Origin of the sequence: Sporolactobacillus caesalpiniae (genome assembly GCF_040513385.1) — a bacterium.
Lineage (GTDB): Bacteria > Bacillota > Bacilli > Bacillales > Sporolactobacillaceae > Sporolactobacillus.
Window position 1 is genome coordinate 230,686 of record NZ_JBEVCB010000004.1, and the last position, 113,803, is coordinate 344,488.

Consider the following 113,803-nt stretch of genomic DNA (forward strand, 5'->3'; position numbering starts at 1 on the left):
ACGCTCCAGGAATTTTCTTTCCCTGTTTGGCGTACACCTCGATCTTTCCAAGTGATGCGACCGTCGTTGCCGCATCATAGAGAAAATCGTGCGGATCGGCAGGCATGGCAAAGGCAAGTGGATTGCTGCCGAGAAACGGCTGTATCGCATGAGTCGGGATTAAAAAAGGGTTGGAATTGGTCGCAGAGATCCCCAACATCCCTTTATCGCTCGCCATTTTAGCATAGTAACCAGCCATCCCGTAATGATTCGAATTGCGAACTGAGATGATACCGATACCGCTCTGTTCCGCTTTTTCAATCGCAAGTGCCATTGCCTCATAGGCGACAAGCTGCCCCATGCTCTTGTGTCCGTCAAGTACTGCACTTACCGGTGTTTCCCGAACAATTTCCGGAACTGCGCCGACTTTAATGTCACCGTCAGAAATCTTTCGGTCATACATTGCCAGTCGCTGCACGCCATGTGATTCAATACCATATAGATCGGTCACCACGATGGATCGTGCAATAATCGCACTGTTATGTTCTGAGAAGCCGTATGCCTCGTAGATACGTTTCACCCATTGTTTAATTGCTTGATAGTCATACCGTTTTCCCATGCTCGGTTCCCTCACAGATCACGATCAAGATACACAATATCGGGTCTGAAATTCCAGCCCTTATTTCTCCAAAATTGTTTTCCTTCCTCATTATCAAGCACGACGTACAAGCCGATCTTCGTGATCTTTTCCTCTTTAAAAATAGCACAAACACGGTCAATTAACTGTGTGCCGATTCCTTTTCCCTGCTGCGCAGGGTCAACTGCCGTATGGTATAGAAAGCCTTTGCGTCCATCAGTGCCTCCGAGTAGTGTTCCGATGATCCTCTCGTTATCGACAGCGACCAAACAGGTCTCCGGATTCCTGCGAATAATACGATCAATTCCCGCGTAACTATTGTCCAAAGAATTCAGATTCATTCCCGGCACCCGTGTCCATAGCTCATAAGCGCCTTCATAATCCTCAGGGACCATTTTGCGAATTTCCATGCTGTCTCCACTCCAAACTATCTTTTCGCTTTTTCTAATGCGCGCGCCAAATCGTCCAGCAGATCATCCGCATTCTCAATACCGATCGCCAAACGGAGCAGGCCTTTTGTGATGCCGATTTTCTCCTGAAGTTTTTCATCAAAGGATTCATGCGTCATCGTTGCCGGCTGGCAAATCAAACTCTCAACACCGCCAAGACTTACAGCCAGATCAAACAGCGAAAGTGCCGCAACAAACTGATCCTGATCATAATCTGACGCGAGTTGAATGGAAATGACTGAACCATGTCCCGAAGATTGACGCTCCTGAATTTCCTTTTCCTCTTGTGAATAAGAGCCCGGATAGTATAAGTGATCAATGCCAGGATGACTGCGGAAGAACGTGATGATCTTGTTTGTATTCTCTTCCTGACGATCAAGTCGAACACTCAATGTTTTGATACCACGAATCAATGCGTATGAATCTGTAGGGCTTAAGATTCCTCCCAATGTATTTTGCAGGAACTTAAGCTTTTGCGCAATTTCTTCACGATTGGTTGCCACGAGACCGGCAATCACATCTGCATGACCGCTCAAGTATTTTGTAGCGGAATAAAGGACGATATCCGCACCTAGCGCGAGCGGATTCTGATAATAAGCCGTTAAAAATGTATTGTCGACGATCAGCAATTTGCCTCGCTCATGCGCGATCGCCGCAAGCTGCCGTATATCGGCAACACGCAGCAGCGGATTAGACGGCGTCTCCAAATAGAGTGCGGCCACATCGTCATCCAGATCCTCTGCTTTCAAGTCATTAAAATCGTGCACCAATTCATAAGCAATGCCTCTGTCCTTAAAAAGATTGCTGGCATAGCGATAGGTTCCACCATACACATTGTTGTTCAGCAAAATTTTGTCACCGGACTGAAACAGGCTGAAAACAGCTGACACTGCCGCCATCCCTGATGCAAACGCATAGGAATAGTTCGCCTGTTCGATTTTTGAAAACAAGTTTTCCAAATTAGTTCGCGTTGGATTCCCGCCCCTGGCATAGGCAAAGGACTGAAACCCATGCAGATCATCCTGAACATAAGTTGTTGCCAGAAAAATCGGCGGAACAACCGCATGATTCGGATTGTCTTTCGCATCAATCCCTTTTACAATCAATGAATCTATTTTCACACTGTTAATCCTCCTTGTTGCTGCGCGTCCTGCTGCCTGAAAACTGAAGATATTCCGATGTTCTCTTGGTGATCGTCGCAGGTGCAACCGCGTTGCGAAATGCTTCTGACTCCCAGGGCAGATAGACCGGATCCCAAAAAAGCGACTGAATGAGTTGATAAAACTGTTTTCCAATGGTGTTCATTGATGATCACCTCTTTGTTATCAGTAACGCCCGCCAACTTCTCCTAACACTGAAACAAGCAATAAAAAAATGCTTTCTTATTTGGGAATAAGAAAACATTGGGCGTGTATGTTCTCTTATCTCTCAGTTTAAAACTGATGGAATTAACACCATACACATATGTGCTGGTTGTCGGGCTTCATTGGGCCAGTCCCTCCGCCGCTCTTGATAAGAATGATTGCTATTTAATTTTCAAAGAAAACGCGTAGGGCACTTTCCTGAGCATGCTCCGGTTTTAAATCTATTAATCCATAGATAACCAATAGGTTACATGTGTTATAACGTAATATAATTCAATAAGCACCATGTGTCAATGCTTTTTTCAGAATCTTTCACCCAATCTTCATACAACAAATAGATCCGGATTCTGCGATGTTTATTGTTCTGTGATCCGTTTCTCAACAAGTGTTACTATCCTAAAAAATTGCATCACGAAGAGCATAAAAATCTGATCTTTTAAAAAAAGTTCTGATAAAAAAACAAGCCTAACGACGATGCGAAAGGTTTGCTGCGTTGGTTCTTTCTCATCTTCAAACACCATTCAGTGTTTCTGGAATGGACACCATGCATGCAATCATGTTGGTTGTCGGGGTTCATTGGGCCAGTCCCTCCCCCACTCTGGATAAGAATTCATAGTCAATTCTCAACAAACACAGCACCCCACCAAACTAGTCATCATTTTACCGAGTTTTACTTTGCGGCTTGCTGTTTTCCAATTTTGCCACACGCCTTCGGTCCAGTTTCGCCTCTAATGCTTGCATCACCGATTCTGTACTTAGCATTTCAGATATATTTTGCTGTACCAACTTATTAAAAGACAAGAAACGCCTACGCACCATGATCTTCCTCCTCTCATTGTTATTCCTAGTATTATTATATGTTTTTGGTGTTTTTCACATTGTAATACAAATAGGAATCCGTATCAATAGTGATTTCTCAATATATGCCAATGCCTGCGAGAGCTATCCCCCTTTGCTCCAGATCAACAGAGACGCCCCGCAGGCATCCGAACACTTACTTTCACAGGATGCAGTGGCTTTCGCGTTTACGCCGCTTATCCCCGTTCAGCAAATCCAAGATCGTGAACTACATCGGGATTAAATCCCGAGCTTCTAGGAATATCTCATACTTGCTTGGAAAATCCAAATAGCGGTTAAGACTCTTTTACAAGTTAAGAAAGTCTAGCGTTTTGCCTTGTCGGTACGACGATAAGGTATAAGATTCGGTTGGGCTGGGCGATCAGGTAAGCGCCCAATCCGAGAAATAAACGGAAAAATTCCGCTTAATTAGAAAATGAATGAAAAAATTGCTTAAATAGACGGAGAAATTCCGCTTATCGAATCGAAAAACGTGAAAATGGAGGGTTTTTCTGTGCATAAGCGGAAAAATTACCCTTATGTATCTGTGAAACAAGCGCCAGGATGCATATAACCGGAAAATCTCCGCTTATTTTATTCTGGCCGCGTTACTTAATTAAGGACCCCAATGATTCATAAAAATGGAGACCAAAGACGCTGATTCATCTCGGCAATGAATGGCCGAGTTTTCTCAGGCTGGTCTCCTTAATAAACTCTCTTAATCTTGGTACGAAAAAAAGATGTCTCATAGTCGCAGACCTTTGAGACACCTTCATTTTTTTGTTTACATTTTAAAAGGATCAATTCGTAAACTTATTTATTCGCTCACTGATGACTCTGTGCTTCTTTTAAACTTCGGCGGAGAATCAAAGAGTGAAATCATCGCCGGGACAAAGATCGGAAGCATAATGAAGCAGAGTACGATCAGACCGGTAATTACAGCCGTTGCCAGTTCAATCAGCAGCACAATTCCCGACGGCATCAGTGTCGCGAAGGTTCCTCCAAGAATCACGAAGGCTGACAAAATTATGGTACCCACTCGTTTTGCGGCTTCGACAATCGCTTCCTTGCCCGACATCAGTGGATATTCCTTATAACGTGCCAGCAGGAAGATGCTGTAGTCTACGCCCAGAGCAACGATTACGATAAAGGCGAAGAATGGAACGAATGAAGAAATACCTTCCAGACCAATCAGATTGATGAACAGAGCGTTCAAAACAAACATGGCCGCATAGTATGCTCCCATGAGCGACACCGTGATAAACACTGGGATCCAGAAGGAACGCATCACAACGATCAGTACGAGCAGAACACCAATGAGTACAATAACCGTTAAGCGATTCAAATCCTTTGTCAGAACATTGTTTGTGTCATAGGTTGTCGAACTTGGCCCGGAAACAGCTACCTTTGCATCAGCCAAAGTCGTTCCCTTCACTCCGTTATGCACCGTTGTATTCATGTGCTTGATTGTATTTAAAGCTTGCTTTGAATATGGGTCATTGTTAAGAATCACTGTTATTTTGGTAATGGTCCGGTCTTTAGACATGAACGCATCCAAAGCCTGCTGATACTGTTTATCGTTTAGTGCTTCATCCGGTATTGAGAAGCTTCGATTTGTATTAAGCTGCGTGAGAAAATCGTTGGTCTTTCCCAGGCCACCGGATAGTTGATCCAATCCTTTCGTAACATCCGCCAACTTGTCGCCGAATGTATGGAACCCGTTAAGACCATCTGCCAGCTTCTGTTGACCGGATTTCATTTGTCCCAGTCCGTCCGTTACCTGATCCATATTAGTGACAATCGTTCCGATGCCTGAGGAGGCACTGTCAAGACCACTTTTCGTTTTTTCAAGTCCTTCAGCCATTTTGGACAGGCCATCACTCATCTCAGACAGATGGCTGTTCGCCGTTTTGAATCCGGTCGTCAGTGTAGTGTAGTTCTTATTCAATGCGTCGATGCCTTCCGGTGTGATCTTGGCCAACGATGCAGACAACTGATCGAAGCTCGCTTTTAGTCGAAGATAATTTTGATCACCGGCAACGCCCGGACTGCTGTCACCGAGCGCCGATGTCAGCATTTGCATCTGCGCGAGTGCATTCTTGACGCCGAGCAGCGCCTTTGCAGTGCCTTGATAACTAGTGCCCATTTTCGCATAGCCGGACTGCATCTGACCATAGTTATCGGCAAGTGTAGTCACAGCGCCGCTCATTTTTTCAAGATTCGTTTCAATTTGTCCGATCCCGTCACTGATCGTCTGTGATTGACCGGTACCTCCGATCCCATTTTGGATTTGCTTAAGTCCGCTGGTCAAGGCAGTCATGCCGTTCTCGAGCTTGGCAGTTCCGTCGACCATCTTATTGACTTGAGAGAAATCAGCAGAGCCAAGTTTTTTCTGAGCCGTTTTCAGACCACCACCGATTTGATCGACGCCCTTCCGTGTCGCGGACAATCCGTCTGTGACCGACTTTGTCTGATCACCAATGTAAAAACCATTCACTTCTTGCCCCTGTGGCCTTGTTATGGAAGAAACTTGTTTTACGCCTTTAATTTTTTTCAGCTGTCCGGTTAGTCGATCGATCGCCGCCAAAGATTCGTTATTATCTAAAGCTTTTTTATTCTCAATGACAACAGTGGCCGGCATTGCATTGCCTTTGCCAAAATGATCTGCCACAATATTCATGGCTTTAGAGGAAGGATAGCTGTTGCCAAGTTCGCCGATCGTATCAAAGTTTAATTTCTCCTGATAGAAAAACACGGCCGGAACAATAAGTACAGCCACCACGATTACGGAAACAATCGGATGCCTAGTGGCGAGCGTTGCTGTTCTCGCCCACATCCTGTTCTCTCCATGTCCTTTAGTACTTTTGGATGGCCAGAACAGCTTTTGACCGAGTAGCTTCATCGCAAACGGCGTTAACGTGAGCATCTCGAGCAACAGGAACGCAACGCCAATGACCACGACAATTCCAGACTGATAGATTGGCGATTGAGAGAATATAAGTGCAGCAAAAGCGATAAAGACAGTCAGGATACTGTAGACAATCGTTTTCCCGGCCGTTTGGTAGGTCGAGACAATGGCATCGTCAATGGACAATCCTTTTGACAGTTCTTCCTTAAAGCGGTTAAACAGCAATATATTATAATCGGTCCCAATGCCGAACAGGATCAGAATAAGCAGCATCTGCGTCAGACTTGTAAGCGGAAAGCCTGCTTTGTCAATCAGCTGCGCGGCAATCCCCATCGAGCAAAGGTAGGAGAACATAACCGCAAGTAACGAAATGATCGGCGTCACAATGGATCGGAACATGATAACAAGAACAATTAAGATGAACAGAACGGTCAGTGCCGCACTTTTCTCAACCCCGCCTTGAGACGCCTTTAAGTAGTCATTATTAATGAAATCCTCGCCGGTCAGGTAATGGGTGACCGTTACCTTGTCCAGCCGCTGATCGATGGCTTTCTTAATATCATCGATTTCTCGAGACTTTTTGTCTAACTTGAAGCTTACCATTACCGTTGTTTTGTCCTTCGAAATCAGCGAACTTTTCGCTTCAGGTATACTAAAAGGATCCATGATCTCGGCAACTCCGAGTTTGTCCGCGTCATCATGAAATCGTTCTACCCCCTGCTTGATCTGATTCAGCTCGTTATTGGAAATTTTATTTTTGTCATAAAAAACGACAAGATTATTGGTTCCCTTCGATTTTTCCATTTTACTTAATATGGCATCGGCTTGTACCGATGGGCTGTCTTCGTTTAATGCCTTCTGTCCTCGATCTCTAAGAATGGCATTGATATCCGGTTGCATAGCAACAAGCACGATCGTCGCGACAAGCCATACGGATAAAATGATCCAACGCGCTTTAATGATTCCTCTCACTTCTGATCCTCCCCGTAAAAATTAAATGAATTTCATCTGCTCGCGAGCATTACGCCTAAACAGAATCATCTTTTCTCTATAATTGTGTATGCAGACAGTTTGTTCATTTTATGGAAAGACAATGACCGTCAAATCCCCTATGGGTCATCGTTTAAATACGTTCCTGACTTCTAAACAACGCATGGATTCTCCCTCCTGGCATTTATTGAACACAGTGTTGATTTAACATCATGTTGATAGTATAGTAAACGTAAAAGTTAAGTTCAATATGTAATTTTTCATTTTCTGTTATTGAATAAACAAGTACGCCCCGCATTGTTTAATAAATGAAGAAAAAGGTGAATCTGATGGCAGGTACAAAAAACAACAGACGAACTCACTATACGATCCAAGTGATTAAAGACGCTTTTTTACGCCTTCTAAGCACGACTGAGCTCTCCAAAATAACGGTTACTCAAATTTGCAGAGAAGCGGATGTCAATCGAGGAACGTTTTATTTGCACTTTGACGACCCGATTGATTTATTCCATAAAATTGAAACAGAACTCGTCGATCAAATCAGGCCGATCTTAGCGATGCGTCCGCAAGAACAGCTTCATGACTGGTTAAAGAGGCTGATTATTATATTAAATGATAACGAAGCTGTAAGCCGAATGATTCTGGCAAATTACCGTGACGGAATCATGGTTAATGAGCTGTTTTCTGAAGTACAAGAACAAGCAATTGAGGAATTTAAAGAAGATTTTAATGAACAGGACCCTCACATTCTAAAATATTATTTTTCCTATTTTGTCGATGGTTCGATTAGCGCTATTTTAAGTTGGTTCGAAGATGAGGAAGATCACTCGATTGAGGGCATTACCAAAGTTCTAGCGAACGTCTTATCACGATCAAAAGAATAATTTGAATAAACTATTTTCATAGTAGATATCGATTAATATTAGAAAACTTGGCTTCGCCAAACCTCTCTGACGAAGGCGAAGACTTAGTTGCACTTATACTATGATCCTTAAAATTAAATACTTTCTTATAGTAGAACAAAGATGAATTCATATCATCATGAACATAATGAATTCAGATGAAAAGTGGTGAAAATCATATGGACATGAACATTCAAAAATATATGGCCTTTGTCAAAACGGTTGAACTCGGCAGCTTTACCAAGGCAGCAGAACTATTGAACTATTCCCAATCCGGTATCAGCCGCATGATCAATGATTTGGAAAAAGAATGGAGCGTATCACTTCTCGAGCGTGGACGCGCCGGTGTACGCCTGACTTCCGACGGATTAAAGCTATTGCCGTTTGCTCAAAATGTATGTAACGACTATCAGAAGTTGCAGACGCAGGTGGATGAACTGAACGGCTTGCAGTCAGGGCTCATTCGGATTGGCACAATCTCAAGCATAGCGACCCATTGGCTTCCGAATATCATTAAAGCGTTTCAAAAGGACTACCCCAATATTGATTACGAGCTTTTGCTAGGCAACTATACGGAAATTGAAAGCTGGATTTCAGAAGGGCGCGTGGATTGCGGTTTCCTCCGTCTTCCTACACATCCTGAGTTTGAAACACTGTTTTTGGCGCAGGATAAGCTGCTTGTTGTTTTACCAGAAGATCATCCGATGGCTGACTGTGACTGCTTTCCTGTGAAAGCACTATGTGATTACCCATTCATGCTTCTCGAAAAAGGCGCTAAAGCCGAAATATCAGAAATATTCGAAGCGTTTAGCCTTAAACCAAACGTACATTTTACGACATGGGATGATTATGCCATCATGTCAATGGTCGAAAGCGGGTTGGGGATCAGCATTTTGCCGGAGCTCATTTTGCAGCGTATTCCCTACCGAATTATTATAAAAGAACTGGATATACCGGCATACCGTAAGCTTGGTCTTGCAATGAGAGATAAAAAATCTGCACCGCTTGCGGTTAAGCGTTTTTTAGACTATCTGCAATTTAGGCACAACACTGGGAATGAACAGTAATGAAATTCTAGTTTACCTGTTCCTTGATGTTTTGTATCCATGCACTTTTACAGGACGCACTTTCACAGGATGTGATGACTTTCGCGTTGCATACAGGACGTATGCGTGCTTAGCGAAAGATCCTTACATGCGAAAGCTCCTTTGCTCCAAATGCGGTTTTGAATCATCAACCTTGTCTTGAACAGACATTTCTGTTTCACACTGATAGGAAAGTATAAGAAAACATTTAAAGGAAACGAGTGTATGCGGTCCGAAAAAACGCCGCGTCCTGCGGCTCACCGGACACTAGGCCGTCCATGGCCGTCGCAACTAAGTTTTCTAACAAATCATTTGGGTCCTTAAGTAAGTAACAAGGCCGGAATAAAATAAGCGGAGATTTTCCGGTTATATGCATCATGGCGCTTGTTTCACCGGTAAATAAGGGTAATTTTTCCGCTTATTCACAGAAAAAGGCTCCATTTTCACGTTTCTCGATTCGATAAGCGGAATTTCTCCGTCTATTTAAGCAATTTTTTCATTCATTTTCCAATTAAGCGGAATTTTTCCGTTTATTTCTCAGATTGGCGCGCTTACCTGATCGCCCCTCCGATAGGCTTGAACGACCTTCAGCTGCTCGCTTGCCGCGGGCGATCCGGAAGCCCTTCTCGGACACGCATTTATCCTGCGGGGTCTTCCCTGGCTCGCTGTCCCGCAGGCGTCTCGCGCTAACTTGTCTCGAACCAACTTATTGATAAAATGCCGCTTATCGTCGTACCACAAAGCAAATTCATGAACTTTCTTTATCTGCAAAAAAGGTGTTTTACTAGTCTATTGACTAGTGAAACACCCGCATCATTGGCATAAACAATCCATTGATTTAGTTAGATAAATAGATTCACATTTGATTTTGCTGCTTCGCCTAGATAGCTGGCAACCCCACCGAATTCAACACCATCGATGATTTCTTCACGTGCAACGCCCATTAACTCCATACTCATCGTACAGGCAACCATTTTAACACCAAGCTGTTTTGCACGCTCGATCATAACAGCAAGACTGTCAACATTCTTGTCAGCCATGACTTTTTTTATCATTTTCGGCCCCATGCCAGCCATATTCATGCGTGACAGCGGCAGATGATCCGCGCTCTTCGGCAACATCATACTGAACAGTTTGTCGGTACCCGACTTGCTGATCTTCGCATGAGCCTGCCGCTTAATGATATTAAGCCCCCAGAAGGTGAAGAAAAGTGTGACCGGCTTACCCATCGCAGCCGCCCCGGTCGCAATGATAAACGTTGCAATTGCTTTATCCAAATCCCCATCAAAAACCACCATTGTAGTCGCTCCGCTAGCATTTGAAGCCGTTTGCAATGTTTGCTGAGTATCGTCACGGCTGTCCTTTACTCCCTTCATCAGCGTCGCGACAACCTTATTGCCGACAATGTCGTTCTTCAGCAATTGATTGCCCGTCGCATCGGCCCAGGCAACAATATCCTTGTGAAAGCCAAAGTCCGAAGCTTGCACCTGCAGGACATCGCCCTCATTCAACTTTTCCATAGATTGTTTAACTTTAAGAATCGGGCCTGGGCACTGCAGCCCGCAGGCATCTACTACAATTTTTGCAGCTTGCGTTCCGTGCTGTACCATTGTTGAAAACGATTCACCTTGATCCGCAGTACGAGGCTGCACTTTCATGTGACCCGTCTCATACTTGGCTTGTTCATATGTTTTCAAACCGCCGTCGAGATTATAGACATCAAAACCATTCAGCGCCAATATGCGTGCCGCATTATAACCGCGGAGTCCAACAGAGCAATATACGTAAATCGGCTGATCCCTAGGAAGCTCCTCAATCCGCTCTCTTAGTTCGCCTCGCGGAATATGATAGCTGCTGGAAATTTTTCCGGCGGCCAGTTCAAATGATTCACGCACATCCAAGAAATAGGCCTGTTTCTCAATCAGTGCATCGCATTCATACCATTCAATCATCTTGACTAACCCCTGCCGCTGGTCTGCAGCAAGATAACCGGCATAGTTTACAGGATCTTTTGCCGATGCATACGGCGGCGCATACGCTACTTCAATCAACTGCAGATCCTCAACCGATCCGTTTAAACGCATGACTGCTGAAATCATGTCGATCCGTTTATCCGCGCCTTCCGTTCCAATCGCCTGTGCACCTAGAATTTTTCCCTGATCGTCATAGATCACCTTCAACTCAATCGGTGCCGCGCCAGGATAATAGCCGGCATGGGAATTTGGGTGCAAATGAACCACCCGATAGGCGATACCCGCCAGTTTCAAAAGACGTTCATTTTTTCCCGTTGTCGCCACGGTGAGCGCGAAAACCTTAGCCACGGCTGTTCCCTGCACAGGGGGATTCTTTGCCTCTAAGCCATTTAGATAGTCTGCGAGAAACCGTCCCTGCCGATTAGCCGGACCTGCCAGTGGAATTAATGTGGGCATGCCGGTGACGAAATCTGTCACTTCAATCACATCGCCAATCGCAAAAATATCGGCGACACTCGTTTCAAAATGTTCGTTAACGACAATCGCACCCTTAATGCCCGTCTTCACACCCGCCTTTTGCGCCAGTGCACTGTCGGGTAAGACACCAATTGCCATCACAGTCAGGTCGGTATCTATTTCTTCACCGCTGCTGAGTACGAGCGTACGCCCGTTGTTGGAAAATCGCGCAACGCCGTCGTTCAAGATGAGCGTGACACCGTGCATTTCAATCTGTTCATGGACAAATTGTGCCATTTCAAAATCAAGCGGCGCCATTACTTGCGGGCTCGCTTCAACTAACGTAACCGCCAACCCGAGTTCAACAAGATTTTCAGTCATTTCCAGTCCGATGAAACCGCCGCCAATCACTACGGCCTTGCGCACGTTATCGGAATCGATATAATTTTTTATACGCGCAACATCCGGTATATTTCGTACGGAGAAGACATGATCCGCCTCATCGAGTCCCGGGATCTTGGGCACAATCGGTTTTGCCCCAGTAGAAAGAATCAGCCGATCATAATGATCTGTCGATATTTCTCCGTTCAGCACATCTTTTACCGTAATGATGTGTTTTCCAGGATCTATATCAATCACTTCTGTATTATTGTGAACATCAACATTGAATTCCTTAACCATGTTCTCAACGGATTCAACAAGCAACGCGTCCTTTTCACGGATCGTACCGCCGACATAATAAGGCAGTCCGCAATTAGCAAAAGAAATATAAGCACCTTTTTCATACATGACAATTTCATTTTCTTCATTTAATCGCCTGAGCCGCGTTGCTACACTTGCACCCCCGGCGACGCCGCCGACAATAATGATTCTTTGTTTCACAATGGGTCCTCCTGATTCTTGTATTTGACTCGTTGCATTCGCCATAGTCTTGATTAACTTCCTTGGCTTGTTGTCGGTAAAGAAAGATTATTCATGAATCAGACTCATAATCCGACTTGGATCAAATCCGAGTACCCATTGTCCATTCACATTGGTTTGGGGTACACCCATTTGTCCGGTTGTTTCCACAAGACGTTGACCGGCAGCCTGGTCTTGCTGGACATTGACTTCTTTAAATGGCAGCCCTTTTTCACTCAGAAAGTTCTTCACCATATGACAATAGGGACAAGTATTGGTCGTATACACGGTAATTTCATTCATCGTTAATAACTCCTTTAAAAGTTTTTTCACTCTTAATCAGTCAAACGTTTAAGTGTTAATCGTCTCTCGGCTCATTTATTTGTTGCACCTTTGTAACTTTTGCCCACAAAGTTTTTTTGCTTCAATTCGAGCGAACAAATTGTTAATCTTTCCCATCATTCCTTTACTTTTTCCGGATAAATACTTTTATACAGCTTATATCCTCCATCTAAATTCTTAACCTTATAACCTTTCTGAGCAAGAATACGAGATGCGAGATAGCCGCGCAGACCCACCTGACAAGTCACAATCAAGTTACGGTTTTTTGGAATCTCCCGTAATCGTTCACGAAGATTGTCCAAAGGAATATTCACTGCCCCCTGGATGGTTCCGTTCTCGTATTCCTGTTCTGTTCGAACATCAATCAGCATTGCTCCTTGTTTTACTAGCTGGTCGACTTCATTCCACTGAACATGCTGCACTTTGTCATCCAGCAGATTTTCTGATGCATAACCGATTAAATTAACCGGGGCCTTCGCCGAATTAAACGGCGGCGCGTAGGCGAGTTCAAGCTCAGTTAAATCATTGACCGTCATCTGCCCATGGATTGCCGTGGCAAGCACATCGATGGTCTTATCAATCCCCTTCTTGCCAACCGCTTGAGCTCCCAGTAACTTTCCCGATTCCGGGTCAAAGAGCAGCTTAAGTGTCATCTGCGAACTGCCCGGATAATAAGACGCGTGATCCGGAGGACTGATGTGCAACGCCTCATAAGGGATCTGATATCTCTGTAGCATTTTTTCGCTTAATCCTGTCACAGCGGCAGATGTCTCAAAAATTTTCACAATGGATGTGCCTAGCGTTCCCTTATAGTGACGATTCAGCCCGCTAAGAATGTCAGCAACCATTCGTCCTTGGCGATTGGCCGGTGAAGCGAGTGGAATAACTGCTGCTTTCCCGCTGATGGTCTGCGCAACTTCGATTGCATCACCGATCGCGTAGATATTTGGATCACTGGTCTGCAACTGATCATTAACCGATATACTGCGGCGGATACCCAGCGCTAAGCCGGCTTGCTCAGCTAAGGATGATTCAGGAACGATGCCTACCGATAAAAGAGTCAAATCGCTCTCTTTTCGCCGCCCATCATCCATCACAAGAACGGCACCTTTTTCTTCAAAACCCGTAACGGTTGTTCCTTTGAACACCTCAATCCCGTGCTCTTTCAGTTCAGCTTCTGCACTAGCCGCCATTTCCGGGTCAAGCGGAGGAAGAACTTGATGCTCGCGTTCAATAATCGTCACTTTAAGTCCGCGTTCTGCAAGGTTCTCTGCCATTTCCATGCCGATAAAACCGGCACCAATGATCACTGCACGATCCACTTGATGCTGCTGCAGGTATTGAACAATATGTTCAGCATCGGGAACATCGCGTAGCGTGAACAAATGGTCCGCTTGGTCAATTCCTTTGATTGGCGGACGCATTGGGTGCGCGCCAGTCGAGAGAATCAGAGCGTCATAGGTTTCTTCATAAGTTTTTCCATGATGAGTAATGGTCACTTTCTTTTGTTCCCGGTCAATATGTGTTGCTTCACTTTCCGTCCGCACATCCAGACGAAAACGCTGATACAGCTTTTCTGCCGTCTGTACAAGCAGCTTTGACCGTTCTTGAATCACGCCGCCAATAAAATAAGGAAGTCCGCAATTGGCAAAAGAAACATAGGGACCACGTTCCACGACAATAATTTCTGCTTCTTCATTTAATCGGCGAAGCCGCGTGGCTGCCGACATCCCACCGGCCACCCCGCCAATAATGACGTATTTCATTGAATTTACCTCCTTAGCATTCAATCGGTCCGTGCCAGTTCATCATCCCGCCGGCCATATTTTTCACCTTATATCCACTTGCAGATAGGATGGCACAAGCCACTCCGCTTCTGCTTCCGGAATGACAAACCATGATGTGTTCTTGATCGTTGTTGATTTCGCCGATCCGATTCTGAATCTCATTAACCGAAAGATTAACGGCTCCCGGAATATGGCCGTCGGCAAATTCAAACGGTTCACGAACATCGATAATACTTACTGGTATATGGTTGCGCAACAAGCGTTCAACTTCTTCAGGTGTCCGTTCTTCATACATGCTGTTTTCCTCCTTGGATCAACTTTTTTCTTATCAAAACCTATACATTTTATACCCCTATAGGTATATTTCACTGCATAAAAAAACTAAACCCAGTGATTCATCCCGCCGCGTACATTGGTCACTTTTTCATAGCCCGCTTTTTTCAAAAGCTTACAAGCGACTGAGCTTCTCATACCGCTTTGACAGATGACAACGACTTCTTTTTCTTTCGGGATCTTGTTGAGATGATTCGTCAAAGTTTGCAGCGGACTATTGATAAAGCCCGGAATGGATCGACTGTTGAACTCCGGCTTTGTGCGTACGTCAAGAAAGTATTTCCCCTTTTTATTAGGCAGATAAGCCTCTTTAAGTTCCGAAGTGCTTATCTTTGTAATTTTAGGTTTGCAAAAGAATAGGCATTTCATATCTACTTTTCCTCTTTTCGCCATTTGATTCACCGCGTCTTGATCCCTCAGCGACTTTTCACCAGCATTTGAACTGCTTCATTTATGATGGATTCAGCGGATCCGCCGCCGCTTTCAATCTGCTCCCGCAGACAGGCTTCCAAATTCTTTCCAATGACTAAACCAAGTGCACGATCCATTGCCGTCCGAGCAGCAGTCATCTGGGTCACTACACTGCGGCAGTCTTCGCCCTGTTCCATCATGTTAAGAATCCCGCGGATCTGACCATCAATTCGTTTTAATCGATTTTTCATTTGCGCTGTATACTCCATGAACACCCTCCTCAATATACCCCTATAGGTATAATAATTGATGCATTTTTCTCTGTCAAATGAAAGGACCGTTTAGCTGAAAGACCTAGGTGAAGTGAGTATGTTATAAAACAAACGTGAATTTCTATCAATCGATGGTTTCCACGACATTGGATAATTTTCAAAAGAATGAAATGGCATAGAAACGCCTCCCTTGTCACGCGATGATATTCTCGTGTGGTTCATGAAGTGATTTTATCTCACTAGTGAATGTAGAACCTAAAAGCAAAATTCCGCCTAGTACTTGAACCACAGTCATTCGTTCGTGCAAAACTACTCCGGAAATTAAAATCGCTACAAGCGGATCTACATAACTTAACACAGCGATACTTTGCCCTGAAAGTTTCTGCATTCCGGAGAAAAAAAGCCAAAAGCCAATACCTGTGTTGACAATGCCTAGTAAAGCAATAAAAGGCAGTGCAGACTTTGAAACACTCAAGAAAGCCAATCCCTCTGTAAAAAACACATAGAAGAAAAGAAGTACCGCAGCAGTGCCCAGTTGAATCATCGTTAGCTCTAGTTTATCCATATCGTGAATAAATTTGTTTACTAACATCAGCGAAGCATAAAACACGGCCGCAATTAAGCCTAAAAAGATCCCCAATAAATCCTGCTTTCCGAACGCACTAAACCCCGTTCCCACAATCATAACCATTCCAATGACTGCAGTAAAAATGCACAGTATTTTTTTGACAGATAAGTGTTCATGCAGCATGATTGGCGAACAAATCATCACAATTACAGGTGCAAAATAATAAGCCAATGTAGCATTAGTTACCGTTGTATACTGATAAGAGCCGTATAAAAAGATCCAATTACCAGCCAATGCTACACCCGAACAAATCAAACCTATAAAATTAGACTTCACTAAGTTCCAAGGAATTTTTTTCTTGGTCACCAAGACTACACACATCAAGAATCCCCCACCAATGGAACTACTTAACAAAGCGGCTGCACTTGAAGATAAATCGATATGTTTGACAACTAACCCAATCGTTCCAAAGATAGCCATCGATACGATAAATTGAATCCTAGATTTCATAAGGTTTACTCCTCGGCAAATAGATGTGCAGTATAAACCAACATAATTTGGATTTTATAAAGCAAAAAAACATGCACTAAGTGCTTGCTTATAACATAGCACGTCAATTTCCATCACAAAAGCGACTATTTGTCATAATTAGAATGATAAATATAGATGCAAATGGCCTGGAGGATGTAAGAAAAACCGGGCAAAAAGCGCCCGGTACTTACTTCCGCAGGATGTGATGACTTCCGCTAAATGCGGTTTTGAATCATCAAGCTTGTCTTGAACAAACAGTTCTAATTCACACTGGTAGGAAAGTATAAGAAAACATTTAAAGGAAACGAGTGTAAGCGGTCCGAAAAAACGCCGCGTCCTGCGGCTCACCGGACACTAGGCCGTCCATGGCCGTCGCAACTAAGGCTTCGCCTTCGCCAGGGGCTTGGCGAAGCCAAGTTTTCTAATAAATCATTTTGATCCTTGATTGAGTAACGTGGCCAGAATAAAATAAGCGGAGATTTTCCGGCTATTTGCATCATGGTGCTTGTTTTACAGGTAAATAAGGGTAATTTTTCCGCTTATGCACGGAAAAACCCTCTATTTTCACGTTTTTCGATGCGATAAGCGGAATTTTTCCGTTTATTTCTTAGATTGGGCGGCTTACCTAATCGTCCATCCGAATCTTATGACCATATCGTCGTACCGGCAAGGCAAAACGATAAACTTTCTTTTCTTATAAAAAACAGCTCATTTCTTGAGCATCCTTTAGACTATAAATAACTTTTTATCTACTGTGAAAAAGAGCATGATCTTTCCTGCAAGCTGATGTATGATAGTCTTACTGCTTAGATTGGGTCGTGTTCTTCATGTGGGATTTAACAAAAGGAAGTCCGATTAAAAAAATAATTTTGTTCACGATTCCGCTTCTGATCGGGAATCTTTTTCAGCAATTCTATAACGTTGCGGATACAATCGTTGTCGGTCGTACGATCAGTATCCATGCTTTAGCTGCTGTAGGCGCTACCGATAGTTTGTTTGCGCTGATTATTGGTTTCGCGCAAGGGATGACGGCAGGTCTGACCATTCTGACGGCGCGCCGCTACGGTGCCGGGGACATTCAGGGCGTCAAGTGCAGTTTTGCCGTTAATATTTTAATCAGTATTGCCGTTTCTCTGATTCTGACGTGCATCGGCGTTCTCTTTGCACGCCCGCTGCTCGAGCTGATGCAAACGCCTCCTGACATCATCAATGATGCGCAAAAGTTTATTGTTGCCTGCTTCTGGGGGACCAGCGTTACCGTTCTATACAATCTTTTTAATAATACGTTACGTGCTTTAGGGAACAGCCGGGCGCCGCTTATTTTTCTGGCACTTGCCTGCGTGGTCAACGTTGTTTTTGACTTCATTTTCATTCTGTTCTTTCATATGGGCGTCGCTGGTGCCGGATTCGCCTCGGTCGCGGCGCAGGGGTTATCCGCCATCTGGTGCCTGCAATTCATCAATAAATTTGTACCTGAGCTCAAATTGTCCCGTGACCATTTCTTGCATATTCTTCGTGAAATCAAGCCACATCTCCAACTTGGTCTGCCAATGGGATTTCAGGCATCGATCATTTCAATTGGCGCAATCATTGTTCAAGTCATGCTCAACACATTGGGCTCGAACGCCGTTGCTGCCTATACGACGGCAGGCCGTATCGATTTTCTGGCAACACAGGTCTCACTGTCTTTCGGCATTACCATGGCCACCTTTGCGGCACAAAACTTGGGTGCCAAACATTATGCACGCATTCGCCATGGCGTTCAACAGACAATGGTACTTTCCTGCGCGCTAAGCATTGCCATGGGGGCACTGATCATTGCCTATGCCGTTCCGCTCTGCCACCTATTTGTCGGAAATCAGCAGCCTGTTGTCATTCATTTGGCACAAACTTACTTTCTTTACAACAGCACGATGTACGCACTGCTTTCCTTACTGTTGATCATACGCTACACGCTGCAGGGACTCGGTTACAGCGTTTTGCCTACGCTTTCCGGAATCGTCGAACTGCTCATGCGTTCTTTTGCTGTTATTTTTCTAATTAAGCTTTTGGGATTCACGGGAGCGAGCCTTGCCAATCCGCTTGCGTGGGGCGGTGCGCTGCTCCTGCTCATTGGCTCCTACATTTCTGTGAGTCGCAAACTCAACACATTGGAAACAAGCCATGCAACCGATGCCGTGCTGCGGCCACACAGGGTAGTGAATAACGTGAAAAGTTCAATATAATCCATTTTTCCGAAGCCTTCATCCCAATGAAAGGTTCACTTGCATTGCATTCCGTGAATTAGAACGCAGGCAACGATAGTCCTTAATAACCTTTTCACCCATTGATCACGAAACGTTGACCTTCCGATTAATCCTTAATCAACGTCACACGGGATTTATCAATCGTTTTGCTGGTTTGTTTGGAGGATCGGAAAGCAATCTTAACTTTATCATTTTCGGTTACATGTTCTGCGGCCTTAAGAATTAAAGGAGAATAGTGAGTATACAGCCAATCCTTTGAAAAGTCGTTTGCACAATCAATAAAGAAAGTCTCGCCATCGTACTTTGCCTTCGTGTCTTTGAACCATGTCTCATACTGTGCGCGTTTAATTGTCCCAGCAATTAAGTTAAGCGCTTGTTCCCACAGTTCCATCTGTCGATGCTCGTCCGTATTCTTCGCAAAACTAGAGTAGTACCGTATTCTTTTGCCATTCTTTTCAGCATACTCAATTTCTTTTCTGGTCTGACTTCCTATATAGCCGTCAACGTCGATAACGAACAGTTCATCAGACATATCAATTTTCTTTAAATGCAAATCGCCAAGAAGTTCAACTTGTTCTTGTGTCAATTTAAAACCATCACTTTGTTCGAAGAAAGCCAAGCTAATGACGATGTTTCCTTGAAGTGTCAGAAATGCATTTACCCGTTCAAATTGATGCTTAAATTTTTTAGAGCCGCTTAAGGTGATTACATGCATATTTATGCCCCTCTCAGACTATTTTTTTGACTGACTATAAGTCCAATTATTATCTGTTTCTAGGAACAAATCAATTAAAAACGGGTAAGGCGCCTTTTCTCGTTCCAGGATTGACTTCACGTTTTCCCAATAACTTGCATAATCATGTGTGAAGAGAAGTGTCGTAGAAAGGGAGAATATCGATGTTCAATAAGCCTTGCCAGCTACCGTCCTGTACAATGCCATTATACCAATCCCTTCGGGGCAACTACTTCGCCGGATTGAGCCGCGAGCAATTTGGCGAAAATAACTATGCATGGGCTGGGCTGTTCAACCCTCCCAATTCCGGAGTTTTACTCTTTGTAAATGTTTTTACCGTCGGCAACGTTACCGAAATTCCCTTTTCTTTTCAAGTCTGGCTGAATACAGCGGTATCGGGAACGGCGAAGCTGACGGATATGCAAAGCCCGGCAAACACGGCAATACATCCTTTGCCCAAGCCAAGAGTTCAGTTTTTATATGCGGAAAACGTCGATACGGAGCCTACAGGCGGAACGCTCATATTCGGACGCCGTTGTCCTGCCGAAACAACCATCGTGTCGGAGGAAGATGGGAAATTCATCTGCCCTCCAGGCGGTAATTTTCTAATAAACTGTCTTCCCCCGGAAACAAGTAACGAAAAGATTCTGGGGCGAATTGCATTCGGCTGGTGGGAAGAACCGTGTGTATAAGTTACGGACGAATGTGCAGGGGTCATTGCGGCAATGATCAAATGATTCTCTGTGATTCAGGAGGTTCCTTTTCAAACGTGACTAGGGAAGGAGCGTCATCATCGGTGAAGCTTCATGAGTCCTTTAATGGAGCAAGATGCAAAGTGTGCGATTCTGAATTTTTTTCAAAAGCATTAAAAGCTCCAGGATCTCGGCAAAGGGATCCTGGAGCAGTTTATTTATATCAGGCTTGATCCGTCGGCCGAATGACCACTTCGTTGATCGCCATTCGCCGAGGACTCGTCACGATGAAATGAACCGTATTCGCAATATCATTGGCTTGCAGTTCCTCAACCTTGCCAAACATCTTTTCGAATGCCTCATTTTCGCCAACTCGATGGTCAAAAAGTTCGGTTGCTGTTTTTCCTGGTTCAATAACCGTAAAGCGTATATGTTGATGCGTATATTCTTGTCGCCAAGCTTCTGTAGCAGCAGTTACAGCAAATTTAGTTGCCGAATAAATCGCAACCTGAGAAGCCGCAAAACGCCCGGCAACTGAAGAAATATTGACAACATCACTAACTTTCCTGTCACTCTTTTGAGCACTCTCTTTTAGGTGCGGCAAAGCAGCTTTAGTCAGATACATTAGACCGCGAAGATTAATATTGACCATCGCATCCCAATCCTTCACCGGCGTTTCAATTGAATCTCCGTTAAGCATAACACCTGCGGCATTAACCAGAATATCCAGCGTGCCAAGTTTATCAATCGTTTCGTTAACGACCCGGATTGCTTCATCATTAGACGTGAGATCCGCTTCGATGGGCAACGCTTGCCCATTTGCTTTCTCAATTTCAGTCGCTAAGTCATTTAATCTTTGCTTACGACGAGCGACCAGAACAACTTTACTTCCTGTCGCAGCTAAATTCTTAGCAATTGCTCGCCCGATTCCACTGGATGCTCCTGTAACGATTGCAACTGTCTTTTGTACGTTTTCCACCATACTAAAATCCTCTTTTCTTTTGTGAACTTAGTTCTTGATTGAATTCAACGTACACCTTAAAGTAAGGTTTAATGCAAGAGAAAAGTTTACTAGAGCGGAGGAACATGATGAACATCAATGAAGCGAGCCAAAAGACGGGATTGCCTAAATCAACGATACGTTACTATGAAAAACTTAATATCGTTCCACCGATTAAGCGCGATAAAAACGAAGTAAGAATATTCGAGGAAACAGATATCGAGTGGCTATTCTTTGCGAAACAAATGAGAGGAGCCAACGTCTCAATCAAAACCTTAGTGCACTATATCTCATTGTTCAAAGAAGGAGAGGGTTCCATTGAAAGCAGAATTGAACTACTCACTAACGAATTGCTGAAACTTCAAGAACATATTTCCGGCTTACAAGCAGCCGAGCGCAGTTTAAGCGAAAAAATAGAAAAATACCGCACTCATGTGATTCCTGTTGAAAAAAAGTTAATTTAATGCGGCTAATCATTCTTTGAAGAATCCGAGATGCTAAATTTATTCAGATTCATAACGACTTATTTTCCAGAATCATTTTGGACAGCTTCTCCCCCCATCCTTTTTCCTATTATGAGAAAGCATGATCGAGTTGACAAAGCAGCTATTGCGTATTACTATATAGCAGTAGTAAGTGATACTTCATACCAGTCATACTAAATAGCGAAGGTGATTATACTGGAAAACCTAACGGAAATGCTCAAAGGCGTGCTTGAAGGCTGTGTTCTTGAACTTATAAACCGCGGAGAAACCTACGGGTACGAAATCACACGGCGGCTGAACGCGCTCGGCTTCACCGATGTTGTGGAAGGCACTGTCTACACCATTTTGGTGCGGCTTGAGAAAAATAAACTCGTGAACACAGAAAAAAAACGATCTGATATGGGACCGCCGCGCAAGTTTTTCGTGCTCAATGACGCGGGGCGCGAGAAACTGCGGAGGTTCTGGGAAAGATGGGCGTTCGTATCATCAAAAATGAATGAGTTGAAGGAGAGAAAGCAATGAATTTTTGGGAAAAGGTCACCGGCAGCGACATGACTAAAGAAATGAAAGCTTTTGAAGCGCGAGCCAAAAAACTGCCGGCTGATTACCAAGCGGCATGGGAACAAATTAAGACCAATCTTTGGTCGCACTCCGATTTCACCGGTCGCAACCTAATGCCAATTCTTGATGGTGTGCTTGGTCTTCTCGAGGAGACGGCGGTGGACGGTCAAAGCGTTCAAGGGGTTTTGGGTGATGATATCAAAGGGTTCTGTTCAGCACTAGCCGGTGAAGAAGGCGCAAGGTCTTTTCGCGACAAGTGGCGCCGGCAACTCAATAATAATATCGCCAAAAAGTTAAGTAAATAGGAGGATAAAATGAGTATACAGGATATCATTCAAGGCAAAAAAGAGTGGCGGGCTCACATGGCGCGTGTCAAAGCACTCCCGAAAGATTATCAGATTGTTTATAAAGAAATTCAAAAATACCTCTTTAAAGTCGGCCCGGTTGAACTTACCGACAGTACGGGCTTACTCTCGGGAATTGTCGATCTTTTTGAAGAGGGAGCGTCATTGGAAAAAGACGTGCTCAAAGTGACGGGCAGTGATGTGGCGGCTTTTTGCGATGATCTGATCAAAGGTTCAAAAACGAGCGCTGACATCTATCAAGAAGCCGTTAATCAAGAAGTCAGCAAGGCGATGAAAAAAGTTACGGACAAAAAAAGTAAAAGTGGGCGATCAGGATGGAAAAGGCAATCCAAGTAAAAGAGCTGCAAAAGTCCTATAAGAAACTCCAAGTCCTAAAGTGCGTAGATTTTGAGGTAGAAAAAGGCAGCATTTTCGCCCTGCTTGGTTCCAATGGCGCGGGCAAATCAACGATTGTCAAAATACTCGCCACGCTGCTCAAGCCAGATGGAGGAACCGCCACCGTCAACGGCTGTGATGTAACGGCAAAACCCGAAAAGGTGCGGCAGTCGATCAGCCTGACCGGACAATTTGCCGCCGTAGATGAAATTTTGACCGGACGGGAAAATCTGATCATGATCGCCAGACTGCGTCATCTGAAAAATCCGCGTCAGGTGGTAGATGATTTGCTGAAACGCTTCGGTTTGGTCGATGCCGCCGATCGCAGAGCCTCTACTTATTCAGGTGGTATGCGTCGCAGACTCGATATTGCCATGAGCCTTGTCGGGAACCCGCAGCTCATCTTTCTCGACGAACCAACCACCGGGCTTGACCCCGAAGCGCGCATTGAGGTTTGGAACGCGGTCAAAGAACTTGCGAACAGCGGCACAACGGTATTCCTGACCACGCAGTATCTTGAGGAAGCCGAGCAGCTTGCCAATCAAATCGCGATTCTGCACAAGGGGAAAATTATCGTGAGCGGTACGCTCGAAGAACTGAAAAAGCTGTTTCCGCCCGCAAAGGTTGACTATATTGAAAAACAGCCGAGCCTGGAGGAAATCTTCCTCACAATCATCGGCAAGAAGGAGGCAAAATAAATGGAAACTGTAAAGAACCACTTTTTCAGCGACATGGGGGTCATGCTTGGACGTTCGATGCGCCATATCATCCGCAGCATGGACACCATCATCACGGTCACGATCATGCCAATCGCATTTATGCTGCTGTTCGTCTATGTATTCGGCGGCGCCATCAAGACCGGTACGAACAACTATGTGAATTACCTGCTGCCCGGCATCTTGCTGATCGCGATTGCGACTGGGATTTCTTATACGGCTTATCGCCTGTTTATGGATATGCAAAGAGGCATTTTCGAACGGTTCAACTCCATGCCGATTGCGCGTTCGGCCGCACTTTGGGGACATGTCCTGACCTCACTGATATCCAACGCAATTTCGGTTGCCATCATTATTTTCGTTGCGCTCATTATGGGCTTTCGCTCGTCGGCAGGAGTGCTCTCATGGCTTGCCGTAGCCGGTATACTCGCCTTGTTTACACTGGCCCTAACTTGGATCGCAGTGATTGCCGGCCTGTCCGCAAAATCGGTGGATGGTGCAAGCGCCTTCTCCTATCCGATTATTTTCCTGCCGTTCATCAGCTCAGCGTTTGTGCCCACCGAATCGATGCCGCCTGCTGTTCGCGCCTTCGCCGAAAACCAGCCGGTGACCGCAATCGTGGATGCGATCCGTGCGCTATTGTCCAGTCAACCGGTCGGCAATGAGATTTGGGTTGCACTTACATGGTGCTTTGGCATCATTTTTGTAGCCTATATCTTCGCGATACGCACATATAAAAAACGGGTGTAAAAATTGTGAATTGCATCTCTGGACAGAAGTGCAGACCACTACCTTCATCTATAAAAATCAAGCTTAAGACTGCATTTTGAGCTTGATTTTTGCCTTCCTTTTAACTTTCCCCAGTCTCTCAGAAACCTATGGTGAGCATAAGCAGAGAAAAAAAGCACTGTCCCGTTTGCGGGAACAAGTCAGTATATAGCATTGATTTAAGTCCCGTCGTTTTGGGCGGCATAGATACCATTCACCCTCAGCTTCTTAAAATCTTCTCCATTGACTTGCCTTTCGCCAATTCGTCAACCAGTTTGTCAAGCCAACGAATTTTCTGCATGAGTGAGTCTTCGATTTCCTCGACACGATACCCACAAATCACACCCTTGATTTTGGACGCATTGGGGTTGATTTGCGGCGCATCGATGAAGAACGTTTCAAAATCAGCGTTCTTGTCAATTTGCTCCGCAAGACCTGAGTCGTCATAACCCGTCAACCAGCAAATCACAGCATCTACATCGGCTTTGGATCGCCCTTTTCGCTCCGCCTTTTGAATATAGAGCGGATAGACTCTTGAAAATGCCATTTTGTATACACGCTCGTTTTTCATAAAGTGTCACTCCCTTTCGCTTCCTATTACACACTCCACTGTGTGCTGCCGATAACTACCTTATCATCACCCACCGGTGACTGATCAAGAGCAAAGCGACAAGTAATAACGCCGCAATGGTGAAAACCGCGGCAAGTCCATTGATAATCTGATTGGTCCTGTCTTTCAGGACCTTGGACAGCAAGGCATAAACGCCAATCCCGATAATTCCGCCGAGCGTGTTACTAAGCAGGTCAGTGATGTCGGTTCTGCCGATTGCGAAAATAAACTGTATGAGTTCATAGACAAAAGTCAAGCCAACAATTGTAAGCATCTTTTTCACGAAGGGCCACGAGGTTTTAATCATACAAATATAGATTCCCAAAGGTATAAAGGCGAGAATGTTAGCTCTAATTTCGCTGAAACGGAGGGTACCGTTGTCATCAAAAGACCCCAGAAGCGGAACAAGATTAATGACTCGTCCTACATGATCTGGGATCGAAAACTGTAGTTTGAAGAGAATCAACCAAGTTAATGCCAGAAAGTAAATAGTAAATAACAGGAGTGTAAGTATCTTTTGTTTTTCCAATTTCACATCACCACGCGTCTAACTGATTCCTTTTATGGTATCGCAAGCTTCTTGCTGATTTTGAGGCAGGATTATTCATTTATTCAGCCTCTCCATTCAGTGAACCTCCCACGACTAAAGTCGCGGGCTTCTGATCTCTCAATCAAAAGTTCCTGCGAACAATAAGCTTGCCCAACACGACTTATCATTGGGTAGCGGCTCATTTCTTTGAGCAGGCGAACCCCGTCGTTCCGACGGTTCTTAGCTTTTATTCAGCCCCCAATTGAGGGCTTTTTTAGCCCTTCATGCAAGATGTTGAGAGCTGCATTGACATCTCGATCGTGGTGAGCCCCGCATTGCGGGCAGTCCCATTTCCGGATGTGAAGCGCTTTCTTTCCATCCTGGTGCCCGCAAGTGGCACACCTCTGGCTAGAGGGAAAGAAGCGATCTATTTTTATCAGTGTTTTGCCATACCATTGAGCTTTGTACGTGAGTTGACGCACAAATTCTGCCCAACTGACCTCACTAATGGTTTTGGCTAAATGATGGTTTTTTAGTAACCCTTTGACGTTGAGGTCTTCGACCACTAACTGGTCGTGATTTTTGACCAGTTTCGTGGACCATTGATGTAAAAAATCTGTCTTACGGTTACTGATTTTTTCTTTAAGACGAGCAACCTTAATCTTTTGTTTCTGATAGTTGCGCGCATCCATTAAGGTTAGATTCTTTTGTTTTAGGATTCGCTTTTTCGCTCCCTCGTAGCGATGGGCCAGCTTTCGCTGCTCACGGCGAAGCTTTTGTTCCACGGAACGCCCAAACTTGGGATTGGTGATTTTTTCTCCGGTAGACAAAGTCATGAAGTCCAGCAACCCTAAGTCAATGCCGACTGCTTTGCCGGTTTTCGGATGTTCTTTTACTTCCGTTTCCGCAACGAGCGAAATAAAATACTTGCCGCTTGGCACATGCCTGATAAAGGCAGATAAAAGGCGTCCTTTCACCTGACGAGAGCGGGCGTAACGCACCCAGCCCAGTTTAGGAAGTTTGATTGTTTGATCCGTCACCTCAATATTGTGATTGGTGAAGCAGGTCTTATACGCCTGATTCGGATTCTTTTTACTCTTAAAGCGAGGATGCTTGGCTTGTTTTTTAAAGAACCGGTCATAAGCCTTGGAAAGGTTCTTTAAGCTATTCTGTAAGGCAAACTTATCCGGCTCTTTGAGCCAAGGCAGCTCGGCTTTGAGCTGCGTCAGGGCTTTACTGCAGGTGTTATAGGTTAAGCCCTTCCCGGTTTGTTTATAGGTCTTTTCCCAACAGTCTAAAAAATGATTGTAGACAAACCGGCTGCATCCAATGGACTTATTGATTTGAACGGCTTGTTCTTCCGTAGGGAAAAGCCGAAACTTAAACGCCTTTTGGATGAGCACAGCCGTTCCTCCTTTTTTGTAAAAAATGGTTATCTTAAATATAGCACAAATGTTCGTTTTTTACAAAAGAAGGGCGTCCTTACTCATGACTGAAGTCACGAGTGTGCGGACGCAGGAAATCAATGACTACTGGAATAATTCCAGACAGAATGACTTCATTAAAAGTATTCTTTACCGTCCAATAGCTGATTGTTGATTCACCTGGAAGAAACAATTGGACATTGCTTGTTCCCTCATAGTCTGCTTTAAAATGATCCTCATTCGTTATCGTTCTACAAGCTTCAAGCAGCTTAAAGCCCTTCATTGCTGAATATGCATGGTTACTTTTTATACGTTCTTTGGCTACCTGTTTAAATAGGGGCTTAATTTTGTCACTGGTTAATCGATCTTTGTACGCCGTATAGATCATATGAAGATCATAAAGATGCCGAGAATTTCGCATATACTTTCCATCAATAGCATAGTCACATAGTGCAAACAGCTTATCAATGAATGTACGTTCAATGCTTTGAACCTGTATACGAAACACATTCATTTCATATTTTTCGATAAACACACCCTGATGTTTCTCAGTCAAATAGTCAAGAATGTAATTTGTCACCTGCATTTCATTTGTAGGAAAGGATTCTAGCAGAACATAGGTCTCGACGTAAATGACTTTTTGGAGATCAGACTCTGTTACACTGGGATAAACGATTTGATATCGATTGAAATCTCTTCTACTTTTAAGTTCAGCTTCATTCTTGAGACACATACCAATTTCATTTGCGGAACCAATGATTGCTTGTTTCAGCCTGCGTTTCTCTGCTCTCGTTTTTTCGACATCCTGTTGAAAATTAAGATCAATATCTTCGGAAAAACGATTAATTAAGTGATAACACTTACTCAGAGATGTACCACCCTTAAACACAATTTGCGGATAATTCATCTTAATTCGCTCAAGCAATAGGGATACATAATAGTCCTTCTCGATTATAGAGCCTTTTAGTCCGGAGTACTCAGATACTGCGTTAATGACTTCCTTGAAAAGCTCTTTGTTTTGATGCAAGTTCATAGACTAGGTCACTCCTGTATATGGCCAATTGATCACGTTCCGGATAGGCGGATAGATACATCTTAATTTCCTCCCAAGAACTATTCAGATCCTGTAAATAATCTAAGCATTTGCCCATTGAGTCTTCAAGTGATCGCTCACTGTAATTGTCAAAACTGCCAATCAGATCAAAAATTTGCAGCAACTTATAATTCCGAGCAGTAACAACTCGTTTAGGTTTCATCAAAAATACACTGCTTTTGCCATAGATAACTTTTCTTGAACGCATTTTTTCCTTATTAGTAACAATTTCATAAGCGAGCGCATTTTGGGTGGTTAATCCAAGTTCGTTCGCAAACGACAAACCCGTCACATACCCTATTCGATGATTGGTTGAGTCAAATAGGTATTTCTTTTTAATAACCGAGTAAAGACTTAGCGTTGAGCGAAAGACGGCTTCTGGGTTTGGTCTATAGTAAATACCATTTTTTAAGGCATAACGAACAATGTACCCTTCATCTGCCGCCTTTTTCAAGTTCTGCCGAAGCGTATTCGGATTAATCGTTAGTTTATCCCTGAGCTCTTCAGTCAAAATTGGCTCCTCATAAGCGAAATGACGCTCTAGATACTTTTGAAAGTCCATATCGCACAGCTCCTTATGACCAGTATAACCGATTATAACGTTTTTATAAACATTTCGCATAATCTCGTTATGAATTTACACGCATTTCTATTTAGAGTTAAATAATGTAGCTAGTCATGTGAAAATAACGCTCGAAAAGTTCTTTGGAAGCCATGTTTTTTAAAAGGATAGACGCCTTTGCTTGTGCGCTTTTCCGCAAATCCACCCAATTGAGGGTGAAAAGAACAGGAGTTTGAAAGAGAATTTGTTTGGATCGAGAAAACAATTTGATGAGATGTTTGCTGTTATTGAGTTATTTACCGATCTTGTTGCTGATCAAAGTGATCAAGCAGTGCACGCACTTCATCTGTTGACTTTGTGCTCATTAATTGATTTCTTAATTCACTTGCCCCACGAAAACCGCGGACATAGATCTTAAAAAAGCGATGGAGTGCAGTAAACGGACGCAACTCTAATTTTTCCGAATACTGATCATAGAGATCCAGATGCAGCCTCAAGAGATCGAGCAGTTCCTGACTATTATGATCCTTTGGTTCCTTTTCAAAAGCAAATGGATTCGCAAAAATACCGCGCCCAATCATTAGCCCATCTACGCCATAGTGTTCAGCGAGCTTCAAGCCGGTTTGACGGTCAGACACATCGCCATTGATCGTCAAAAGTGTTTCCGGTGCAACCTGATCGCGAAGTTTCATAATCTCCGGAATCAGTTCCCAGTGTGCGTCTACCTTGCTCATTTCCTTTCGTGTACGCAGATGAATGGTCAGATTCGCAATATCCTGTTTCAACACATGTGTCAGCCAGTCCCGCCATTCGTCAACATCTAAGTAACCGAGCCTTGTCTTCACACTGACAGGTAGTCCCCCTGCCTTTGTCGCCTGAATTAAATCGGCTGCGACTTCGGGACGCAAGATAAGGCCGCTTCCCTTTCCATTCGCCGTCACATTAGGCACTGGGCATCCCATATTGATATCCACACCGCGAAACCCTTGCTTCGCCAGACCCATACTCATCTGCCGAAAGTGTTCCGGTTTATCCCCCCATATTTGGGCGACAAGCGGCTGTTCATCCTCCGTAAACGTTAAACGCCCACGCACACTTTGAATCCCCTCTGGATGACAATAACTATCCGTGTTTGTAAACTCTGTAAAAAACACATCAGGCCTAGCTGCCGCACTCACGACATGGCGGAAAACAACATCCGTCACCTCTTCCATCGGTGCCAGTATAAAAAAAGGTCGTGGTAAATCACGCCAAAAATTAGTATTCATCGTTAACTTCAAATCCTCACATTATGGGATACTCGTCCAGAATCTTTATCCCAAAAATTACTTTCTTAACACTTATAGCATGATTAAGTAGTTTAAATCAAATGGCATACATTTTGGCTATTATAATTTTTAGAAGATGCGAAGGGAAAAGCAGAGGAGAAGTGCCAGCAGGGAGATTCGTAAAACAGAGGACATATGCTCATTTCGTACTATGATTGCACATTGCAATACAATTGAATATAATTGTGATAGAGGAGGTGTTTCAGTTGACAAGAACATCAAACGTTTTCGCCCGTATTGAACCTGAACTTAAGGAGCAGGCTGAGCAGGTTCTGAAGCAGCTCGGGATTCCCATGTCCAACGCGATCAGTCTTTTTCTGCGTCAGGTCGTGCTGCAGCGCGGGATCCCCTTCGATATAAAACTGCCCGAAAACAAACCACTCACTTTCGGATCGCTCGATGAAAAGTCATTTAACGATGAAATTGAAAAAGGACTAGCCGATCTGAACACCGGGAGAATTACATCGGCAGAGCGCGTAGCCGAGAAGATGAGGCAGGATTATGGGAAATGAGCAGTGGAAGATTGTATATACCGTGCATGCGGAACGAGATTTAAACAGCATTTACACATATATCGCCATCTGACTGCTGAATCCTGAAATTGCGAGAAAACAAATTCAACGTATCATGAATGCGGCCTCAAAGCTGGATGAGATGCCGTTTCGTTTTTCCCTTTACGATAAGGAGCCATGGCATAGCAAAGGTCTTCGTATCTTACCCGTGGATAACTATCTTGTCTTTTATCTGACCGTGGAACCGCTGAAAACCGTGGCAATCGTCCGTATTATGTATAGCAGACGTGATAATGCGGCGCAGCTGCGATAAGGTTAAAAAACTGTAAAGGATAACTACGATGTGATCAAACGTATGAAGCGCGTGCAAATAAACATATTTCACTGCGAATATCCTTTCTGTATGCGTTTTAAAACTGATTCACGTTTTTTCCATGCAGTGGCGTTCACCTTACTTTCCACAGCATTTCTTATCCTTTGTTCGTTGCCGCAAGGACAAGAATCATTTCGTCTGATTTTGTCACCTTTAATTGGCTGATTACTTGACTTGGTACATGTGCGCTACTCAGGATCTTTTTATCAATGTATAGACCAATACGATCCTGATGCTTTTAAATCAAAAACATCAGCAGGCCACTTTCAATTTTTCGGTTGATCAATAGTTATCAGATATGTACGATAAATACACATTCATTGAGGTGATTGCCCCATATGCGGCCTATCAATCGTCATTATGAAGCAAATAACAGACAACAAGTTTTCTTGAATACCTTTGCTGTGCCCAGCGCTAAAGCAAGGCAGCGTTCGGAGAACTTTAAATGGAGTACAGATACACTTTTCATATTTGTCGATGCATCCGAACTTAATTCCAGTGGCATTTTTGGGCTAGCCTCGTGTTTTGTAGGCCAAGGCGAAGTGATTGTTAAGTCAAGAAAGCATTATGCTCAGCTCTTCAAAAAACAGAATTCCTATGCTGAGTATGCAGCCATTTGGTTTGCAATTCAGACACTATTCGCAGTAATAAAACAAAAGCATCAAAAGCCTGATCACGTCATCCTATTCAGTGATTTTGTCCATCCTGAAGACTTAACGATCGTCTCAGCAGAAAAAAATCGTTTGAATCCTATTATTGAGAAAATTATATTCTCAAAAAATACATTTCTTTCATTGCACCCACAAATAAAGCTGACTTTTGAACTCATGACGAAAGAATTAAAACGCCACAATCCTTATTACCGGGCGGCTCATAATGCATCAAGAAAAATTCTGCACTAAGATTAGATCAATTCAATTAACTCATGTAAAATGTGCCTTATCAGAAGTAGAAATACAATAAGCGATTTCAATTTCCATGTAAAAACATTATCGTTCCTTCTTTAAATCATCTAGCCTCTCTTTTATTGCTTCAATATCCATTGGATCCTTAGCAACGGTTAAGTCCTTTTCGTATCGTTCTCGTGCCTTAGAATAATCCTTCTTCTCTTCAAAGAAAAACAAATCTCCCCAGCCGATATAGCTCCAAGGATTGTCAGGAAAATCATGTACTGACGTATCAAACTCGGATTCCAGCTTTCTCATATTGATCTAAATACTTATAGTATGCTGAAACCAGTTAAATCAAATCATGTAGAGCTCTTCCCTCTCCACCACAGTATCAAAAAAAGGTACTAATCAATGAAAACAGATACATTGATGGTACCCTTCAGAGTGAAAACGGCATATTGTGACACGACAAACAGCGCCTCAACTTCTCAAAATCTTCTTCGATCCGCCGTAACATTGCGTATCATTTTCTGAATCAATCGGATCACCTGTTTGGCGAAGATGACTTTTATTGATTGGATCGTGCTTCATTTTCCAGATTATCCCGTTTGCCAACGCCGGAAACATAATAGCTGGCGACGACGAGACAAAGGAAAATAATCCCGACAATCAGCGACAGACGTGTATCCGGATTGAACCACATCCCGATTAATACAACGATTAAAAAGACAATCGTCAAATAGTTTGAAAACGGCACAAGCGGCATTCTAAACGGATGTTTCTGCGACTCAGTTTCTTTTATTTTTCTGAACCTGAGATGGCTGATCAAGATGACAAACCATGGGACCATCCCCGGAAGGACACTCGCACTGTAGACGTAAACAAAAATTTTCGGCGGTGCGACAAAGTTCAGCACAACACCGATAGTAAGACCGATGAGCACAGCAATCGTGCCAAAAAGCGGCACTCCGTTCCCGGAGACTTTTTTGAAGCATTTGGGTGCCTGTCCGAATTCACCCAGCGTGTAGAGCATCCGTCCGGCACTGTAAATACCGCTGTTGCACCCGGACATCGCTGCCGTAATGATGACAAAGTTAATGATTGCGGCTGCAGCGGTAATGCCGATTTTTGCGAACGTAATGACAAACGGGCTGCCCAGTTCATTAAGCTGACTCCACGGGTAGACGGTGACAATCACAAAGATCGCACCAATATAAAAAATCAGGACACGCCAGATGATGCTCTGAATCGCACGGACGATTGTTTTTTCCGGATGCTTCGCTTCACCGGCTGTGATGCCGATAAGTTCAACCCCCTGAAAAGCCGCAACGACGAGCGACAGCGAAAAGAAAAAGCCTGACCACCCTTTTGTAAAAAAACCGCCGTGTGCCCATAGATTCGACAAGCCAATCGCTCGTCCCCCATTTCCAAATCCGAAAAAGATCAATCCGATTCCGGCAATAATCATCAAAATAATCGTAACCACCTTGATCATTGCAAACCAAAATTCAAATTCACCGAACGAACGGACAGAAATCAGGTTCGCAGTACCGAGAATGATCACAACCAGAACACTGGGAATCCAGGCCGGCAGCCCCGGAAACCAGAACTTCATGTAGGTTCCTACGGCGATCACTTCAGACATGCCGACGATGACCCATTGAAACCAGTTGCTCCACGCGGTCAGATAACCGGCGAGCGGATGAATAAACTCGCGTCCGAATCTCGCAAATGATCCGGTGCTCGGCTCAACGTATAACATCTCCCCCATCGCTCGCATAATGAAGAAAATAAACAATCCGCTGATCGCATAAGCAAGCAGCACGGACGGGCCCGTCCACTGGATTGTACTCGCTGAGCCCATGAATAAACCAACGCCGATCGTTCCGCCCAGCGCGATCATCTGAATATGGCGCGCACTAAGGCCTCTCTGTAACTTCTCTTTCTCCACCTAACTTCACCCTTCTGCTGAATACTTCTTTATTGATTGTGACAACACACAACGACTTCAATTTTAACAATGATTCAAAGAAATGTCTCCCCGATGATCGAGTCAGAGCGGCATTACACGTGTAATGCTGGTCATGAGTAAGCATGAAAGCGAACGAGTCACCTATGAAATTACATCATAGGTGACTCGTTTTTCTAAACGATATATAAAAAACGTTAAAAGCTTTACTTCATGCTTCCTGTGCCGCTCCAATGTATATAGTATCTTTATCAAAAAGGAGTTCTGTTGGCTGATTATATAGCCTGTTGACTCCATTGATATTTTCAACGAAAAGGCGCACGAAGCTGCTCTGCTTTTCTATAAGCTGTTTCATTGCCTGTTCTATTTTTACCGATTCATATTTTCCTAGCTTGTTCCCAGTTTCAATTAGAGCTTCGTCAATTTGTGATTTGCTAATAATTGGAATCTTCGCAATGGCCTTACCTGCAATCTTATTAACACGTGCTAATCCCTTTAACAGGTTAGACTGTATGGAAGAATTGGCATATTCTTAGTGCTCATTATTGATGTCTGCGTCCATGGAAACTTGTCAACGGGTTTTAGCGTTTTCGAGGTTTGTGGTAATATATCAACTTTTTTAAAGGTTCTAGGGAATATATCAATATTCGTATTAGAAACTACATAGTTATACATTGTATTTATAGATCTTTATTTGCAGCTAAACAATTCTTCTATAACTCTGTTCCAAATATTTTCAGGTATCTGATCTAAATCATATTTACCTGATTCTCTAAAATACAAATCCATAACTTTTTGAACAACTGTTACGTGTGAAATTTCACCTGTCATGAGTAAATGCTTTGTTATTTTATACCATCCAGGAGCTTTTATATCCAATTTTTCAAGTTCCATATCTTTAATAACTCTTTCTCGATCATAATGAAGTGAAATGAACTCTGGACTCCAAACTCCTTGATTACCATGCAAAATCATAAATTGAGTTTTCCCTTCACTGTGAAGTGGAACGCCTACCGCCCCTGGATTAATAATTTGTTTTCCTTTTCTCTTATAATTCATCTGTATATGAAAGTGTCCACAAAGCACAAGATCAGTCGGTATCTCATCCATCAGTTCATCAATATAATCACAGTCAGGACGCATGCTCTGATTTACTTTTGAGGGTGAACCATGACAAATTGTAATATCTGGATATCCATCATAGTGCATTATGTCTGATATAGGAAGTTTCTCAAAAAAATTGATATCTGAGTTTGATAACTGACTGTAATTATATGCCAACATACCAGTTGACGACTTTCCACTTTCCCATACCTCATCAGAATTTCTTCTATGGTCTATCCAATAATTCTCCTTGTTGCCACGAATAAATGTACATGGATACTGTTCTTCTATTTGCTTCAACAATTCCAATGTCCTTTGAGGAGATGCCATATCGCCAATATAATCTCCGAGAAAAATAAATTCATCCACATTTCTCTTCCTTGCTTCATGAATACATGTTCTCAAAGCTTCACTGTTACTGTGAATATCCGCCATAACTGCAATTTTTTTCACTTTTTCGCATTCTCCTAACAATAAATGTTGGAAACTATCTTACAGTCAGTACGCATTCTCAACATACTTGCCACATACCGAAAGTCTGGAAACCCTGGATATTACGCCTTCGAATGATAAAATTATTTATTTTTCGACATCAAGCAAACTGTCTCCACATGCATCGTCTGCGGGAACATATCAACTGGCTGCACCTTTTTCACCTGATACCCGCCTGCGGTGAGCATCTTGAGATCGCGGGCGAGTGTGGCCGGATTACAGGAAACATAGACAATCCGCTCCGGCTGCATGGCGATCATCGTGTCGATCAGCGAGGCGTCGCAGCCTTTGCGCGGCGGGTCGACAACGATGACGTCTGGTTCGATGCCTTGATCACGCCATGTTGGAATCACGTCTTCGGATTTTCCGACTTCAAAGGTGGCATTGGTGATCTTGTTGAGCTCGGCATTTTTCTGCGCATCTTCAATCGCTTCGGGAACGATTTCTACGCCGTAGACGTGCTTTGCTTGTTTGGCAAGGAACAGGGAAATCGTGCCAATGCCGCAGTAGGCATCGATCACTGTTTCTTTTCCGGTCAGTCCGGCGTAATCCAATGCTTTGCCGTAGAGCACTTCGGTTTGGGTCGGGTTGACCTGGAAGAAGGAGCGCGCTGAGATGGCGAATGTAACGTCGCCGATTTGGTCATAGATGACATCGCGCCCCCAAAGGGTTTTGGTTTCATTGCCGAAAATCGCGTTGGTACGCCTTGAATTGATGTTATGAGCAATTGATTTAATCTGCGGATAGTGTTCGGTCAGTCCTTTGATCAACGTCTTGCGGTGCGGCAGTTCATCGCCGCGCGTCACAAAAACAACCATGACCTCGCCGGTTTTCTTGCCGACACGGGCCATAATGTGGCGCAAGACACCGCGGTGCTTGGTTTCGTCATAGGGCATGACCTTGTTTTCTTCGGCGATATGGCGTGCAGTCTGTACGATTTCATCAATGAGCGGATCGGTGATCATGCAGTGATCCATGGTGACAATCTCATGGCTGCGTTTCTTGTAAAAACCAAAGGCGAATTTCCCATTTTGCTGGGCGACCGGAACCTGGATTTTATTGCGGTAGTTCCACGGCTCGTCCATACCGAGGGTTGGTTCGACGGCGATGTCGGTCAAACCACCGATCCGCTCCAATGCGTTCTGGACGATCTCTCGCTTGTAAGCGAGCTGCCCTTCCGCGCTAATATGTTGAATGGCGCAGCCGCCGCATTGCGGATAATAGGGACATGGCGGTTCGGCACGACGATCACTGGTCTCGGTCAGTTCAAGCAAACGGCCATAACCATAGCCTTTTTTGGTTTTGGTCACTTGAATTTTTGCTTTTTCTCCGGGCAATCCGCCGGGAATGAATAATGTATAGCCATCAACCTTGGCGACACCGGACCCGTCTTGAGTCAGGTCGGTGAAGGTTACCTCGAGTTGTTGATTTTTCGCTACTGGTACATTGGATTCAGACATTTTTGAACTCCTAATCGTGTCATATGGTTAGCCTGCATACGCTGAATATGGGTACTGCAGGCTTTATCGGTCTGTTTCAACATTTTATCGGTCTCTTTTGGAAAAATATCGGTCTGTTCCGCGAATTTATCGGTCCGTTTCGTAGATTTATCGGTCTCTTTTCACGTTTTATCGGTCCATTCCGGACAATCTGCATGTCCTGCCGGTTCATCTCTTTATAAGATAGCGGTAAACACAGGGTAAAACAAGTGCTTCTCACCTCATACGAAATGCCATGAACCTCAAAAAGTTCATGGCACATTTTTGGTCTGAATGTCGCTTTATGATTGAAGCTGCTTGATCTCCTGCTCGGATTCAAGAAGGTGCGCATCCTCGGTTTCTTTCGGTACCATCAGATGGAGATGGTGATAAAGATTGACGATTTCGCCGGGAAGGTCGCCGCCGTATTCGCCGTCGATATTGAGCTGCATTTTCTCTTCAGCCTCGATTTTGATTCGGCTTGCCTGTGCGTAGATGACTTTCGGATCTTTCATATGCTCGCCGCGTGTCGCCATGGACGCGAGGCGAATAAATTCTGCGAGATTCGCCGCCTTCAAAATGATGAGATCAAATAGGCCGTCATTCATCTTGGCATCCGGCGCTAATTTTTCAAATCCGCCGACCGAATTGCTGTTGGAGACGAGGAAAAGCATGATATCGCCCTCAAAGGTGCGGTCGTCATAATCAATTTTGACTTTGATCGGCCGGATTGATGGGAGCATTTCGATGCCCTTAATAAAATAGGCTAATTGACCGATCATCGTTTTCAGTTTGCTTGGTACGTCGTAGGTCAGCTCCGTCAGCTTACCGCCGCCGGCAATGTTCACGAAATAACGGTCGTTGACTTTCCCAATATCAATTGGCATCTCGTGACCGTCGCACAGTACATTGCAGGCTTTGACGATGTCACGCGGTATACCGATAGCCCGGGCAAAATCGTTGGTTGTACCTAAAGGCAAGATTCCGAGCTTCGGGCGGTAGTCCATCTCAGCAAGTCCGCTAATCACTTCATTAATGGTGCCATCGCCGCCAGCCGCGACAACAAGGTCGAATTTCCGCTTGACCGCTTTGTGGGCGGCTTTGGTCGCGTCCCCTTCCCTTTTGGTCGCGTAGGCGGACGCTTCGTATCCCGCATCTTCAAGCCGGTCAAGGATATAGGCGATGTTTTTTTTCGCAAGCTCCCGTCCTGACGTAGGATTATAAATGATTCTAGCCTTCTTCATGATTATCACCCAATCAATCTCTGTATAAAGATATTCGTGTGTTGAAACACAAAAGGAGCCTACTCATGTCGGCTCAATTCTTATGCCGTATGAACTATTTCACTAGACTAATCTACGATCATTCTCAATTCATTGTGTCCGATTCAGATGATCACTAATCACTATTATCTGATTCAGTATACTATTTGGATGCGTTTACTTAAATAGAAGCTGATGAATTTCGCGGTACTCAGCTTTCTTATTTTATTATATTGTAAACGATTTTTAAAATCAAAATCGATCCTGTGAAAAAATTCATGCACAACCAGCCGCATATATATAATTGGAGGTCATTTGTGGACGGCAACCGCCTAATTTTGATTTATTGAGCGTTTCTACAGATTTATCGAGCACCTTGAAAAGTTTATCGAGCACCTTCACAGATTTATCGAACATTTCTGCGAATTTATCGAGTGCTTTGCCTTTCGCCATAAAAAAAGCGAGACTCCTGATCAACAGGGGTCCCGCTTCCGTAATCTTTATTGCAATACATAAGGTTTACAGCTTATTCACTTCATCAAGAATGATCTTGTTGACCATTTTCGGATTGGCTTTGCCATGCGTCTGTTTCATGACTTGGCCGACAAGGAATCCGAGCGCGCGGTCTTTGCCGTTCTTGTAGTCGATCATTGATTGCTTGTTAGCTTCGAGAATTGGCGCCAGCATATCGCGCAGCGCGCCTTCATCAGAGATCTGAACAAGACCTTTAGCTTTAACGATTTCTTCCGGATCGCCGCCTTTTTCGATCAGATCCTTGAAGACCTTCTTGGCGATCTTGCTGGAAATCGTGCCTTTTTCAATCAGTTTAACCAGCTTGGCCAAATCCTTTGCCTTCATTGGCACTTGGTCAATGGTCATGTACTTGCTGTTCAAGTATGCGGACACGTCGCCCATTAGCCAGTTCGACACGAGCTTGGCGTCGGCACCCTCGGCAACAGCTTCTTGGAAAAAGTCGGACATCGTCTTCGTCTGAGTGAGCACTATCGCATCATATTCCGGTAGACCAAGGTCTTCGACATAGCGCTTCTGGCGCGCATCCGGCAATTCCGGAATTTCGGACTGAATGCGGTCGATCCACTCTTGATCGATTTTCAGTTTAATGATATCCGGTTCCGGGAAGTAGCGGTAATCATCGGAGCCTTCTTTTCCACGCATGACCGTTGTTGTCTTGGTCGCGTCATTGTAGCGGCGTGTTTCCTGAACAACTTCGCCACCTGAGAGAAGCACGCGTTCCTGGCGTCGTTCTTCATAAGCGAGCCCTTTTTCAACAAACGTGAATGAGTTCAGGTTCTTCAGTTCCGTCTTAGTACCAAATGTTGTCTGTCCGTAGGGACGAATCGAGATGTTGGCATCGCAGCGAAGCGAGCCTTCTTCCATCTTAACGTCGGACACATCGATATATTGCATGATCGCTTTCAGCTTTTCCAAATACGCGTACGCTTCTTTAGGGTCGCGCATATCCGCTTCGGAAACGATTTCGATCAGCGGTGTGCCGACACGGTTGAAGTCGACAAGTGAACCGGAACCGTCCTCCAAGTGGTTCAGCTTTCCGGCATCTTCTTCCAAGTGAAGACGGTGGACACCTATCCGTTTCTTTTCGCCGTCGATTTCAATTTCGATGTACCCATTGCGACCGATCGGTTGATCAAACTGAGAAATCTGATAGGCCTTCGGGTTATCCGGATAGAAGTAATTCTTCCGATCGAATTTCGTCTCTCGGGAAATCTCGCAATTTAGAGCAAGAGCGGCTTTAATTGCATAATCAACCGCTTCATGATTCAGAATAGGAAGCACACCCGGGTGTCCGAGACAAATAGGACATGTATTTGTATTCGGTTCTGAGCCGAACTGGTTTGCGCAGCCGCAGAACGCTTTCGTCTTCGTTTTCAATTCAACATGGACTTCAAGCCCGATGACTGTTTCAAAATTACTCATTTGCTCATCGCCCCTTTGGCAGGCGTTAATGTGAATCCGGCCGTTTGTTCATAAGCATGCGCGGCGCGATACAACGTCTCTTCGCCGAACGGTCGGCCGATCATCTGCAGACCGACCGGCAGTCCGTTTGCGAGTCCGCATGGCAGACTGATTGCCGGAATGCCGGCAAGGTTAACCGGAATAGTCAGAAGGTCGTTCGCGTACATCGTCAACGGATCATCGATGTTTTCGCCGATCTTGAAAGCAGTCGTTGGCGTTGTCGGCCCGACAATAATGTCATGATCCTTGAACACTTTCTCAAAGTCCTGCTTGATCAACGTACGCACTTGCTGCGCTTTTTTATAATAAGCATCGTAGTAACCGGAGCTCAAGGCGAAAGTGCCAAGCATAATCCGGCGCTTCACTTCGTCGCCGAAGCCTTCGCTTCTTGATTTCTTGTACATCTCGATCAAATCATTTGTTTCTGCGCGAACGCCATAGCGCACCCCGTCAAAACGAGCGAGGTTGGCTGATGCTTCAGATGAAGCAATAATATAATAGGCAGGAACAGCATATTTAGAATGAGGGAGCGATACTTCGTCAACAACGGCACCTAACGATTCGAGCTGCTTGATCGCAGCGCGGATGTTTGCCTTTACGGATTCATCAATGCCCTCACCCAGATATTCTTTTGGAACAGCAACTCGGAGGCCTTTGATGTCGCCGGTGAGTGCCGCAGCATAATGCGGTACAGCGACATCGGCGCTCGTTGAATCATGGCGGTCAAGACCGGCGATGGTTTCAAGCAGGTAGGCATTGTCTTCGACGGTCCGAGTAATCGGTCCGGCTTGATCCAAGGATGAAGCAAATGCGACAAGCCCGTAACGCGACACACGACCGTACGTTGGCTTCATGCCGACTACGCCGCAAAATGCGGATGGCTGACGGATTGAGCCGCCAGTATCTGTTCCTAATGCGAACAGCACTTCGCCCGCTGCAACGGCTGCGGCAGAGCCGCCGCTGGAGCCGCCCGGAACACGCTGCAGATCCCATGGATTTTTTGTTTTCGCAAAAAATGATGTTTCGGTTGAGGAGCCCATGGCGAACTCGTCCATGTTTAATTTTCCGATTGTAATTGCCTTTTGTGTCTTAACTTTTTCCACTACGGTAGCATCATAGAGCGGATCGTAGTTTTCAAGAATATGGCTGGAACATGTGGTTTTCAGTCCCTTTGTCACCATGTTGTCTTTCAGTCCGATCGGCATGCCTGAAAGAATTGCGCTATCTGCCGTTCCGTTCTCATCAAGGGCCTTCGCTTCGCTGCGGGCAGCTTCTTCATTCAAGGTCAGAAACGCCTGCACATCCCCATCAACTTCATGAATACGCGCGAACGCTTCGTCGACAAGATCGGATGCCTTGATTTCTTTGTTATGTAACTTTTGAGATAAAGACACAAGGCCTTCTTCAAAAAGTGGCATCTCTGTTATCCTCCTTCTGCTTCTATCAGTCCGCTTCCATAATCAGCGGCACTTTAACTTGTCCGTCTTCTTGAACCGGTGCATTCTTGAGCGCTTCTTCGCGCGGCAGAGACGGTTCCACAACATCCTCGCGCATGACATTATACATATCAAGGACGTGGGTCGTCGGTTCAATGCCTTGTGTATCCAGCTCATTCAGCTGTTCGGCAAAACCAATAATATCATCCAGCTGCGTTGTAAACGTCTTTATTTCCTGATCAGTAAAAGACAGACGCGCCAAATTAGCCACGTATTTTACCTGATCTTCGTTGATCCTGCTCATCATTTTCACCTCCGCCAATCGGCTTCATTTGCCACCTCTTGGCAAATTCCAACACTGTTCTAATCATATCAAATACCATTGACACTATGCAATAACCGCGGCGCTGAAACAATTCGATTTGACGCAAGTTTCCTTAATGCCAATATCCTATGGCTTGCCACAATGAAAGCATTCCAAAACCGATAATGATGCCGGCAGATAAACGATTCACCCAGATCAGCATCTTTTTGTCCATCTTTTCCCGAAAATGACCGACACATACACTCAACAGCAGCCACCAAGCAGCAGAACCGCAAAAAATGCCGAAAACTAGGAAAAGGGATGAGCGTACCTCGCCGGAAGCTATTCCTACGCCCGCAAAGATGCTGATGAACGAGAGAATGGTCATTGGATTGGTCAGCGTCAGCACAAATGTTGTTGTGTAAGCACTGAAGAACTGCCTGCTTCCTGCGATGTTCGGCGGTTTGTCCGCAACTTTTGATCGCCACGTCCGGACACCGAGAAGGAAGAGAAAGCAGCCGCCAAGCACATGCAGCCAAATCTGCTGATCAAGCAAAAAGTGAGATACAACCGTCAGTCCAAATGCGGCGATTGCACCATAAATGGCGTCTGCGCTCGCTGCGCCTAGGCCGGACAGCAAGCCACGAAGTCTGCCGAAAACCAGCGTTCGACGGATACAGAGGACACCAATCGGACCGACGGGTGCGGCGATCGCGAAGCCTAAGAGAAGCCCTTTTAAATAAATGAACAGATCCATAAATGGCGCCTTATGAAAAGCGGTCGGCGTGAATCGGGAGCTGCGCCGTTTCTTTTAGTGAATTCATGACAATGGTTGTCCGTGTTTTCACGCCCGGCAGCTTTTTCAATTCACTGCTGATGACGCGATCCAGATCTTTGGTGTCACGTGCACGTACCTTAAGCAAATAATCGTAGTCACCCGCAATATGATGACATTCCTGAACTTCGACCAACTCATGGATCAATTCAAGGAATGCTGCACGCTGTTCGGTTTTTTCTAGGGTCACTGCTATGAAAGCTGTACATGTATTACCGACAAGTTCCGGATCGATGACCGCTTCATATGTTTTAATCACGCCCTTTTCTTCTAGACGTCGCACGCGTTCCGCCACGGCGGGCGAGGACATCTCAATTTTGGCAGCAAGATCGGACCAGGTCGCTCGACCATGCTTCATTAATGTGCGAAGTAATTTTAAATCAAGAGTATCCAATCGATCGCCGCCTTGTTTTATAAAGTTTTATTTTAGTATTATTAATTATACACTGTATTTTCACTTGGTTTAATTATATTTTAAATATCGTGGAATTTCAATTGAAATTAGCAGTACAAACTTTGTGTGGTTTGCATATGAAAAAGTAGACTTCTTCTGCCTTTGCATAGAAAAAAACCGCCAATAGCGGTTTCTCATGGTTAGTCGTATTTACTGTTGAAAGATGTGAACATAGGGTTTGTCCATATCATTTGTTTGTTCAATTAGGGCTTCAGGTGTGTCGCCTGTTGTAATGTAGATATGGATTGGGACACTGCGCGCAAAACGCATTCGATTCTTGACTAGGGATGTCACATAGTTGGTAAAACCAATCATTTCTGTCTTATCGACAAACTTATTAAAGTTAATTTCGAGCGTCATATCATGCAGCTCTTTATTCTGATAGAATCCTTTCCCAATCACACCCACATAGTTCGGGTAATACTTTTGCACATCGGTCTTGAATTGATTGAATTTGTCTAAATCATCTTTATAATTGCTCGTTGCGCTGTCCGACGGGAACAACACATGATGTTCAGCAACATTGGTCCATTTATCAATGGAACTTGAGTTGGCGGCTATTTCCGTTTTTGCAAAGAAGTCACCGGATACATAGGATTGGGGCGCTGCCGTAAGGTATAACGTCATAAAAATCGGTACCTGCTGCAACCCTGGAAGGCTTCTGATCCGTTGCAAAATTTGTTGCGCATGGGCCTTTCCCCATGCCTTGACTTTCGCTTGTTTCAGCTTTTCAGAAACCGGATAAATTTTATCGTTATACGTAATATTGTCTGCATATACAGAATTCAGCGATACGGCAATCGATACGCCGCTCAACTTGTATTGATTTTTACTATTCTTCATCAGATAGTTTTGTTCCAATACATAATTAATATATTTCGGACTGTTCTTTGACTTTTCAACAATCGTCTTGCCTTTTCCAAGTGCCGGATTCAGACCGGGAAGAACTTTAGCCTCACTATCGCTCTTCTTTGGCTCGGACCCTTTGCGGTAAAGAATACCATTAATATCCGAGTCCTTGAGGTATTGTCCGCTCTGAAAAACGTATTTATCGGGACTGAATACACTTTTTGACAAGTCCATCAATCCGCTCTCGAGCTGATCCATATCCACACGGTTCTTCGGGCCATATTGGATATAGCCTCGTGACGAAGTACCGGACTTGGGTTTGAGCATTTGATAATCCGAATCGTTCCTGCTTGGGATCAGACTGGCATTCTCGCTCTTGCCACTGCCGTTATCCACAACATTATGATTCGAATCGTTGTTAAACCAGCACCCCGAAAGCACGAGCTGTAAGGCGAGAATGACAGAGCCCGCCGCCGCTGTTTTCTTCCATTTCATATTGGAGCATCCCCTATTCCTTGAGCATTTCCACAAAATGCGCCTCATCCCAAACCTCGATCTGAAGATCCTGCGCTTTTTTCAACTTCGATCCGGCAGCTTCCCCTGCAACGACTAGGTCCGTGCTGGCACTGACACTTCCGGTCACCTTGCCGCCGCGCTGTTCAATCGCTTCTTTTGCCTCAGTTCGTGTCATTTGCGTCAATTTGCCGGTTAACACGACTGTCTTACCATTAAATGGTGAATCGGATTGAGCGGCTGTCTCAGGATCCGGGCCAAGATACGTCATCGTTACGCCGGCATTTTTCAGTTCATTAATCAATGCGCCAACTTCGGGCTTTGAAAAATACATGATCAACGAATCCGCCATCTTCTCGCCAATCTCATCGACTGCGATGAGTGCGTCCATATCCGCGTTCGCCAATGTATGGATGTCTTTAAAGGCTTGCGCTAAAAGTTTGGCCGCCTTGGATCCAATGTAACGAATGCCCAGCCCGAAAAGCAAGTGTTCCAGAGAGTTTTCCTTGGAGTGTTCAATCGCATTGAGTAAATTATCGGTCGACTTTTCACCCATGCGTTCCATGGAGATCAGATCAGCACGATTCAGTTTATATAGATCGGCGACATCGGCGATCAGCTTCTTTTCAAAAAGCTGCGTGATCACCTTTTCGCCTAATCCGTCAATATTCATGGCACCGCGCGAGACAAAGTGGATGAGTCCTTCTCGAATCAGCGCCGGACATTTCGGGTTAATGCAGCGAAGCGCGACTTCTTCTTCAAGTCGAACAAGTTCACTTCCGCATTCCGGGCAAGTCGTCGGCATTGCGTAAGGGACTTCATCACCCGTTCTCTGTTCAGTCAGCACATTAACGACCTCAGGTATTATGTCTCCCGCTTTTCGAATCACGACGCGGTCGCCAATACGTATATCTTTCTCCTGAATTAAGTCTTCGTTATGAAGCGATGCTCTTTTGACCGTTGTTCCGGCAACGGACACCGGAGTAAGCACCGCTGTTGGCGTTACAGCACCGGTTCGTCCGACACTGACTTCAATAGCCTCGAGTGTTGTCACGACTTCTTCCGCAGGAAATTTGTAGGCGATCATCCAGCGCGGCGACTTCACCGTGTTGCCCAGCTGCCGCTGCTGATCCATTGCGTCTACTTTGACCACGATGCCGTCAATGCCATAGGGAAGTGCGTCCCGTTTTTCCGTATATTCCTTGATATAATCAAAGACTTCCTGCATCGTTTTGCAACGTCTTGATTCCGGATTGACCGGAAGTCCCAGCTCGCGAATCGCTTCAAGCAGACCGTAGTGCGTTTTGATTTTCTCACGGTCAAAACGACCGGAGCTGTACAGAAAAACAGAGAGCCTTCTTTTCGCCGATATTTTCGGATCGAGCTGTCTTAGAGAGCCGGCCGCGGCGTTGCGCGGATTGGCAAACAGCGGCTCACCATTTCGGCTTCGTTCGTCATTTAATTTCTCAAATGATCGCTTCGGCATATAGGCCTCTCCGCGCACCTCAATATCAATCGGTTCCGGGAGCACAAGCGGCAAGGAGCGGACGGTCTTTAAATTATTCGTGATGTCTTCTCCGATGGTCCCGTTCCCACGTGTTGCGCCGAGCACAAATTCACCTTTTTCATAGGTGAGCGAAACCGCCAGTCCATCAATTTTCAATTCGCAGACATAAGTGACATCATCTCCGACTGCCTGCCTGACGCGGCGATCAAAATCCAGCAGTTCCTCTTCGCTGAACACATCACCGAGGCTGAGCATCGGAAGATCATGCGTCACCTTCGTAAATGCCTTGAGCGGTTCTCCGCCTACTCGCTGAGTTGGTGAATCCGGCGTAATCCACTCCGGGTGCTCCTTCTCCAGGGCGATCAGCTCGTTCATAAGCCGATCATACTCACTGTCGGGCACACTTGGATTGTCCTCCACATAGTACTCGTAGCTATACTGATTTAATTGCTGATGCAGATCCATGACGTGTTGGGGCAGTCGCTCAACCATGATTTGTTGCTCCTTTATACCATTAGTATGAAGAAAACCTGCCTATGACGCGCATTTCGGCGTGTCCACGGTATTGTTTTCCTAATACGATTCTATTCCACATTTTGTTTACTATTAGAAAACTTGGCTTTGCCAGAAGCTTGCCAATCGGCAAGCTTCTAATAAATCATTTTGGTCCTTAATTAAGTAACGAGTAAAATAAGCGGAGATTTTCCGGTTATATGCATCATGGCGCTTGTTTCTCAGGTAAATAAGGGGAATTTTTCCGGTTATTCACAGAAAAACCTTCCATTTTCACGTTTTTTGATTCGATAAGCGGAATTTCTCCGTCTATTTAAGCTACTTTTTCGTTCATTCTCTAAATAAGCGGAATTTTTCCGCTTATTTCTCAGACCTCTTTTATACTGTTAGAAAACTTGATTATTATATAACCTATTATGACCCGGTCACACTTTCTCAATCGGAGCAAATGCGCCAAGCAATCGTTTCAACCCAACCGGACTTGGGAAGACAATATCCAGTTCGACGCTGTCTCCGCTTCCCCGAGTCGCCACAATGGTTCCTTGACCCCACTTTTTGTGCGTGACCTTGTCGCCGGCGCTCCATGTTTCATTATGCTGCGCTCTTTTCTGAAGAATTGGCCGTGATTGAGAAACTGGTGCTGCGGATCGCCTGCTGAAAGGTGATCCAGATGCAGACTTCGATGCGAAACCGCCGGAAATCATCTGTTCTTCTGAGTCTTCCTGTTCAATAAGGTCTTTTGGAATTTCCTTAATAAAACGTGACGCGGGATTAGTGATCGTATTGCCATAAAGCATGCGTACCTGCGCACTTGTCAAGAACAGCTGCTTCTTCGCCCGCGTAATGCCAACATACGCCAAGCGCCGCTCCTCTTCCATTCCCTCAGGATCATCCAAGGAACGCATATGCGGAAAAATACCTTCTTCCATGCCGACAAGAAAGACAATCGGAAATTCCAGTCCCTTGGCCGAGTGAAGGGTCATCAACGTTACCGCATCTTGTGGGGCTTGATCTTCCTGATCGTCTATATCGGCGTCAAGCGCGAGCTCGGTCAGAAAATTAATGAGGGATTTATCATCATGCGCACTTTCGAATTCCTTCGTCACCGACAGCAATTCATCGAGGTTTTCCAGACGGCTCTGCGCTTCGATCGTCCGTTCTGCTTTGAGCGCATCACGATAGCCGGATTTGTCCAATACATCGTCAACAAGCTCGGTCACAGACAGGAATTCCTGCATTTTGGACCAATTCATGATCATTTCAGCGAAGGCTTTCATTTTACCTGCTGTTCTCGCCGCGATGCCGGTCTGTTCCACATCATCGATCGCCTGCATCAATGAGAGATCCCCTGAGATCGCATAATCAGCAAGCTTATCCATGGAGGAAGCACCGATGCCTCGCTTCGGTTCGTTAATCACGCGTGCCAAACTGATTTCATCATTCGGATTCGCGATCAGCCGCAGATAAGCGAGTATATCTTTAATTTCTTTGCGGTCGTAGAATTTGATACTGCCGACCATTCGATACGGTATGTTCGACTTGACCAGTGTCTCTTCAATCACACGTGATTGGGCGTTCGTTCTATAGAGCACAGCAAGCTCGGAATATTTGAATCCATCATTAAAGAGCTCCCGCATCTTTCCGGCAACGTAATAGCCTTCTTCACGTTCTGTCGGCGCCCGATAGTACGCGATTTTATTGCCGTCAGCATTTTCCGTCCACAGGTTCTTCGGCTTGCGATCATGGTTGTTCTCGATCACATGGTTCGCAGCGTCAAGAATCATCTTCGTCGATCGATAATTTTGTTCCAATTTAATCACTTGCGCATTCGGGTAGTCTTCCTCGAATGATAGAATGTTATGAATGTCCGCACCACGCCAGCCGTAGATCGATTGATCGGAATCACCGACAACACATAGGTTCTTAAAACGGTCGGCGAGCATGTGCACGAGCAGATATTGGGCACGGTTCGTATCCTGATACTCATCAACATGGATGTACTGAAACTTCTTTTGATAGAATTCCAGGACTTCCGGCACGCGCTGGAACAGGTGCACCGTCGTCATGATTAGATCATCGAAATCAAGTGACTGGTTCTGAAGCAGCTTCTTCTCATAATCTTTGTAGACATCGCGGACGACCTCTTCAAAGGGTCCCTGAGCGGTTTTTGCAAAGTCTGCAGCTGTCTTCAATTCGTTTTTGGCAGCGCTGATTGCGCCTAAAATGCCACGTGGCGTGAATTTTTTCGGATCCAAATTGTGCTCTTTGAGCGTTTGTTTCACAACCGATAACTGATCGGTGCTGTCTAAGATCGTAAAATTGCGGCTAACCCCCATACGGTCGATGTCACGGCGCAAAATCCGTACGCACATCGAGTGGAAGGTGGACACCCATGTGTCTTCAACGAGTGGTCCCGCGAGACCGGAAAGGCGTTCCCTCATTTCTTTTGCCGCTTTATTCGTGAACGTGATCGCCAGAATATTCCATGGCGCGATGTCACGCTCAATCATTAAGTATGCCATGCGATGGGTCAGCACGCGTGTCTTACCGCTTCCCGCGCCGGCCATAATCAAAAGCGGACCCGCGTGGTGCTTGACCGCCTTTAGTTGTTCCGGGTTAAGTCCTTCGAGCAGTTCCTGTGAAAGTCGTTCCATCGCTATCACTTCCTAAAATAGAGTCGCTTAGTAACACATCATGGAAAAATCGCACGCAAAATGCAAAGTCGGCGCATTCTGTATTCACTGTTTCCCCAGAATATCGCCGCCTCAATAGATCATTTTTCACTTGAAACGAGAAACAACCCGTTTCTTTTTATTATTCCAATCGATTAAGTGCCATTTTATAGCCATCCGCACCAAAGTTGATGCAGCGCTTTACTCTGGAAATAGTCGCCGTGCTGGCTCCTGTCTCTTCTTCAATCTGGTGATAGGTTTGTCCTGTCATCAGCATTCTCGCCACCTCAAGCCGTTGCGACAATGATTGAATCTCGCCCATTGTGCATAGATCATCAAAAAACTGGTAGCATTCCTCACGATCTTTCAATGTCAGGATGGCGTCAAACAGCTGATCAAGAGCTTTGCCTCTTAATTTATCAATTTGCAACCTTGTCCATTCCTTTCTCATCAGTAAAATCAATCATTTCATCATCGATTCTGTTCTCACTTATATCATGCCTTGCCGATCTATTACATAAAATCTACCCGGAGCAGATACATCTTTATCTAGTTCAGTTTGAATGTATAGTGATCTCTCAAACTTGCATAAGCATTCCTTTTAACATATTACATCAAATAGGCGTAGGGATAAAGTCGAAGCAAAAAATGATTTCATTCTTCACCGCGCGAAATTCATTATTCGAACTACTTCAGCGTGTTAAAATCAAATGTTTACGGTTTCATCGATGTTATGTTAGCCTATAGATAATTAATGATTCTACTGCCTGAGGACGTGATTGATGTGAATATTTTGTGGGATTTTGACGGGACGATCTTTGATACGTATCCTGTTTATGCAAAACTCTTGAAACAAGTGCTTGAAAATAACGTTAATGAGCAGGACATTTATAGACAGTTAAAAATATCAGAGAGTACCGCACTTGAGACATTTCAAGTTAGTCAGGAGCAGACTCGCCGCTACCATCAACTGGTCAGAAGCTGTCCAGCAGATACATTTAGGCCCTTTCCATTTGTTGAAAAAATTCTCGCTGCTGCCAATAAAAATGTAATTATGACGCACAAAAGCCGTGGTTCACTCATTCAAATTTTAAAGCATTATCAGCTGGACAGCTATTTCAGCGAACTTGTGACGCGAGACAACGGCTTCCCGCGCAAGCCTGATCCTGCCGCTTATATCTATTTGGATGAGCACCATGGTTTTGATTTGGCGATTGGCGACCGCACGCTGGATATTATTCCTGCTAAAAAGCTGGGCAAGAAAACATGCCTGTTTCAAAATGATGCGCCCGGTGCGGACTTTTATCTGGGCAGTTATGAAGAGTTCTTTGATCGCGTGCACCTGTGCGTTTGATTAAATACGTTTATCGGTCTCTTCTACAAATTTATCGGTCTGTTTCGCGTATTTATCGGTCTCTTCTACAACTTTATCGGTCTGTTTAATAAAAAATGCCTCCCGCCGGAGACGTGATCGTCTCAAACGGGAGGCTTTTATTCTAAACGGTTTCGTTTGCAGCCTGTTCTTCGTGTTCTTCCAAAGTTTGTTTGATGTAGCCTTTGATCAATTCCGCCGATGCATTGAATCCTTCTTGTTCTTTTTCGTTAAGGCGGAATTTGATGATTTTCTCCACGCCATTGCGGCCGAGAATAATCGGCACGCCGATGGCCAGATCATGCTGACCGTATTCACCATCTTGAATGACCGAAGCTGCCGTTACGGCACGTGCGTCGTTGAGGATTGACTTTGCAAAGAAGGCGAGTTCATTGCCGATTCCAAATTGCGTGTTACCCTTGCGTTTATGGATTTCCCAACCAAAATGGCGTGCGGCGTTTTCAACCTGATCGCGATCAATCGGACCAAATTCATCAACATTATCTTCTTCAAATTGGTCCAGCGGTTGTCCGCCAACGGTTACTTGCGACCAAGCGGCAATTTGAGAATCACCATGCTCGCCTACCATAAATGCGCTGATGCTGCGCGGGTCAACGTCGCCGATCACTTGCGAAAGCTGACGACGTAAGCGCATACTGTCGAGTGCCGTTCCCGTTCCAATCACGTGGTTCTTCGGCAGCCCGGACAACGTGTAGAATAAGTATGTAATGATATCGCACGGATTGGTCGCGATCACATAGTTTCCTTTGAAACCGGCCTTGCGCAGCTTTGGCACGATATCGTAAGCAATCGCCGCGGTGCCCTTCAACAACTCCAGACGTGATTGGGTTGGAATTTGCGAGCGTTCCGTTACCGCCACAAGAATCACGTCGCACGCAGCAAGCCCTTCAAGCGGTACTTCAATGACCCGCGTTCTTGACGGCGTCAGCTCGATACTGTCCGCAAAATCCCAGGCCTCACCTTTCGCGCGTTCGGCATCGATATCGGAAATGTACAGTTCATCCGCAATATTATTGTGGACAATTGCGGAGGCGGCAGCCTTTCCGACGTTGCCAATGCCTACAATGCCTACTCTTCTGACTGTTTCGTTCACTTCAATCCTCTCCTTATGCCTTCTGAGGCTATCCTTTTTTCTGTGTGAGTTGACGTATATTTTACACCCTACAAAGAGATGAATCAATATTATTTGACTATTTGAACTTGATTTACTATAAGAGTCTGTTCAAAAAGGAGGACAAAAAGTGCCGAGAAGATCAAGGAAGCGCAGTTTCGAGCACCAGAGCGTATGCAAATGATACGTGAGGAGCGGAGAAACAAGCTGACACAGAGATTCGACAGCAATTTTTCCTGGACTTTTTGAACACCCTCTATAAGAATAAAAAATACGATTGAACAATCAGCTGACGACGCTTAAACTGAAATTAATTTATAGACAGTCTGCCATTCAAAAGAGGGAACGGTAATGAACAATCTTGAGTTTCGAAAATTAAAAAAAGAAGCCATTCCTGCGTTTGTGGAAATGAGAAAACTGCAGTTGCTCGAGGAAGGCGCTGTACCGACAACCGATCTCACCAAACCGCTCACCGATTACTTCACTCAAGCACTTGAGGACGGCAGTTTTGTTTCCTGGATCGCTCTTGTTGACGGAAAGATGATCGCAACCAGCGGCATGTCCTTCAGCCGCCGTCCGCCCTACTATGGCAATCCGTCCGGCTGCGTTGGAACACTTTCATGTATGCATACCTTAAAAGCTTTTCGGAGACAAGGGATTGCAACTAAATTGTTGGACGCCGTTGTCAAGGAAGCCAAACAGCGCCACTGCGGAAAAGTGACGATCACAGCATCGGCAATGGGCAAGCTTCTTTATAGAAGTTACGGGTTCAAACAGAAAGACAATTATTTAGATTATGATTTGACGACGAATGATTGAGGAGCGCGTGAAAATGGAAATTCGCTTAATGAAAACAGAGGATTACGCTAAAGTCCACCAACTCTGGATGCATACCGATGGAATGGGCATGCGCAGCCTCGATGATTCCGCCCAAGGCATTGAAAAATTTCTAAAAAGAAACCCAACTACAAATTTCATCGCCGAAGAAAATCAACAGATTATGGGCGTCATCCTGTGCGGAAACGACGGCCGCAGAGGCTACATTTATCACACAGCAGTCGACCGCAGCTATCGCCGCAAAGGGATCGGGAAACAACTGGTGAGCGCCGTCATTAATGCCTTGAAAAAAGAGGAAATTAATAAAATTGCCCTCGTTGTTTTCGCCACAAACCAGTCCGGAAACGCATTTTGGCAATCGATTGGTTTCACCAAACGCGAAGACCTCATGTACAGAAACTTAAGTATTAATGAACAGAATATCTAAAAAATGCTCTGAGGTGACGATCAAAATGATTCGCTCGGCAACGCCATCCGACATACCTGCACTCAAAGATTTATGCACACAACTTGGTTATGAAGAAACGGAATCTGAGATTAAACAGCGGCTTCACTACATCTTAAGCCATCCAGATAACGGCTTTTTTGTCTCTGAAGACCAAACGGGATGCGTTTGCGGATGGGCGCACATCTTCGGCAAACATTTTCTTGAAGGTGTTTACGCTGAACTTGGCGGCATTGTCGTTGACCGCGCGCACCGCAGACAAGGGATTGGTAAACAATTGCTCGAAGCATGCGAGCAATGGGCCACTGAGCACGGCTATACAGAACTGCGCGTCCGTTCAGGAGGAACCAGGGAAAAAGCACATCAATTCTACACGCAGCTTGGGTACGAAAACACCAAATGGCAAAAGGTCTTCAACCGCTTTTTTGAGTAACTGTGAACTATTCCTTCGGTGCAGATTTTTCCAAAGCCGTTTTTAAAAAGTTAATATATACCAAAAGTTCTTCCGATAAAAACACATCAGCTCGTTTGACCAGGCCGACTTGAATTAAATTACTTCCCTCTAAAGGTATGGAAATAATATTGGGGTTCATGTAATTGTCCACGATGCAGCCTGTTCCCAGGTTGTATCCATCTGTATGGGACAGGAGATTATTCATGGCGCCTCGATCCTTCAGATAGACCAAGTTCCTAATCGTGTCCAGATTGATGGCTTCTTCAGCAAAATGGAGCAGTACGTCATCCTGCTGGTAGGTTAGATAAGGATAATCCGTTAACTGCTCCAAGTTAATGCATTTGAGATGAGCCAGAGGATGTTCTTTTCGGAGAAAAACGTGTTGCTTCAATGACACTAGAGGCGTAAAATTCAGTGATTTTGAGATAAAATAGCGTTTGAAAAAGTTCTTGTTTAAATCGGTTAGGGATAAAATGCCGAGAATACTTCTACTCGCGTACACGTCATCAATTACATCGGTTGTCTTTCCCTCCCGAATCGTCAGTTCATACTTTCGCTCGGCAAAATAACTCATAAAATTCGCTACAGCTTCTATGGCAAAGCCGTAGTGTTGAGAGGAAATAGAAAGCTTTGTTACGTCCGTTGCCTTCTCCCTGTTAAAATGATCGACGACAGATTCCATTTGTTCCAGAAGCGTTTTGGCGTAGAATAATAATTCCGTACCATCTTTAGTGAAGACAACTCCTTTATTCGTTCGATCCAGGATCGTTATCCCTAACTCCGTTTCCAAGTCTCGCACGGCTTTACTGATACTGGGCTGTGTTACGTAAAGCGCAGAGGCAGCCTTGCTTATTGAACCGTGCTTGGAAATTTCCACTAAATAGCGAAATTGCTGAATCGTCATGCTCCACTACTCCCTCTCAGATTATGTCAACTTCTGCCATAACTTTTTTCTATGGCAAATGGTTACTAAGTTCAATTTTACAACATCCATGACGCATTTTAAAATAAATGCAGAAAAACAAATAAGCATGAGGAGATGCGTCAAATGGCCGATCATATCGTGTATCGTGAAGCACAATTAAGTGATTTACCCATTATAGTGGCTATTTATAATTCAACGATACCAGGGAGAATGGTCACGGCGGATACGGAAGAAGTCACTGTATCTGAACGTAAACCTTGGTTTAGTGCCCATTATGAAGACAAGAATCGCCCACTTTGGGTTGCCGAACAGGATGGAAAAATCTGCGGATGGCTCAGCCTGAGCAGCTTTTATGGACGCCCTGCCTATCGTGCAACCGTGGAAATAAGCGTTTATCTTGATACGAGCGTTCGCGGAAAGGGGCTGGGCACTGATTTTGTTACCTATGCAATCGATCATTGTCATGAATTCGGTATAAAAACTATTCTTGCTTTTATCTTCGGCCACAATATTCCCAGTCTCCGCCTTTTTGAACGCTTGGGTTTTGAAAAGTGGGGGGCTTATCCAAAGGTTGCGGAACTAGATAGCATTGAAAGAGATTTAGTTATACTGGGTAAGCGTGTTAATGAATAAACCAAAAGGAAATAACACATTTACAGGGGCACTTTATACATCTGCTGCCTATATTTTGTGGGGATTTTTACCCGTGTATTGGAAGGCATTAGGCAGTGTGCCGGCTTTTGAGATCTTAGCACACAGAATCTGCTGGTCTTTTGTATTCACAATAGTTATCATCCTGTTTAAGAAACAGAAAACTCATCTATTTATCTATAGGCTCAACTATTTTTATCACTATAAAAAGGAATTTTTATTTATATTCATCGCGTCTCTTGCAATAAGCGCGAATTGGGTGATCTTTATTTGGGCGGTTAACCACGGAAAAGTTATTGAAGCCAGTCTGGGAATGTACATGACCCCGCTTATTAGCATTTTATTGGGTATTGTTTTATTGAGAGATAAATGCGGTCCAGGACAATCGCTGTCATTTTTCATTGCCCTGCTGGGTGTGTTCTTGCTTACCGTTAACTATGGTCAAATCCCTTGGGTTGCGTTATCGCTTGCCTTATCATCAGGAATCTACAGTTATGCCAAAAAATGTACTCGATTAGACTCACGCGTAGCGATGGCTTACGAAACATTAATCGGCACACCGACAGCACTTACATATCTATTGATATTACAACTAAATGGTGTAGCATCATTCGGGACTGATTCTTATCATCTATCGACTCTTTTAATGGGAGCCGGTATCGTAACGGCCCTGCCGCTTATTTGGTTTGCTGAAGGAGTAAAACGATTGCCGTTATCTACCGTTGGGGTGATTCAATATATAACACCCTCAATCACATTCCTCATCGGATTGTTGATTTTTAAAGAACCTGTTTCGTTTGTTCAATGGTTTTCATTTATACTTATCTGGGCGTCGATTATGATCTACATTTTTTCTTCATGTAACGCAGATTGTAAAGAAACGCGATTGTCGCACTAGTTCGCAGTCATTCAAATATATACCTATAAAAAGGATACCTTCAGCAGGTATCCTTTTTTACACGCTTCACTTTTGCATTAGCCTTGCTTCTTCACGATCGGGATATAGATCTCGCATACCTTTCCTTCGTCCGACATGCAGCGGTCATCGTAGCGTTCAAAGTCGACGCAATCCGGTGCGTACTCGTATCCTGATTTTGGAAACCATTCGCTGAAGATGTAGTTCCACGTTCCTTGAATTGCAGATACAAAGTGTTCGGCATTGCTTGGCGGCGTCGAGAACACAGCATAGGAAGCAGGCGGAATGTCGCATGTATGATAGCTGTCCGGTACTGCTTCGCCCTCCTTTCGTTCAACACCGATCACATAATCAAACGCGCCGTTCTGCGGATCTTCAGGAAAGCAGACTCCGTATTCATCATGTGCTTTGACAAAGCGCTCGGCATGGAGCTTATCCATTCGCCCATCCGTCATATAGGCCTGCCAGAATGCCGGAATGGTTTTACTGTTCTCTCCATCAGATGAGGTTGTTTTAATCACATAGCCTGCAAGTTTAACAGCAGGAAGCGTCATAAATTTTGGTTCCAAAATAATTCCTCCAGTCAAATAGTTGTTTGTGCGCGGAAGGCTCGGCGGGTTCGGGCGACCGCCGCGTGCATGCAAGCGATACGTTGCCGGGCTGCAGCCAAAATAACGACGAAAAGCCTTGCTGAACCCTGAGTGCGTGTCAAATCGGTACTTCAGCGAAATGTCGAGAATCCGCTTGCCTGAAGCAAGTTCGCATGCAGCAAAAGCAAGGCGGCGCTTTCGTACGTAAGCCATCACCGTATAACCCACGCCCCATTGAAAGACTCGGCAAAAATGCCACGTGGAAAATCCGGCTTGCGCCGCTAAACGTTCAGGGGTGATGTCGTCTGTAATATGTTCGTCAACATAGTCCAGCGTTTGTTGCAAGATCACGATCGTATCCATGAAGCATTCCCTCCAACCGTACGGTAAACCCAGTATATCAACCGCCATAGAAAGATGCTGTTCCAAAATTGCGAAGACAGAAATAATCACATTCGACCTTTACAAATCTGGCGTTAACCTTGATGACTTATTGCAAAGAGTAGCAGTAAGCTTTCCTCAGTATGGTATTCTTTTAAGAAAAGGGGATGGGTCACGATGTTTCGAGGAGAACCAATGCCAACTTATTACAATCCACAGCTTGAGCCAATTGATGAAAAAATTTGCGCACTGATTCAGGAGCGCAAAAAGATTGCCGGAGACAACCCTGGGCTCCCCAGTGAGGAAACTTTTCAAAGCTGGGGAAAGAAATTCGGTCATTATCCGGATATGCTGCGAGAAATTTTCGCAGCAATGCAAAATGAAGATATATTCAGGCCAAGAGTTGAACCGAAAAAGTTTCGTTGTTTTGTGCCTGTAATGAGTGGGCGTAAGTTTGGCGATCAAATAATCTGCGTGACTCATCTGCGTCAATATGAAAATGCGAGCGTACTTTCGCTAACGGTTGCCAGTTCGTTCGATTACAAGGAACAAGATGCGGCGGATCATGATAATCGGCGTCAGCTGGATTATGAACTGAAAATTCCTGATTCCAACTATGATTGCCGCTCAGACGATGGTTCCGGCAGTGACGGATTGTGGATCAGAAATTATATCATTACCCCGGCAATTCCTGATGAATTACCTGATCTAAAACTTGTTTTTCAGGAACAAGAATTGTTTCCCAAGCAAAAGCGAACGGGGAATGTGTTCGAACTAAACCTTCGCAGGATTGATTGAGTGCTAACAAAAATTGTTAACAAGGAGATCTAAAAATGATTCTGAAGCTAGGTAGCTACTCGGTGCAGTTGATTTAATCTGCTTACCGTCTGTATCGAGTAATAGATCATTAAAAAAATAGGTGAGCAGTTAACTGCACCGTTCCGTGTTATCAAAATAAAACGGAGGCGTAGTTATGAATAAACATTCTTTAAAAAAATTATGGCAGCAGGAAGAAAGAGCAAATTTTCAAGGCTGGGATTTTTCACACCTTAAAGGAAGATGGGAAAGTGAGCAGTTGCCATGGAACTATAGGGAAATAGTCTTGGATCATCTAAATCCAAATGACCAATTACTTGATATGGGAACCGGTGGCGGAGAATTCCTACTCTCTTTGCGTCATCCCTATCACAATACCTCGGTTACAGAGGCTTGGGCACCGAACATACAGTTAATTAAAAAACGACTTGCTCCATTAGGTATTCACATTTATCCGTGCGCGAATGAAGGAGACATTCCCTGTCAGGATAATAGGTTCGATCTCATCATTAACCAGCATGCAGGTATGAACATAAGCGATATTAAACGGACCTTAAAGCCTAATGGTTTGTTTATCACAAAACAGGTGGGGGCGGATAACAACTATATGTTATCCAAGCGATTAATCCCGGAGTATCAGCGCCCTTATCCGCATAATACATTGAAACAAGTCGTTGGGGACTTAAAACAGGCTGGTTTTAAAATTGAGCAACAGTTTGAGTATTTTCCTTATCTGCGTTTTGATGATGTTGGGGCCATCGTGTATTATGCCACGATCATTTCATGGGAATTCCCCGGGTTTTCAGTGGAGCGCTGTTTCGACACGCTATATTTGCTGCACGAAAAGATAAAGCAGCAAGGATATGTACAAACGAATGAGCATCGCTTCCTAATTGTTGCCCGAAATCATAAGAACTGAACGTCAAGGAGGCTGTCCCAAAAGGGTATTCACAAACAGTTACACGATTTAAAAAGGGTGATTAAACAAGATTTTAGATAATTAAAGAGGGTGTCTCAGAGTCAAAAAATCGACTTTTGAGACACCCTCTTTACGTTTTTTGCAGGTCATTTTGTTGCAAAGTCTACTCTGTCTTACTTTTAATCCTTCATTATTTTTCTAGAGTGATTTTCAATCCATCTGCTAATTTCATTAAGACTTATTTTGTTCTGTTGATCGGAGATTTTAACAGTGAAGGAGACAATTTCATCTTTTTCCGCACAGAAATATATCGCGTTCTTTCTGAGAAAAGTGACCAAGGCTACGAATCCTGTTCGCTTATTCGCATTATAGAACGCATGGTTTTGAACGATACTTTGAAAAAGCGCTGCCGCTTTATCATAGATTGTTGCATAAGCATCTTGACCAAAAGCGGATTGCTGTGGTCGATTCACTGCGCTGTTCAATAAAAAAGGTTCCTTTACACCAACTTGTTCCAAGGGCGTATACCGCTTAATTAACAGGGCGTTAATCAGTATCAACTCATTTTCGCCGATAAATGAAATGTTCCTCATTTTTTCGCCAATTCCTTAATTGCTTCATTATATTGATCCATTACATCCGTGACGATCTCTAGCAATCCCGGATCAATTCCTTTAGGCAGTTGAACTTTACTCTGTTTCTTTATGATCACTGTCCCATCCGGCTGAGGTTCAAACGAAATGTGATCTCCTTGTTTTGCATGAAGGTGGTTTAATATTTCTGCCGGATAGGTCGATCCAAAACTATTACCCATTTTTACAATTTTTCGTTCCATGGTCACACCTCCATTGTATTCATAACATCCTCATCATTATATACAATTGTACATACATTATAACATTTAATTATTGTTATCAATGGCAGTATTTTTTTATATCGCTCATTCAAATGAATATTTGCCTATCCCCGCAATGTCACATTTAGAGACTTTTCTCTTTGACTTCCCGGATTAAGATGAATAATTCGTCCAATTAAGTAAAATAAACTTGACATAAAGTAAAGCTTTGATTACATTAATGATGTTACATTTACTTCTACGTTTAGGAGATGAAAAAAACTGATGAGCGATAAAAGTCAGCAATTAATGAATCGAATTGCTGTCTTGCGGGCAAAAAGTAAAATGACTCAGAAAGAATTAGCTGAGAAAGCTGGTGTAAGCAGACAAACAATCATTTCAATTGAAAACAAAAAGTATTCCCCATCTTTAGTTCTGGCTTTTAAAATAGCGAAGGCATTGAATGTTGATATAACTCAGGTGTTTCAATACAAGGAGGAGAGCAACTAATGGAGAAAATTATCATGTTTACGAACAGCATGACTGTCACGGCTTTTTTTGCAGTCATTGGTCTTGTCCTTTCGGTCGCTAAAGAAGGCAAGGACGAACGCGCCGTGTTCATGGCCTATCGGCTCTTTCGATTTTTGTTTGTATTCTTATGTGGTTTATTGTCGTTAATTATTCTTTATACGAGCTGGAAAACCCTGGATTATGTATCGTTAAGGGTATGTCTCACAACATCATTGTCTTTAACAGTATTCGCTGGACTTGTTTACTGGCCGATCATTCGAAAAAAATATTAAGGATTGATGAGTTGTTCATAGAAATCACTCGGGTGAATTCGTTTGATTGCACCGATCTGTTCAGGAAAACGCTGGTGATTGGTTGTTAGTATGTATTGGCAACTTTCACGTATGGCTGTGACCCAAACATGAAAATCATTTTGATCAAATGCTGACAGCGGTTTGCTCATCTCTTGAGATTGAGCAATTTTTCTTGCTTTTTCTTTGGAACATTGACTTAATTCTATAAGAACTCGTCCAATCGGCAGATTTTCTCTCATTATTGTTTCAGAACTGTAGCGTCCGACTAAGCTGTTAACAGGCAACTTGTTATAATACTCAAAAATTGGATTTAAAAAAATCTGCAGAAATTCATCAATCTCTGCAGGTGTATAGATAACTCGATTCGTTCCTTTCCCCAATCCTTCTAGAGCATGCTTCATGAATTCAAAGAGACAAACCCTTGAAAAAACTGGGATAAAAAAATAAGGATATCGTGCGGCTTTAAGAATTTTTCGATTGATCCCATCAACTCGAATTGCGCCACACAGTACTGTTGTGTCTATAAAAACTTTTGGAGGAACTTTTGCATCATAAATTAAATTCATCGGCATCCCCACCTCGGCGATTTTTTTCGTCGATCCTCTGTAGAAATGTATCTGAATGCTCATCTTGTTTGCTTGTGGTGATAAATGCATCGCGAGGAATTCGCCAATGTCCGCCTTCTGTTTGATATGCCTCTGAAAACTTTCCCTTTTCACAGAATCGGCGAATCGTTTGATCGCTCAATCCTAGTTTTTTCCCAACCTCTTTAGGTGTATAAAAAGGTTTGGTTTCTTCTTTTAATGATGCGATCATAACGGGTTGCGTATATGCTGTTCGATTGATTCTGTGTTTTACTCTTCCTTGTTTCAATAATGAAACAGTGACCGCTTTTCTGAACTTCGGCTGGTTAGTCGCTGTTAATTGGATCAATCTGTCTATATATTCAGCTATAAAATCATCGTTAATTTGCTGCTGCTCAGCAGCATTAGTTAACTTTTTTTCAAGCTGTTTCAACTGATTTAATTCATCTTGTTCTGGTAATTTCAGTGACAGGCTGGATAATTCAGGAAGAACGACACCAACTTGACGAAAAGATCGTTCAATGGTGGCTTTGAGCACAACCTTTGCCTGTTCGCGATTAATCTTCAACAAGGTCTGAACGCTGTCCCACATTTCAATTTGATCGTCGTCTATTGTTCTCATCATCCCTCAGCCTCCTCGACTTAATTATAGCCGATTATCTTCAAACAATTCAACAATCTCAACATTTTCAATAAAAATGCGAATCTAGGATGGGGTTGAACAAAAATTTAGCTTAGTTAGATTTTTAAGTCATATAAAAAAAGAGCAAAGACACGTGATTGTTGCCCTTGCTCAAACATCTTTCAAATAGTGATGTAGATCTCGGTTCCCGTATAAAATACGATGAATCTCGATTACATCCTCATGGACATCGTAAAAAACCAACTATTTATCAACCGGCATCCGGCGGTATGTTTGTTGAAACCGTCTGCCATGATAAATCTCGTACTTCTTAGGAAACTCGTTCAACTCACTAATTTTTTTGACAATTTGGTCGTATTTCAGAACTGCTGTTGATGTATGAAACTGTGCTAAATAATTGACGATGTCTTCAAGATCTTTTACTCAATCGAAAAAAAAAACAATTGCACGCATTTTCAGGTCCAACTCTATCTAACAATTTTTTGCGCAAATTCCGTGTAACATCGGCCAAATCATAACGAGTGGGATCACTTTCTGCCTGAGCTTCTGCTTCACACAATGCAGACTCGATGCGTTTTACGGACTGAATTGCCTCGTATTGTTCCAGGCTCATGACAACCCTATCACCGTAACCATTCTTTGTTAGGAAAACCGGCTCCTTTTCTTCATGAACAATGCGTGAAATCTCAGTGAACCTATTTCTCAGATCTGATATCGGTCTGATCTGTGGCATAGTCAATCCCCTCCAAAGGTATCGTTTTATCATAATTGTGATAATGTATGGAGTTGAATTACGCATTCCGATATAAATTTCCGGATCAACAAGTCGACATTTTATAATTTCATGGACAATCAAAAAGCCGCCGTATCGTTTTGTCGATACAGGCGGCTTTCGATCATTCTTTTATTCCGAAGCTTCCAGTGCGTGATGCCCGATATCCTTGCGGAAGAACACGGCATCGGTTTGGATGCTTTCGAGATCGTTGTTGACTGCATCGCGGGCCGAGCGCAGATCATCGCCGAGCCGTGTGACGAGCAGCACACGGCCGCCGTTGGTCAGCCAGTCCGCAGCGGATTTTTTTGTTCCGGCGTGGAAAAGCAGTGCGTCTTCCGGCAGCGCGGCGAGGTCGCCAAGTTTCCGGCCTTTTTCGTAGCTGCCCGGATATCCGCTTGACGCGAGCACAACGCCGACGGCTGTTTTTTCACTCCATGCAAGTTGCGGCTGCGCGCCGTCAAGCACGTCGAGCACCGTTTGGACGAAATCCGATTCCAGGCGCGGCAGAACGACCTGTGTCTCAGGATCACCAAAGCGGCAATTAAATTCGATCACCTTTGGACCGGCCGCAGTCAAAATCAATCCGGCATAGAGCACACCTGTGAACGTGAAGCCTTCGGAAACCATGCCATTCGCGGTAGGCTGCAAGATAGTTTTCACTGCCTCGTCCACAATGGACTGAGCAATCTGCGGAACCGGTGAATAGGCGCCCATTCCACCGGTATTCGGGCCTTTATCGCCCTCAAATGCACGCTTGTGATCCTGTGCGATGGCGAGCGGAACAACTTTATTCCCGTTCACCAAAGCCATTAGCGAAAACTCTTCGCCTTCAAGGTATTCTTCAATGACGACGCGCGACCCGGCATCGGCAAATTTTTTATCCTTCATGATCTCTTTCAGACCTTTTTCGGCTTCCGCCATCGTCATTGCGACGATGACGCCTTTTCCGGCAGCAAGACCATCGGCTTTGAGAACGATCGGAGCGCCGATCTTCTGAAGATAATCACTAGCCTCTTGATAATCGGTAAAAGTCTGATAATGTGAGGTCGGAATCTGATATTTTTCCATGATCGCCTTTGCGAAAGCTTTGCTTCCCTCAATCTGAGCCGCAGCTTTCGATGGTCCGAAAACCTTCAAGCCGTTTGCTTGAAAAACATCGACAATCCCGCCGACGAGCGGCTGTTCCGGGCCAACCAGGGTCAGCGCGACATCGTGATCTTTGGCAAAACCCGCAAGTGCTTCGAAGTCCATAACGTCAATCGGCACACATTCAGCAACCGATGCCATACCATCACTGCCCGGTGCAGCGTAAACTTTTTCAACAAGCTTGCTTTGCGATGCTTTCCATGCCATCGCGTGTTCGCGGCCACCGCCGCCGACAATCAACACATTCATGATCGTTCCCCTTTCAACAGCGAATGAAATTAATGTTTGAAGTGGCGCATGCCGGTGAATACCATAGCAATGTTATACTTGTTGGCCATGTCGATGGATTCTTGATCACGAATCGATCCGCCCGGCTGAATAATCGCGGTGATACCTGCCTTAGCAGCTTCTTCAACGGTATCATTCATTGGGAAGTAGGCATCTGAGGAAAGCACGGCACCCTTTGTCTTTTCTCCCGCTTCTTCAAGCGCGATTTTCGCCGCACCAACACGGTTTGTCTGTCCGCCGCCCATGCCGACCATCAGTCCGTCATTAACGAGCGCGATCGCGTTTGATTTCACATGTTTCACAATCGTCCAAGCAAACTTCAAGCTTTCCATTTCTGCTTCAGTCGGCTTACGGTCGGTAACTACTTTTAGATTTTCTTCAATATCCGTGTAGCCCTTCGTATCCAGATCTTGAACAAGCATGCCGCCGCGGACGGAGGTGTACTGAGCAAAATCCTGTGGTTCATCACTCATGTCGACTTGCAGTAAGCGCAGGTTTTTCTTCTTATGTTCCAGAATGGCGATGGCTTCTTCGGAATAAGACGGTGCAATGATAATTTCGAGAAAAATGCTGTGCAGCTTCTCAGCCAATGCTGCATCCACTTCACGGTTCAGCGCGACTATTCCGCCGAAAATTGAAATAGGATCAGCTTCATAGGCTTTATCATAGGCTTCATTGACCGTTTCGCCAATGCCAATGCCACATGGGTTCATATGTTTAACAGCAACCGCGGCCGGCTGCTTGAATTCTTTAATAATGCCAAGTGCCGCATCGGCATCACGGATGTTGTTATAAGAAAGTTCTTTGCCATGAAGTTGTTTCGCAGCGGCGATCGTCGATTCATCCTCAATCGGATCACTGTAAAATGCAGCCATCTGATGCGGATTTTCACCGTAACGAAGCGGCTGTTTCTTTTCGTAAGTCAAGGTCAGCTTTTCCGGGAATTCTTCACCGACTTGCTTGGTGAAATAATCGGCAATCAGCGCGTCATAAGCCGCGGTGTGTCGGAAAACCTTTGCTGCCAGCTTTTGTTTCAGTTCAAACGGAACATCGGCATTCGCATCGAGACTTTCGGCAACCAAATCATAATCTGCCGGATCGCAGACAACAGTCACGCTGCGATGATTCTTCGCTGCGGAGCGAAGCATGCTTGGACCGCCAATATCAATGTTCTCAACGGCATCATCATAAGCAACATCCGGTTTTGAAATGGTTTCTTTGAACGGATACAGGTTGACAACCACAAAATCGATCGGTTGGATGCCGAGACCTTTGATGGCATCCATATGTTCTTTTTTATCGCGAACCGCTAGAAGACCGCCGTGAACTGCCGGATGCAGCGTCTTTACGCGTCCGTCAAGAATTTCCGGAAAATCTGTGATTTCGCTGATCGACATGACAGGAATACCTGCATTTTCGATCGCTTTTTTCGTACCGCCGGTTGAGATAATTTCAATACCGGCGTCCACCAATTTTTTCACAAAATCAATAAGCCCTGTCTTATCAGAAACACTGACTAATGCTCGTTTTGCCACTTCGCTACTTCCTTTCTATTTTCACTCCATAGATTCTATATCTAAAGCTCGGAAAACCGTTTATTCACGCAACAATTTGGCAATGGTTGCCGGATAAAGCTTGTGTTCTGTTTCATGAATGCGTGCTTCGAGCGTCTCAACTGTATCGTCATCTTCCACTGGAACGGCGGCTTGGGCAATGATCGGACCTGTGTCCATGCCCTCATCCACATAATGGATCGTGATACCTGTGATCTTAACGCCTTTATTGAAGGCTTGGCCGATCGCATCCAGTCCGGTAAACGAGGGCAGCAATGATGGATGAATGTTAATAATCCGGTGCGGATACGCGGCAAGCATGACCTTGCCGAGAATCCGCATGTAACCTGCCAGAAAAATATACGCGACATCGTGTTCCTTGCATGCGTCGGCAATCACTTGTTCAAAGGCAGCCTTTGATGGGTAGTCTTTTCTGGAAACCACCAAGACCGGCACACCGGCTTGCTTTGCTCGTTCAATAACAGCCGCTCCCGGCTGATCGCAGACGAGCAGTTCGATGGTTGCGGAAATTTGTCCGTCTTGAATCGCTTGCTTGATGGCGACAAAATTGGTACCGTGTCCTGATGCGAAAACCGCTATTTTATGCTTCATCGACATTCACCAGCGTCAATTCATGACCTTCGACAACTTTTCCCACGATGATCGGCGTTTCACCGGAGGCCTTCAGTACTGCCAAAGCCTTATCAGCATCCTCTGGAGCAACCGCCAGCACCATTCCAAGTCCCATGTTAAATGTATGGAACATGTCATCGAGCTGCAATTCGCCCAATTCTTTTAACCAATCGAACACCGCCGGACGTTTCCATGCTGAAACGTCCATTTCCGCCGTCAATCCCTCTGGGAACATACGCGGCACATTTTCATAGAATCCTCCGCCCGTAATATGCGCAATACCGTGAACGTCTACCGTTTTCAGCAGATCAAGCACCGGTTTCACGTAAATCTTCGTCGGTGTCAGCAAAACCTCGCCAACAGTCTTTTCCGGATCAGGTGAATAGGTGTCGGCATAGGTTAACCCGGCATCGGCAACAAGCTTGCGGACAAGTGAAAATCCGTTGCTGTGAATGCCGCTTGACGTGAGCCCGATTAAGAGGTCGCCGTCCTTTACCCGATTGGGCTTGATCATGTTTGCCTTTTCAACGGCGCCGACAGAAAATCCGGCAATATCGTAATCGTTTTCGTCATACATGCCCGGCATCTCTGCTGTCTCGCCGCCGATCAGCGCACAACCTGCCTGAGCACAGCCGTCTGCGATCCCTTTGACAATCGCTTCCGCTTTTTCCGGCTTCAGCGCGGAGCAGGCCAAGTAATCGAGAAAGTAAATCGGTTCTGCACCTTGTGTGATGATATCGTTCACGCACATCGCCACGGCATCGATGCCTACCGTATCGTGACGGTCGGTCGCGATGGCGATCATCAATTTTGTGCCGACGCCGTCCGTTCCTGATACAAGCACCGGTTCCTTTAAATTCAATTGCGATAAGTCAATTGCACCGCCAAATCCGCCTAGGCCGTCCATGACTTCCGGGCGGAAGGTGCGCTGCACATGTTTCTTGATTCGGCCTACTGTCTCGTAGCCGGCTTCAATGTTCACACCGGCTTTTTTATATGCGTTCGCCATGATGGTCCTCCTCAGACAAGCAGTTCTTTTTCATGCGGCAGAACCGTATCCGGATAAATTTCCGTCGGGTACTTGCCGGTGAAGCAAGCCATGCACTGTCCACAGTTCTTCATTGCCGGGTCGCGCCCGATCGCTTTCTTCAATCCTTCAGGGCTTAAATAAACAAGTGAGTCGGCACCAATCAATTCACGAATATCTTCCACTGAATGAGTAGACGCAATTAATTCGGATGACGTTGATGTATCGATGCCATAGAAACATGGATGCGTGATTGGCGGTGAACTGATCCGAACATGAACCTCGGTCGCTCCCGCGTCACGCAGCATGCCGACAATTCGGCGGCTGGTTGTCCCGCGTACGATTGAATCATCCACCATCACGACACGTTTGCCCTCAACAATAGCGCGCACGGCAGACAGCTTCATTTTTACCCCTTGTTCACGCAGCTCCTGTGACGGCTGAATAAAGGTACGGCCTACGTAACGATTTTTGATCATTCCGAGCTCGTACGGGATGCCCGTTGCTTCGGCATAACCAATTGCAGCGGAAATACTTGAATCCGGAACACCGGTGACCACATCGGCTTCAACCGGTGCTTCTTGTGCCAGCATGCGGCCAAGATTCTTACGCGCGGCATGAACGTTGATGCCTTGAATGTTGCTGTCGGGACGTGAAAAGTAAATGTATTCCATGCTGCAGATTGCCGGCTCTGTTCGTGTCGTGAAGAAGTCAGAGTGAAGACCTTCATTGTCGATCACGATCACTTCACCCGGCTGCACGTCACGGACATATTTTGCGCCGATCAAATCGAACGCGCATGTTTCCGAGGCGACAACCCAAGCATTGCCGAGTTTGCCGAGTGACAGCGGACGCAAACCGTTTGGATCAAGTGCCGCAATGAGCTGGTGTTCGGTAAGCATCGTCAGTGCGTAAGCACCTTTAATGATCGAAAGCGCATGTTTCACACTTTCAAGAAAATTATCGGCATAGTCTCGTTTAATTAAGTGAGCAATAACTTCGGTATCGGAAGTCGTCTGAAAAATGCTGCCGCGTTCTTCAAGTTCGCCTTTCAGCTTATGAGCATTGACCAGATTTCCGTTATGCGCAATGGAAAGTGAGTCTTTCTGTGAACGGAAGACAAGCGGTTGAACGTTGGCATAGATATTGCCGCCTTGCGTTGAATAGCGGACATGTCCGATGGCAGCAAATCCTTTGTCCAACGCGTCAAGTTTTTCATTATCAAATACATCATTTACGAGACCGAGACCTTTATGATCATAGATGACCTTACCGTCGGTGCTCGCAATGCCCGCGCCTTCCTGGCCGCGATGCTGCATGCTGTGCAGCCCGTAATAGGCTAATTTTGCTGCTTTCTCATGACCCCAAATTCCAAAGACGGCGCATTCTTCATTCAGTTCTTTGCCGACATAATGCATGACAGAGCCCCTCTCCATTCGTTTTCGAGTTCGTTCCGATTCAGAGTGACGGTTGACGATGCAAAGGCTAGATTTATGGTTTCACTGCGTGTGACATTGCCAACAAACACAGCATCGTTTACAAATGCTTCAAAGTCTTTCTTCTTCGCTTCAGGGACACTAACCAAATAACGTGACTGAGTTTCTGAAAAAAGTTCAACTGCAGGGTCAGTATCAAACTTAAGTTCACAGCCGAGTTCCGTGCCGAATACCGATTCAGCAACGGCAACGGCAAGACCGCCTTCGGAAATATCGTGTGCCGAGGCGAGATAGCCTGATTTGATGGCTTCAAGAACTTTTTCCTGACGGCTCTTCTCCACTTCAAGATCAAGTGCCGGAGCTTTGCCGCTCACTTCACCATCAATCAGAATCTGTAAGGCGCTGCCGCCAAATTCAGGCTTCGCTTCGCCGATGACATACACCGCGTCACCTTCGTTTTTGAAGGACGCAGTCATCACATGATCAAGATCTTCAACGAGACCAACCATACCGACAACCGGGGTCGGATCAATCGCGCCGCGATCCGTCTCATTGTAAAGGGAGACATTGCCGCTGATAACCGGCGTTTTCAAAACATCACATGCGTTAGCCATACCTTTGACGGATTCATCGATTTCCCAGAATACTTCCGGGTTCTCAGGACTGCCGAAGTTGAGGCAGTCCGTGATTGCGAGCGGCAGTCCACCGGAGCAGACAATATTTCTTGCGGCTTCAGCAACCGCGATTTTTCCGCCGACATTCGGATCAAGCGCCAAGTACTTGGCGTTGCAGTCCGTTGTCATGGCAAGGCCTTTTTTTGTGCCACGCACACGGACAACCGCGGCGTCGGAACCCGGTGCGACAACCGTGTTCGTTTGCACCATATAGTCATACTGACGAGTCACCCATTCTTTTGAAGCTAAGGTCGGCTGACTGAGCAGTTTCTTAATCGTTTTTGCGTAATTATTAATTTCAGGCTTCCATGCCGGAGCCGCCTGATTCGCAAGATAAGTTGCCGGAACCTTGGACGGCATGTGGCGAACAGGAGCGGACGCCAGAGAATCAGATGGAACATCCGCTACAATCTTGCCCTTATGTTCAAGACGGAGCACCTCTTGCTCAATGACTTCACCTACTGCGACTGCGTGAAGTCCCCAGCGTGCGAAAATTGCCTTAATCTCTTCCTCGCTGCCCTTCTTAATAACGATCAGCATACGTTCCTGAGATTCGGAGAGCATCATTTCATAAGGCGTCATTTCTGTTTCCCGCTGCGGAATCAAGTCAAGATTCATGTGGATGCCGACACCGGCCTTAGCCGCCATTTCACTCGCTGAGGAAACAAGCCCGGCCGCGCCCATGTCCTGGATACCCACAAGCGCGTCATGTTTGGTTAATTCAAGGCATGCCTCGACAAGCAGTTTTTCCATGAACGGATCGCCAACCTGTACCGCCGAACGCTTTTCATCCGACTTTTCAGAGATTTCTTCGGAAGCGAAGGTCGCACCGTTAATGCCGTCGCGCCCAGTGCTCGCGCCGACATACATCACTGTATTGCCGATTCCGCGTGCCTGGCCGACTTGAATGTCGTCATGACTCATAATACCAACGCACATCGCGTTAACAAGCGGATTGCCGTTATAGCAAGGATCAAATTGAAGTTCACCGCCGACCGTTGGGATACCGATGCAGTTTCCATATCCGGCAATCCCGCTGACCACTTCTTCAAAAAGGTAGCGGACACGTGAACTGTCCAGGTCGCCAAAGCGCAGCGAATCGAGCAGCGCTACCGGACGCGCGCCCATGGAGAACACATCGCGGATGATGCCGCCGACACCGGTAGCCGCGCCTTGGTAAGGCTCGATCGCTGAAGGGTGGTTATGACTTTCGATTTTGAAAACAACCGCCTGCCCGTCACCAATGTCAACAATGCCGGCACCTTCACCGGGACCCTGGAGTACATGCTCGCCGGTTGTCGGGAAATATTTTAATACCGGCTTCGATGTCTTATAGCTGCAATGCTCCGACCACATCACAGAAAACAGTCCGGTCTCCGTATAGTTTGGCTTGCGTCCGAGCAGATCCTTGACCTTCTGATATTCTTCCTCAGTAAGACCCATTGTTCGGTACACTTTGTCTTGTTCAATCTGCTCTGGTGATGGTTCAAGATGTGTAAGCGGCATGAGTAGATTCCCTCCAATGGTTTAGGATTGACTGGAACAAGCGCAGACCATCGTCACTGCCAAGCAGCGCGTCAGCGGCGCGTTCCGGGTGCGGCATCATGCCGAGTACGTTGCCTGCTTCATTAATAATGCCGGCAATATCAGCTTTTGATCCGTTCGGATTTTCTCCTGAATAGGTGAAGACAATCCGATTGTTGTCCTGCAATTTCTTGAGCGTCGCATCGTCACAGAAGTAATTGCCCTCGCCATGCGCGATCGGAATGCGGATGATTTCATCGTTAGCGTAGAACTTCGTAAATTGCGTATCATTATTTTTAACCTGAAGATTTACGGTTTCACAAATGAATTTCAAGTGCTGATTCTTCAACATCGCGCCGGGAAGCAAACCTGCTTCAAGCAGAATCTGAAAGCCGTTGCACACACCTAGTACCGGTTTTCCTTCTTTAGCAGCCTTGATCACAGCAGGCATAATGCCTGAGAAACGTGCGATCGCGCCTGATCGCAAGTAGTCGCCATAGGAGAAGCCGCCCGGAATCATGACCGCGTCATAGCCGTCCAGCGACGTTTCCGCATGCCACACATAGTCTACTTCTTCACCCAGTCCATCCTTAATCGCATAGTACATGTCTTGATCGCAGTTGGAGCCGGGAAAAACAATGACTGCGGTTTTCACGAGTGTACCTCCTCCTCGACTTCATAGCGATAGTTTTCAATTACGGTATTCGCAAGCAGCTTGTCGCAGATTGTATCCACTTGTTCGGCAACATCCGCGGAGTCATCCATTTGGAGTTCAATATATTTACCAATGCGCACGTCCTGAACATTTTTGTAATCCATATTATGCAGCGATTGCATCACAGCTTGACCTTGAGGATCAAGCACGCTTTCTTTCAAAGTAATAAACACCTTCACCTTTTTCATTTGACATCCTCCAAGCGTTTGAGAAGTTTTTCGTAGGTTTCGGGAAGATCAGCGATATTGCGGCGGAAAACATCTTTGTCAAGCTTTTCATGAGTCTCTTTATCCCACAGACGACAGCTGTCCGGTGAAATCTCATCAGCAAGAACAATGGCGCCTGTTTCTTTCAGCTTGCCGAATTCGATTTTAAAGTCGACAAGCAAAATGCCCGCTTCTGCAAAGAATGCCTGCAGTGACTCATTAATGCTGAGCGCGAGGCGGCGAATTTCTGCGAGTTCCTCTTTCGTAGCGAGTTCCATCGCAAGCGCGTGATCACTGTTGATCATTGGGTCACCGAGTTCATCGCTTTTGTAGTAAAACTCAACGATTGTACGGCCAAGCGTTTCGCCTTCATCAACGCCCAGACGTTTTGAAAGGCTGCCGGCAACGACATTGCGAACGACCACTTCGATCGGAACAATGCTTACCGCTTTGACTAATTGCTCTGTTTCGGAAATCGTGTCGATGTAGTGCGTCGAGATGCCCTTCTTCTGCAGCATTTTAAAAATCTTTGTGCAGATCGCGTTATTCAAACGACCTTTTCCTTCAAATTGCGCTTTCTTCTGGCCGTTAAACGCGGTCGCGTCGTTTTTGTAGACCACACGGAGCACATTCGGGTCATCAGTCGTGAACATCTTTTTCGCTTTTCCTTCATATAAAAGCTGACTCATTTGTTTTTCCCCTTTTCGCTGAAGATACAGATTTAGTCATTCAAACCTAAACGTTCAAAGATAAAGTCAACATTTTTCAGGTGGTAGGTTTCATCGAAGCAGGCGTCGATTTCCGCTTGTGTCAATTGACTGGTAATGCGCGCATCGCTTTCAACGATTTCTTTAAAAGGCGTTTCCGTCTCCCATGATTTCATCGCGTTCGGTTGAACAATATCATAGGCAGTTTCACGGCTCATGCCTTTCTCAATCAAAGCGAGCAGCACATGCTGCGAGAAAATCAACCCGAAGGTGCGTTTCATATTGCGTTTCATATTTTCCGGGAAAACGGTCAGTTTCTCAATAATTGTTGAGAAACGGTTCAGCATATAATCCAATCCGCTGGTTGCATCCGGAAGAATGATTCGTTCCGCTGAAGAATGGGAAATGTCGCGTTCATGCCAAAGCGGCACATCATCGTAAGCAGTCAGCATATAGCCGCGAATCACGCGTGCAAGACCGCACATATTTTCCGAACCGATCGGGTTGCGTTTATGCGGCATCGCTGATGAGCCTTTCTGACCCTTCGCAAAGTATTCTTCAACTTCGCGTACTTCCGAACGCTGCAAGCCGCGCACTTCAACCGCGAATTTCTCAATTGACGTCGCGATCAGCGCTAGAACAGACAGGTAATGCGCGTGACGATCACGCTGCAATACTTGCGTCGAAATCGGTGCCGGCTTGATACCGAGGTGTTCACAGACATACGATTCAACAGCAGGATCGATATTGGCATAGGTGCCGACCGCGCCGGAAATTTTGCCGTATTGCACTTCATCAGCTGCGCGTTTGAAGCGTTCCAAGTTGCGTTTCATTTCTTCATACCATAGTGCTAGAACAAGGCCGAAGGTTGTCGGTTCTGCATGAACACCATGCGTACGGCCCATCATGACCGTATTCTTATATTTTTTCGCCTTTTGGCGGATGACTTCGATAAACTGTTCAATATCTTTTAATAAAATTTCGTTCGCCTGTCTCAGCAAATACCCTTGAGCAGTGTCTACGACGTCCGTTGAGGTTAAACCGTAATGCACCCATTTCTTCTCTTCGCCAAGCGATTCTGAAACCGTTCGCGTGAAGGCAACCACATCATGACGGGTTTGTTGTTCGATCTCATGAATCCGATCAACGGTAAACGTCGCGTTTTTCCGTAGTTTTTCAACATCTTCTTTTGGAATTTCTCCGAGTTCAGACCATCCCGCGCAAGCAAGAATTTCAACCTCAAGCCATGCCCTGTATCTGTTTTCTTCTGTCCAAATCGCGCCCATTTCCGGCCGTGTATACCGATCAATCATGAATGTTTACCCACTTCCTGTTCAAATTTCCATATCCCTAATCTCTCTGCTTGCTCAATTGCCTCATCAACCGTGTCACCAAGAATGGTCAGGTGACCCATTTTACGTCCGGTTTTCGCCGCATCTTTCCCATAGAGATGAAGATGTGCGGACGTCAATAAATCAACTTTGTCCAAAACCGGCTGGACATGCTCGCCAAGGATATTGATCATAATCACCGGTTTGAGCAGCTGCGTACTTGATAATGGCAGACCGCAAATTGCACGAACATGCTGTTCAAACTGGGATGTCTCGCAAGCATTAATTGAGAAATGCCCGGAATTGTGCGGACGCGGTGCTGTCTCATTGACGTACACCTTCCCGTCCGTGCCGACAAACATTTCAACGGCAAGCGTGCCGACAAGTTTGAGAGCTTCCGCAAGATGCAAGGCATGTTCGGTTGCTTCATCGCGGAGACTGTCCGATATTCTCGCCGGCACTAGAGTATGATGCAAAATATTATGACGATGTATGTTTTCAGCAACCGGAAAAACGGATGTTTCACCTGTGGTGCTGCGCACAACAATAACAGAAATTTCTTTTTCAAATGGAAGCCATTTTTCAAGCTCAAAAGGCGTCTTTCCGACGTAAGGGAGTGCTTCCTCTAAATCTGTTTCTGATTTGAGAACGTACTGACCTTTGCCATCATAGCCGCCTTGTGTTGTTTTCAATACAGAAGGAAATCCAATTTCAGCAATAGCCTTTTCCAATTCATCATGATTACGGACAGGCATATAGGGAACAACCGGCAATCCTGCTCTGCAGATTGCCGCTTTTTCGTTAAGCCTGTCCTTGGTTATTTCAAGCAGATGGCCGCCTTGAGGAAGATAACTGTTCTCCTGCAGGTAGTCCACCGTCTGAACGTCTACATTTTCAAATTCATAGGTGACGACATCAGCACATGCCGCCATTTTCTTTGCGCCCTCAGGATCGTCGTAATCAGTAACAATCGCGATATCCGCGACTTGCGCGCATGGGCAATCCTTAACCGGATCAAGAACAGCGATTCTGTACCCCATTTGTTTCGCGCTGATCGCCATCATCCGTCCTAATTGGCCGCCGCCGAGAATGCCAATGGTTTGTCCCGGCAAGATCGTTTTCTGCTTCATTTCAGATCACTTTCCTTTGCCTTCTTGGCTAGAGATTCTCGATAAGCTTCTAATCGATCCTTCAATTCGCTATCAAATGCCGAAAGAATCTGAGCAGCGAGCAGACCGGCGTTCGTCGCACCTGTTGCCCCGATCGCTACCGTCGCCACCGGAATGCCGGCCGGCATCTGTACAATGGATAATAATGAATCCATACCGCTGAGCGCCCTCGATTTTACAGGGACACCGATGACCGGCAATGTCGTCTTAGCCGCAGTCATGCCCGGTAAGTGCGCCGCGCCACCCGCTCCGGCAATAAGTACTTTTAAGCCGCGATCGCGTGCAGTTGCCGCATATTCAAACATAAGATCCGGTGTGCGGTGTGCTGACACAACCTTTTTCTCATAAGGAATGTCCATTAAGTCCAAAATGTCGCATGCATTCTTCATGGTCTCCCAATCAGAGCTGCTTCCCATAATCACACCAACTACTGCTTGACTCACAATACTGCCTCCCAATAGAGGATTTTCGAAAGTTCAAAACTTCGTGCCGAATCGACAAAATCTTTTTTCATCTTTTCCCGACCTGAATGAAACACACTCAAAATCTAGACAATAAAAAGCCCAGAGCAGCTGTTTTCCTGAAAACAAAGAGAAAACAACCGTCTGGTCTTTAACCGCGGGCAGCGGCCTCAAACAAAACGTTACCATTTTCCCTTCATAGTCCGGCAATTTCCGGTCGCCAGGTAGAAACAGTTGGGCCATATTCCCAAAAATATATGAGGGTTCGCTTTTCTTTTTTGACCCTCTCATCATATCAGCAATATTCGCAGTGTGTCAACCGTATTATCGAACGTTAACCGAGCTTAAAGAAGCTATTGTTCGCCTTTTTTGGAAATGTATTTCCCTTCCAAAATACATTGGCTGCCAAAACACTCCGGACCGGACGGAGTCTCACGGAAGATCGGCTTCTCTGTCCGCCTAATTGGCGTGTAGCCTTCGCGCTTCATGCGTTCAAGACATTGAGTGATTGTTTCTTGATCTCCAACGATAAATTGCTTTTTTCGTAGCGGAATGCTTGATCGTTGATCAGAACTCTTCGCTTTGCGCTTGTTCAAATACGTTCACCGCTTTATCTTGGTTTGGCAAAGTACATATTCTATGCCTTTTCTGGTCGAAATTAGCTACATTCATTATATCAATTTTTCTGCTGCTTCGACAGACTTCGACTGTACATCATCAATGAACGTAAAAGGCAAGCGCGACAAAACCGAAGGCAAGCAGCGTGGCGCCGATGACGCCTGTCACCATATGAATTATATAGCTGGGAACCCGTCTAAGAAATTTACCTTCGATTGCCATGGCGATACTTGCGGAATCATCCTTGCCTTTCTCATGGGCGGCATCCTCAAGCAGATGTTCCCCTGCTTCTTTCATTTCTTTCGTCAGGAAAAAGCTCGCGCTCAGCACTGCCAGACCAAGCAGCCAGAAAAGAATCGTGATTATCAACGCAGTCATCTATCATTCACGTCCTTCAGATTGGGTTATTCTTATCATGTCTCCGATGAAGCACCGATATTCAGGGTACTTGAAGTTAAAAAATGTGAAGACTGACTCGTCGCTCTCAAGCTCAGATGGTAAAAATACAGGTAAAATGATGTTTTCCATCCAATAAAGAAGTGCATCACCCTTGTGATTGGAAACAAAAAAGTCTTCCCCATAGTTAAATGGAGAAGACTTTGAGTTAATCGTTTTTAAATCAGTGCGAAAAAGATAATGAATACGAAGAACAGGAAGTAGACAATCGGGTGAATTTCTTTCCAACGTCCGGCTGTAATCATCGTAATTGGGTAAAGGATAAAACCGAGTGCGATACCATCTGAAATACTGTAGGTCAGCGGCATGCCAAGTACAGTCAGAAATGCAGGAACCGCAATTTCGAATTTGTCCCACGGAATTTTTTTCAGGGAGCTTGCCATCAGTACGCCGACAATAATGAGTGCCGGAGCCGTCACTTGTGCCGTTACAACGGACAGCAGCGGCGAAAACAGCATGCCGACCAAGAACAAAATACCGGTCACAACCGCAGTGAATCCGGAGCGTCCGCCAACAGCGATACCTGTTGATGATTCAATGTAAGCCGAAGTTGGTGATGTACCAAGTACAGAACCGGCAAGCATTGATGTCGAGTCAGCAAGCAGTGCTTGTCCGACACGCGGCATTTTATTATTCTTCATGAATCCGGCTTGTTCAGCAAGCCCAATCAGCGTGCCTGCCGTGTCAAAGAAGGTCACAAGCAGGAAGGTCAGAACAACAACACCGAGTTGCAGTGTATTGATATCCGGAACATGTGTAATCGCCTTGCCGAAGGTCGGCGCGAGGCTTGGCGCAGTAGAGATAATCTGAGACGGAAGCGGAATCAGTTTGAAAATAATTCCGGCAATCGAAGTCAATACCATACCGATGAAAATCGCGCCAGGAACTTTGCGAACCATCAGAACAACCGTCACGATCAATCCGAAAATGGTCAGCCAGGTCGTGCCGACATTCAGTGGTCCAAAAGCAACGGTCGTTGCTTTATCAGCAACAATCAATCCGCCTTCATGAAGGCCGATGAATGCGATAAAAAGTCCAATACCTGCTGCCATCGCCAGCTTGAGGCTCTGCGGAATCGCGTCAATGATAAGTTCACGAAGCTTGAAAATGGTAATGAGAAAGAAGATAACGGAAGCAAGGAACACACCAGCCAAAGCGGTTTCCCAAGGAATCTTCATGCCGATACATACCGAATAAGCGAAGAATGCGTTGACACCGAGTCCCGGAGCAATGGCGATCGGATATTTAGCGACAATACCCATGATCAAGCAGCCAAGCGCACTGGAAATCGCTGTAGCTGTGAATACCGCACCCTTATCCATACCTGATGCGCTGAGAACGCTTGGGTTGACGAACAGTATGTACGCCATGGAAATAAAAGTGGTCAAACCGGCCAATGTTTCACGGCCTAACGTCGTCTTTAGATCGGAAAATTGAAAATAACGTGACAACCAATTCTCGTTCACAATAATCCCCCTTAAATGTCTCGTTTTGTCCGCGTCCATCATCCTTATTTTTCAAGGCAGAGCCGAAGCTCCTATTCAGTGGCTTATGAACCCAAACTAAAAAAAGCTCCAAAACGATTGAAGCGTGAATAAATGCGAATACTTTCATGATGCGCCCTTGAAAAATAATTTCAATGAATGTGCACGAAACAAAAACTCTTTTTTTACACCGTTCATTATATCAGCACAGTAGATCTTCCGTCAACGGAAAAGGCGAACACTAAATCATTTATTCAAACAGAACGTTCGGAATTAGTTCGAATTGAACAAAAATGGTACTGGAACAACGCAGACAAGCTTGGCTTCGTTCATGAGATCGCCGATAAAAAAGTGTATGACTCGTGCTGAGTCGGGAAATATCCCCTATAAATTCGGCTCTTTTTCCGGCGGCCAAACACGCTTAATCGGATCCGGAATGGTCACTTCTTTCTTGTGTTCCCAACCGGAAGCTGTTTGCGCATTTATAAAATTATCTGAGATACCGCTCACTAACCATCGTTTTTGTTCCGAATCATAGATCAATCGAAAGGTAATCCCTCTTTGATAAGAAGCATCCCTCATTTGTTTGTCTGATTTCAACGTGTACGCATAGGTATACGAAACAACTGTATCAACGGAAACATTCCAATGGTCGCCAAAATGAGTCAAGGTCAAGCTTTCCGGATCGACAATCATGCCCCGATAAGCAGATTGTATCTCGTCAATTTTCTTCTTTAACTTGGCAAACTGCACGATTTTTATCGCCGATTGACTTTGCCCAAATGTCTTAGTCGTTGACGGCAATTTAGCCGGATTGTATCCTGAAGTCTCCCAATCGGAAACTTCTGTGTTAAATTGATTAATCCGCTCAACTATTTGTTTCTGAAGGTCTTCATCTGTCTTCATCCATCCTGCTGAATCCGCATTAATTGAGAGCGGTTGATCCCATACTGTGATTTTTTCCTTCTTAATAAAGACGCCAAGTTCATTCGTTAACTGTTTCTGAATCACATAGGTTCCGGGCAAAATCGGCCCAAAATGTTCCCCGTTCCGCTTAATTCCACGCTCATTTGCATTTATCGCTAGAACGTCTCCCTCGCGCAGTCCGGAGACAGTAATGGTCTGTGGGTGCAGTTTTAGTTTATACGCTTTATAAATGAACGTTCTTCCGGTTTGCACAATGCTCAGAACACTGCCGGTTTGCGGATTTTTAGTCTTCGCCTGTTTCGTTAAACTGCTTTTCACTTCCTGATAGTTGTCTTTATGCGCGCGCAAATAGGTCAGCAAAGCTTGTGCAGAGGATTTTGTAATTCCTTTGTTATCATTGCCGGAAACAAGCAGCGGCCGTAATTGTGCGGCATCCTTGTTTTTTACCGCGGTTGTCAATTGATCAACCAGATGTTGCGGAGATGTCTTCAAATAGCCAATCCAAGCCGAAATCAGAAGCGTGATTAAGATAAGACTGCCAATGATGATGATCATGCTGTGCTTTCCCAGTCGCATCGCGTTCACTTCTCCTTCCGTATTTGCCCATTCTATGCACCAAACGAAAATTGAGTCATTAATTTGATAATTGTTATCCTCAGAGTCAGATTGCTTGCAGTACAGAAAAAGGACAAACTGATCTATTCTATTTATGAAATCGACCACATAGAACTGATCGTAGACTATTTGACAATTTCATGACTATAGGGGGTCGATGACAATTAAACTTAAGTTTCTGCTCATCTCAGTTCTCGCGCTTCTGCTGCTCATTTCCGGATGCGGCAAATCATCTAATGAAAAAGGTGAAGGAAAATCTGATATCGCCACAATTACAATTAACGGCGGACAGTTTATCACCAAAGATGGGCAAGAAAATTCCAATGACAGCGCTCTCCTTGCACTGAATGTAAGTATCACCAACCATTCCGGCGAGTCACTGGATCTTCTCAGTGACGACTTTTCCCTTTATGATTCTAAGAATGAAAAAGTATCAGTGGATGAATCGATTTATGATTCTGAAGGTGATTTTAAAACATTGAGCACAGATTCCCTCGCAAAAGACAAAACGGTGACCGGCTATCTTCCATTCCGAGTAGCGAAGAACAAATCCTATGAGCTGCATTTTCAACCAGACGTTTATAAGGAAGACAAAAAGTCTGATGAAATTATTGTCAAGATCAACACAAAACCTTATAAAGATAACCAACAGCAGATAAAAGACGCGATGAACGCTTATGTTCAAACGGTTTTCTTCTCAAAAAATGATCCGAACTACGCAAAACTAGTCGCCAATGACGCCACTAAAGACAAGGCTCAGCTTAAAGAACGCTTCATTAAAAATATGGGCAGTGAACTCGAGGATCAGCTGTCCGATCAGCAAACGGACCAAATCTACGATGCATTTATCAGCACAAATCGTGACAAGGGCAGCGTCGAACTGAACGTTGATACTGCTTTACCAAATTCTGCTGTTGTTGAAGTGACCCCTAAGGTACTTTTTCTGAGTGATATGTATGATGAGGTGGAGAAGTTGAAGGATCAATTTATTGATGATAATCGAGGTAACTATTCAGATTATAATGCCGCAATGAAAGGCTGGTACGCATATATGGCAAAGAATATGGGGGAAGTGTTTAAAAATACCGATACGCGCACAGCCGACAGTACGTACAAGATTAATCTCAAAAAGGAAGGAGAAAAATGGCAGGTTAATTCTGAGAAAAGCACAGCGAATTATGACTACGAAGACCTGCTCAACGACATGACCGGTGGGTATTAAGCGCAGCATTCTTCGCTGATTTTGGACCGAATTGAACGAATTCATTCAATTCGGTTTTTGCAATCAACAATACAGGACAGGCCGTTAACAGGTGAAGAGGAATAGCAGACAGCAGCGGCGCTGACTAGACGATGCGAGGTAAAAATGCGTGAGTAAAAAAGGCCATCAATTGTGCATTGTTCAGGCAAAAGTATCAGCGTTAAGGCAAAAGTATCAGTGCTCAGGCTAAAGAATCAGCGTTCAGAGAAAAAAATCAGCGTTCAGGCGAATTTATCAGCGTTCAAGCAAAAGAATCAGCGATCATGCTAAAATATCAGCGTTCAGACAAAAGAATCAGCGTTCAGGCAAAATTATCAGCGTTCAGAAAAAAAAATCAGCGTTCAGTCTAAAGAATCAGCGTTCAGAGAAAAAAATCAGCGTTCAGGCAAAAGAATCAGCGTTTAGGCAAAAGAATCAGTGCTCAACTTTTCCTCTCTTGGGTTGAACTTCCTAGGTGTTCGGTTTAACCTTTCACTCGTTAGGTTGACCTTCTGTTCTTCGGTTCAACTTTTCCTCTCCTCGGTTGAACTTTCCAAGAGCTTGGTTTAACTTTGGAAAGGTCTTGCCTAACCTCAACTCAGTTCAGTCTCACTTTTGCAGCATTCGGTCTAACCTGACTCTTACCTTTATTCGTCTACTGCTTTTCCACCCGCCAATTGCTAATTCTTCGGGATTCCCATTAGTGAAGTTCAAATGATGCACGAAACGGTTGAGCTCCGATCTTCTTAATAACTCTGTAGTTCCCTTTTTCCGGTTGGTCGCTCAATAAGTCCAGTGATATCTTTTTTCTGACAATCTGATGCGAATTCAACTGCTCGGCCATTGCGGTAAAAGCACCATCTTTACGGAACGGCATTACGTACCATTTGCCTTTCTGTTTCATTTCAATCGTATAGTCCATTCCAAAAGTAACGCCCTCATCCGTATTATTCTCGATAATCAGCGTTACATCTTTTGATCGCGCTGGATAGCTGCGCTTATCCATGTAAACGCGAATGCCTTTAACGTGTTTAAAACTGTTTTTCGTATAGGGTGATGGCTTTAGATGTTGCTGACCTCCATTTTGTCCAGCGTCGTGGCATCCGGATAAGAACAGCAGGGCCGCCATTGCAATAATACATATTTTCATGATCGCGTCTCCCTCCGTTTCACCGACTGTTTCCTATATTATAAGCAATTTTTCCGACCATTCGCATTGGTACTGCATCTTGCTTTTCTTAAAAAGGGACAAGTTTTCGCCACGCCATATGTCTTCTCTTGAAAGCGATATACCAGTCGCTCCGCAAAGATTCAACCCACTTTATACTCGCATAAAACCTCATTTATCTGATCGCCACAAATTAGACATAATCAAGTTTCAACTTTGTGACAGCGTTATCATCGGCGTTGCCAATCAAATCATTTTAAAGTAAATTATACATGTGAAAGTTTTCACAATGTCATGGTTTATACCTAAAGGAGGCAAATCATATGGCTATTGAAGAACAAGCATTAAATCCAAAAGACTCAAAGAAAGAAACTCTGGAAAAAACTATTGACCAATTAGTGACGAATGCAAAGACCGCACTGGATGACTTTAGGCCACTGGATCAATCCCAAATTGATGAGATCGTGAAACAAATGGCGCTGGCCGGGCTTGACAAACATATGGAGCTGGCAAAAATGGCTGTCGAGGAAACCAAACGCGGTGTTTATGAAGATAAAATGATCAAGAATATTTTTGCAACCGAATATATCTATAACTCGATTAAAGAGAACAAGACGGTCGGCATCATTAATGAGGATCCATATGACGAAATTGTGCAGATCGCAGAACCGGTTGGTGTGATCGCGGGTGTCACTCCGGTTACAAATCCGACCTCGACAACCCTATTCAAATCGCTGATCTCCATTAAGACAAAAAATCCGATAATCTTCGCTTTTCACCCGTCCGCGCAAAAATGCAGCAGCGAGGCTGCTCGGATTGTCCGTGACGCAGCAATTCTTGCAGGAGCTCCAAAGAATTGTATTCAGTGGATTGAAGCGCCGTCACTTGATGCGACCCAAGCGCTAATGCATCACCCAGGTGTCTCACTCATTCTCGCAACCGGAGGCTCTGGTATGGTGAAATCGGCCTACAGTTCCGGCAAACCGGCAATCGGCGTTGGACCAGGAAATGTGCCGGCATACGTTGAAAAAACTGCCGACATTAAGCAAGCAGTAAATGACTTGATTCTTTCCAAAACTTTTGATCACGGCATGATTTGCGCTTCGGAGCAGGCAGTCATCGTTGACGCGGCAATCTATGAAGCTGTTAAACAGGAAATGATTGCGAACAAATGCTACTTTTTGAACAGCGAGGAAAAGAAAAAGGTTGAAAAACTCGTCATTGATGAACGCCGCTGCGCCGTAAATCCGCAGATTGTCGGGAAATCTGCCACCTTTATCGCAGGGCTTGCCGGAGTTACCGTTCCGGATGATACGAAAGTCATCATTGCGGAATTGAGCACCGTCGGACCCGAGTCTCCGCTTTCGCGCGAAAAACTGAGTCCTGTGCTCGCTTGCTTTAAAGCAAAAACCACTGATGAAGGACTCCGGCTCTGCGAAGAAATGCTGGAATTCGGCGGAATCGGCCACTCAGCGGTTATTCACTCAACTGATCAAAAGGTGATCGATGCGTTCGCAATGAAGATGAAGGCTGGACGATTGATCGTCAACGCGCCGTCATCACTAGGCGGGATCGGCGATATCTACAATCATTTTATCCCTTCGCTTACTTTGGGATGCGGCACATACGGCGGCAACTCGGTTTCAACAAACGTGGGTACCGCGAATCTGATCAATATTAAAACAATGGCCAATCGTCGCAACAACATGCAGTGGTTCAAGGTTCCACCAAAGATCTATTTTGAAAAAAACGCGACAAAATATCTGTCGGTTATGCCTGATATTTCACGCGCGTTCATCGTTGCAGATCCCGGAATGGTGAAATTCGGTTATGTCGACCGGGTACTGCACTTTCTGAGACAACGCAGAGAACCAGTTCACGTTGAAGTCTTCTCAGATGTTGAACCTGATCCGTCGGTTACAACGGTTATAAAGGGTACGGAAATGATGCGCAGCTTTAAACCCGATGTGATCATCGCGCTTGGCGGCGGTTCGGCGATGGACGCTGCTAAAGGTATGTGGCTGTTCTACGAAAGCCCTGAAACCGACTTCTTCGGACTCAAGCAGAAGTTCTTGGATATCCGGAAGCGTGTGTTCAAATTTCCGGACTTAGGTAAGAAGGCAAAATTCGTCGCGATTCCAACGACATCGGGTACGGGATCGGAAGTGACCTCGTTCTCCGTTATTACAGACAAAGAGAATGACATGAAATATCCGCTCGCCGATTACGCACTGACGCCAAATGTCGCGATCATTGATCCGGAATTTGTTATGACGGTTCCGCAACGCGTACTCGCCGACTCGGGAATGGATGTGCTCACACACGCCATTGAAGCGTATGTCTCGAACATGGCAAATGATTATACCGACGGACTGTGCATCAAAGCGATCCAGCTTGTTTTCAAGTTCTTGCCGAGATCGTATAAAGACAGCAGCGACAAATTAGCGAAAGAGAAAATGCACAACGCGTCGACAATTGCCGGCATGGCATTCTCCAACGCGTTCCTAGGCATCAATCATAGTCTCGCACACAAGTTGGGCAACGAATTCCACCTTGCACACGGCCGCTGCTGCGCAATCCTTTTGCCGCATGTGATCCGTTACAACGCGCTGAAACCGACGAAATTCACAGCATTCCCGAAATACAAACACTTTATCGCCGATGAACGCTATGCGGAAATTGCGCAAATTATCGGCGTTGGCGGCAAGACAACTGAGGAAAGCGTCGAGAACCTCGTTCAGGCGATTAAAAAGCTGACTCAAGAACTGAACATGCCAATGAGCATCGAAGCGAATGGGGTCAGCAAAGTTGATTTCGAGAAAGCACTCGACAAATTGTCTGACCGCGCGTTTGGCGATCAATGCACGACCGCCAACCCAAAGATGCCGCTTGTATCCGAACTCGCGGACATCTATCGCGAAGCTTTTAAGGGAATTTGATCGTCATTACTTTTAAAACGCCTGCTCTTCATTTGAAGCAGACGTTTTTTTGTTTGCAAAAAAATAGTAAATCTTAAAAGATTAGCGGAAACTAACATAAGCAGCAACTCGGCAATAAGTACATATATCCTGCAATGCGAAAGTCATCACTTCTTGTGACAGCGCGTCCTGTCGCTCACCGGGCCTTGGATGTCCGTGGCCGTCGCGACAGCTGTTTCGCCCTCTCCAAAGGCTAGGTGAAGCCTTGTTTTCTAATACATTTTTAACGTCATAACATCGGTGCTTCATTACGAAACAGCGGTTATGCTTTAAACTGGTATCGTTTACATATTTTTTCAAATTGTTTAAACTGGTTGTGAAATCAAGCACACGAACTGAGCTTATTGGTGAAGATCATAACGTACCAAGATTTAGGTAAACGCTAAGGGAGGAATACAACGCATGAAAATTTTGACGTATGGCGTGCAGCCCCACGAACACGAAATAATTAAACTTTGGGCTGAAAAAAATCAAGCTGAATTAACGACAACTTCTGACTTTCTCTCTGAACAAACCGTTGCCCAATCCGAACAGTTTGACGGCATCTGTATTCAACAACCGACCGCGCTCGGCGGACCGAACCTCTACGCACAGCTGAAAAGCTATGGAATCAAGCAGATCGCAACACGCACCGCCGGTTATGACATGATTGACCTGAATGAAGCAGAAAAAAATGATTTAATTGTCACTAATGTACCCGCCTATTCACCTTACGCCGTTGCCGAACTGGCGGTCACACAAGCAATGCAGCTTGTTCGCCATATACCCCAATTTCAAAAACGAGTCGCAGCAAAAGACTTTAGCTGGGGTGGACTGCTTTCGAAAGAAATTCGTTCGTTAACCGTTGGCATCATAGGGACCGGACGCATCGGAGCAACCGCCGCCGAGCTTTTCAAAGGTCTTGGCGCAACGGTTATTGGATTCGATCAGTACCCGAACGACCGGGTCAAGTCGATTCTTGAGTACCGCCCATCGCTGGAGGCCGTGCTGAAGGAAGCTGACATTGTTTCCCTTCACACGCCGCTCTTTGATTCAACATATCATATGATTAATAAACAGACATTACGCCTCATGAAAAATAGTGCTTTCCTGATCAATATTGCGCGTGGCGCACTCATTAACACTGTAGATTTAATCGAAGCGCTCGACAATGGCGAAATTGCTGGTGCCGCGCTCGACACTTTTGAAAACGAAACGATGATCAATAAAAATCTGAGTGAGCAATCGCTCGATGATCCGCTTTTGTCCAAATTGATCGCAATGGATCAGGTTCTGCTGACACCGCATGTTGGATTTTTCACAGAAACAGCGGTTCAAAACATTGTTGAAGGCGCGCTTGACTGCGTTGTCGACGTTCTGGAAACCGGCACAAGCAAGAACTGTGTGCGCAATCGATAAAATAAGCACAGAATACTATGACGCAATGGGACCGTTTGTTCGCAAAACGATCCCATTTTTGCATTGTGTAGCTGATCAATTCGCCGTTATAATATGTACTGGATTGTATCGATCTTCTGCGTGAGGATGCCTTAAACACTTCATTAGATGTTCAACGCCTCAAGTGAAAAGTAAAAGAAGCGGGACTGTAACCGTGCCGACTCGCACGATCATTCTGTCCCGCTTCCGCCCCTTACTTTTCCTTTTTCAATCACAGCTCACCTAATTAAACCGCGCAGAGTCATTTCCATCATCGCAAACAACCGCTCTATCAACGGCTTAAGATCGTCAATACTCGAATTCGGATATTTCTTTAAATAAGCCATCGTCCGATTGCTGTAATCGCTAAAAAGACAGAGCAGTACCTCTTTTAAAAGACCAGCGTCCACGTCGTCCTTCAAATCAAGTCGCTCAATCGTTTCCCCAACGAAATCCGGAGTCATTGCGTTCAATTCATTATATAGACTGATCATTTTATCCCTCAGTCGTTCCGGAGGCTGAGCAAATGCATTGGTGATAAACTGATAAATATCAGGATATTTTTTGTAGACGCGAACTTCCATCTCACATATTTTCCGCATATCCGCAAGCATATCAGAGGATAATTTCCAGTTCTCATAGTCAAGTTCTTTCATCATAAAACGTACTGCATAATCCACACTTTTTTCAAAAAGTTTCTCTTTTGAATCAAAGTAATGAAAGATCAGCCCTTTTGAAACGCCTGATGATTTTGCGATTTGATTGGTCGATGCCCGTTCAAATCCTTTCACCGCAAACTCATGAATCGCCGCGTCCAAAATTGCCTTTTCTTTCGGTTCATCCATTACACTTTCAAATCCTTCCTCTTATAAATCCAAAACGTAAGCAGGCAGGAAACCATGATCACAATCAGGTCGGTCACGATGTAGTTCCATTCAATTCCATTCTTGAAGACAGTGCTCGGAAGTGCTGTATCAACCGGCGAGAAGAAGACAAGTGCCTGAAAATCATCATTCATCTTACCCACAACACCAAGTATAAAGGTGAGAAAGACAACACCAAGAGACAACGACGTCGCAGACTTATTTGTGGACAGGAACGCCGATAAAAGAAAGCCGAATACAAGAAAAGTTAGACCCATTACCCATCCGGAGAAAGCTAATTGCGCAAAGCTCTTAAAAAGCCCATGAACGGATGCTCCCGACTCCTTGAAGAGAATACATCCCAAAAAAGCAATTGCCATTGATACTGCCCAGTATACTGTATAAAGCAAACTGTTTGCGAGCATTTTCGATCCAACGATGGAAAGACGCGTAATCGGCTGAGCATAGAGATAGCCGATTGTTCCTTCCGCCTCTTCTCTGGCGAGCGCATTTGTTCCGAGCATCGCCGCGAAAATGCCGGTGGCAATCACGATATACTGATATTCATAACCAAAGTAGCCTTTGATTGTCGCCAAGGCCGCCATGTCCGATAAATTGAATGCTTTCAACATATCTTTCGGCATTGACTTCAAATCCATTTGCTGCAGCCCCATGTCCTTCATTGCAGGAAATAATGACACGAGACCAAGAGTCAGCACACCAACAACAACAATCCAAATCACTAGTGTTTTTATATGCGTTCTGCATTCTAGTCTGAATAAGGTCATAGCCGTTCTCCCTCCTGACGTTCATACATAGACATGAACTGTTCTTCCAAATCGCGGTTTGCAACAGTCACATCTTCAAGATCCGTTGACAGATTTGACAAGGTTGAAAAGAGCTGCGGAAGACCGCCCTCATAAAGAAAACGCGCTTCGTGTTCCTCTTTTTTGGTGCAGGTCGCACCAATCGCCTTCATTTCGTCGAGTGGGAGCTTGCTTCCTTTCAAGGTCACGATCTTCGTTTTTTTATTGACCTGAGACAAGTCTTCAACACCGACCAGCTGACCGCTGCGAATAAACGCGACCTTTGAACAATAATCCTCGACTTCCTTCAAGTTGTGACTGGAGAGGAAGATGGTTGCGCCTTGCTCCTGCTTTTCTTTTAGCACTCGGAACAGCCGAGCATGCATCAGCGGATCAAGCCCATTCGTTGGTTCATCCATAATAATTAACTCCGGATGGTGAATAAGCGCGCAAACCAACGCGATCTTTTTCTTATTTCCTAAAGACAGATCACCGAATCTTTTCTTACGGTCAATTTGAAACAACTCAAAATAGCGGTCAATCTCTGCCTGATTACCTTCCATATGATGAAAATCCAAGGTGTAGCGGATCAGGTCCTGAACACGCAGCTGCGGATAAAAACGCACATCACTCGGTACATATCCGATCCTTTTCTTTACATCAAGATCATGCTGCGGAACGCTTTTTCCAAGAAGCGAGATCTCCCCGCCGCTTCGTTTAATAAAATTCAGCATCATATTCATCGTTGTCGACTTGCCTGCTCCGTTCGGACCGATAAATCCGAAAAATTCGCCTTGTTCAACAGAAAAAGAAAGATCATTTACAGCAACAAACTTGCCAAAACGTTTACTGATATGACTCAATTCAATAACCGGCATCTCAGTGAACCTCCTTTAAATAGTGCGTTGACCACTCGGTCAATGACACTATAGCACGCATTGACCAAGTGGTCAATAATTTGTTTGCGTTTTTTTCTTAGCTGAACAGACGGACAATTTTATGATAATAATTCTCTGTACTGCCAAAGATACTGGTCAGGTTTGGTATGTATCGACATACTTATCAGTTACATAATAAGGACGGAGAGGGGGGAGAACAATGGCAAAACCGGATGACCGTACCGACAATTGGGAGAAAATCAGCCGCAACATCGGCAGCACACTGCAAAACATAAACGAGACTAATGACTATTTAAAAGCGCACGGTGATGAACTGAACGAGGACGAGAAGCGCCAGCTGCATGAAAAGAACCAGCGTCGCGATGAAAGTGTGAAAGGGCTGCGCGAAGAAATAAAAGATGAATCCGCCTTTAGCAAGACCCACTAATCAATGGATACCGATCGGTTCTGCCGGTCGGTATTTTAAATGCGACCAAATGTGACATCATTAGCTATTGACCTTAAGTCTTAGCTGAAAATATGACTGAGGCATATTCCCGAAGACCCGCCCGCACGGTAAAGTATACGTACACGGATTGAAAGGAATGCCAGTCATGTACGCTTATATCTTACTTACTCATTCAAAAACACTACCGGCACAACTCGTCCGGCTCTGGACCGGTGATGTCTATTCTCACGCGGCCATTTCTCTTGATTCGCCAATGACCGCCTACAGTTTCGGTCGGAAAAGCAAGTTGAATTTTCTTAACGGCGGATTTATTGAGGAACAGTTCGCCACTATGGACCAAGAAACACAAATCAGTATTCTGCGTCTTCCAATGACTCAGAAAGCCTATTACCGGGCACGTATTCTGCTCGCTTATTTTCAAGATTACGGCGACTGCTATCATTATAATTTTAAGGGAATTATCGGTATCATGCTTCACCACAGGATAGGCGGACGAAACGCCTATTTTTGCTCGCAGTTTGTCTCAACGCTGCTGGAAAAAAGCGGTGCGTACTTTTTCAGCAAGCCCGCCTGTTTTATCAAGCCCTGTGATTTTCTTGAACTGAATGAGGCGGAGATCCTCTATTCTGGAACACTTGCGCAGTATTTGTCATCTAATGCTGACCTAGACGATTCGGCAGCGGCCGCTCAATGGGCCTAAATATACTTCACCATGAGGTATTCGTCCACGAATCCGTCGTCTTCCTTCATCGCGTCATGATCCTCACCGTAGATTTTAAATCCGAATTTTTTGTAGGCGCGAATGGCACTTTCATTAGTTGTGACGACAAACAAATAGAGTTTGGCAACGCCTTCTTTTTTCACATCGTCAATCACGTATTCCATGATCCTCCGAGCGATGCGCTGTCCTCGGTATTCGGGCGCTACATAAACGCTGGTAAACGTCGCACGGTGCGCCATTTTCGGTAAGGTTTCCCGATGCAACGATGCAATGGCGATCAGTCGCTCGCCATCGAACCCTCCCACGGTCACTACATCGGCGTCAGACAGATGTTTGCGAATCTGATCCATGGTCCGGTGCTTCTCGGTTTCCAAATCAGACGCATAGGCCTCAGGGTTGTTTGTCAATGCTTCGATTCTCAATGTTCGGTACTGCTCTGCGTCTTCAGCGGTTAATGATCTAAAAATGACCACGGCAAACCCTCCACAACTTATTCTCTATGTTATTATGGGCTTATTCTTGAATTTTATAGAGGCGAGTAACGATGCGTGTTTTTGGTGTGGTAAAAAGCGGTGTCCACTATACGGTGAGAAAAAGCGCGTATGCGGTTATCTTCAAAATGAATGACTTTTCAAAAGTTGCCTTGATCCGTGCACACAGCATTCAGTATTTTCTCCCCGGCGGAGGTATTGAGATCGGCGAATCAGATGCGCAGTGCCTGAAGCGCGAGTTGCTTGAGGAAACAGGCTGTACCATCGATGGAATTCGCTATCTTTGCCATGCAAAACGTTATTTTCTGTCAACGCTGCCTGCTGTTCGGCCAATGGTCAGCGACGGTTATTTTTATACTGCAGAGCTTGGTGAGCAAGTACAGCAGCCGACTGAACCTGACAATTTTTTGGAATGGGTTGATGTGCGCGAATGTTCGCCGCTTCTATTCCATGAGCACCAGGCCTGGGCAGTGCGAGAGGCCCTGGCGCGATCAAAGCACCTTCCATGATTTATAAACGGTTGCTTCATTCGACTGCTTATTCGCGCTCAGCCACTCGGCGGCCTTCAGGACTAAGGGAGATGCGTTGTCCACGTTGAGCGCGTCGCGATCCACCCAATGCGCGCCTGCAGAATCCTGCCCATCGAACGCAACCGGTTGCTCAAAGTTGCCGGTGAGCTGTGTGATTTGGTAGAAAACCGCGACATGATGCACATGAGTGAACTGCTTCCAGTTCCACGGCAGAAAAAAGTCAAAGGCCCCAATTTGAATGCAGTCGGAAACCGTCATGCCGGTTTCCTCATTAAATTCTCTGCGAAGTGTTTCGAGCAGCGACTCGCCGGCTTCCTGACTCCCGCCCGGCAGATCATAGCAATGGATATACGGGCCGCCGGTTTTGTCGATGACCATCATTTTGTTTTCGCATTCGGCGATGCCGTAGCAGCCGAACGCCGTGTGATAGCTGTTTTGTTGCTGGGACATGCAGAATTCCTCCTTATCGAGCATTTTGAATTTTTTATCGAGCGTTTTGTGTTTTTTATCAAGCGTTTCATTAATTTGTCCTCTAACCCTGAGGATAAATAATAGACGCGCGACTTCTTTTCTCCATGGAAATGACTGGACTGTGCGTGCAACAGCCTTCTCGCGGCAAATTCAGACTTCATCATCAAAAAATCCCTGCATTGTTTGTTTGTTATTGCCGGGCCGTGGATGAGGCGGTAATCAAGCAACGCCAATAAATGTGCCGTTTTCGACAGATGATCACAGCCTGCACAGTGCCAGTGCTGCTTCACTTTTCTCATTGGCATTGCACCGCAATCGGGGCAGCGCACACCTTTTATGATTGCTTCAGGTTTGATCAATGATCGAAACGGTTGGATAATTAACGGTTGATGCGCCTCGAGCAGCGCAGCCGATACTTTGTTCAGCGTATCTGTCGAAAGGTGCGCTTTGCTGAATTGCTTATCAATAGTAAACAATTCAGCTTTGAGATTCGCCCGACGGACAATTTTTTTGATCCGATCACTTTTTAAATTCGTTACCTGAATCTGCGCAGCAGAAGCGACCACCACACGATTAATGATCGGCAATGACAGACCGCGTTCATCCAACCATTGATGCAGCGAACCTGTTAAGTACTCTGCTTGGGTAATCAATGTCATCGTCCAACTCACGAATCAGCTGACGCATCTCCGTGTCAAAAGTCAACTTACCAAGAATGTTTTTCACTTCGAGAATCAATGCGTAGCGGTCACAAAGCACAAGAAAATCAATTTGAAAATAATGCACATGATCGTACAAACGGAGATTGTGGAAAATACGGAAATCTTTGCCGGAGAGATAGCTGAGGGCAAAGTCCAAAGACTGCTCGCCGCGATAACCGGCCATTAGTCTTTTGTACTGCGACAGCACATAGTCGCACGTGCTGTCCGCCTTCAATCGGTGGGTCAGCGCCTCATACTGGCGGATGTGGTAGGGGATTTGGATGGGTTTGATGAACAATTCATCGCCTCACTTTCATAGTAAAAAGTTCAGCGTCAAAATCTGCGATTCCTCTATTTAAATCCGACAATTCCATGAACGCCGGTCATTCCTCCAAAATCAAATCCAGACTCTGCCTGCATCCCTCGACAATATCCGCATTCTGCTGATCATGCCCATACAGCAGCAGCGAAACCGTTGTGAAGACCGCCTTCCATTTTGCCAAGGCTTTCGTTGCATCACTCACTTCACCATAGACTGAGAAAAATTCGGCGCGTGCACTGCTCGGCAAAAAGCTGTACACAATCGATAAATCAACAGCAGGATCACCGATATGAACATCACCCCAGTCGATCACTCCGCTCACCTTATGGCGCTGATCACTAACAATATTTCGAATATGCAAATCCCCGTGTACCAGGCACCTTTTCTCCGATATAGGAATCGGACCTGTCTCCACAACGTACTGCCGCAACACATGCGCTGATGAATACAAATCTAGCGTCTCCATCTGATTCACGCGGTCAAGCAGCGCCATTTTACGTTTTCCAATAGCCAACCGCCCGAGCACATCACCAGGAACACCAAGTCCGGCAGCCTCGTCAGCAGAAAAATCATGCAGCGCACGCAAAAAGCACGCCAAATCCGCGATCGAACGCGTACGTTCTTCACGCGTCAGCGTGACCGGCAGCTGCCCGCGAACCAGCTCATAACCGAGAAACGGCCATGGATAAGTAGCAGCCGGTGAACCAAAGAACAACGGTATGGAAATCGGAAGCGGCAAACGATCCGCAATCCTCGGGAGTAACCTTCCCTCCGTACAGAGCAGATCGACCGCGATCTGCCTGCGCGGGAAACGAAACACATACCGTTCATTCACCAAATAAACCGTATTATCATAACCGGTTCCGAGCGGAGAGATCGTTGCCGGAGCGAGCTCAGGGAACTGCCGTTCAATTAACTGCCGTGCCGCTTCCTTAGAAACCACCCGCTCCGGATCCCAACTATTCACCATTAGATCACCTCCCCTTTTTCCTCATAGCTCCGAGCAGCACAGTCAAAAATACAGCGAACAGGCCGCCCATCATGGCAAAGCTCAAGGTAAAACTCAACTTCTCGATCATCCATCCGGTCAATGGAAACAGGACGATCATCGTTACACTGAACATCATACTGGAAACACTGAGTAAAGTCGCGCGGCTTGATGAGGGAATGAGCTCATTAAAATAGTTGCTGAAAATCGGCTGACTGACCGACACAAGCGTATTCATGGCAATGAAGCACATGACCAGCATTACGAGTTGATTCACAAACGAAAGGATGAGCAGCGCGCACAGTAAAACAGAAAAGCCCTTAATCAATTTGACTTGACCAGCTCTTTTTTCGATTTGCGGCGATATTTTCGCACCGATAATCTGGAATACAGCCGATACCACCATTAACAAGCTGATTTGCATGCCCTTGAAACCGTATCGATCCATGAGCGATTGGAAATAAAAATAATACGTTGCGGCAATTCCTTGGAACAGAGCAAAAAAGAACATGAGGAACCGCAACTGCGCATTTTTTTTAAGAAAAACAGCGGCATTTTTCAAAATCGAAAAATAGCCGACCGCCTTATCTGATTTTCGTTCTATCTTTTTCGGCTCGACCATCATAAGTACAGAGAGAATGGCAAAAAGTGAAATCACGATTTGAATCCAGTACACACCTTCAAAGTAGACATTGACGAACCAACCGGCAACAAAAATGCCCAATGTATCCGCAAATTCATAGATTGCGTTACTGTTCGCCGAGACTCTGATGAACTTCTTTTCCATATTCAGATCGCGCAATGATTCATAGACCAACGCATCAATTGTGCCGGAATTCAAATTATAGGACCATGCTGAAATGACAAAACCGACTGCAAACCATAGAAAATCATGTGAAAAAATCAAGATGAAACTGCTGATCATGGCGCAAATCCGTCCGATAATCAGCACGGCCCGATAGTTCAGTCGATCGGCCAGTGCCCCACTCGGCACCTCGAAAATGAAACTGCTGATATGAAAAATGCTCTCGAGCAGCCCAACCTCAACCAGCGACATCCCGCGATGCGTCAAATAGAGCACCCAAAGCGCCGTCACACCAAAAAAGGAACAAAAATTATAGATGTAATTGTAACGCACATTATGGCTAATCGTTCGACTCAACACTATCATCCATCCGATCCACACGATGCCTAAGAAGGCTGCGCTTCAATTAAAACCAACCTACTCATCGTATCAAAAAAGGACCGCCCGGCATAGGGAGATCCTGCTTTAAACGTTCGAAATTTATTCTGTTATTGGAAAAAACAAACCGGTGACTCATCATAAAAAGAGGAAAATACCCATGACCAACCTTTTTTTAACGATTGTCCTCTTTCGTAGCCATGATGGTTACGTATTCATTTCGACTGCTTTTGTTTCAATAGAAAAACCGAGATCTTTAATTAGTTGATAATCTTCCGATTTATTCTGGCCCTTTGTTGTCAAGTAGTCGCCGATGAAGATCGAATTGGCGATATACAGGCCAAGATTTTGCAAGGATCGCAAATTCACTTCACGGCCGCCGGCGATACGAATTTCCTTTGTAGGATTAATGAATCGGAAAAGTGCTAATATCTTCAAGCATCGATTCGGAGTCAGTTCATGCATAGCTTCAAGCTTCGTACCGGGAATCGGATTTAAAAAGTTGATTGGGATTGAATCGGCGTCCAGTTCCTTTAAAGCAAACGCCATGTCAATGATGTCTTCATTGGTTTCGCCCATCCCGCAAATCACTCCGGAACATGGGGAAATTTTTGCTCGTTTTACCGCTTCAATCGTATCGACACGATCCTGATAATGATGTGTCGTCGCAATCCGGTCATAATGAGAGACGCTCGTATTCAGATTATGATTGAAGCGATCCACACCCGCTGCCTTTAAATCCTTGGCCTGTTCCTCATTAATCAAACCGAGACACGCGCAGATTTTAATCGGCATTTCTTTTTTGATCTTTTTCACTGCCGAGCAGACAGCACGTATTTCTCGAGGTGCTGCCTTGCGTCCGCTCATCACAATGCAGTAGGTTCCGATCTGATTTTCATAAGCTTGTCTTGCCCCTTGCACGATCACATCTTCGCTCACTAATGGATAGGCATCGACCGATGTTTCCGCGTAGATTGATTGAGAACAATACGCGCAATTCTCAGCACAGCGGCCACTTTTTGCGTTAATAATCAGATTCAATTTCATGGCGGTTCCATAATAATGCTTGCGCAATTGATACGCCCCGCAGACAAGATCAAGCGTCTCATCATCTGCAACCGACAGCATCTCCTGCGCATCGCTCCGCGTACATGCGTAGCCGTCACGCACACGCTGCGCTAGCTCATACCATTTCAAAAAATACACCATCCTTTATATCGCTTCGGATTTTCTCAAAAATGACAGTCTTTGCTTTAATTGGCTAGCAACAACTGCAGCCACCCCGGCTTTTACAAGGTCAAGCAGAAACAACGGCAGGTTGCCTTCTGCCACGCTAAGAAGCGGCAAATGATTATAAAAAGCAAACCAAGGGATACCAATGAGGTAAATGACTAGAATACCTGCTAAGATCGCAACATAATACCAGACAACCGTCCATTTCTTTGTCTTTATGTAATCAGTAATGAGACCAATAACAAATGCTGCAAGCGGCCATGCCAGAACGTAGCCGCCGGTCGGTCCGAGCAGGACTCCCAAACCGCCGCGATATCCGGACAAGACCGGAACCCCTGCCGCCGCCAGTGCACTAAATACGAGCATCGCGACAAGCCCTTTTCTTGCGCCGAGAATACTTCCGACCAGCATGACACCGAGCATTTGGAACGTAAAAGGAACAGGAATAAACGGAATGACGACCGTTGGCAAGGCGCCAAAGGCAATCATCACTGCAACGAATAGCGAAACTAACGTAATCGATCGCGTTTTCAAAATGAGGCCTCCTTATTTGTTAACCAAAATAATTTTAGGTTTACATTCATTATATGTCAACCTATTTTTAATTTAGGTTAACAATAATACACAAAAAAAAGACGCCTCATCGTCGATTAGACTTTTGAGACATCTTTTTTGTTCTAAGGAGAAACAACACCCGAATGGGGTGCAGAAACCCAATCATAATTAAATTGCCTTACTCCATCGCTGATCAATGCGCAAGAACTTCCAGATGAGATAAGCGACAGCCCATACCGTAATAAAAAGGATGATTAAACCATAACCCATCCAGTTTAAATCGATCCGCTGCACCCAATTCCAAAAACTTCCTTTAAGCTGAAAAAGTTCGCCTGCAACTTGAGCCAGCTCAACAACACCGATCATCAATGCCGCCATTACAGAGACGGTAGTGACAGTAAGATTGTAATAAACTTTTCGAACAGGTGTATCGAGCGCCCAGCGGTACGCGCGCGTCATCATGACCGAATCGGTTGTGTCCATGACATTCATGCCGGCTGCGAAAAGAAGCGGCAGAGCAAGTATGGCAGCAAAAGACATATGCGTGCGCGCGGATTCTGCGGAAAGCGCAAGCAGACTGATTTCTGTTGCTGTATCAAAACCGAGGCCAAATAGGAAGCCGAGCGGAAACACATGCCAGCTTTGGTTGATAAACGCAAAAAGCGGTTTAAATGTTCGTGATAAAAAGCCGCGCGATTCGAGCAGCTGCTCAAATTGTTCCTGATCAAATTCGTGCTTCTTTAGTCGGCGAAACACTTTCTGCAAATCAACTACAATAAACAAATTAATGACTGCGATCACAATCAAAAAACTTCCGGAGACAGTGGCACCAATGAAGCCGCCAACATGTTCAAACAGCGGCAGGTGATGCTGCGCCCAGCGCACCGACAAGGCTAAACCGACAGCCATGAGCAGAACAACTGACGAATGACCGAGCGAGAAATAAAAACCGACACCCATTGGGTTCTTCTTTTGCTGCGTCAGTTTCCGCACAACGTTATCAATCGCTGCGATGTGATCCGCATCAAAGGCATGACGAAGACCGAGCGTATAAGCGACGAGTCCGAGCCCGAGCATGACCGGGTTGTTTTTTGCTGCGAGAAGAAGCAGACTTATGCCGATCGCGTGCAAAATGAATGAGCCCGTATAATAGGGGAAACACTTTTTCAACACTTTAGTTCTTCCTTTCTTTCGCATTTAGAAAGACCGGGCACAGCCCGGTCCTTAATCTCCAGCCATGTGTGATGGTTTTGTGTCTTTTCAGTGCTGAATCGTCGCTTCGGTTACTCGCTTGCCGCGGGCGCACCGCGAGCCTCCTCAAACAGGCAGAAATCTGCGGGGTCTCGCTGGCACGCGATCAACAAAGACGCTCCCGCAGGCGTCTCGTACCTCCGCTTTGATTCTCGGACAAGACACTGGTTTATTGGTTTGAAAACGTGCAAAATAATAAACTTTCTTATCTTGCAAATTAGAAAAACCGGGCAAGCCCGATCCTTACTTCCGCAGGATGCGGTGGACTTAATTCAGTAACGCGGCCGGAATAAAATAAGCGGAGATTTTCCGCTTATATGCATCATGGCGCTTGTTTCACCGGTAAATAAGGGTAATTTTTCCGCTTATGCACGGAAAAACCCTCTATTTTCACGTTTTTCGATTCGATAAGCGGAATTTCTCCGTCTATTTAAGCGATTTTTTCATGCATTTTCTAATTAAGCGGAATTTTTCCGTTTATTTCTCAGATCGGGCGCTTGCTTACCTGATCGCCCACACCCGAATCTTATGACCTTATCGTCGTACCGGCAAGGCAAAACGCTGTACTTTCTTAACTTGTAAAAAAAACAAGCAAGCCCACTTAGCGAAAGTTCCTTTAAAGTAAGAGAAAATTCCTCATTATATATAGCATTGGTTCGTGTCTTTATTGTTCTGAATCAACGCTTCGGTTACTCGCTTGCCGCGGGCGCACCGCGCACCTCCGCTTCCATTCCCGACAAACGAAAACTTCAGTCGCTCATTGATGACCCTGTACTTAAGAAACGAATGCCTTGCGTTCTTCTGCTGAAAGGGTTTCGTTCATCCGTCCGCTGCGGAAGCCGCTCAGATCAAGCGTCACGTAACGGAAGCCGAAGCCCGTGAGTGCTTTGCTGACTTTATCGTTCAACTCAAGCAAGTCGTTTAACCGTTCTGACGGAACCTCAACGCGGGCAATCTCCCCATGATCGCGGACACGGACAACCGGAAAACCGAGGTCGCGAAGATATTTTTCCGACTTCATCACTTTTTCGATTTTTTCCAGCGTCAGTGTTGTTCCATAAGGGAATCGAGAAGAAACAGAGCATGAAGAAACTTTGTTCCAATTGTTCAGACCTACCAATTTTGCCAGGGCGCGCACATCGGTTTTATAGAAACCTGTTTCCTGCAGAACGCTTCGTGCACCGGCTTCTGTCCGAGCACGCAAACCTGGGCGGAAGTCGCTTTCGTCATCCTTGATCATACCGTCCAGTACAAATTTAAAGCCAACAGCCGCCGCGATCTCGTTCATGCGCGCGTAGAAGCCTTTCTTTGCGTAGTACCAGCTGTCCGGTGTGTTGTGCTTGATGTGTTCTTCAGACAAATAATTGAGCTCAGTTCCCTTAACCACAGCACCAAGATCATTTGCCAAAGAAACGGCTTTGTCGAACTCTTCATTCGTAAAAAGTTCGGAGTTGGCAACAACGGCGAGCACATTGTCTTTGCCCAGCGTATCCAGCGCCATTTTCAAAACGAGTGTACTGTCAATGCCTCCGGAAAACGCAACAACCACACGATTCATTTTTTTTAATTGATCAACAAGCGCCTGTTTTTTTTCAGTTAACGTACTCATGACTAATTACCTTCCTTTTTAATGTTATTTGTATTAATGACAGCATGGTCATAGTCCGAGAAAACCTCGGACGAAAAGCGCGGCACATGCAGCGCCTAAGAACGGCGCAATGCCCGGAACGATAATTCCGTATTGCCAATCATTGTCCGCTTTACCGCCCGGAATCGGCAGAATGGCGTGGGCAATACGCGGTCCCATGTCGCGTGCGAGGTTCATGGCAAATCCTGTCGGTCCGCCCATGCCCATGCCGATGGCCCACACAAGCAGGCCGACCCCAATCGGTACAATGCCCGGAGTTTTAATTGTCGCGATAGCCAGGATCGCCGTAATAAAAATAAATGTATCGATGAATTCGACGAAAAAGTTGCGCGGCAAAGAGCGCACATTCGGATTGGTCGAAAAGATGTTGCGGATTTTAATCCGATCAATGTCTTTAGAAGCCTTGAATTGATCATAATAAGCGACAAAGACAACAATGGAACCGAAAATACCGCCGAGCACTTCTGCAAGGCTTAATGGAACGACGCTTGTCCATGGAATATTGCCAAGAACGGCTTGAGCGACAACCATCGCAGGATTAATACAGACATCTCCGAAAATGAATAAAGAGATGGTAATACCGAAACCCCAAGTTGTAATGGCGAAAATGTGGCCGGAATTCTGATATTTTGATGTATTCAGCACCTCACAGCAGTGTACGCCAACACCAAAAACAATCATTAATGCCGTCCCTAAAAATTCTGCAACGAGTTGATGCATCACAATCCTGTCCTCCAAACACGGTTATTCTCTTATTGATTTTCTAATTTTGCCAGTTGAAGCTGCACTTCTTGTTCTACCTCTGCCAAGCTGACCTTGTGCACACGCGCAGCATGCGCGCAGTCATCATACTCAGGCGTCTGCTTGATCACATCATCACGGCTGGCAGCCTTCACGCGAATCGTTCCAAACTTCGTTTCTATCTTTTTAAATTGGCGCTTCATGATTGAGCGCTGCATCACTTGATAGCGAACACCAATGGTAGCGGTGTGTCTCAGCAGCAGATTAACAAAGGTGTCACGTTCTTCAGGCGCGCAAAGTACAGAGAGCTTGCATGCCGGCCGATTTTTCTTCATGTAAATCGGTGTAAAGAACACATCGAATGCACCTGCCTCAATCAGCAGATCCATCGCAAAGCCAAGTGACTCTCCGCTTTGATCATCTAGATTTGCTTCGATCAGCAGCACCGCATCATGATCCGTGTTCACCGTTTGCCTGCTTTTTTTCGTGTCAAAGAGCAGCGCGCGCAGTGCGTTAAAGGATCCCGTTTCGCGCTTGCCGAACCCGTATCCGGTCTTGAGCAGGATTGCATCTTCCGGAATGGATCCGAAATGACTGACGATCTCCTTAACGAGACCCATTCCAGTCGGCGTTATGAGTTCAGTCTGAATATCCGTGCGCTGTTTAATTGGGATCGCGGTGCCGATACGCATCTGCATAACAGCAGGAACCGGTACCGGCATCTGCCCGTGTGCGACCTGAATAAAACCAGAACCATCGCTCAGTGCAGACGCGCACACGTCGTCGACGCCTAATAAGTCAAGTGCGACAAAGCAGCCGACAATATCGACAATCGAATCCAAGGCTCCGACCTCGTGAAAATGGACATCCGCCAACGGCATCTGATGGACGGCCGCTTCCGCTTTGGCGATCTCAGTAAAAACGGCAATCGATTGTTTCTTGATTTTTACGGATAAGCCGCTTGAATCGATAAGGGCGCAAATGTCGCTCAAATGCCGCACATCATGATGGTCATGATGCTCAATAAATCCGTGATCCTTTTCATGATTCAATTCGACGTCAAAGCTTGTACCGTATATACTGTTTTTCGCAAGACGCTCATTGTGAAGCTGGTAATCACCGACATGCAATTTAGCAAGCTCCGATTGAAACCGGTCAAAATCAACGCCAAGATCAAGCAATGCGCCAATGAACATATCACCGCTAATTCCCGAAAAAGCATCTAAATAAAGAGTTCTCATCTCATTCCTCCATGCGGGCCAAAGCCATTTTACAAATGATTAATCATGCTTGCTGAGTAGGCGGCGCCAAAGCCATTGTCAATATTCACCACGGTGATTCCCGACGCGCAGCTGTTGAGCATCGTGAGTAGCGCCGTCACTCCTTTTAAGTTGGTGCCGTAGCCGACGCTTGTCGGCACAGCAATCAGCGGTTTGTCAATCAAGCCGCCGACAACACTGGCGAGCGCGCCTTCCATACCGGCAATGACAATCACAGCTTTGGCTGCGCGAATGACATCCAAACGGGCAAACAGCCGATGAATACCGGCAACACCGACATCATAAATTCGTTCCACACGGTTTCCATAGGCTTCCGCGGTTACAGCCGCCTCTTCGGCAACTGGAATATCAGAGGTCCCGGCGGTCACAATCGCGATATAGCTGCTGGTTTTCTTCACTTCAGCACGATTCACGAGCGCGCAGCGTGCTTCTTTGTAATAAACAGCATCCGGCTCAACTTTTTTTATCTGTTCAAATTTTTCTGAGGAGAGGCGCGTACATAAAATGTTCACCGTCTGCTTGCGCATTGTCTCAATGATGCCGATGATTTGTTCCGTCGTTTTCCCTTCGCCGTAAATCACTTCCGGATAGCCATTGCGCTGCTTGCGCGTCAGGTCAACCTTCGCAAAACCGAGATCCGCAAAACCGCTGTCTTTTCCACGTGTCGCGGCTTGACTAGGTTCAGCAATATCTTGAAACAGCGCATGCAGTTCGTCCTTTTCCATTTTCTGTCCACCTCTCCTCTTTTACCGAAACCCTTATTGGACAATGACACCCAGTCCATCAGGAACGACGGTTATCTTAGCGTCCTTGCCTTCGCGCGCGTAGGCCATTTCAAGTGCCTGATCAAGAGAAGTGGCGAGATCCATGTGCATGCCGGTAATCAGTCCGGGATCGACCAAATCAGAAACCATAATTACATGATGATGGACAAGAATCCGTGCCAGAATCTGAGCCGTCCATTGATCCGGAATCGTTTTCAGTTTCGGTGTATTGATGGCGCGATCCAAGAATTCCTTCGGATCGGAAACATCCGCGAGATTATGATAGAAGCCTTCACCGCCATGTCCGTCTCGGCAGCCGGCAACCATGATAATCGTGCCGCCTTCTTTGTTTGTCGCCTCTGCCGCGGTCATCCCTTTTACTGCCTGATAGATGTTCTGATCCAGAGGATAGCCGCCATTCGTAGAAATAGCGATGTCACAGTCAATTTTCGTTACACTGGACAATTCGCGAAGAAATTTGCAGCCCTCTCGATGTGCCTCTTCCATATCTCCAGCGAATGACCCGATAATTTTTTTATCTTCATCAAGAACAACGTTCACGATAAATGCTAAATTTGCTGTGCGTGCCGCGTAGACCATGTCCTTGTGAATCGGATTGTGATTCAGATTTCCGGTACGCGCCTTGTCTGAATCAATAAACGGACCGGAGTGATTGGCCATAATCGTTTTGTAGGAAGCAACACCTGGAAGCACGGATTTGCGTCCTCCGGAAAATCCGGCGAAAAAATGCGATTCAATAAATCCTTCCGAAAGCAGCAAATCGGCTTCGGCGGCGATTCGATTGATGATGCAGTCACCTCCGGACGGCAACTGGCCGATTTTAACCATCGCCGCGTCATCGGTCGAGATATGCATCACGATTTCTTCTTCATCGACAATTTTTTGTCCATATTTGTTAACAAGTTCAGCGCGAGTGGACGGACGGTGGAAGCCAGTCGCAACAAGAATACGGATGCGCGCATCTGGAGACGCTTCACGTAACCGTCGCAAAAGGATCGGTGTAATAATGTGCGACGGAACCGGACGCGTGTGATCCGAGCTGATAATCACGATATTTTTCTTGCCTTTGGCCAGTTCTTCCAAAGACGCAGATCCAATTGGATGATTAAGCGAATCCTCGACGATCTCGTTTTCCGATCGATCTGTGTGGTAAGTTGCTGCTTGGGATACTAATTTGCCTGCATAATTGTGATCGGGCAGATTAGCCTCGATTGTTGTTTTGTCATAAGGAAGTTCAATGCTAACCATAAAATAACAGCCCTCTTTTCAGATCTTTTTGCGTTACAAAGAAGCAAGTATCAAAGATTCGTGATCCTTAGTATGAGAAAAAGTGACACGTGACATGCGCATCACCAGGTCACACAACCTTTTCTACGTGCACCATCTGTTATAAATCAAAACAAAAAGGCTGTCCGTTCCGTATGCAATCATCAAAAAAAGTTAACAAATGTTCACTTTATTTGTGACAAACATTAGGTGAAAAACCGTTAAAATAGAGTTAAATGTAACAATTGTATCTCTGTTTTTCAACTTGAATGATTGTGATGGGAAGGAAAAATCCATGGTATTAAGTGAAATCGAATATTTAATTAATTTTCTGGACGCACACAATGTACCGACAATTAACAAAAGTAGACACACCTATCTGACTTATCACGGCCTTGAAGAACGGTATACGTATGTTCTCAAGAAGGGCATTATAAAAAACAGCATTATTCTTCAAGATGGACGCGAATTTAATCTCTCTTATATCGTAAAACCGGATGTTATCTCGTTGCTTCGAGATGAGGTTTCCAAGTTTACGGAACAGCCATTCAATGTACGTGTGGAATCCAACGAAGCGACTTTCTATCAAGTGGATCGCGTCACCTTTTGGAAATATGTCAATGCGACACCGGAGCTGCAGAACTATATCAAAAGCTATTATCGTAAGAAATTATCGGAGAATATTTTCCGTTCCCAGCGAATGATCATGAATGGAAAAAAAGGCGCGGTTTGCGCCTTTATTTACAGTCTGATTGATTTATTCGGGCGCAAAGTGCGTGAGGGGATTTTGATTGATTTCATGTTAACAAATGATGACATCGCCGGCTTCTGCGGTATCAGTGCGCGCAGCAGCGTCAATCGAATGCTTGGTGAGTTAAAACGTGACGGCGCGCTGATGGTCAAGAATCGAAAACTGATCATCACAGATATAAGTTATCTTTTGGATCACATTGCTAACTAAAATGAACGATACACATCCTATATGGAACAGAGGCTGTCTGTATAACAACTCTTATACTGCGCTCCGGTTGCTCGCTTTCCACGGCCGACCCGGAAATCTCCTCGCTTAATACCCATGAACTGCGGGGTCTCCCTTGATTCGCTGATCCCGTGTATGAGTCTCACACCTGTGCTCTTGATTCATAATTTATGTATGGTGTCTCAAAGTCAAAAACGGACTTTGGGGACACCCGCTTTCTTGCCCTTGAAACAACTCGATTTCCGATCCCTTCCTAATTCACTTACCAAAAAAACGCCTCAACTTATTCAGTTCAGGTTGTTCCGTACTCACCAATTGAATACTCAAACAAAGAAAATATTACAATTTTATGTCACTTACACTTTTTAAACCAAGTAATTCGATAAAATTTAATTGACATAGGATTAGTATGAATTATATCTAATGATCATCGTAACGAACTCCCGGAACGCGTCTGGGAATGTGTTGTAAGAACGTTTTACATCACCTTTATTAAAATTGAACACTAAAGGTCTTATCAAGAGTGGTGGAGGGACTGGCCCAATGAAACCCGACAACCAGCACACTGTGCATGGTGTCAATTCCTGCAGATTAAATTCTGGCAGATAAGAAGAGACAGCGAAAACAGCTGCTTTTCTGATTCTGTGAAAAGCGGCTGTTTCTATACGTTAAAAATTGAACGCCTAGGCTAGTTCGTTTATTTCATTACAGAGACGAGGGGGAGTATCCATGAATTTAAAAAAAGGAATGATTCTAGCTTTATCTTTTCTATTAATTATTTTGACGCTTTCGGGATGCGGAAGTGCGTCCGACAAAAAAAGCAGCAGTACTAAAGTCAATAAAAACACAGTCACAATCGGTGCAACGGATTCCTTGTCCACGATCAATCCGTTGCTCGTGGATCTAACTGAACTAGGGAAATATGCCATCGGGCTCAATTTTCTGCCATTAATTGAGCTTGACAGCAAACTGAATGTTGTCGGTCAGTTAGCGGACAGCGTGACAACAAAAGACAATCGGACCTTTACCGTCAAAATTAATAAAAAAGCAAAATGGTCGGACGGCAAAGCAATTACGGCAGATGACGTGATCTTCTCGGTGCTGAGATTAACCAATCCTAAGGTTGGAAATGTAAATATAGGCGGTTATGCCGTGCTAAAAGGATTTAACGATAGCGGAAACTCTCCGGATGGAGCAAAAAGCATTGCCGGCGTGAAAAAGATAGACAGCAAAACAGTAGTATTCGTTACAAAAGCCCCACTGTCGATCGCAACCTTTGACAATACAATTGGGCGCTATCTATTTACCATTCCAAAGCATGTATTACAAGATGTCAGCCCTGATCAATTGGGCAAATACAGCTGGTTCAATAAACCAACTGTCGTCAGTGGTCCCTACAGGCTAACAAAATATGATTCCAATCATTACATCTCCTATACTGCAAATGAAGACTACTGGAGAGGCGCTCCGAAAATCAAAAATCTGAACATAAAAATTGTGCCATCAAGCCAGTTGTACTCTGGACTTAAATCCGGTGAAATTGATTTTGTGCAACAAACATTAGGTGTATTCCCACAAGAAGATTATAAAAACGTTCAAAAATTAGGCAACGTAAAAACAGTACTGGAGCAGCCGCTCACCAATCAGCTCGTTTCAATAAATACTAAAACGATTTCCGATGTTCGTATTAGACGGGCAATTCAACTGGCGTCCAATCGTGAAGAAATAGTGAAGAGTTTGCTGCATGGAAATGGTGAGATCGTTGATGGATTCCTTTCGTCATACAGCCCGTATTTTGACTCATCGATCAAACCGGCCGCATTCAATTTGAAAAAGGCAAAAAAACTCGTTGAAGAAGCGCATTGGGACAAATCGAAGGAATTGACTTTTCTCGTCAATTCTGGTGACAGCACCTTTGTCCAAGCAGCCGATATTATCGCAGCAAATCTGAAGACAATTGGTATAAAAGTGAATGTACAGACTCAAGATCTGTCCAACCTTCTGACCAAAGCTTCAAAGCATCAATTCGATTTGTTCGCCGTTCAATATACGCTATCCCCAATCGATCCTTACCCGGATGTTGATTGGATCGTCAACAGTGATGGAGACTGGCCGCAGTATAAAAATAGTCAACTAGCAGCAAATCTTTCTAAGATTCAATCGGCGAAGAATACAGAAGAAACAAAAACGCTGTACAGCAACATTAATAAAATCGTTCAAAAAGATGTTCCTGTTTACTCAGCATATATTTTACGTTCGCTAGGCGCTTATAATAAGGATCTCAAAAATGCTCAACCGCATATCTACGGTTCCTTCAACACGATTGAAAAATGGGAATGGAAAAAATAAGCTTGTAAATAAAGGAATGAGTTTCAATGGATCATTTGCTTGAAATCAAACATCTGGAAACCACCTATACCGTTCATTCCGAAGAGCGGACTCTTGTTCACGATGTCAGTTTGCATGTAGATAAGGGCGAGACGTTGTGTCTGGTCGGCGAATCAGGGTCCGGTAAAAGTATCACCATGCTTTCTGTTTTAGGATTATTAAAAAACAACGGCAAGGTTACTTCCGGATCAATCAAATTTGAGAATCAGGAATTACAGCGTCTCACGGATCACAAGCTGGATAAGATCCGTGGAAATCAGATCAGCATGATTTTTCAAGATGCGTTGACAAGTCTCAATCCTGTATTCACTATCCGAACCCAAATAGAAGAAATCATTGATGCCCATCTTAAATGTTCCGGCAGAGAGAAAAAAGAACGAGTGATTGACCTACTGAACCAAGTAGGTCTTTCTGATTATGGATTGATCTTAAAAAAGTATCCTCACGAATTGTCTGGGGGACAAAGGCAACGCGTGCTTATAGCCATCGCACTGGCGTGCAATCCTAAGGTTCTGATCGCCGACGAACCGACAACGGCATTGGATGTTACCATTCAAGCTGGAATCATGAATCTTCTCGATCAATTAAAAAGAAAAAGAAATATGGCTCTGATCTTAATTACTCATGATATGGGCGTCGTGGCCCAGATGGCGGATCGAGTGGCAGTGATGTACGCAGGACAAATCATTGAAGAAGCAAAAGTGAACGACATTTTCCTGTACCCGAAACATCCCTATACAAAAGCGCTTCTTCAGTCGATTCCTGATGTCGCGCTTTCAAAATCAAAGATAATTGAACCAATAAAAGGTGTTGTACCAGAAACATATTACCAGATAAAAGGATGTCGTTTTGCTGATCGATGTTCGTTCAGACGACCGGCATGTGTGCAAAATGTCCAACCATTTAGAAAAATACAGGGATCGTATGTACGTTGCCACTATGCGGAAGAATTGCTGAATGGAGAACAATGATGGGTAACGATAGTGTATTGAAAATCATTAAACTCAATAAAATCTATAAGGTTCAGTCCGCCTCATTTTTTACGAAAGCTGTTGTCCATGCCGCGTGCGATGTATCCTTCGAGATCAATAAAGGAGAAATATTGGGACTTGTCGGCGAGTCAGGCAGCGGAAAGACAACCGTAGGCAAGCAAATTGTCGGATTGGAAAAGCCTACATCAGGGATTATCCAGTTTTACGGCAAAGATACGACGACGTTCACGCCTAAAGAAAAGAAAGCGAACCGAGTGAAGATACAGATGATTTTTCAAGATGCTTACTCTTCTTTAAATCCGAGGAAAAATGTCTTTACTATTCTAGCAAAACCTATCTTGGTGAACCATATCGTTCCAAAGCATGAAGTCGATGCATATATTGACCATCTACTTAACCTTGTCGGTCTTTCCAGAAATTCAAAAGATAAATACCCGCACGAATTTTCGGGAGGGCAGCGGCAGAGAATCGGCATCGCTCGCACTCTATCGCTTAAACCGGAGCTCTTAATCTGTGATGAACCCGTTTCAGCGCTTGATGTTTCCATTCAAGCCCAGATTTTAAATTTACTTAAAGATATAAGAGACGAACTAAATCTATCAATGCTTTTTATTGGTCACGGGCTCAGTGCCGTTAGCTACGTAAGTGATCGGATTGCCGTGATGAATAAAGGGCGAATTCTTGAAATTGCTGAATCCGCCGAACTGTTCAGTCATCCTGTTCATCCCTATACCAAAGTCTTAAAAGATGCGATTCCAATCGCGAGTCCTCTCGTTAAATCGATGAAATCGGAAGCAAACGCTCATGGGCTTTGGAACGCAGATGATGATTCACCACTCAAGCTTATTGATCGGCACACGAGTCATTATGTGAAATCCTCCATTCTGAAGGGAAAAGGACTATGAGAAAATATGTCATAAAAAAAATTCTATTTGCTCTTCCGATTCTCATGGGTATTACAGTCATTGACTTCCTGTTCATGAGCTATGCGGGTAATCCACTGGAAATGATCCATGGGCCTAAGATCTCTCAAGCCGCTGTGAATGCGAAGGCAATTGAATACGGATTAAACAAGCCTTTCTATGTCCAATATTTCGTGTGGCTCAATCAAGTGCTCCATGGAAATTTCGGCTATTCCTATAAAAGTTTTCAGCCTGTATCGGATTTAATCGCCAGCCATGTCGGACCCACACTGCTGATCATGGGCAGTGCTCTTTTCATTAGTATTGCGCTCTCGATTCCTATTGCCATTTACAGCGCAACACATCAATATTCACGGAAAGACTACACTATTGTCACAGCATCCTTTATTGGAACGAGCATCCCGAGCTTCTTTCTCGCTTTAGTCCTGATTTATCTTTTCACAGTCAAATTAGGTTTGCTCCCCTCCAGTGGGATGAGTGAGCTCGGCAGCACAACACGCATTGGTGATGTGCTTAGTCATATGCTTTTGCCTGTCAGTGTATTGGTTGTCGCAACAGTAGGAAGCAACGTTCGCTATATCCGTTCTGCCATGCTGGAAATCCTGCAAAAGGACTATCTACTGATGGCCAAGGCTAAAGGTCTTGGTCGATTTCTGGTCATTAATAAACATGCATTAAAAAATGCGCTGATCCCCATTATCACGGTGATTGGCATGCAAATTCCACTGTTGTTTGGCGGTACCGTGATTATTGAGCAGATTTTTTCTTGGCCTGGATTAGGTCTTTTAACCATGACAGCGGTACTAAATCATGATTATCCTGTCATTATGGCCGTCTGCCTGTTAACAGCTATAGTTGTGCTTATCACCAATTTATTAACCGATATTTTTTATGCAGCGGTGGATCCGACAATAACTTTCAAATAATCTATAAGAGGTAAAAATGGAAGCACTCATTCAAAAGAAATTTCAAAAACGCTTGCGTACACATGCTTTCTGGAAACATAAACTCGCCTATGTCAGTGTGATCGTAGTCATCATTTTTGCTTTGATTGCCCTTTTTGGTTTCATGATTACGCCTTATTCTCCCAATGACATTACAGGATCATTTTCTTCCCCTCCTTCAATGCAGCACTGGTTGGGAACCGACCAAATCGGGAGAGATGTTCTAAGCCGGCTAATTTATGGAATCAAAATTTCTCTGTTTGTCGGTGTATCTGTAACCATTATTTCTTCGATGATTGGTATTGTAATCGGCCTCGTGGCAGGCTTCTTTGGCGGAAAGCTTGACGCGGCGTTAATGGGACTGACAGATATGGTGATGTCGTTTCCTTATATTCTCTTAGTTCTTGTTGCCGCTGCAATCTTCAAGCCCGGTTTACTTTCGATTATTCTCATTCTCGGATTTGTCGACTGGCCAGGGATTGCACGACTTGTACGCAGCAGCGTTCTTTCACTTCGGGAAACCAATTTTATTAAAGCCGATCAGCTGGCGGGATTGCCTAAGACCTACATTCTTTTTTCAGAAATACTGCCTAATGCGATCGCACCAGTCTTAATCTATGCGACATCTGTAATGGCTTACTCCATTCTTGATGAAGCAGCGCTTAGTTTTCTTGGCATGGGTATTCAGCCGCCGACCGCCAGCTTGGGCAATATGCTAAATGGCGCAGAGAATTTAACCATCCTGACTGAAAAGCTATGGCTCTGGCTTCCACCAGGTATTGTGATCATCTTGCTCGTGCTCGCCATCAACTTCATCGGTGACGCACTCCGCGACAGCTTTGATCCAAATAATCATTATAAGTGAGGGGATCGCATGAAGACGCCACTATATTATCAGATGTCTGACTATGACTGCGGCACAGTAACTCTATTGAATACAATGAACTACCTCTTTCCACGAGAAGTGGTTCCGCCTGACGTGATCAAAGCTATTACCACCTATTCCCTTGATACATATAACCCAGATGGTGAAGTCGGCAAGAGCGGCACTTCGAAAGCGGCAATGAAGTTTATCGCCCAATGGCTGAATCACAACGGACCAATTAAAGGACTGCCCATCACAGGAAACTATTATGCAGGCGAGCGTGTTCATTTAGGCGAAGGCAGCGAAATCATTGCTGCGATTAAAAACGGCGGTGCTGCCATTCTCCGATTAAACTACGGCGGCGAACATTATGTACTAACAACAAAGGTGGACACGACAAACCATTATCTCTATTTATTTGATCCCTATTTGGATGAAGATCTGAAATATACCGACGGCATCGTTCTGCTGGGCGGCTTTCCCTATGACTATAACCGAAAAGTGCCGTTTCATTTTTTTGAAGAAGAAGATAGCCAGAAGGTATATGCACTTGGCAATAAAGAGCACAGAGAAGCGATTGTGTATTCTGTGCGTGACAAAAAGGATTGAGTTCTTGCTGTACAGGAATTCAATTTTTTTATTTTTCCATCCTTACCGAGAAAGGCTTCGCATACATCTCGCCATCAATAATGGAAGGGTTCTGGTTCACGCATTGACTTGGTTTTCCGTGCATTGCGCTCGCTTTTTCGTGCATTGAAACAACCTTTTCGTGCATTAACCCACTGTTTTCATGCATTATTCCGTTTGTCATTTGGATTAATCGTTTTCAACATAGGTCCCACTCCCTAAGGGGTCCACACTAAATGAATACTGCACACCGGTTGCTCGCGGTTCCCGCAGAAATCTCGCAACCCGCCGCCTGATTCTCATTTATTCCTCTAAAAAAGCGTCCCAAAGTCAAAAACGGACTTTTGAAACATCCGCCTCACCGCCTTGAACGTTTGCGATTCGAATAAAGCATCGCTCATCCGCTATGCGGCTGTACATCATCAACGGCATCTATTCCTTCAGCATTTTTAGGACTATCAACCACCGCTCGAATCAACATGCATTCGGTATCGTTTCAATCATCACTTACCGATCTGATAGAATTCGGTTAACATACTTCTTTAAATCCGGTAAGACTTCGTCCTCAAACCAAGGATTTCTTTTTATCCAAATATAGTTCCGCGGTGACGGATGAACCAATGGAAAATAGTTAGGTAAATAACTGCGATAATCTTTAACAGTCTGAGTCAACGTCATTTTTGAACGCGTCTTCAGGTAGTACCTTTGTGCATAGGAGCCGACTAATAGGGTTAACTCTATATCCGGCATCGCCCTAATGATTTGATCATGCCATTTTGAAGCGAATCCCTTTCTCGGCGGCAAATCGCCGCTCTTTCCTTTGCCGGGGAAATAAAAATCCATCGGGAGCACGGCAATTTTTCCCGAATTATAGAAAGTATCTTCTGACACACCCATCCAGTCTCGCAAACGCACGCCGCTTCGATCGTTCCACATTATCTTTGTATTTTGCGCGATCTCACCCGGTGCCTGGCCGATGATTAACAGCTTTGCCGTCGGAGCGGCATAGTAGAGTGGTTCGATATTTTTATTTGTGAAATGACTATTTTCAGGATCCGCTTTTATTCGATTAAAAATATCTTTTAACGCAGTCATCTTCGTCGCCTCCAAAATATGAGAATAACCTATGTTTCATCCGCTAAAATTATGGACCCATTCAATTCAATCAGAAATCGATGTTCATCCCTGCGCCCAGCGCTCGTATCGGCGAGCGAATGGATCATAATCACAAGCTCGAAACGAGCCATGGCGCCGCATATAAGACCATAAATAATATCCCGTAACCGACGCCCCAGCGGTGAAGCAGACCGGAAAAAAGTCCGATCAGCATAACACCGCCGATATTCATCCAACCCGCATCCATATACGCAAGCAGGAGAACGAAAGCACAAAACAAGCCGAGTATTGCTTCGTGGGGAATCCGTTTGAACACAAAGGCACAAATCGATTGTGCATAGTTGATTGCCAGCGTATACGTGATAATGAGGGCAACGCCGGCGCCAATCACTGTCGCCAAAATGAAATCAGTCTGCGAAAAGATATGGTGCATATTGTGCGTGGCAGTAAAGACCGGCGGTGCGTCAAACAGCGCATGAGCAGGCCCTATGGCAACCGGAGACAGGGGCATGCCTAATGCGATCAGCGGGATCAGCGTCCCGGAAAGATAGGTCGCGTTTGCCAGTGCATTCATCGTTGCGATTGCAAGCACCGACCGATCAACCGGATCTTGCGTCCGTTTTGAAAAGAGTTCGCCAAGCAGCGTTGTCATCCCGACCGGGCTAAGAATAAACGTAAAACAGCTGATCAATGAAGCTCCGGCACTTGTGATCCATTCCTGTTTTTTCAACGCACGAAACGGATTGAGCGATTTCCATTCGAAGGGTACTTTCTGAAGGGTAATCCTGCGCGGTTGATCACACTTCAGACATTCTCTTTTCTCTTTATTCAGCAACTCAAACAGTGTCAGAATGACCGGTCCAATCGTTATGCCAAGAAAGAACGAGATGAACACCGTTGTTCCTCTCGGTACAATGCCGATGCCCCAATAGAGATAGCGCAGCCCTTCAATGAGCAGTGTGAAAGGGAGAATCGAGGCAAGTGCCAGCAACTTATTCTTACTCAGCAAGGCAAGTAAAACAGTGCCGGCAAAGAAGAGTGGGTCAGCGTACGCTTTAATTGCTTCGGCAAGCGGGATCAGACTTCGTGCAAGCAGCAGACTGACCGGAACACTGACCAGTACGCCGATCAGCGAACCCGCGGCCATTTTGCGCAGCGACCGGTCGGCCATTCCCTTTCGTTTAAGCAACTGCGCATGGTCCACGAGCGGACTTGCCATGACACCGCCGGGAATCCCGGCAATTGCGGCAGGTACCGCATCCATGAGGTTGTTGGCAATCACAGCTGAAATAAAAAAGCAGAGGACAATGACGGGTTGAACACCGGTGAGCACCAAGATAAGCGTGACGGGCACCAGAACGGCCGTTTCGTCCGTTCCCGGGATGATGCCAATAATTGTATATATAAGTGCAGCTGCAACAGCTGCAGCGATCATTTCTGCTAAAAGGACAAGGTCCATCCATTATTCCCCACTTTCCGTCTCTTCAAAAATACGTTTCGGTTTAATGAAGAGTGAGCAAATAATAAACCCGATAACTGCCCCGATT

At 45.1% G+C, this 113,803-nt stretch carries 118 protein-coding genes and 4 riboswitches (2 of these 122 running past the window's edge); of the genes, 37 read left to right on the forward strand and 81 right to left on the reverse strand.

What is annotated here, in order from left to right:
- From ABWW58_RS09510 to ABWW58_RS09535, 6 genes are all read right to left on the reverse strand, one after another.
- Positions 1-598, reverse strand: the 5' portion of a protein-coding gene (locus ABWW58_RS09510; protein WP_353868909.1) for an Ldh family oxidoreductase. 479 nt of this gene lie to the left of the window's left edge; the window shows 598 of its 1,077 coding nt (coding positions 1-598); it begins with the start codon at positions 596-598; the stop codon falls past the left edge of the window.
- Between the two features lie 11 nt (positions 599-609).
- Positions 610-1,026: a GNAT family N-acetyltransferase gene (locus ABWW58_RS09515; RefSeq protein ID WP_353868910.1), complete on the reverse strand. Its 417-nt coding sequence runs from the start codon at positions 1,024-1,026 to the stop codon at positions 610-612.
- Between the two features lie 17 nt (positions 1,027-1,043).
- A complete protein-coding gene (locus ABWW58_RS09520; protein ID WP_353868911.1) occupies positions 1,044-2,186 on the reverse strand; it encodes a trans-sulfuration enzyme family protein in 1,143 nt (380 codons plus the stop codon).
- A gap of 4 nt (positions 2,187-2,190) precedes the next feature.
- Positions 2,191-2,370: a hypothetical protein gene (locus ABWW58_RS09525; protein WP_353868912.1), complete on the reverse strand. Its 180-nt coding sequence runs from the start codon at positions 2,368-2,370 to the stop codon at positions 2,191-2,193.
- 113 nt (positions 2,371-2,483) lie between these two features.
- Positions 2,484-2,584: riboswitch (SAM riboswitch) on the reverse strand.
- A 346-nt stretch (positions 2,585-2,930) separates the two neighbouring features.
- Positions 2,931-3,038: riboswitch (SAM riboswitch) on the reverse strand.
- Between the two features lie 51 nt (positions 3,039-3,089).
- On the reverse strand, positions 3,090-3,248 hold the full coding sequence (locus ABWW58_RS09530; RefSeq protein ID WP_143128429.1) for an FbpB family small basic protein: 159 nt from the start codon (positions 3,246-3,248) through the stop codon (positions 3,090-3,092).
- 835 nt (positions 3,249-4,083) lie between these two features.
- A complete protein-coding gene (locus tag ABWW58_RS09535) occupies positions 4,084-7,146 on the reverse strand; it encodes an MMPL family transporter (RefSeq protein WP_353868913.1) in 3,063 nt (1,020 codons plus the stop codon).
- A 347-nt stretch (positions 7,147-7,493) separates the two neighbouring features.
- On the opposite strand from ABWW58_RS09535, the gene ABWW58_RS09540 reads away from it, so the two are divergent.
- Positions 7,494-8,048 carry a TetR/AcrR family transcriptional regulator gene (locus ABWW58_RS09540; RefSeq protein ID WP_353868914.1) on the forward strand — a complete coding sequence of 185 codons (555 nt, stop codon included), beginning with the start codon at positions 7,494-7,496 and terminating at the stop codon, positions 8,046-8,048.
- 203 nt (positions 8,049-8,251) lie between these two features.
- Positions 8,252-9,133, forward strand: coding sequence for a LysR family transcriptional regulator (locus ABWW58_RS09545; RefSeq protein WP_353869081.1), 882 nt, complete (start codon positions 8,252-8,254; stop codon positions 9,131-9,133).
- 860 nt (positions 9,134-9,993) lie between these two features.
- On the opposite strand, the gene ABWW58_RS09550 is transcribed toward ABWW58_RS09545, so the two are convergent.
- From ABWW58_RS09550 to ABWW58_RS09580, 7 genes are all read right to left on the reverse strand, one after another.
- Positions 9,994-12,462, reverse strand: a complete 2,469-nt coding sequence (locus tag ABWW58_RS09550; protein ID WP_353868915.1) for an FAD-dependent oxidoreductase — start codon at positions 12,460-12,462, stop codon at positions 9,994-9,996.
- 87 nt (positions 12,463-12,549) lie between these two features.
- Positions 12,550-12,783 (reverse strand): glutaredoxin family protein, encoded by a 234-nt coding sequence (locus tag ABWW58_RS09555; RefSeq protein ID WP_353868916.1) that lies wholly within the window; start codon positions 12,781-12,783, stop codon positions 12,550-12,552.
- 155 nt (positions 12,784-12,938) lie between these two features.
- The gene (locus tag ABWW58_RS09560; protein WP_353868917.1) at positions 12,939-14,588 is read right to left on the reverse strand and encodes an FAD-dependent oxidoreductase; all 1,650 of its coding nucleotides are present in this window, start codon (positions 14,586-14,588) and stop codon (positions 12,939-12,941) included.
- Between the two features lie 13 nt (positions 14,589-14,601).
- On the reverse strand, positions 14,602-14,904 hold the full coding sequence (locus tag ABWW58_RS09565) for a rhodanese-like domain-containing protein (protein ID WP_353868918.1): 303 nt from the start codon (positions 14,902-14,904) through the stop codon (positions 14,602-14,604).
- Positions 14,905-14,990: 86 nt separating this feature from the next.
- Positions 14,991-15,311, reverse strand: coding sequence for a rhodanese-like domain-containing protein (locus tag ABWW58_RS09570; protein ID WP_353868919.1), 321 nt, complete (start codon positions 15,309-15,311; stop codon positions 14,991-14,993).
- Between the two features lie 47 nt (positions 15,312-15,358).
- Positions 15,359-15,622, reverse strand: coding sequence for a metal-sensitive transcriptional regulator (locus ABWW58_RS09575; RefSeq protein ID WP_028976641.1), 264 nt, complete (start codon positions 15,620-15,622; stop codon positions 15,359-15,361).
- Between the two features lie 196 nt (positions 15,623-15,818).
- The gene (locus ABWW58_RS09580) at positions 15,819-16,703 is read right to left on the reverse strand and encodes a DMT family transporter (protein ID WP_353868920.1); all 885 of its coding nucleotides are present in this window, start codon (positions 16,701-16,703) and stop codon (positions 15,819-15,821) included.
- Positions 16,704-17,551: 848 nt separating this feature from the next.
- Between ABWW58_RS09580 and ABWW58_RS09585 the strand changes: the two genes are divergently transcribed.
- A complete protein-coding gene (locus ABWW58_RS09585; RefSeq protein ID WP_353868921.1) occupies positions 17,552-18,949 on the forward strand; it encodes an MATE family efflux transporter in 1,398 nt (465 codons plus the stop codon).
- Positions 18,950-19,076: 127 nt separating this feature from the next.
- On the opposite strand, the gene ABWW58_RS09590 is transcribed toward ABWW58_RS09585, so the two are convergent.
- The gene (locus tag ABWW58_RS09590; protein WP_353868922.1) at positions 19,077-19,685 is read right to left on the reverse strand and encodes a DnaA N-terminal domain-containing protein; all 609 of its coding nucleotides are present in this window, start codon (positions 19,683-19,685) and stop codon (positions 19,077-19,079) included.
- 182 nt (positions 19,686-19,867) lie between these two features.
- Here ABWW58_RS09590 and ABWW58_RS09595 point away from each other — a divergent pair, with 182 nt between their 5' ends.
- Positions 19,868-20,395 carry a DUF6143 family protein gene (locus ABWW58_RS09595; RefSeq protein WP_353868923.1) on the forward strand — a complete coding sequence of 176 codons (528 nt, stop codon included), beginning with the start codon at positions 19,868-19,870 and terminating at the stop codon, positions 20,393-20,395.
- A gap of 223 nt (positions 20,396-20,618) precedes the next feature.
- On the opposite strand, the gene ABWW58_RS09600 is transcribed toward ABWW58_RS09595, so the two are convergent.
- Complete coding sequence (locus tag ABWW58_RS09600) at positions 20,619-21,377, reverse strand: SDR family NAD(P)-dependent oxidoreductase (protein WP_353868924.1); 759 nt, start codon at positions 21,375-21,377, stop codon at positions 20,619-20,621.
- A 107-nt stretch (positions 21,378-21,484) separates the two neighbouring features.
- Here ABWW58_RS09600 and ABWW58_RS09605 point away from each other — a divergent pair, with 107 nt between their 5' ends.
- From ABWW58_RS09605 to ABWW58_RS09630, 6 genes are all read left to right on the forward strand, one after another.
- Entirely contained in the window at positions 21,485-21,859 is a 375-nt protein-coding gene (locus tag ABWW58_RS09605; protein WP_028983575.1) for a MerR family transcriptional regulator, read from the forward strand.
- Positions 21,860-22,093: 234 nt separating this feature from the next.
- The gene (locus ABWW58_RS09610; RefSeq protein ID WP_353868925.1) at positions 22,094-22,402 is read left to right on the forward strand and encodes a PadR family transcriptional regulator; all 309 of its coding nucleotides are present in this window, start codon (positions 22,094-22,096) and stop codon (positions 22,400-22,402) included.
- Complete coding sequence (locus ABWW58_RS09615; RefSeq protein WP_353868926.1) at positions 22,399-22,746, forward strand: DUF1048 domain-containing protein; 348 nt, start codon at positions 22,399-22,401, stop codon at positions 22,744-22,746. Before ABWW58_RS09610 ends, ABWW58_RS09615 begins: the two co-directional genes overlap by 4 nt.
- Positions 22,747-22,755: 9 nt before the next feature.
- Positions 22,756-23,142: a DUF1048 domain-containing protein gene (locus ABWW58_RS09620; RefSeq protein WP_353868927.1), complete on the forward strand. Its 387-nt coding sequence runs from the start codon at positions 22,756-22,758 to the stop codon at positions 23,140-23,142.
- Positions 23,121-23,879 (forward strand): ABC transporter ATP-binding protein, encoded by a 759-nt coding sequence (locus tag ABWW58_RS09625; protein WP_353868928.1) that lies wholly within the window; start codon positions 23,121-23,123, stop codon positions 23,877-23,879. The genes ABWW58_RS09620 and ABWW58_RS09625 overlap by 22 nt, the downstream gene beginning before the upstream one ends.
- Positions 23,880-24,647: an ABC transporter permease gene (locus ABWW58_RS09630; RefSeq protein ID WP_353868929.1), complete on the forward strand. Its 768-nt coding sequence runs from the start codon at positions 23,880-23,882 to the stop codon at positions 24,645-24,647.
- A 238-nt stretch (positions 24,648-24,885) separates the two neighbouring features.
- On the opposite strand, the gene ABWW58_RS09635 is transcribed toward ABWW58_RS09630, so the two are convergent.
- From ABWW58_RS09635 to ABWW58_RS09660, 6 genes are all read right to left on the reverse strand, one after another.
- On the reverse strand, positions 24,886-25,236 hold the full coding sequence (locus ABWW58_RS09635) for a DUF2200 domain-containing protein (RefSeq protein ID WP_353868930.1): 351 nt from the start codon (positions 25,234-25,236) through the stop codon (positions 24,886-24,888).
- Positions 25,237-25,291: 55 nt separating this feature from the next.
- Positions 25,292-25,810, reverse strand: coding sequence for a VanZ family protein (locus ABWW58_RS09640; RefSeq protein ID WP_353868931.1), 519 nt, complete (start codon positions 25,808-25,810; stop codon positions 25,292-25,294).
- 245 nt (positions 25,811-26,055) lie between these two features.
- Positions 26,056-27,207, reverse strand: a complete 1,152-nt coding sequence (tnpB, locus tag ABWW58_RS09645) for an IS200/IS605 family element RNA-guided endonuclease TnpB (protein ID WP_353868932.1) — start codon at positions 27,205-27,207, stop codon at positions 26,056-26,058.
- Between the two features lie 79 nt (positions 27,208-27,286).
- The gene (locus ABWW58_RS09650; protein WP_353868933.1) at positions 27,287-28,261 is read right to left on the reverse strand and encodes a nucleotidyl transferase AbiEii/AbiGii toxin family protein; all 975 of its coding nucleotides are present in this window, start codon (positions 28,259-28,261) and stop codon (positions 27,287-27,289) included.
- On the reverse strand, positions 28,218-28,883 hold the full coding sequence (locus tag ABWW58_RS09655) for a hypothetical protein (RefSeq protein ID WP_353868934.1): 666 nt from the start codon (positions 28,881-28,883) through the stop codon (positions 28,218-28,220). Before ABWW58_RS09655 ends, ABWW58_RS09650 begins: the two co-directional genes overlap by 44 nt.
- A gap of 296 nt (positions 28,884-29,179) precedes the next feature.
- The gene (locus tag ABWW58_RS09660) at positions 29,180-30,151 is read right to left on the reverse strand and encodes a tRNA dihydrouridine synthase (protein ID WP_353868935.1); all 972 of its coding nucleotides are present in this window, start codon (positions 30,149-30,151) and stop codon (positions 29,180-29,182) included.
- Positions 30,152-30,408: 257 nt separating this feature from the next.
- Here ABWW58_RS09660 and ABWW58_RS09665 point away from each other — a divergent pair, with 257 nt between their 5' ends.
- The 3 genes from ABWW58_RS09665 (at position 30,409) to ABWW58_RS09675 (ending at position 31,998) form a co-directional block, all read left to right on the forward strand.
- On the forward strand, positions 30,409-30,723 hold the full coding sequence (locus tag ABWW58_RS09665; RefSeq protein WP_353868936.1) for a type II toxin-antitoxin system RelB/DinJ family antitoxin: 315 nt from the start codon (positions 30,409-30,411) through the stop codon (positions 30,721-30,723).
- Positions 30,724-30,811: 88 nt separating this feature from the next.
- Positions 30,812-31,036, forward strand: a complete 225-nt coding sequence (locus ABWW58_RS09670) for a type II toxin-antitoxin system RelE/ParE family toxin (protein ID WP_353869082.1) — start codon at positions 30,812-30,814, stop codon at positions 31,034-31,036.
- 398 nt (positions 31,037-31,434) lie between these two features.
- Entirely contained in the window at positions 31,435-31,998 is a 564-nt protein-coding gene (locus ABWW58_RS09675) for a hypothetical protein (RefSeq protein ID WP_353868937.1), read from the forward strand.
- Between the two features lie 87 nt (positions 31,999-32,085).
- Here ABWW58_RS09675 and ABWW58_RS09680 read toward each other — a convergent pair whose 3' ends face one another.
- From ABWW58_RS09680 to ABWW58_RS09750, 15 genes are all read right to left on the reverse strand, one after another.
- Entirely contained in the window at positions 32,086-32,301 is a 216-nt protein-coding gene (locus tag ABWW58_RS09680; protein WP_353868938.1) for a hypothetical protein, read from the reverse strand.
- Between the two features lie 253 nt (positions 32,302-32,554).
- Complete coding sequence (locus tag ABWW58_RS09685; protein WP_445783430.1) at positions 32,555-33,889, reverse strand: amino acid permease; 1,335 nt, start codon at positions 33,887-33,889, stop codon at positions 32,555-32,557.
- A gap of 756 nt (positions 33,890-34,645) precedes the next feature.
- Complete coding sequence (locus ABWW58_RS09690) at positions 34,646-35,512, reverse strand: metallophosphoesterase family protein (protein WP_353868940.1); 867 nt, start codon at positions 35,510-35,512, stop codon at positions 34,646-34,648.
- 122 nt (positions 35,513-35,634) lie between these two features.
- Positions 35,635-37,011, reverse strand: coding sequence for a 23S rRNA (uracil(1939)-C(5))-methyltransferase RlmD (gene rlmD, locus ABWW58_RS09695; RefSeq protein WP_353868941.1), 1,377 nt, complete (start codon positions 37,009-37,011; stop codon positions 35,635-35,637).
- 320 nt (positions 37,012-37,331) lie between these two features.
- The gene (locus ABWW58_RS09700) at positions 37,332-38,273 is read right to left on the reverse strand and encodes a diacylglycerol kinase (RefSeq protein WP_353868942.1); all 942 of its coding nucleotides are present in this window, start codon (positions 38,271-38,273) and stop codon (positions 37,332-37,334) included.
- A gap of 294 nt (positions 38,274-38,567) precedes the next feature.
- Positions 38,568-38,744 (reverse strand): hypothetical protein, encoded by a 177-nt coding sequence (locus ABWW58_RS09705; RefSeq protein WP_353868943.1) that lies wholly within the window; start codon positions 38,742-38,744, stop codon positions 38,568-38,570.
- Positions 38,745-38,810: 66 nt separating this feature from the next.
- Positions 38,811-40,247 carry an Asp-tRNA(Asn)/Glu-tRNA(Gln) amidotransferase subunit GatB gene (gene gatB / locus ABWW58_RS09710; RefSeq protein ID WP_353868944.1) on the reverse strand — a complete coding sequence of 479 codons (1,437 nt, stop codon included), beginning with the start codon at positions 40,245-40,247 and terminating at the stop codon, positions 38,811-38,813.
- On the reverse strand, positions 40,244-41,704 hold the full coding sequence (gene gatA / locus ABWW58_RS09715) for an Asp-tRNA(Asn)/Glu-tRNA(Gln) amidotransferase subunit GatA (RefSeq protein ID WP_353868945.1): 1,461 nt from the start codon (positions 41,702-41,704) through the stop codon (positions 40,244-40,246). The genes gatB and gatA overlap by 4 nt, the downstream gene beginning before the upstream one ends.
- Positions 41,705-41,729: 25 nt before the next feature.
- Positions 41,730-42,026, reverse strand: a complete 297-nt coding sequence (gene gatC, locus ABWW58_RS09720) for an Asp-tRNA(Asn)/Glu-tRNA(Gln) amidotransferase subunit GatC (protein ID WP_093674421.1) — start codon at positions 42,024-42,026, stop codon at positions 41,730-41,732.
- A gap of 133 nt (positions 42,027-42,159) precedes the next feature.
- Complete coding sequence (locus ABWW58_RS09725; RefSeq protein ID WP_353868946.1) at positions 42,160-42,783, reverse strand: LysE family translocator; 624 nt, start codon at positions 42,781-42,783, stop codon at positions 42,160-42,162.
- A 10-nt stretch (positions 42,784-42,793) separates the two neighbouring features.
- Positions 42,794-43,255, reverse strand: coding sequence for an Lrp/AsnC family transcriptional regulator (locus ABWW58_RS09730; RefSeq protein WP_353868947.1), 462 nt, complete (start codon positions 43,253-43,255; stop codon positions 42,794-42,796).
- A gap of 210 nt (positions 43,256-43,465) precedes the next feature.
- A complete protein-coding gene (locus tag ABWW58_RS09735; protein WP_353868948.1) occupies positions 43,466-44,659 on the reverse strand; it encodes a CamS family sex pheromone protein in 1,194 nt (397 codons plus the stop codon).
- A gap of 13 nt (positions 44,660-44,672) precedes the next feature.
- Entirely contained in the window at positions 44,673-46,676 is a 2,004-nt protein-coding gene (ligA, locus tag ABWW58_RS09740) for an NAD-dependent DNA ligase LigA (protein ID WP_353868949.1), read from the reverse strand.
- Positions 46,677-47,122: 446 nt separating this feature from the next.
- Entirely contained in the window at positions 47,123-49,351 is a 2,229-nt protein-coding gene (gene pcrA, locus ABWW58_RS09745; protein WP_353868950.1) for a DNA helicase PcrA, read from the reverse strand.
- 160 nt (positions 49,352-49,511) lie between these two features.
- Positions 49,512-49,799, reverse strand: a complete 288-nt coding sequence (locus ABWW58_RS09750; protein ID WP_093674410.1) for a YerC/YecD family TrpR-related protein — start codon at positions 49,797-49,799, stop codon at positions 49,512-49,514.
- Positions 49,800-50,153: 354 nt separating this feature from the next.
- Between ABWW58_RS09750 and ABWW58_RS09755 the strand changes: the two genes are divergently transcribed.
- Positions 50,154-50,723 (forward strand): HAD hydrolase-like protein, encoded by a 570-nt coding sequence (locus ABWW58_RS09755; protein WP_353868951.1) that lies wholly within the window; start codon positions 50,154-50,156, stop codon positions 50,721-50,723.
- Positions 50,724-50,865: 142 nt separating this feature from the next.
- On the opposite strand, the gene ABWW58_RS09760 is transcribed toward ABWW58_RS09755, so the two are convergent.
- A complete protein-coding gene (locus ABWW58_RS09760; protein WP_353868952.1) occupies positions 50,866-51,855 on the reverse strand; it encodes an L-lactate dehydrogenase in 990 nt (329 codons plus the stop codon).
- Between the two features lie 369 nt (positions 51,856-52,224).
- Between ABWW58_RS09760 and ABWW58_RS09765 the strand changes: the two genes are divergently transcribed.
- The 3 genes from ABWW58_RS09765 to ABWW58_RS09775 are packed head-to-tail and all read left to right on the forward strand — an operon-like array spanning position 52,225 to position 53,588.
- Positions 52,225-52,692, forward strand: coding sequence for a GNAT family N-acetyltransferase (locus ABWW58_RS09765; RefSeq protein WP_353868953.1), 468 nt, complete (start codon positions 52,225-52,227; stop codon positions 52,690-52,692).
- A 13-nt stretch (positions 52,693-52,705) separates the two neighbouring features.
- Positions 52,706-53,137: a GNAT family N-acetyltransferase gene (locus tag ABWW58_RS09770; protein ID WP_353868954.1), complete on the forward strand. Its 432-nt coding sequence runs from the start codon at positions 52,706-52,708 to the stop codon at positions 53,135-53,137.
- A 25-nt stretch (positions 53,138-53,162) separates the two neighbouring features.
- On the forward strand, positions 53,163-53,588 hold the full coding sequence (locus tag ABWW58_RS09775; protein ID WP_353868955.1) for a GNAT family N-acetyltransferase: 426 nt from the start codon (positions 53,163-53,165) through the stop codon (positions 53,586-53,588).
- Positions 53,589-53,595: 7 nt separating this feature from the next.
- On the opposite strand, the gene ABWW58_RS09780 is transcribed toward ABWW58_RS09775, so the two are convergent.
- Complete coding sequence (locus ABWW58_RS09780) at positions 53,596-54,513, reverse strand: LysR family transcriptional regulator (protein ID WP_353868956.1); 918 nt, start codon at positions 54,511-54,513, stop codon at positions 53,596-53,598.
- 144 nt (positions 54,514-54,657) lie between these two features.
- On the opposite strand from ABWW58_RS09780, the gene ABWW58_RS09785 reads away from it, so the two are divergent.
- Both ABWW58_RS09785 and rarD read left to right on the forward strand, forming a co-directional pair.
- The gene (locus ABWW58_RS09785; protein ID WP_353868957.1) at positions 54,658-55,167 is read left to right on the forward strand and encodes a GNAT family N-acetyltransferase; all 510 of its coding nucleotides are present in this window, start codon (positions 54,658-54,660) and stop codon (positions 55,165-55,167) included.
- Positions 55,160-56,083 carry an EamA family transporter RarD gene (gene rarD, locus ABWW58_RS09790; protein WP_353868958.1) on the forward strand — a complete coding sequence of 308 codons (924 nt, stop codon included), beginning with the start codon at positions 55,160-55,162 and terminating at the stop codon, positions 56,081-56,083. The genes ABWW58_RS09785 and rarD overlap by 8 nt, the downstream gene beginning before the upstream one ends.
- Positions 56,084-56,160: 77 nt before the next feature.
- On the opposite strand, the gene ABWW58_RS09795 is transcribed toward rarD, so the two are convergent.
- A complete protein-coding gene (locus tag ABWW58_RS09795; protein ID WP_353868959.1) occupies positions 56,161-57,054 on the reverse strand; it encodes an effector binding domain-containing protein in 894 nt (297 codons plus the stop codon).
- 195 nt (positions 57,055-57,249) lie between these two features.
- On the opposite strand from ABWW58_RS09795, the gene ABWW58_RS09800 reads away from it, so the two are divergent.
- Positions 57,250-57,870 (forward strand): hypothetical protein, encoded by a 621-nt coding sequence (locus ABWW58_RS09800; protein WP_353868960.1) that lies wholly within the window; start codon positions 57,250-57,252, stop codon positions 57,868-57,870.
- A 175-nt stretch (positions 57,871-58,045) separates the two neighbouring features.
- Positions 58,046-58,807, forward strand: coding sequence for a class I SAM-dependent methyltransferase (locus ABWW58_RS09805; protein ID WP_353868961.1), 762 nt, complete (start codon positions 58,046-58,048; stop codon positions 58,805-58,807).
- Between the two features lie 179 nt (positions 58,808-58,986).
- On the opposite strand, the gene ABWW58_RS09810 is transcribed toward ABWW58_RS09805, so the two are convergent.
- Positions 58,987-59,400, reverse strand: a complete 414-nt coding sequence (locus tag ABWW58_RS09810; protein WP_353868962.1) for a type II toxin-antitoxin system death-on-curing family toxin — start codon at positions 59,398-59,400, stop codon at positions 58,987-58,989.
- Complete coding sequence (locus ABWW58_RS09815) at positions 59,397-59,642, reverse strand: AbrB/MazE/SpoVT family DNA-binding domain-containing protein (RefSeq protein WP_353868963.1); 246 nt, start codon at positions 59,640-59,642, stop codon at positions 59,397-59,399. Before ABWW58_RS09815 ends, ABWW58_RS09810 begins: the two co-directional genes overlap by 4 nt.
- A gap of 285 nt (positions 59,643-59,927) precedes the next feature.
- Here ABWW58_RS09815 and ABWW58_RS09820 point away from each other — a divergent pair, with 285 nt between their 5' ends.
- Together ABWW58_RS09820 and ABWW58_RS09825 are read left to right on the forward strand one after the other, a co-directional pair.
- Complete coding sequence (locus ABWW58_RS09820; protein ID WP_353868964.1) at positions 59,928-60,152, forward strand: helix-turn-helix transcriptional regulator; 225 nt, start codon at positions 59,928-59,930, stop codon at positions 60,150-60,152.
- A complete protein-coding gene (locus tag ABWW58_RS09825) occupies positions 60,152-60,445 on the forward strand; it encodes a hypothetical protein (protein WP_353868965.1) in 294 nt (97 codons plus the stop codon). The genes ABWW58_RS09820 and ABWW58_RS09825 overlap by 1 nt, the downstream gene beginning before the upstream one ends.
- Here ABWW58_RS09825 and ABWW58_RS09830 read toward each other — a convergent pair.
- The 18 genes from ABWW58_RS09830 to ABWW58_RS09915 all read right to left on the reverse strand — a co-directional run bounded on the left by ABWW58_RS09830 (position 60,442) and on the right by ABWW58_RS09915 (position 77,863).
- A complete protein-coding gene (locus tag ABWW58_RS09830) occupies positions 60,442-61,032 on the reverse strand; it encodes a PIN domain-containing protein (protein WP_353868966.1) in 591 nt (196 codons plus the stop codon). The two genes, ABWW58_RS09825 and ABWW58_RS09830, sit on opposite strands and share 4 nt — an antisense overlap.
- Positions 61,016-61,675 carry a helix-turn-helix domain-containing protein gene (locus ABWW58_RS09835; protein ID WP_353868967.1) on the reverse strand — a complete coding sequence of 220 codons (660 nt, stop codon included), beginning with the start codon at positions 61,673-61,675 and terminating at the stop codon, positions 61,016-61,018. The genes ABWW58_RS09830 and ABWW58_RS09835 overlap by 17 nt, the downstream gene beginning before the upstream one ends.
- Before the next feature lie 427 nt (positions 61,676-62,102).
- Positions 62,103-62,426 (reverse strand): type II toxin-antitoxin system Phd/YefM family antitoxin, encoded by a 324-nt coding sequence (locus tag ABWW58_RS09840; RefSeq protein WP_353868968.1) that lies wholly within the window; start codon positions 62,424-62,426, stop codon positions 62,103-62,105.
- Between the two features lie 171 nt (positions 62,427-62,597).
- Entirely contained in the window at positions 62,598-63,863 is a 1,266-nt protein-coding gene (gene purD, locus ABWW58_RS09845) for a phosphoribosylamine--glycine ligase (protein ID WP_353868969.1), read from the reverse strand.
- A 29-nt stretch (positions 63,864-63,892) separates the two neighbouring features.
- Positions 63,893-65,437, reverse strand: a complete 1,545-nt coding sequence (purH, locus tag ABWW58_RS09850) for a bifunctional phosphoribosylaminoimidazolecarboxamide formyltransferase/IMP cyclohydrolase (protein WP_353868970.1) — start codon at positions 65,435-65,437, stop codon at positions 63,893-63,895.
- 60 nt (positions 65,438-65,497) lie between these two features.
- The gene (purN, locus tag ABWW58_RS09855) at positions 65,498-66,067 is read right to left on the reverse strand and encodes a phosphoribosylglycinamide formyltransferase (protein ID WP_353868971.1); all 570 of its coding nucleotides are present in this window, start codon (positions 66,065-66,067) and stop codon (positions 65,498-65,500) included.
- Positions 66,057-67,097, reverse strand: a complete 1,041-nt coding sequence (purM, locus tag ABWW58_RS09860) for a phosphoribosylformylglycinamidine cyclo-ligase (RefSeq protein WP_353868972.1) — start codon at positions 67,095-67,097, stop codon at positions 66,057-66,059. Before purM ends, purN begins: the two co-directional genes overlap by 11 nt.
- 11 nt (positions 67,098-67,108) lie before the next feature.
- Positions 67,109-68,533 carry an amidophosphoribosyltransferase gene (gene purF, locus ABWW58_RS09865; RefSeq protein WP_353868973.1) on the reverse strand — a complete coding sequence of 475 codons (1,425 nt, stop codon included), beginning with the start codon at positions 68,531-68,533 and terminating at the stop codon, positions 67,109-67,111.
- Complete coding sequence (gene purL / locus ABWW58_RS09870) at positions 68,509-70,731, reverse strand: phosphoribosylformylglycinamidine synthase subunit PurL (RefSeq protein ID WP_353868974.1); 2,223 nt, start codon at positions 70,729-70,731, stop codon at positions 68,509-68,511. Before purL ends, purF begins: the two co-directional genes overlap by 25 nt.
- Positions 70,712-71,404 (reverse strand): phosphoribosylformylglycinamidine synthase subunit PurQ, encoded by a 693-nt coding sequence (purQ, locus tag ABWW58_RS09875; protein ID WP_353868975.1) that lies wholly within the window; start codon positions 71,402-71,404, stop codon positions 70,712-70,714. The genes purL and purQ overlap by 20 nt, the downstream gene beginning before the upstream one ends.
- Positions 71,401-71,652, reverse strand: a complete 252-nt coding sequence (gene purS, locus ABWW58_RS09880; protein WP_093672919.1) for a phosphoribosylformylglycinamidine synthase subunit PurS — start codon at positions 71,650-71,652, stop codon at positions 71,401-71,403. The genes purQ and purS overlap by 4 nt, the downstream gene beginning before the upstream one ends.
- Positions 71,649-72,359 carry a phosphoribosylaminoimidazolesuccinocarboxamide synthase gene (gene purC, locus ABWW58_RS09885; protein WP_093672917.1) on the reverse strand — a complete coding sequence of 237 codons (711 nt, stop codon included), beginning with the start codon at positions 72,357-72,359 and terminating at the stop codon, positions 71,649-71,651. Before purC ends, purS begins: the two co-directional genes overlap by 4 nt.
- 32 nt (positions 72,360-72,391) lie before the next feature.
- The gene (purB, locus tag ABWW58_RS09890; RefSeq protein WP_353868976.1) at positions 72,392-73,690 is read right to left on the reverse strand and encodes an adenylosuccinate lyase; all 1,299 of its coding nucleotides are present in this window, start codon (positions 73,688-73,690) and stop codon (positions 72,392-72,394) included.
- Positions 73,687-74,838 carry a 5-(carboxyamino)imidazole ribonucleotide synthase gene (purK, locus tag ABWW58_RS09895; RefSeq protein ID WP_353868977.1) on the reverse strand — a complete coding sequence of 384 codons (1,152 nt, stop codon included), beginning with the start codon at positions 74,836-74,838 and terminating at the stop codon, positions 73,687-73,689. The genes purB and purK overlap by 4 nt, the downstream gene beginning before the upstream one ends.
- Positions 74,835-75,293, reverse strand: coding sequence for a 5-(carboxyamino)imidazole ribonucleotide mutase (purE, locus tag ABWW58_RS09900; RefSeq protein WP_353869083.1), 459 nt, complete (start codon positions 75,291-75,293; stop codon positions 74,835-74,837). Before purE ends, purK begins: the two co-directional genes overlap by 4 nt.
- Positions 75,294-75,517: 224 nt before the next feature.
- A riboswitch (purine riboswitch) is annotated at positions 75,518-75,619 on the reverse strand.
- Positions 75,620-75,691: 72 nt separating this feature from the next.
- Positions 75,692-75,934, reverse strand: coding sequence for an NETI motif-containing protein (locus ABWW58_RS09905; protein ID WP_353868978.1), 243 nt, complete (start codon positions 75,932-75,934; stop codon positions 75,692-75,694).
- A 121-nt stretch (positions 75,935-76,055) separates the two neighbouring features.
- Positions 76,056-76,334 carry a hypothetical protein gene (locus tag ABWW58_RS09910; RefSeq protein WP_353868979.1) on the reverse strand — a complete coding sequence of 93 codons (279 nt, stop codon included), beginning with the start codon at positions 76,332-76,334 and terminating at the stop codon, positions 76,056-76,058.
- Between the two features lie 236 nt (positions 76,335-76,570).
- Entirely contained in the window at positions 76,571-77,863 is a 1,293-nt protein-coding gene (locus ABWW58_RS09915; protein ID WP_353869084.1) for an NCS2 family permease, read from the reverse strand.
- Positions 77,864-78,055: 192 nt separating this feature from the next.
- Here ABWW58_RS09915 and ABWW58_RS09920 point away from each other — a divergent pair, with 192 nt between their 5' ends.
- Positions 78,056-78,265, forward strand: coding sequence for a hypothetical protein (locus tag ABWW58_RS09920; protein ID WP_353868980.1), 210 nt, complete (start codon positions 78,056-78,058; stop codon positions 78,263-78,265).
- A 15-nt stretch (positions 78,266-78,280) separates the two neighbouring features.
- On the opposite strand, the gene ABWW58_RS09925 is transcribed toward ABWW58_RS09920, so the two are convergent.
- Complete coding sequence (locus ABWW58_RS09925) at positions 78,281-79,399, reverse strand: YvbJ-related protein (RefSeq protein ID WP_353868981.1); 1,119 nt, start codon at positions 79,397-79,399, stop codon at positions 78,281-78,283.
- Positions 79,400-79,595: 196 nt separating this feature from the next.
- On the opposite strand from ABWW58_RS09925, the gene ABWW58_RS09930 reads away from it, so the two are divergent.
- Positions 79,596-80,660: a DUF5105 domain-containing protein gene (locus ABWW58_RS09930; protein WP_353868982.1), complete on the forward strand. Its 1,065-nt coding sequence runs from the start codon at positions 79,596-79,598 to the stop codon at positions 80,658-80,660.
- 718 nt (positions 80,661-81,378) lie between these two features.
- Here the strand turns inward: ABWW58_RS09930 and ABWW58_RS09935 are convergent.
- A complete protein-coding gene (locus tag ABWW58_RS09935) occupies positions 81,379-81,828 on the reverse strand; it encodes an immunoglobulin-like domain-containing protein (RefSeq protein WP_353868983.1) in 450 nt (149 codons plus the stop codon).
- A gap of 341 nt (positions 81,829-82,169) precedes the next feature.
- Between ABWW58_RS09935 and adhE the strand changes: the two genes are divergently transcribed.
- Both adhE and ABWW58_RS09945 read left to right on the forward strand, forming a co-directional pair.
- A complete protein-coding gene (gene adhE, locus ABWW58_RS09940; protein WP_353868984.1) occupies positions 82,170-84,785 on the forward strand; it encodes a bifunctional acetaldehyde-CoA/alcohol dehydrogenase in 2,616 nt (871 codons plus the stop codon).
- Between the two features lie 441 nt (positions 84,786-85,226).
- Positions 85,227-86,222: a D-2-hydroxyacid dehydrogenase gene (locus tag ABWW58_RS09945; RefSeq protein WP_353868985.1), complete on the forward strand. Its 996-nt coding sequence runs from the start codon at positions 85,227-85,229 to the stop codon at positions 86,220-86,222.
- 257 nt (positions 86,223-86,479) lie between these two features.
- On the opposite strand, the gene ABWW58_RS09950 is transcribed toward ABWW58_RS09945, so the two are convergent.
- Genes ABWW58_RS09950 through ABWW58_RS09960 form a run of 3 tightly spaced genes read right to left on the reverse strand, consistent with a single transcriptional unit; the run spans position 86,480 to position 88,787 of the window.
- Positions 86,480-87,085, reverse strand: a complete 606-nt coding sequence (locus ABWW58_RS09950) for a TetR/AcrR family transcriptional regulator (RefSeq protein WP_353868986.1) — start codon at positions 87,083-87,085, stop codon at positions 86,480-86,482.
- Positions 87,085-87,891: a DUF2705 family protein gene (locus ABWW58_RS09955; RefSeq protein WP_353868987.1), complete on the reverse strand. Its 807-nt coding sequence runs from the start codon at positions 87,889-87,891 to the stop codon at positions 87,085-87,087. Before ABWW58_RS09955 ends, ABWW58_RS09950 begins: the two co-directional genes overlap by 1 nt.
- Entirely contained in the window at positions 87,888-88,787 is a 900-nt protein-coding gene (locus tag ABWW58_RS09960) for an ABC transporter ATP-binding protein (RefSeq protein ID WP_353868988.1), read from the reverse strand. Before ABWW58_RS09960 ends, ABWW58_RS09955 begins: the two co-directional genes overlap by 4 nt.
- 220 nt (positions 88,788-89,007) lie before the next feature.
- Between ABWW58_RS09960 and tlp the strand changes: the two genes are divergently transcribed.
- Positions 89,008-89,235 carry a small acid-soluble spore protein Tlp gene (gene tlp / locus ABWW58_RS09965; RefSeq protein WP_353868989.1) on the forward strand — a complete coding sequence of 76 codons (228 nt, stop codon included), beginning with the start codon at positions 89,008-89,010 and terminating at the stop codon, positions 89,233-89,235.
- A 157-nt stretch (positions 89,236-89,392) separates the two neighbouring features.
- The gene (locus tag ABWW58_RS09970; protein WP_353868990.1) at positions 89,393-89,956 is read left to right on the forward strand and encodes a hypothetical protein; all 564 of its coding nucleotides are present in this window, start codon (positions 89,393-89,395) and stop codon (positions 89,954-89,956) included.
- Here the strand turns inward: ABWW58_RS09970 and ABWW58_RS09975 are convergent.
- Positions 89,953-90,450 carry a GNAT family N-acetyltransferase gene (locus tag ABWW58_RS09975; protein ID WP_353868991.1) on the reverse strand — a complete coding sequence of 166 codons (498 nt, stop codon included), beginning with the start codon at positions 90,448-90,450 and terminating at the stop codon, positions 89,953-89,955. The two genes, ABWW58_RS09970 and ABWW58_RS09975, sit on opposite strands and share 4 nt — an antisense overlap.
- Before the next feature lie 71 nt (positions 90,451-90,521).
- Here ABWW58_RS09975 and ABWW58_RS09980 point away from each other — a divergent pair, with 71 nt between their 5' ends.
- Complete coding sequence (locus ABWW58_RS09980; protein ID WP_353868992.1) at positions 90,522-90,977, forward strand: NUDIX hydrolase; 456 nt, start codon at positions 90,522-90,524, stop codon at positions 90,975-90,977.
- Here ABWW58_RS09980 and ABWW58_RS09985 read toward each other — a convergent pair.
- The 13 genes from ABWW58_RS09985 to larA form a co-directional block, all read right to left on the reverse strand.
- A complete protein-coding gene (locus ABWW58_RS09985) occupies positions 90,960-91,379 on the reverse strand; it encodes an NUDIX hydrolase (protein ID WP_353868993.1) in 420 nt (139 codons plus the stop codon). The two genes, ABWW58_RS09980 and ABWW58_RS09985, sit on opposite strands and share 18 nt — an antisense overlap.
- Complete coding sequence (locus ABWW58_RS09990) at positions 91,376-92,128, reverse strand: hypothetical protein (RefSeq protein ID WP_353868994.1); 753 nt, start codon at positions 92,126-92,128, stop codon at positions 91,376-91,378. Before ABWW58_RS09990 ends, ABWW58_RS09985 begins: the two co-directional genes overlap by 4 nt.
- On the reverse strand, positions 92,070-92,468 hold the full coding sequence (locus tag ABWW58_RS09995) for a nuclease-related domain-containing protein (RefSeq protein ID WP_353868995.1): 399 nt from the start codon (positions 92,466-92,468) through the stop codon (positions 92,070-92,072). The genes ABWW58_RS09990 and ABWW58_RS09995 overlap by 59 nt, the downstream gene beginning before the upstream one ends.
- 85 nt (positions 92,469-92,553) lie before the next feature.
- Positions 92,554-93,462 (reverse strand): phosphotransferase, encoded by a 909-nt coding sequence (locus ABWW58_RS10000; protein WP_353868996.1) that lies wholly within the window; start codon positions 93,460-93,462, stop codon positions 92,554-92,556.
- 4 nt (positions 93,463-93,466) lie between these two features.
- On the reverse strand, positions 93,467-94,642 hold the full coding sequence (locus ABWW58_RS10005) for an MFS transporter (protein ID WP_353868997.1): 1,176 nt from the start codon (positions 94,640-94,642) through the stop codon (positions 93,467-93,469).
- A gap of 228 nt (positions 94,643-94,870) precedes the next feature.
- Positions 94,871-95,860, reverse strand: coding sequence for a biotin synthase BioB (gene bioB, locus ABWW58_RS10010; protein ID WP_353868998.1), 990 nt, complete (start codon positions 95,858-95,860; stop codon positions 94,871-94,873).
- Positions 95,861-95,875: 15 nt separating this feature from the next.
- Positions 95,876-96,430 carry a biotin transporter BioY gene (locus ABWW58_RS10015; RefSeq protein ID WP_353868999.1) on the reverse strand — a complete coding sequence of 185 codons (555 nt, stop codon included), beginning with the start codon at positions 96,428-96,430 and terminating at the stop codon, positions 95,876-95,878.
- Positions 96,431-96,619: 189 nt separating this feature from the next.
- Complete coding sequence (locus ABWW58_RS10020; RefSeq protein ID WP_445783425.1) at positions 96,620-97,648, reverse strand: HoxN/HupN/NixA family nickel/cobalt transporter; 1,029 nt, start codon at positions 97,646-97,648, stop codon at positions 96,620-96,622.
- Between the two features lie 829 nt (positions 97,649-98,477).
- Positions 98,478-99,311 (reverse strand): ATP-dependent sacrificial sulfur transferase LarE, encoded by an 834-nt coding sequence (gene larE, locus ABWW58_RS10025; protein WP_353869001.1) that lies wholly within the window; start codon positions 99,309-99,311, stop codon positions 98,478-98,480.
- 48 nt (positions 99,312-99,359) lie between these two features.
- Positions 99,360-100,070 (reverse strand): D/L-lactic acid transporter LarD, encoded by a 711-nt coding sequence (gene larD / locus ABWW58_RS10030; protein WP_353869085.1) that lies wholly within the window; start codon positions 100,068-100,070, stop codon positions 99,360-99,362.
- A 32-nt stretch (positions 100,071-100,102) separates the two neighbouring features.
- A complete protein-coding gene (gene larC / locus ABWW58_RS10035) occupies positions 100,103-101,332 on the reverse strand; it encodes a nickel pincer cofactor biosynthesis protein LarC (protein ID WP_353869002.1) in 1,230 nt (409 codons plus the stop codon).
- Positions 101,333-101,361: 29 nt separating this feature from the next.
- On the reverse strand, positions 101,362-102,096 hold the full coding sequence (gene larB, locus ABWW58_RS10040) for a nickel pincer cofactor biosynthesis protein LarB (protein ID WP_353869003.1): 735 nt from the start codon (positions 102,094-102,096) through the stop codon (positions 101,362-101,364).
- A 33-nt stretch (positions 102,097-102,129) separates the two neighbouring features.
- A complete protein-coding gene (gene larA / locus ABWW58_RS10045) occupies positions 102,130-103,404 on the reverse strand; it encodes a nickel-dependent lactate racemase (RefSeq protein ID WP_353869004.1) in 1,275 nt (424 codons plus the stop codon).
- Between the two features lie 313 nt (positions 103,405-103,717).
- On the opposite strand from larA, the gene ABWW58_RS10050 reads away from it, so the two are divergent.
- The 7 genes from ABWW58_RS10050 to ABWW58_RS10080 all read left to right on the forward strand — a co-directional run bounded on the left by ABWW58_RS10050 (position 103,718) and on the right by ABWW58_RS10080 (position 111,122).
- Entirely contained in the window at positions 103,718-104,383 is a 666-nt protein-coding gene (locus ABWW58_RS10050; protein WP_353869005.1) for a Crp/Fnr family transcriptional regulator, read from the forward strand.
- A gap of 529 nt (positions 104,384-104,912) precedes the next feature.
- Positions 104,913-105,013, forward strand: a riboswitch (SAM riboswitch).
- Positions 105,014-105,130: 117 nt separating this feature from the next.
- Positions 105,131-106,750, forward strand: a complete 1,620-nt coding sequence (locus tag ABWW58_RS10055; RefSeq protein ID WP_353869006.1) for an ABC transporter substrate-binding protein — start codon at positions 105,131-105,133, stop codon at positions 106,748-106,750.
- 26 nt (positions 106,751-106,776) lie between these two features.
- The gene (locus tag ABWW58_RS10060; RefSeq protein ID WP_353869007.1) at positions 106,777-107,760 is read left to right on the forward strand and encodes an ABC transporter ATP-binding protein; all 984 of its coding nucleotides are present in this window, start codon (positions 106,777-106,779) and stop codon (positions 107,758-107,760) included.
- Entirely contained in the window at positions 107,760-108,686 is a 927-nt protein-coding gene (locus tag ABWW58_RS10065) for an ATP-binding cassette domain-containing protein (protein ID WP_353869008.1), read from the forward strand. The genes ABWW58_RS10060 and ABWW58_RS10065 overlap by 1 nt, the downstream gene beginning before the upstream one ends.
- On the forward strand, positions 108,683-109,630 hold the full coding sequence (locus tag ABWW58_RS10070; RefSeq protein ID WP_353869009.1) for an ABC transporter permease: 948 nt from the start codon (positions 108,683-108,685) through the stop codon (positions 109,628-109,630). The genes ABWW58_RS10065 and ABWW58_RS10070 overlap by 4 nt, the downstream gene beginning before the upstream one ends.
- Positions 109,631-109,646: 16 nt before the next feature.
- A complete protein-coding gene (locus tag ABWW58_RS10075) occupies positions 109,647-110,513 on the forward strand; it encodes an ABC transporter permease (protein WP_353869010.1) in 867 nt (288 codons plus the stop codon).
- Positions 110,514-110,522: 9 nt separating this feature from the next.
- Positions 110,523-111,122, forward strand: coding sequence for a C39 family peptidase (locus tag ABWW58_RS10080; protein WP_353869011.1), 600 nt, complete (start codon positions 110,523-110,525; stop codon positions 111,120-111,122).
- A gap of 525 nt (positions 111,123-111,647) precedes the next feature.
- On the opposite strand, the gene ABWW58_RS10085 is transcribed toward ABWW58_RS10080, so the two are convergent.
- The 3 genes from ABWW58_RS10085 to ABWW58_RS10095 form a co-directional block, all read right to left on the reverse strand.
- A complete protein-coding gene (locus tag ABWW58_RS10085) occupies positions 111,648-112,235 on the reverse strand; it encodes a uracil-DNA glycosylase family protein (RefSeq protein WP_353869012.1) in 588 nt (195 codons plus the stop codon).
- A 130-nt stretch (positions 112,236-112,365) separates the two neighbouring features.
- Positions 112,366-113,715: a tripartite tricarboxylate transporter permease gene (locus tag ABWW58_RS10090; protein WP_353869013.1), complete on the reverse strand. Its 1,350-nt coding sequence runs from the start codon at positions 113,713-113,715 to the stop codon at positions 112,366-112,368.
- Between the two features lie 3 nt (positions 113,716-113,718).
- Positions 113,719-113,803: the end of a hypothetical protein gene (locus ABWW58_RS10095; protein ID WP_353869014.1), read on the reverse strand. It continues 161 nt past the right edge of the window; only the last 85 of its 246 coding nucleotides appear in the window; the start codon falls outside the window, past its right edge; its stop codon occupies positions 113,719-113,721.

What these genes read in the sequence shown, in the direction of transcription:
- ABWW58_RS09515 (WP_353868910.1), bottom strand. Translation starts at nt 1,026, where the DNA reads ATGGAAATTCGCAAAATGGTCCCTGAGGATTATGAAGGCGCTTATGAG.
- ABWW58_RS09525 (WP_353868912.1), bottom strand. Translation starts at nt 2,370, where the DNA reads ATGAACACCATTGGAAAACAGTTTTATCAACTCATTCAGTCGCTTTTT.
- ABWW58_RS09530 (WP_143128429.1), bottom strand. Translation starts at nt 3,248, where the DNA reads ATGGTGCGTAGGCGTTTCTTGTCTTTTAATAAGTTGGTACAGCAAAAT.
- ABWW58_RS09540 (WP_353868914.1), top strand. Translation starts at nt 7,494, where the DNA reads ATGGCAGGTACAAAAAACAACAGACGAACTCACTATACGATCCAAGTG.
- ABWW58_RS09545 (WP_353869081.1), top strand. Translation starts at nt 8,252, where the DNA reads ATGAACATTCAAAAATATATGGCCTTTGTCAAAACGGTTGAACTCGGC.
- ABWW58_RS09555 (WP_353868916.1), bottom strand. Translation starts at nt 12,783, where the DNA reads ATGAATGAAATTACCGTGTATACGACCAATACTTGTCCCTATTGTCAT.
- ABWW58_RS09560 (WP_353868917.1), bottom strand. Translation starts at nt 14,588, where the DNA reads ATGAAATACGTCATTATTGGCGGGGTGGCCGGTGGGATGTCGGCAGCC.
- ABWW58_RS09565 (WP_353868918.1), bottom strand. Translation starts at nt 14,904, where the DNA reads ATGTATGAAGAACGGACACCTGAAGAAGTTGAACGCTTGTTGCGCAAC.
- ABWW58_RS09570 (WP_353868919.1), bottom strand. Translation starts at nt 15,311, where the DNA reads ATGAAATGCCTATTCTTTTGCAAACCTAAAATTACAAAGATAAGCACT.
- ABWW58_RS09575 (WP_028976641.1), bottom strand. Translation starts at nt 15,622, where the DNA reads ATGGAGTATACAGCGCAAATGAAAAATCGATTAAAACGAATTGATGGT.
- ABWW58_RS09580 (WP_353868920.1), bottom strand. Translation starts at nt 16,703, where the DNA reads ATGAAATCTAGGATTCAATTTATCGTATCGATGGCTATCTTTGGAACG.
- ABWW58_RS09585 (WP_353868921.1), top strand. Translation starts at nt 17,552, where the DNA reads ATGTGGGATTTAACAAAAGGAAGTCCGATTAAAAAAATAATTTTGTTC.
- ABWW58_RS09590 (WP_353868922.1), bottom strand. Translation starts at nt 19,685, where the DNA reads ATGCATGTAATCACCTTAAGCGGCTCTAAAAAATTTAAGCATCAATTT.
- ABWW58_RS09595 (WP_353868923.1), top strand. Translation starts at nt 19,868, where the DNA reads ATGTTCAATAAGCCTTGCCAGCTACCGTCCTGTACAATGCCATTATAC.
- ABWW58_RS09600 (WP_353868924.1), bottom strand. Translation starts at nt 21,377, where the DNA reads ATGGTGGAAAACGTACAAAAGACAGTTGCAATCGTTACAGGAGCATCC.
- ABWW58_RS09605 (WP_028983575.1), top strand. Translation starts at nt 21,485, where the DNA reads ATGAACATCAATGAAGCGAGCCAAAAGACGGGATTGCCTAAATCAACG.
- ABWW58_RS09610 (WP_353868925.1), top strand. Translation starts at nt 22,094, where the DNA reads ATGCTCAAAGGCGTGCTTGAAGGCTGTGTTCTTGAACTTATAAACCGC.
- ABWW58_RS09615 (WP_353868926.1), top strand. Translation starts at nt 22,399, where the DNA reads ATGAATTTTTGGGAAAAGGTCACCGGCAGCGACATGACTAAAGAAATG.
- ABWW58_RS09620 (WP_353868927.1), top strand. Translation starts at nt 22,756, where the DNA reads ATGAGTATACAGGATATCATTCAAGGCAAAAAAGAGTGGCGGGCTCAC.
- ABWW58_RS09625 (WP_353868928.1), top strand. Translation starts at nt 23,121, where the DNA reads ATGGAAAAGGCAATCCAAGTAAAAGAGCTGCAAAAGTCCTATAAGAAA.
- ABWW58_RS09630 (WP_353868929.1), top strand. Translation starts at nt 23,880, where the DNA reads ATGGAAACTGTAAAGAACCACTTTTTCAGCGACATGGGGGTCATGCTT.
- ABWW58_RS09635 (WP_353868930.1), bottom strand. Translation starts at nt 25,236, where the DNA reads ATGAAAAACGAGCGTGTATACAAAATGGCATTTTCAAGAGTCTATCCG.
- ABWW58_RS09650 (WP_353868933.1), bottom strand. Translation starts at nt 28,261, where the DNA reads ATGAACTTGCATCAAAACAAAGAGCTTTTCAAGGAAGTCATTAACGCA.
- ABWW58_RS09655 (WP_353868934.1), bottom strand. Translation starts at nt 28,883, where the DNA reads ATGGACTTTCAAAAGTATCTAGAGCGTCATTTCGCTTATGAGGAGCCA.
- ABWW58_RS09660 (WP_353868935.1), bottom strand. Translation starts at nt 30,151, where the DNA reads ATGAATACTAATTTTTGGCGTGATTTACCACGACCTTTTTTTATACTG.
- ABWW58_RS09675 (WP_353868937.1), top strand. Translation starts at nt 31,435, where the DNA reads ATGCGGCCTATCAATCGTCATTATGAAGCAAATAACAGACAACAAGTT.
- ABWW58_RS09680 (WP_353868938.1), bottom strand. Translation starts at nt 32,301, where the DNA reads ATGAGAAAGCTGGAATCCGAGTTTGATACGTCAGTACATGATTTTCCT.
- ABWW58_RS09685 (WP_445783430.1), bottom strand. Translation starts at nt 33,889, where the DNA reads ATGATCGCGCTGGGCGGAACGATCGGCGTTGGTTTATTCATGGGCTCA.
- rlmD (WP_353868941.1), bottom strand. Translation starts at nt 37,011, where the DNA reads ATGTCTGAATCCAATGTACCAGTAGCGAAAAATCAACAACTCGAGGTA.
- ABWW58_RS09700 (WP_353868942.1), bottom strand. Translation starts at nt 38,273, where the DNA reads ATGAAGAAGGCTAGAATCATTTATAATCCTACGTCAGGACGGGAGCTT.
- ABWW58_RS09705 (WP_353868943.1), bottom strand. Translation starts at nt 38,744, where the DNA reads ATGGCGAAAGGCAAAGCACTCGATAAATTCGCAGAAATGTTCGATAAA.
- gatB (WP_353868944.1), bottom strand. Translation starts at nt 40,247, where the DNA reads ATGAGTAATTTTGAAACAGTCATCGGGCTTGAAGTCCATGTTGAATTG.
- gatA (WP_353868945.1), bottom strand. Translation starts at nt 41,704, where the DNA reads ATGCCACTTTTTGAAGAAGGCCTTGTGTCTTTATCTCAAAAGTTACAT.
- gatC (WP_093674421.1), bottom strand. Translation starts at nt 42,026, where the DNA reads ATGAGCAGGATCAACGAAGATCAGGTAAAATACGTGGCTAATTTGGCG.
- ABWW58_RS09725 (WP_353868946.1), bottom strand. Translation starts at nt 42,783, where the DNA reads ATGGATCTGTTCATTTATTTAAAAGGGCTTCTCTTAGGCTTCGCGATC.
- ABWW58_RS09735 (WP_353868948.1), bottom strand. Translation starts at nt 44,659, where the DNA reads ATGAAATGGAAGAAAACAGCGGCGGCGGGCTCTGTCATTCTCGCCTTA.
- ligA (WP_353868949.1), bottom strand. Translation starts at nt 46,676, where the DNA reads ATGGTTGAGCGACTGCCCCAACACGTCATGGATCTGCATCAGCAATTA.
- pcrA (WP_353868950.1), bottom strand. Translation starts at nt 49,351, where the DNA reads ATGGAACGACTTTCACAGGAACTGCTCGAAGGACTTAACCCGGAACAA.
- ABWW58_RS09765 (WP_353868953.1), top strand. Translation starts at nt 52,225, where the DNA reads ATGAACAATCTTGAGTTTCGAAAATTAAAAAAAGAAGCCATTCCTGCG.
- ABWW58_RS09770 (WP_353868954.1), top strand. Translation starts at nt 52,706, where the DNA reads ATGGAAATTCGCTTAATGAAAACAGAGGATTACGCTAAAGTCCACCAA.
- ABWW58_RS09775 (WP_353868955.1), top strand. Translation starts at nt 53,163, where the DNA reads ATGATTCGCTCGGCAACGCCATCCGACATACCTGCACTCAAAGATTTA.
- ABWW58_RS09780 (WP_353868956.1), bottom strand. Translation starts at nt 54,513, where the DNA reads ATGACGATTCAGCAATTTCGCTATTTAGTGGAAATTTCCAAGCACGGT.
- ABWW58_RS09785 (WP_353868957.1), top strand. Translation starts at nt 54,658, where the DNA reads ATGGCCGATCATATCGTGTATCGTGAAGCACAATTAAGTGATTTACCC.
- rarD (WP_353868958.1), top strand. Translation starts at nt 55,160, where the DNA reads ATGAATAAACCAAAAGGAAATAACACATTTACAGGGGCACTTTATACA.
- ABWW58_RS09795 (WP_353868959.1), bottom strand. Translation starts at nt 57,054, where the DNA reads ATGGATACGATCGTGATCTTGCAACAAACGCTGGACTATGTTGACGAA.
- ABWW58_RS09800 (WP_353868960.1), top strand. Translation starts at nt 57,250, where the DNA reads ATGTTTCGAGGAGAACCAATGCCAACTTATTACAATCCACAGCTTGAG.
- ABWW58_RS09805 (WP_353868961.1), top strand. Translation starts at nt 58,046, where the DNA reads ATGAATAAACATTCTTTAAAAAAATTATGGCAGCAGGAAGAAAGAGCA.
- ABWW58_RS09810 (WP_353868962.1), bottom strand. Translation starts at nt 59,400, where the DNA reads ATGAGGAACATTTCATTTATCGGCGAAAATGAGTTGATACTGATTAAC.
- ABWW58_RS09815 (WP_353868963.1), bottom strand. Translation starts at nt 59,642, where the DNA reads ATGGAACGAAAAATTGTAAAAATGGGTAATAGTTTTGGATCGACCTAT.
- ABWW58_RS09820 (WP_353868964.1), top strand. Translation starts at nt 59,928, where the DNA reads ATGAGCGATAAAAGTCAGCAATTAATGAATCGAATTGCTGTCTTGCGG.
- ABWW58_RS09825 (WP_353868965.1), top strand. Translation starts at nt 60,152, where the DNA reads ATGGAGAAAATTATCATGTTTACGAACAGCATGACTGTCACGGCTTTT.
- ABWW58_RS09830 (WP_353868966.1), bottom strand. Translation starts at nt 61,032, where the DNA reads ATGAATTTAATTTATGATGCAAAAGTTCCTCCAAAAGTTTTTATAGAC.
- ABWW58_RS09835 (WP_353868967.1), bottom strand. Translation starts at nt 61,675, where the DNA reads ATGATGAGAACAATAGACGACGATCAAATTGAAATGTGGGACAGCGTT.
- ABWW58_RS09840 (WP_353868968.1), bottom strand. Translation starts at nt 62,426, where the DNA reads ATGCCACAGATCAGACCGATATCAGATCTGAGAAATAGGTTCACTGAG.
- purD (WP_353868969.1), bottom strand. Translation starts at nt 63,863, where the DNA reads ATGAATGTGTTGATTGTCGGCGGCGGTGGCCGCGAACACGCGATGGCA.
- purN (WP_353868971.1), bottom strand. Translation starts at nt 66,067, where the DNA reads ATGAAGCATAAAATAGCGGTTTTCGCATCAGGACACGGTACCAATTTT.
- purM (WP_353868972.1), bottom strand. Translation starts at nt 67,097, where the DNA reads ATGGCGAACGCATATAAAAAAGCCGGTGTGAACATTGAAGCCGGCTAC.
- purF (WP_353868973.1), bottom strand. Translation starts at nt 68,533, where the DNA reads ATGCATTATGTCGGCAAAGAACTGAATGAAGAATGCGCCGTCTTTGGA.
- purL (WP_353868974.1), bottom strand. Translation starts at nt 70,731, where the DNA reads ATGCCGCTTACACATCTTGAACCATCACCAGAGCAGATTGAACAAGAC.
- purS (WP_093672919.1), bottom strand. Translation starts at nt 71,652, where the DNA reads ATGAAAAAGGTGAAGGTGTTTATTACTTTGAAAGAAAGCGTGCTTGAT.
- purC (WP_093672917.1), bottom strand. Translation starts at nt 72,359, where the DNA reads ATGAGTCAGCTTTTATATGAAGGAAAAGCGAAAAAGATGTTCACGACT.
- purB (WP_353868976.1), bottom strand. Translation starts at nt 73,690, where the DNA reads ATGATTGATCGGTATACACGGCCGGAAATGGGCGCGATTTGGACAGAA.
- purK (WP_353868977.1), bottom strand. Translation starts at nt 74,838, where the DNA reads ATGAAGCAGAAAACGATCTTGCCGGGACAAACCATTGGCATTCTCGGC.
- purE (WP_353869083.1), bottom strand. Translation starts at nt 75,293, where the DNA reads ATGGGAAGCAGCTCTGATTGGGAGACCATGAAGAATGCATGCGACATT.
- ABWW58_RS09910 (WP_353868979.1), bottom strand. Translation starts at nt 76,334, where the DNA reads ATGACTGCGTTGATAATCACGATTCTTTTCTGGCTGCTTGGTCTGGCA.
- ABWW58_RS09920 (WP_353868980.1), top strand. Translation starts at nt 78,056, where the DNA reads ATGTGCACGAAACAAAAACTCTTTTTTTACACCGTTCATTATATCAGC.
- ABWW58_RS09925 (WP_353868981.1), bottom strand. Translation starts at nt 79,399, where the DNA reads ATGCGACTGGGAAAGCACAGCATGATCATCATCATTGGCAGTCTTATC.
- ABWW58_RS09930 (WP_353868982.1), top strand. Translation starts at nt 79,596, where the DNA reads ATGACAATTAAACTTAAGTTTCTGCTCATCTCAGTTCTCGCGCTTCTG.
- ABWW58_RS09935 (WP_353868983.1), bottom strand. Translation starts at nt 81,828, where the DNA reads ATGAAAATATGTATTATTGCAATGGCGGCCCTGCTGTTCTTATCCGGA.
- adhE (WP_353868984.1), top strand. Translation starts at nt 82,170, where the DNA reads ATGGCTATTGAAGAACAAGCATTAAATCCAAAAGACTCAAAGAAAGAA.
- ABWW58_RS09945 (WP_353868985.1), top strand. Translation starts at nt 85,227, where the DNA reads ATGAAAATTTTGACGTATGGCGTGCAGCCCCACGAACACGAAATAATT.
- ABWW58_RS09950 (WP_353868986.1), bottom strand. Translation starts at nt 87,085, where the DNA reads ATGGATGAACCGAAAGAAAAGGCAATTTTGGACGCGGCGATTCATGAG.
- ABWW58_RS09955 (WP_353868987.1), bottom strand. Translation starts at nt 87,891, where the DNA reads ATGACCTTATTCAGACTAGAATGCAGAACGCATATAAAAACACTAGTG.
- ABWW58_RS09960 (WP_353868988.1), bottom strand. Translation starts at nt 88,787, where the DNA reads ATGCCGGTTATTGAATTGAGTCATATCAGTAAACGTTTTGGCAAGTTT.
- tlp (WP_353868989.1), top strand. Translation starts at nt 89,008, where the DNA reads ATGGCAAAACCGGATGACCGTACCGACAATTGGGAGAAAATCAGCCGC.
- ABWW58_RS09970 (WP_353868990.1), top strand. Translation starts at nt 89,393, where the DNA reads ATGCCAGTCATGTACGCTTATATCTTACTTACTCATTCAAAAACACTA.
- ABWW58_RS09980 (WP_353868992.1), top strand. Translation starts at nt 90,522, where the DNA reads ATGCGTGTTTTTGGTGTGGTAAAAAGCGGTGTCCACTATACGGTGAGA.
- ABWW58_RS09985 (WP_353868993.1), bottom strand. Translation starts at nt 91,379, where the DNA reads ATGATGGTCATCGACAAAACCGGCGGCCCGTATATCCATTGCTATGAT.
- ABWW58_RS09990 (WP_353868994.1), bottom strand. Translation starts at nt 92,128, where the DNA reads ATGACATTGATTACCCAAGCAGAGTACTTAACAGGTTCGCTGCATCAA.
- ABWW58_RS10000 (WP_353868996.1), bottom strand. Translation starts at nt 93,462, where the DNA reads ATGGTGAATAGTTGGGATCCGGAGCGGGTGGTTTCTAAGGAAGCGGCA.
- ABWW58_RS10020 (WP_445783425.1), bottom strand. Translation starts at nt 97,648, where the DNA reads ATGCGAAAGAAAGGAAGAACTAAAGTGTTGAAAAAGTGTTTCCCCTAT.
- larE (WP_353869001.1), bottom strand. Translation starts at nt 99,311, where the DNA reads ATGAGTACGTTAACTGAAAAAAAACAGGCGCTTGTTGATCAATTAAAA.
- larD (WP_353869085.1), bottom strand. Translation starts at nt 100,070, where the DNA reads ATGCATCAACTCGTTGCAGAATTTTTAGGGACGGCATTAATGATTGTT.
- larC (WP_353869002.1), bottom strand. Translation starts at nt 101,332, where the DNA reads ATGAGAACTCTTTATTTAGATGCTTTTTCGGGAATTAGCGGTGATATG.
- larB (WP_353869003.1), bottom strand. Translation starts at nt 102,096, where the DNA reads ATGGAAAAGGACGAACTGCATGCGCTGTTTCAAGATATTGCTGAACCT.
- larA (WP_353869004.1), bottom strand. Translation starts at nt 103,404, where the DNA reads ATGGTTAGCATTGAACTTCCTTATGACAAAACAACAATCGAGGCTAAT.
- ABWW58_RS10050 (WP_353869005.1), top strand. Translation starts at nt 103,718, where the DNA reads ATGGTATTAAGTGAAATCGAATATTTAATTAATTTTCTGGACGCACAC.
- ABWW58_RS10055 (WP_353869006.1), top strand. Translation starts at nt 105,131, where the DNA reads ATGAATTTAAAAAAAGGAATGATTCTAGCTTTATCTTTTCTATTAATT.
- ABWW58_RS10060 (WP_353869007.1), top strand. Translation starts at nt 106,777, where the DNA reads ATGGATCATTTGCTTGAAATCAAACATCTGGAAACCACCTATACCGTT.
- ABWW58_RS10065 (WP_353869008.1), top strand. Translation starts at nt 107,760, where the DNA reads ATGGGTAACGATAGTGTATTGAAAATCATTAAACTCAATAAAATCTAT.
- ABWW58_RS10070 (WP_353869009.1), top strand. Translation starts at nt 108,683, where the DNA reads ATGAGAAAATATGTCATAAAAAAAATTCTATTTGCTCTTCCGATTCTC.
- ABWW58_RS10075 (WP_353869010.1), top strand. Translation starts at nt 109,647, where the DNA reads ATGGAAGCACTCATTCAAAAGAAATTTCAAAAACGCTTGCGTACACAT.
- ABWW58_RS10080 (WP_353869011.1), top strand. Translation starts at nt 110,523, where the DNA reads ATGAAGACGCCACTATATTATCAGATGTCTGACTATGACTGCGGCACA.
- ABWW58_RS10085 (WP_353869012.1), bottom strand. Translation starts at nt 112,235, where the DNA reads ATGACTGCGTTAAAAGATATTTTTAATCGAATAAAAGCGGATCCTGAA.
- ABWW58_RS10090 (WP_353869013.1), bottom strand. Translation starts at nt 113,715, where the DNA reads ATGGACCTTGTCCTTTTAGCAGAAATGATCGCTGCAGCTGTTGCAGCT.